121 protein-coding genes, 4 pseudogenes and 2 riboswitches (2 of these 127 running past the window's edge) are annotated in these 115,343 nt (G+C 33.7%); of the genes and pseudogenes, 108 read left to right on the top strand and 17 right to left on the bottom strand.

Annotation, left to right across the window (positions count from 1 at the left end; genetic code table 11):
- Positions 1–179, bottom strand: partial view of a nitroreductase family protein gene (locus J2Z80_RS00400; protein ID WP_015311164.1) — the start only. It extends 697 nt beyond the left edge of the window; 179 of the gene's 876 nt are visible here — the first part of the coding sequence; its start codon is at positions 177–179; the stop codon falls past the left edge of the window.
- Positions 180–512: 333 nt separating this feature from the next.
- On the opposite strand from J2Z80_RS00400, the gene J2Z80_RS00405 reads away from it, so the two are divergent.
- The gene (locus tag J2Z80_RS00405; RefSeq protein WP_209452594.1) at positions 513–1,412 is read left to right on the top strand and encodes a DUF1848 domain-containing protein; all 900 of its coding nucleotides are present in this window, start codon (positions 513–515) and stop codon (positions 1,410–1,412) included.
- Here J2Z80_RS00405 and J2Z80_RS00410 read toward each other — a convergent pair whose 3' ends face one another.
- A complete protein-coding gene (locus J2Z80_RS00410; protein ID WP_209452595.1) occupies positions 1,413–2,420 on the bottom strand; it encodes a small ribosomal subunit Rsm22 family protein in 1,008 nt (335 codons plus the stop codon).
- A gap of 92 nt (positions 2,421–2,512) precedes the next feature.
- Here J2Z80_RS00410 and J2Z80_RS00415 point away from each other — a divergent pair, with 92 nt between their 5' ends.
- The 3 genes from J2Z80_RS00415 to J2Z80_RS00425 are packed head-to-tail and all read left to right on the top strand — an operon-like array spanning position 2,513 to position 6,375.
- Entirely contained in the window at positions 2,513–4,882 is a 2,370-nt protein-coding gene (locus J2Z80_RS00415) for a helicase C-terminal domain-containing protein (RefSeq protein WP_245301053.1), read from the top strand.
- Positions 4,882–5,562 carry a 4'-phosphopantetheinyl transferase family protein gene (locus tag J2Z80_RS00420; RefSeq protein ID WP_015311173.1) on the top strand — a complete coding sequence of 227 codons (681 nt, stop codon included), beginning with the start codon at positions 4,882–4,884 and terminating at the stop codon, positions 5,560–5,562. The genes J2Z80_RS00415 and J2Z80_RS00420 overlap by 1 nt, the downstream gene beginning before the upstream one ends.
- A gap of 39 nt (positions 5,563–5,601) precedes the next feature.
- Positions 5,602–6,375, top strand: a complete 774-nt coding sequence (locus tag J2Z80_RS00425; RefSeq protein WP_015311174.1) for an alpha/beta hydrolase — start codon at positions 5,602–5,604, stop codon at positions 6,373–6,375.
- A gap of 33 nt (positions 6,376–6,408) precedes the next feature.
- Here the strand turns inward: J2Z80_RS00425 and pepT are convergent, their stop codons facing one another.
- From pepT to J2Z80_RS00440, 3 genes are all read right to left on the bottom strand, one after another.
- Entirely contained in the window at positions 6,409–7,635 is a 1,227-nt protein-coding gene (gene pepT / locus J2Z80_RS00430; RefSeq protein ID WP_015311175.1) for a peptidase T, read from the bottom strand.
- Positions 7,636–7,728: 93 nt separating this feature from the next.
- Complete coding sequence (gene rpsD, locus J2Z80_RS00435; protein ID WP_209452596.1) at positions 7,729–8,325, bottom strand: 30S ribosomal protein S4; 597 nt, start codon at positions 8,323–8,325, stop codon at positions 7,729–7,731.
- Positions 8,326–8,475: 150 nt separating this feature from the next.
- Positions 8,476–8,973 carry a nitroreductase family protein gene (locus J2Z80_RS00440; protein WP_209452597.1) on the bottom strand — a complete coding sequence of 166 codons (498 nt, stop codon included), beginning with the start codon at positions 8,971–8,973 and terminating at the stop codon, positions 8,476–8,478.
- A 238-nt stretch (positions 8,974–9,211) separates the two neighbouring features.
- Here J2Z80_RS00440 and J2Z80_RS00445 point away from each other — a divergent pair, with 238 nt between their 5' ends.
- From J2Z80_RS00445 to J2Z80_RS00490, 10 genes are all read left to right on the top strand, one after another.
- Positions 9,212–9,709: an HD domain-containing protein gene (locus tag J2Z80_RS00445; RefSeq protein WP_041587535.1), complete on the top strand. Its 498-nt coding sequence runs from the start codon at positions 9,212–9,214 to the stop codon at positions 9,707–9,709.
- 64 nt (positions 9,710–9,773) lie between these two features.
- A complete protein-coding gene (locus J2Z80_RS00450; protein WP_209452598.1) occupies positions 9,774–11,129 on the top strand; it encodes a glucose-6-phosphate isomerase in 1,356 nt (451 codons plus the stop codon).
- A 110-nt stretch (positions 11,130–11,239) separates the two neighbouring features.
- On the top strand, positions 11,240–12,043 hold the full coding sequence (locus tag J2Z80_RS00455; protein ID WP_209452599.1) for a sugar phosphate isomerase/epimerase family protein: 804 nt from the start codon (positions 11,240–11,242) through the stop codon (positions 12,041–12,043).
- Between the two features lie 58 nt (positions 12,044–12,101).
- Complete coding sequence (gene rsxC, locus J2Z80_RS00460; protein ID WP_209452600.1) at positions 12,102–13,427, top strand: electron transport complex subunit RsxC; 1,326 nt, start codon at positions 12,102–12,104, stop codon at positions 13,425–13,427.
- 61 nt (positions 13,428–13,488) lie between these two features.
- A complete protein-coding gene (locus J2Z80_RS00465; protein ID WP_209452601.1) occupies positions 13,489–14,436 on the top strand; it encodes an RnfABCDGE type electron transport complex subunit D in 948 nt (315 codons plus the stop codon).
- Positions 14,426–15,043, top strand: a complete 618-nt coding sequence (locus J2Z80_RS00470) for an RnfABCDGE type electron transport complex subunit G (protein WP_209452602.1) — start codon at positions 14,426–14,428, stop codon at positions 15,041–15,043. The genes J2Z80_RS00465 and J2Z80_RS00470 overlap by 11 nt, the downstream gene beginning before the upstream one ends.
- Positions 15,044–15,053: 10 nt before the next feature.
- Positions 15,054–15,728, top strand: coding sequence for an electron transport complex subunit RsxE (gene rsxE, locus J2Z80_RS00475; RefSeq protein ID WP_209452603.1), 675 nt, complete (start codon positions 15,054–15,056; stop codon positions 15,726–15,728).
- A complete protein-coding gene (gene rsxA, locus J2Z80_RS00480; RefSeq protein WP_209452604.1) occupies positions 15,697–16,275 on the top strand; it encodes an electron transport complex subunit RsxA in 579 nt (192 codons plus the stop codon). Before rsxE ends, rsxA begins: the two co-directional genes overlap by 32 nt.
- A gap of 13 nt (positions 16,276–16,288) precedes the next feature.
- Positions 16,289–17,128 carry an RnfABCDGE type electron transport complex subunit B gene (locus J2Z80_RS00485; protein ID WP_209452605.1) on the top strand — a complete coding sequence of 280 codons (840 nt, stop codon included), beginning with the start codon at positions 16,289–16,291 and terminating at the stop codon, positions 17,126–17,128.
- A gap of 35 nt (positions 17,129–17,163) precedes the next feature.
- Positions 17,164–17,577 carry a SoxR reducing system RseC family protein gene (locus J2Z80_RS00490; protein WP_209452606.1) on the top strand — a complete coding sequence of 138 codons (414 nt, stop codon included), beginning with the start codon at positions 17,164–17,166 and terminating at the stop codon, positions 17,575–17,577.
- 168 nt (positions 17,578–17,745) lie between these two features.
- Here the strand turns inward: J2Z80_RS00490 and J2Z80_RS00495 are convergent, their stop codons facing one another.
- Entirely contained in the window at positions 17,746–18,675 is a 930-nt protein-coding gene (locus J2Z80_RS00495) for a DUF362 domain-containing protein (protein ID WP_209452607.1), read from the bottom strand.
- A gap of 153 nt (positions 18,676–18,828) precedes the next feature.
- Positions 18,829–18,923, top strand: a riboswitch (SAM riboswitch).
- Positions 18,924–18,981: 58 nt separating this feature from the next.
- On the opposite strand from J2Z80_RS00495, the gene J2Z80_RS00500 reads away from it, so the two are divergent.
- Both J2Z80_RS00500 and J2Z80_RS00505 read left to right on the top strand, forming a co-directional pair.
- Entirely contained in the window at positions 18,982–19,881 is a 900-nt protein-coding gene (locus J2Z80_RS00500; protein WP_209452608.1) for a methylenetetrahydrofolate reductase, read from the top strand.
- A gap of 13 nt (positions 19,882–19,894) precedes the next feature.
- The gene (locus J2Z80_RS00505) at positions 19,895–22,309 is read left to right on the top strand and encodes a homocysteine S-methyltransferase family protein (protein ID WP_209452609.1); all 2,415 of its coding nucleotides are present in this window, start codon (positions 19,895–19,897) and stop codon (positions 22,307–22,309) included.
- 21 nt (positions 22,310–22,330) lie between these two features.
- On the opposite strand, the gene J2Z80_RS00510 is transcribed toward J2Z80_RS00505, so the two are convergent.
- The 3 genes from J2Z80_RS00510 to J2Z80_RS00520 are packed head-to-tail and all read right to left on the bottom strand — an operon-like array spanning position 22,331 to position 23,360.
- Positions 22,331–22,903: a manganese catalase family protein gene (locus J2Z80_RS00510; RefSeq protein WP_209452610.1), complete on the bottom strand. Its 573-nt coding sequence runs from the start codon at positions 22,901–22,903 to the stop codon at positions 22,331–22,333.
- Positions 22,904–22,914: 11 nt separating this feature from the next.
- Positions 22,915–23,175 (bottom strand): spore coat protein CotJB, encoded by a 261-nt coding sequence (locus J2Z80_RS00515; protein ID WP_209452611.1) that lies wholly within the window; start codon positions 23,173–23,175, stop codon positions 22,915–22,917.
- Between the two features lie 2 nt (positions 23,176–23,177).
- The gene (locus J2Z80_RS00520) at positions 23,178–23,360 is read right to left on the bottom strand and encodes a spore coat associated protein CotJA (protein ID WP_209452612.1); all 183 of its coding nucleotides are present in this window, start codon (positions 23,358–23,360) and stop codon (positions 23,178–23,180) included.
- A gap of 90 nt (positions 23,361–23,450) precedes the next feature.
- Here J2Z80_RS00520 and J2Z80_RS00525 point away from each other — a divergent pair.
- The 3 genes and pseudogenes from J2Z80_RS00525 to J2Z80_RS00535 form a co-directional block, all read left to right on the top strand.
- Positions 23,451–23,695: pseudogene (locus J2Z80_RS00525) on the top strand (methyltransferase domain-containing protein); the annotation flags it as partial.
- Positions 23,696–24,212: 517 nt separating this feature from the next.
- Complete coding sequence (locus J2Z80_RS00530) at positions 24,213–24,371, top strand: hypothetical protein (protein ID WP_209452613.1); 159 nt, start codon at positions 24,213–24,215, stop codon at positions 24,369–24,371.
- A 201-nt stretch (positions 24,372–24,572) separates the two neighbouring features.
- Positions 24,573–24,800, top strand: coding sequence for a hypothetical protein (locus tag J2Z80_RS00535; protein WP_209452614.1), 228 nt, complete (start codon positions 24,573–24,575; stop codon positions 24,798–24,800).
- A gap of 452 nt (positions 24,801–25,252) precedes the next feature.
- On the opposite strand, the gene J2Z80_RS00540 is transcribed toward J2Z80_RS00535, so the two are convergent.
- Complete coding sequence (locus J2Z80_RS00540; RefSeq protein ID WP_209452615.1) at positions 25,253–26,107, bottom strand: hypothetical protein; 855 nt, start codon at positions 26,105–26,107, stop codon at positions 25,253–25,255.
- Positions 26,108–27,006: 899 nt separating this feature from the next.
- On the opposite strand from J2Z80_RS00540, the gene J2Z80_RS00545 reads away from it, so the two are divergent.
- From J2Z80_RS00545 to J2Z80_RS00595, 11 genes are all read left to right on the top strand, one after another.
- A complete protein-coding gene (locus J2Z80_RS00545; protein ID WP_209452616.1) occupies positions 27,007–27,189 on the top strand; it encodes a type II toxin-antitoxin system HicA family toxin in 183 nt (60 codons plus the stop codon).
- 58 nt (positions 27,190–27,247) lie between these two features.
- Entirely contained in the window at positions 27,248–27,664 is a 417-nt protein-coding gene (locus tag J2Z80_RS00550) for a type II toxin-antitoxin system HicB family antitoxin (protein ID WP_209452617.1), read from the top strand.
- Between the two features lie 160 nt (positions 27,665–27,824).
- Positions 27,825–29,186: a 23S rRNA (uracil(1939)-C(5))-methyltransferase RlmD gene (gene rlmD / locus J2Z80_RS00555; RefSeq protein WP_209452618.1), complete on the top strand. Its 1,362-nt coding sequence runs from the start codon at positions 27,825–27,827 to the stop codon at positions 29,184–29,186.
- Positions 29,187–29,422: 236 nt separating this feature from the next.
- Positions 29,423–30,094, top strand: coding sequence for a response regulator transcription factor (locus J2Z80_RS00560; protein ID WP_209452619.1), 672 nt, complete (start codon positions 29,423–29,425; stop codon positions 30,092–30,094).
- Between the two features lie 248 nt (positions 30,095–30,342).
- Positions 30,343–31,164 (top strand): HAMP domain-containing sensor histidine kinase, encoded by an 822-nt coding sequence (locus tag J2Z80_RS00565; RefSeq protein WP_209452620.1) that lies wholly within the window; start codon positions 30,343–30,345, stop codon positions 31,162–31,164.
- Between the two features lie 239 nt (positions 31,165–31,403).
- Complete coding sequence (locus J2Z80_RS00570) at positions 31,404–31,934, top strand: hypothetical protein (protein ID WP_209452621.1); 531 nt, start codon at positions 31,404–31,406, stop codon at positions 31,932–31,934.
- A gap of 26 nt (positions 31,935–31,960) precedes the next feature.
- Positions 31,961–32,968, top strand: coding sequence for an NAD-dependent epimerase/dehydratase family protein (locus J2Z80_RS00575; RefSeq protein ID WP_209452622.1), 1,008 nt, complete (start codon positions 31,961–31,963; stop codon positions 32,966–32,968).
- 32 nt (positions 32,969–33,000) lie between these two features.
- On the top strand, positions 33,001–33,534 hold the full coding sequence (locus tag J2Z80_RS00580) for a hypothetical protein (RefSeq protein ID WP_209452623.1): 534 nt from the start codon (positions 33,001–33,003) through the stop codon (positions 33,532–33,534).
- 22 nt (positions 33,535–33,556) lie between these two features.
- On the top strand, positions 33,557–34,927 hold the full coding sequence (locus J2Z80_RS00585) for a radical SAM protein (RefSeq protein WP_209452624.1): 1,371 nt from the start codon (positions 33,557–33,559) through the stop codon (positions 34,925–34,927).
- A gap of 571 nt (positions 34,928–35,498) precedes the next feature.
- Positions 35,499–35,696 carry a type II toxin-antitoxin system HicA family toxin gene (locus J2Z80_RS00590; RefSeq protein ID WP_013297373.1) on the top strand — a complete coding sequence of 66 codons (198 nt, stop codon included), beginning with the start codon at positions 35,499–35,501 and terminating at the stop codon, positions 35,694–35,696.
- Positions 35,697–35,739: 43 nt separating this feature from the next.
- Complete coding sequence (locus tag J2Z80_RS00595; protein ID WP_209452625.1) at positions 35,740–36,150, top strand: type II toxin-antitoxin system HicB family antitoxin; 411 nt, start codon at positions 35,740–35,742, stop codon at positions 36,148–36,150.
- Between the two features lie 57 nt (positions 36,151–36,207).
- On the opposite strand, the pseudogene J2Z80_RS00600 reads toward J2Z80_RS00595, so the two are convergent.
- Positions 36,208–36,666, bottom strand: a pseudogene (locus tag J2Z80_RS00600) (sodium ion-translocating decarboxylase subunit beta).
- Between J2Z80_RS00600 and J2Z80_RS15350 the strand changes: the two are divergent.
- The 16 genes from J2Z80_RS15350 (at position 36,623) to J2Z80_RS15355 (ending at position 45,946) form a co-directional block, all read left to right on the top strand.
- On the top strand, positions 36,623–36,778 hold the full coding sequence (locus tag J2Z80_RS15350; protein ID WP_245301054.1) for a hypothetical protein: 156 nt from the start codon (positions 36,623–36,625) through the stop codon (positions 36,776–36,778). The pseudogene J2Z80_RS00600 and the gene J2Z80_RS15350 overlap by 44 nt on opposite strands.
- A gap of 591 nt (positions 36,779–37,369) precedes the next feature.
- The gene (locus tag J2Z80_RS00605; protein ID WP_209452626.1) at positions 37,370–37,552 is read left to right on the top strand and encodes a hypothetical protein; all 183 of its coding nucleotides are present in this window, start codon (positions 37,370–37,372) and stop codon (positions 37,550–37,552) included.
- A 3-nt stretch (positions 37,553–37,555) separates the two neighbouring features.
- The gene (locus J2Z80_RS00610; RefSeq protein ID WP_209452627.1) at positions 37,556–38,092 is read left to right on the top strand and encodes a flavodoxin family protein; all 537 of its coding nucleotides are present in this window, start codon (positions 37,556–37,558) and stop codon (positions 38,090–38,092) included.
- A gap of 183 nt (positions 38,093–38,275) precedes the next feature.
- Positions 38,276–39,448, top strand: a complete 1,173-nt coding sequence (locus J2Z80_RS00615; RefSeq protein ID WP_209452628.1) for an iron-containing alcohol dehydrogenase — start codon at positions 38,276–38,278, stop codon at positions 39,446–39,448.
- Between the two features lie 189 nt (positions 39,449–39,637).
- Entirely contained in the window at positions 39,638–40,315 is a 678-nt protein-coding gene (locus J2Z80_RS00620) for an aldo/keto reductase (protein ID WP_432422699.1), read from the top strand.
- 62 nt (positions 40,316–40,377) lie between these two features.
- Positions 40,378–40,698 carry a carboxymuconolactone decarboxylase family protein gene (locus tag J2Z80_RS00625; protein ID WP_245301055.1) on the top strand — a complete coding sequence of 107 codons (321 nt, stop codon included), beginning with the start codon at positions 40,378–40,380 and terminating at the stop codon, positions 40,696–40,698.
- A gap of 30 nt (positions 40,699–40,728) precedes the next feature.
- Positions 40,729–41,139 (top strand): cupin domain-containing protein, encoded by a 411-nt coding sequence (locus tag J2Z80_RS00630; protein ID WP_041587539.1) that lies wholly within the window; start codon positions 40,729–40,731, stop codon positions 41,137–41,139.
- Positions 41,140–41,249: 110 nt separating this feature from the next.
- Positions 41,250–41,801, top strand: coding sequence for a flavodoxin (locus J2Z80_RS00635; protein ID WP_094043168.1), 552 nt, complete (start codon positions 41,250–41,252; stop codon positions 41,799–41,801).
- A 1-nt stretch (position 41,802) separates the two neighbouring features.
- On the top strand, positions 41,803–42,300 hold the full coding sequence (locus J2Z80_RS00640; protein WP_245301056.1) for an aldo/keto reductase: 498 nt from the start codon (positions 41,803–41,805) through the stop codon (positions 42,298–42,300).
- A gap of 43 nt (positions 42,301–42,343) precedes the next feature.
- Positions 42,344–43,462: an aldo/keto reductase gene (locus J2Z80_RS00645; protein WP_209452630.1), complete on the top strand. Its 1,119-nt coding sequence runs from the start codon at positions 42,344–42,346 to the stop codon at positions 43,460–43,462.
- 18 nt (positions 43,463–43,480) lie between these two features.
- Positions 43,481–43,762, top strand: coding sequence for a dihydrofolate reductase family protein (locus tag J2Z80_RS00650; RefSeq protein ID WP_209452700.1), 282 nt, complete (start codon positions 43,481–43,483; stop codon positions 43,760–43,762).
- 13 nt (positions 43,763–43,775) lie between these two features.
- Positions 43,776–43,916 (top strand): hypothetical protein, encoded by a 141-nt coding sequence (locus tag J2Z80_RS00655; protein WP_209452631.1) that lies wholly within the window; start codon positions 43,776–43,778, stop codon positions 43,914–43,916.
- Positions 43,907–44,431, top strand: coding sequence for a flavodoxin (locus J2Z80_RS00660; RefSeq protein ID WP_432422695.1), 525 nt, complete (start codon positions 43,907–43,909; stop codon positions 44,429–44,431). Before J2Z80_RS00655 ends, J2Z80_RS00660 begins: the two co-directional genes overlap by 10 nt.
- Positions 44,432–44,749: 318 nt before the next feature.
- A complete protein-coding gene (locus J2Z80_RS00665; protein ID WP_209452632.1) occupies positions 44,750–45,136 on the top strand; it encodes a MerR family transcriptional regulator in 387 nt (128 codons plus the stop codon).
- A gap of 21 nt (positions 45,137–45,157) precedes the next feature.
- On the top strand, positions 45,158–45,409 hold the full coding sequence (locus J2Z80_RS00670; RefSeq protein ID WP_209452633.1) for a DUF6429 family protein: 252 nt from the start codon (positions 45,158–45,160) through the stop codon (positions 45,407–45,409).
- A 141-nt stretch (positions 45,410–45,550) separates the two neighbouring features.
- Positions 45,551–45,946, top strand: coding sequence for a DUF6930 domain-containing protein (locus J2Z80_RS15355; RefSeq protein WP_399388046.1), 396 nt, complete (start codon positions 45,551–45,553; stop codon positions 45,944–45,946).
- Here J2Z80_RS15355 and J2Z80_RS00675 read toward each other — a convergent pair.
- Positions 45,837–46,232, bottom strand: a complete 396-nt coding sequence (locus J2Z80_RS00675; RefSeq protein WP_209452634.1) for a pyridoxamine 5'-phosphate oxidase family protein — start codon at positions 46,230–46,232, stop codon at positions 45,837–45,839. The genes J2Z80_RS15355 and J2Z80_RS00675 overlap by 110 nt on opposite strands.
- 183 nt (positions 46,233–46,415) lie before the next feature.
- Between J2Z80_RS00675 and J2Z80_RS00680 the strand changes: the two genes are divergently transcribed.
- The 19 genes from J2Z80_RS00680 to J2Z80_RS00770 all read left to right on the top strand — a co-directional run bounded on the left by J2Z80_RS00680 (position 46,416) and on the right by J2Z80_RS00770 (position 65,811).
- Positions 46,416–47,249 (top strand): deoxyribonuclease IV, encoded by an 834-nt coding sequence (locus J2Z80_RS00680; protein ID WP_209452635.1) that lies wholly within the window; start codon positions 46,416–46,418, stop codon positions 47,247–47,249.
- A 29-nt stretch (positions 47,250–47,278) separates the two neighbouring features.
- Positions 47,279–48,190 carry a ribonuclease Z gene (locus J2Z80_RS00685; protein WP_209452636.1) on the top strand — a complete coding sequence of 304 codons (912 nt, stop codon included), beginning with the start codon at positions 47,279–47,281 and terminating at the stop codon, positions 48,188–48,190.
- 144 nt (positions 48,191–48,334) lie between these two features.
- Positions 48,335–49,633, top strand: a complete 1,299-nt coding sequence (gene tig, locus J2Z80_RS00690; protein WP_209452637.1) for a trigger factor — start codon at positions 48,335–48,337, stop codon at positions 49,631–49,633.
- Between the two features lie 4 nt (positions 49,634–49,637).
- Entirely contained in the window at positions 49,638–50,222 is a 585-nt protein-coding gene (gene clpP / locus J2Z80_RS00695) for an ATP-dependent Clp endopeptidase proteolytic subunit ClpP (protein WP_013297389.1), read from the top strand.
- Between the two features lie 20 nt (positions 50,223–50,242).
- Positions 50,243–51,517 carry an ATP-dependent Clp protease ATP-binding subunit ClpX gene (gene clpX / locus J2Z80_RS00700; RefSeq protein ID WP_209452638.1) on the top strand — a complete coding sequence of 425 codons (1,275 nt, stop codon included), beginning with the start codon at positions 50,243–50,245 and terminating at the stop codon, positions 51,515–51,517.
- Positions 51,518–51,584: 67 nt separating this feature from the next.
- Positions 51,585–52,439: a sigma 54-interacting transcriptional regulator gene (locus J2Z80_RS00705; protein ID WP_209452639.1), complete on the top strand. Its 855-nt coding sequence runs from the start codon at positions 51,585–51,587 to the stop codon at positions 52,437–52,439.
- A 75-nt stretch (positions 52,440–52,514) separates the two neighbouring features.
- The gene (gene lon / locus J2Z80_RS00710) at positions 52,515–54,851 is read left to right on the top strand and encodes an endopeptidase La (protein ID WP_209452702.1); all 2,337 of its coding nucleotides are present in this window, start codon (positions 52,515–52,517) and stop codon (positions 54,849–54,851) included.
- Complete coding sequence (gene yihA, locus J2Z80_RS00715) at positions 54,841–55,443, top strand: ribosome biogenesis GTP-binding protein YihA/YsxC (RefSeq protein WP_209452640.1); 603 nt, start codon at positions 54,841–54,843, stop codon at positions 55,441–55,443. Before lon ends, yihA begins: the two co-directional genes overlap by 11 nt.
- Before the next feature lie 130 nt (positions 55,444–55,573).
- A riboswitch (cyclic di-AMP (ydaO/yuaA leader) is annotated at positions 55,574–55,702 on the top strand.
- A gap of 123 nt (positions 55,703–55,825) precedes the next feature.
- Positions 55,826–57,205, top strand: a complete 1,380-nt coding sequence (locus J2Z80_RS00720; RefSeq protein ID WP_349292563.1) for a TrkH family potassium uptake protein — start codon at positions 55,826–55,828, stop codon at positions 57,203–57,205.
- A gap of 15 nt (positions 57,206–57,220) precedes the next feature.
- Complete coding sequence (locus tag J2Z80_RS00725; RefSeq protein WP_209452642.1) at positions 57,221–57,874, top strand: potassium channel family protein; 654 nt, start codon at positions 57,221–57,223, stop codon at positions 57,872–57,874.
- 119 nt (positions 57,875–57,993) lie between these two features.
- On the top strand, positions 57,994–58,650 hold the full coding sequence (locus J2Z80_RS00730) for a F0F1 ATP synthase subunit A (RefSeq protein ID WP_209452643.1): 657 nt from the start codon (positions 57,994–57,996) through the stop codon (positions 58,648–58,650).
- An 84-nt stretch (positions 58,651–58,734) separates the two neighbouring features.
- Positions 58,735–58,959, top strand: a complete 225-nt coding sequence (atpE, locus tag J2Z80_RS00735) for an ATP synthase F0 subunit C (RefSeq protein WP_209452644.1) — start codon at positions 58,735–58,737, stop codon at positions 58,957–58,959.
- A gap of 22 nt (positions 58,960–58,981) precedes the next feature.
- Entirely contained in the window at positions 58,982–59,470 is a 489-nt protein-coding gene (atpF, locus tag J2Z80_RS00740; protein WP_209452645.1) for a F0F1 ATP synthase subunit B, read from the top strand.
- Positions 59,458–59,991 carry an ATP synthase F1 subunit delta gene (gene atpH / locus J2Z80_RS00745; RefSeq protein ID WP_209452646.1) on the top strand — a complete coding sequence of 178 codons (534 nt, stop codon included), beginning with the start codon at positions 59,458–59,460 and terminating at the stop codon, positions 59,989–59,991. Before atpF ends, atpH begins: the two co-directional genes overlap by 13 nt.
- A gap of 33 nt (positions 59,992–60,024) precedes the next feature.
- Entirely contained in the window at positions 60,025–61,545 is a 1,521-nt protein-coding gene (gene atpA, locus J2Z80_RS00750) for a F0F1 ATP synthase subunit alpha (RefSeq protein ID WP_209452647.1), read from the top strand.
- Positions 61,545–62,402, top strand: a complete 858-nt coding sequence (gene atpG / locus J2Z80_RS00755; RefSeq protein WP_209452648.1) for an ATP synthase F1 subunit gamma — start codon at positions 61,545–61,547, stop codon at positions 62,400–62,402. The genes atpA and atpG overlap by 1 nt, the downstream gene beginning before the upstream one ends.
- 60 nt (positions 62,403–62,462) lie before the next feature.
- The gene (gene atpD / locus J2Z80_RS00760; RefSeq protein ID WP_209452649.1) at positions 62,463–63,848 is read left to right on the top strand and encodes a F0F1 ATP synthase subunit beta; all 1,386 of its coding nucleotides are present in this window, start codon (positions 62,463–62,465) and stop codon (positions 63,846–63,848) included.
- A gap of 10 nt (positions 63,849–63,858) precedes the next feature.
- A complete protein-coding gene (locus tag J2Z80_RS00765) occupies positions 63,859–64,269 on the top strand; it encodes a F0F1 ATP synthase subunit epsilon (protein WP_209452650.1) in 411 nt (136 codons plus the stop codon).
- Between the two features lie 81 nt (positions 64,270–64,350).
- Positions 64,351–65,811 (top strand): YcdB/YcdC domain-containing protein, encoded by a 1,461-nt coding sequence (locus tag J2Z80_RS00770; RefSeq protein ID WP_209452651.1) that lies wholly within the window; start codon positions 64,351–64,353, stop codon positions 65,809–65,811.
- Positions 65,812–65,821: 10 nt separating this feature from the next.
- Here J2Z80_RS00770 and J2Z80_RS00775 read toward each other — a convergent pair whose 3' ends face one another.
- From J2Z80_RS00775 to J2Z80_RS00795, 5 genes are all read right to left on the bottom strand, one after another.
- Positions 65,822–66,688 (bottom strand): DMT family transporter, encoded by an 867-nt coding sequence (locus tag J2Z80_RS00775; protein WP_209452652.1) that lies wholly within the window; start codon positions 66,686–66,688, stop codon positions 65,822–65,824.
- 23 nt (positions 66,689–66,711) lie between these two features.
- Entirely contained in the window at positions 66,712–68,349 is a 1,638-nt protein-coding gene (locus J2Z80_RS00780; RefSeq protein ID WP_209452653.1) for an NAD+ synthase, read from the bottom strand.
- 90 nt (positions 68,350–68,439) lie between these two features.
- Positions 68,440–69,249: an ABC transporter permease gene (locus tag J2Z80_RS00785; protein WP_209452703.1), complete on the bottom strand. Its 810-nt coding sequence runs from the start codon at positions 69,247–69,249 to the stop codon at positions 68,440–68,442.
- Positions 69,242–69,988: an ABC transporter ATP-binding protein gene (locus J2Z80_RS00790; RefSeq protein WP_209452654.1), complete on the bottom strand. Its 747-nt coding sequence runs from the start codon at positions 69,986–69,988 to the stop codon at positions 69,242–69,244. The genes J2Z80_RS00785 and J2Z80_RS00790 overlap by 8 nt, the downstream gene beginning before the upstream one ends.
- Positions 69,989–70,057: 69 nt before the next feature.
- Positions 70,058–71,077 carry an ABC transporter substrate-binding protein gene (locus tag J2Z80_RS00795; RefSeq protein ID WP_209452655.1) on the bottom strand — a complete coding sequence of 340 codons (1,020 nt, stop codon included), beginning with the start codon at positions 71,075–71,077 and terminating at the stop codon, positions 70,058–70,060.
- 187 nt (positions 71,078–71,264) lie between these two features.
- On the opposite strand from J2Z80_RS00795, the gene J2Z80_RS00800 reads away from it, so the two are divergent.
- From J2Z80_RS00800 to J2Z80_RS01005, 43 genes and pseudogenes are all read left to right on the top strand, one after another.
- A complete protein-coding gene (locus J2Z80_RS00800; protein WP_209452656.1) occupies positions 71,265–73,769 on the top strand; it encodes an O-antigen ligase family protein in 2,505 nt (834 codons plus the stop codon).
- 156 nt (positions 73,770–73,925) lie between these two features.
- Positions 73,926–75,092 carry an RNA-binding domain-containing protein gene (locus J2Z80_RS00805; protein WP_094043209.1) on the top strand — a complete coding sequence of 389 codons (1,167 nt, stop codon included), beginning with the start codon at positions 73,926–73,928 and terminating at the stop codon, positions 75,090–75,092.
- Positions 75,093–75,255: 163 nt separating this feature from the next.
- Complete coding sequence (pdxS, locus tag J2Z80_RS00810) at positions 75,256–76,134, top strand: pyridoxal 5'-phosphate synthase lyase subunit PdxS (RefSeq protein WP_209452657.1); 879 nt, start codon at positions 75,256–75,258, stop codon at positions 76,132–76,134.
- A gap of 1 nt (position 76,135) precedes the next feature.
- Entirely contained in the window at positions 76,136–76,702 is a 567-nt protein-coding gene (gene pdxT / locus J2Z80_RS00815) for a pyridoxal 5'-phosphate synthase glutaminase subunit PdxT (protein WP_209452658.1), read from the top strand.
- A gap of 116 nt (positions 76,703–76,818) precedes the next feature.
- The gene (locus tag J2Z80_RS00820; RefSeq protein WP_245301059.1) at positions 76,819–77,067 is read left to right on the top strand and encodes a hypothetical protein; all 249 of its coding nucleotides are present in this window, start codon (positions 76,819–76,821) and stop codon (positions 77,065–77,067) included.
- A complete protein-coding gene (locus J2Z80_RS00825; protein ID WP_209452659.1) occupies positions 77,055–77,501 on the top strand; it encodes a type II toxin-antitoxin system VapC family toxin in 447 nt (148 codons plus the stop codon). The genes J2Z80_RS00820 and J2Z80_RS00825 overlap by 13 nt, the downstream gene beginning before the upstream one ends.
- Before the next feature lie 185 nt (positions 77,502–77,686).
- Entirely contained in the window at positions 77,687–78,046 is a 360-nt protein-coding gene (locus J2Z80_RS00830; protein ID WP_245301060.1) for a DUF4351 domain-containing protein, read from the top strand.
- A 58-nt stretch (positions 78,047–78,104) separates the two neighbouring features.
- The gene (locus J2Z80_RS00835) at positions 78,105–78,482 is read left to right on the top strand and encodes a DUF4351 domain-containing protein (RefSeq protein WP_245301061.1); all 378 of its coding nucleotides are present in this window, start codon (positions 78,105–78,107) and stop codon (positions 78,480–78,482) included.
- 39 nt (positions 78,483–78,521) lie between these two features.
- Positions 78,522–78,662 (top strand): hypothetical protein, encoded by a 141-nt coding sequence (locus J2Z80_RS00840; protein ID WP_209452660.1) that lies wholly within the window; start codon positions 78,522–78,524, stop codon positions 78,660–78,662.
- 165 nt (positions 78,663–78,827) lie between these two features.
- Positions 78,828–79,766, top strand: coding sequence for a DUF4351 domain-containing protein (locus J2Z80_RS00845; protein ID WP_209452661.1), 939 nt, complete (start codon positions 78,828–78,830; stop codon positions 79,764–79,766).
- Between the two features lie 25 nt (positions 79,767–79,791).
- A complete protein-coding gene (locus tag J2Z80_RS00850) occupies positions 79,792–80,682 on the top strand; it encodes a DUF4351 domain-containing protein (RefSeq protein ID WP_209452662.1) in 891 nt (296 codons plus the stop codon).
- Positions 80,683–80,787: 105 nt separating this feature from the next.
- Positions 80,788–81,900 carry a DegT/DnrJ/EryC1/StrS family aminotransferase gene (locus J2Z80_RS00855; protein WP_209452663.1) on the top strand — a complete coding sequence of 371 codons (1,113 nt, stop codon included), beginning with the start codon at positions 80,788–80,790 and terminating at the stop codon, positions 81,898–81,900.
- Position 81,901: 1 nt separating this feature from the next.
- Positions 81,902–82,576 (top strand): sugar transferase, encoded by a 675-nt coding sequence (locus J2Z80_RS00860; protein WP_209452664.1) that lies wholly within the window; start codon positions 81,902–81,904, stop codon positions 82,574–82,576.
- Complete coding sequence (locus tag J2Z80_RS00865; protein WP_209452665.1) at positions 82,573–83,190, top strand: acetyltransferase; 618 nt, start codon at positions 82,573–82,575, stop codon at positions 83,188–83,190. Before J2Z80_RS00860 ends, J2Z80_RS00865 begins: the two co-directional genes overlap by 4 nt.
- Before the next feature lie 3 nt (positions 83,191–83,193).
- Positions 83,194–84,315 (top strand): glycosyltransferase family 4 protein, encoded by a 1,122-nt coding sequence (locus J2Z80_RS00870; RefSeq protein ID WP_209452666.1) that lies wholly within the window; start codon positions 83,194–83,196, stop codon positions 84,313–84,315.
- The gene (locus J2Z80_RS00875; RefSeq protein WP_209452667.1) at positions 84,302–85,684 is read left to right on the top strand and encodes a nucleotide sugar dehydrogenase; all 1,383 of its coding nucleotides are present in this window, start codon (positions 84,302–84,304) and stop codon (positions 85,682–85,684) included. Before J2Z80_RS00870 ends, J2Z80_RS00875 begins: the two co-directional genes overlap by 14 nt.
- Positions 85,672–86,661 carry an SDR family oxidoreductase gene (locus J2Z80_RS00880; protein WP_245301062.1) on the top strand — a complete coding sequence of 330 codons (990 nt, stop codon included), beginning with the start codon at positions 85,672–85,674 and terminating at the stop codon, positions 86,659–86,661. The genes J2Z80_RS00875 and J2Z80_RS00880 overlap by 13 nt, the downstream gene beginning before the upstream one ends.
- Positions 86,661–87,836, top strand: coding sequence for a glycosyltransferase (locus tag J2Z80_RS00885; protein ID WP_209452668.1), 1,176 nt, complete (start codon positions 86,661–86,663; stop codon positions 87,834–87,836). Before J2Z80_RS00880 ends, J2Z80_RS00885 begins: the two co-directional genes overlap by 1 nt.
- A gap of 20 nt (positions 87,837–87,856) precedes the next feature.
- A complete protein-coding gene (locus J2Z80_RS00890; RefSeq protein ID WP_209452669.1) occupies positions 87,857–89,164 on the top strand; it encodes a hypothetical protein in 1,308 nt (435 codons plus the stop codon).
- Between the two features lie 68 nt (positions 89,165–89,232).
- Complete coding sequence (locus J2Z80_RS00895) at positions 89,233–90,282, top strand: nucleoside-diphosphate sugar epimerase/dehydratase (RefSeq protein WP_209452670.1); 1,050 nt, start codon at positions 89,233–89,235, stop codon at positions 90,280–90,282.
- A 19-nt stretch (positions 90,283–90,301) separates the two neighbouring features.
- Positions 90,302–91,411, top strand: coding sequence for a capsular polysaccharide biosynthesis protein CapF (locus J2Z80_RS00900; protein WP_209452671.1), 1,110 nt, complete (start codon positions 90,302–90,304; stop codon positions 91,409–91,411).
- A 3-nt stretch (positions 91,412–91,414) separates the two neighbouring features.
- The gene (locus tag J2Z80_RS15065) at positions 91,415–91,957 is read left to right on the top strand and encodes an acyltransferase (protein ID WP_209452672.1); all 543 of its coding nucleotides are present in this window, start codon (positions 91,415–91,417) and stop codon (positions 91,955–91,957) included.
- Between the two features lie 86 nt (positions 91,958–92,043).
- Entirely contained in the window at positions 92,044–93,195 is a 1,152-nt protein-coding gene (gene wecB, locus J2Z80_RS00910; protein WP_209452673.1) for a non-hydrolyzing UDP-N-acetylglucosamine 2-epimerase, read from the top strand.
- Positions 93,196–93,554: 359 nt separating this feature from the next.
- A complete protein-coding gene (locus J2Z80_RS00915; protein ID WP_209452674.1) occupies positions 93,555–93,707 on the top strand; it encodes a hypothetical protein in 153 nt (50 codons plus the stop codon).
- Between the two features lie 441 nt (positions 93,708–94,148).
- Positions 94,149–94,568 carry a DDE-type integrase/transposase/recombinase gene (locus J2Z80_RS00920; protein WP_209452675.1) on the top strand — a complete coding sequence of 140 codons (420 nt, stop codon included), beginning with the start codon at positions 94,149–94,151 and terminating at the stop codon, positions 94,566–94,568.
- 574 nt (positions 94,569–95,142) lie between these two features.
- Entirely contained in the window at positions 95,143–97,896 is a 2,754-nt protein-coding gene (locus tag J2Z80_RS00925) for a hypothetical protein (protein WP_209452676.1), read from the top strand.
- 439 nt (positions 97,897–98,335) lie between these two features.
- On the top strand, positions 98,336–99,235 hold the full coding sequence (locus J2Z80_RS00930) for a hypothetical protein (RefSeq protein ID WP_209452677.1): 900 nt from the start codon (positions 98,336–98,338) through the stop codon (positions 99,233–99,235).
- A gap of 93 nt (positions 99,236–99,328) precedes the next feature.
- Positions 99,329–101,200, top strand: coding sequence for a polysaccharide biosynthesis protein (locus J2Z80_RS00935; protein WP_209452678.1), 1,872 nt, complete (start codon positions 99,329–99,331; stop codon positions 101,198–101,200).
- Positions 101,201–101,309: 109 nt separating this feature from the next.
- Positions 101,310–101,480, top strand: a complete 171-nt coding sequence (locus tag J2Z80_RS15360; protein WP_432422697.1) for a cupin domain-containing protein — start codon at positions 101,310–101,312, stop codon at positions 101,478–101,480.
- Between the two features lie 357 nt (positions 101,481–101,837).
- Positions 101,838–102,476 (top strand): hypothetical protein, encoded by a 639-nt coding sequence (locus J2Z80_RS00940; protein WP_094397784.1) that lies wholly within the window; start codon positions 101,838–101,840, stop codon positions 102,474–102,476.
- Between the two features lie 10 nt (positions 102,477–102,486).
- Positions 102,487–102,699 carry a hypothetical protein gene (locus J2Z80_RS00945; RefSeq protein WP_013788547.1) on the top strand — a complete coding sequence of 71 codons (213 nt, stop codon included), beginning with the start codon at positions 102,487–102,489 and terminating at the stop codon, positions 102,697–102,699.
- Entirely contained in the window at positions 102,674–103,384 is a 711-nt protein-coding gene (locus J2Z80_RS00950) for a hypothetical protein (RefSeq protein WP_209452679.1), read from the top strand. Before J2Z80_RS00945 ends, J2Z80_RS00950 begins: the two co-directional genes overlap by 26 nt.
- A gap of 56 nt (positions 103,385–103,440) precedes the next feature.
- Positions 103,441–104,274: pseudogene (locus J2Z80_RS00955) on the top strand (mannose-1-phosphate guanylyltransferase); the annotation flags it as partial.
- Positions 104,275–104,509: 235 nt separating this feature from the next.
- Positions 104,510–106,003: a DUF4339 domain-containing protein gene (locus J2Z80_RS00960; RefSeq protein ID WP_209452680.1), complete on the top strand. Its 1,494-nt coding sequence runs from the start codon at positions 104,510–104,512 to the stop codon at positions 106,001–106,003.
- Positions 106,004–106,113: 110 nt separating this feature from the next.
- On the top strand, positions 106,114–107,865 hold the full coding sequence (locus J2Z80_RS00965) for a hypothetical protein (RefSeq protein ID WP_209452681.1): 1,752 nt from the start codon (positions 106,114–106,116) through the stop codon (positions 107,863–107,865).
- Positions 107,866–107,986: 121 nt separating this feature from the next.
- Positions 107,987–109,657, top strand: a complete 1,671-nt coding sequence (locus tag J2Z80_RS00970; protein WP_209452682.1) for an IS1634 family transposase — start codon at positions 107,987–107,989, stop codon at positions 109,655–109,657.
- 345 nt (positions 109,658–110,002) lie between these two features.
- Positions 110,003–110,731 (top strand): annotated as a pseudogene (locus tag J2Z80_RS00975) (mannose-1-phosphate guanylyltransferase); the annotation flags it as partial.
- Between the two features lie 164 nt (positions 110,732–110,895).
- Positions 110,896–111,456: an RAMP superfamily CRISPR-associated protein gene (locus J2Z80_RS00980; RefSeq protein ID WP_245301064.1), complete on the top strand. Its 561-nt coding sequence runs from the start codon at positions 110,896–110,898 to the stop codon at positions 111,454–111,456.
- A gap of 11 nt (positions 111,457–111,467) precedes the next feature.
- Positions 111,468–111,878 carry a protein-export chaperone SecB gene (locus tag J2Z80_RS00985; protein ID WP_209452684.1) on the top strand — a complete coding sequence of 137 codons (411 nt, stop codon included), beginning with the start codon at positions 111,468–111,470 and terminating at the stop codon, positions 111,876–111,878.
- 8 nt (positions 111,879–111,886) lie between these two features.
- Positions 111,887–112,585 (top strand): hypothetical protein, encoded by a 699-nt coding sequence (locus J2Z80_RS00990; RefSeq protein WP_209452685.1) that lies wholly within the window; start codon positions 111,887–111,889, stop codon positions 112,583–112,585.
- Between the two features lie 86 nt (positions 112,586–112,671).
- Positions 112,672–114,303 carry a MotA/TolQ/ExbB proton channel family protein gene (locus J2Z80_RS00995; RefSeq protein WP_349292561.1) on the top strand — a complete coding sequence of 544 codons (1,632 nt, stop codon included), beginning with the start codon at positions 112,672–112,674 and terminating at the stop codon, positions 114,301–114,303.
- Positions 114,287–114,985, top strand: a complete 699-nt coding sequence (locus J2Z80_RS01000) for an OmpA family protein (protein WP_245301065.1) — start codon at positions 114,287–114,289, stop codon at positions 114,983–114,985. Before J2Z80_RS00995 ends, J2Z80_RS01000 begins: the two co-directional genes overlap by 17 nt.
- Positions 114,982–115,343: the beginning of a hypothetical protein gene (locus J2Z80_RS01005; RefSeq protein WP_209452688.1), read on the top strand. It continues 817 nt past the right edge of the window; 362 of the gene's 1,179 nt are visible here — the first part of the coding sequence; the start codon lies at positions 114,982–114,984; its stop codon lies off the right edge, out of view. The genes J2Z80_RS01000 and J2Z80_RS01005 overlap by 4 nt, the downstream gene beginning before the upstream one ends.

Raw genomic sequence — 115,343 nt, forward strand, 5'->3', positions numbered from 1 at the left:
TTAAGCTTTGATTTTCTATCTTTGTCCCTTATTTTAATTATAGTGCATGGCTGAGTATTGCCTCCACTGGCGGCATTTAAACCAACTTCTAATATGTCATTTAAAACATCATCGTCGATGGGGATATCAGAAAAATTTCTGCAGCTTCTCCTATTCTTCAATAAGTCAATTGCATCCATCTGCCAATCCTCCTATTATCCTTTAAAACAAATTGTTGCGTAGCACTATACTATTTATAGTACTATATTAACGCTAAAGTCAAGTATTTTCTTTAATAAGTTTTTATAAACTAATGATTGATGAGAAAGATAACTATTTAAAGACTGACTTATTACATGAATTTCATGATTTGAGAAGATATTATAAATTGACAAAGGCTATAATGAAAAGTATAATTCTTTTACAAGGTAAAAACACAGATTTGAGTAGCAGTTTGTATGCAATATGTTGGAAATTATAAGAAGTATGTAATTTGTTATCACAGCGGTCTTTATAAAAAGGAAGGTTAATGTATGATAATAAGTGCAAGCAGAAGGACGGATATACCTGCGTTTTACAGTGATTGGTTCTACAATAGAGTTAAAGAAGGATATGTTTTAGTTAGAAACCCATTTAATTTCCATCAAGTAAGCAAGGTGCCTTTGACACTTGACGTGGTAGATTGCTTTGTGTTTTGGAGTAAAAATCCGGCGAATATGATTGATAATCTTCAAATTATTGATAGATATCCATATTATTTTCAGTTTACGTTGAATCCTTATGATGATAAAGTTGAGAAAAATGTCCCGAAGAAATCGGAAATAATAGATACATTTAGGAGATTATCAGATAAAATAGGACCCAATAGGGTTATCTGGAGATACGATCCTATCATTATAACTGAAGCTATTAGCGAGGAATATCACTATAAATATTTTGAAGTATTGGCATCGAAGCTTCAAGATTATACATCAAAGTGTATCATAAGCTTTGTGGATTTTTACCCTAAAGCAAAGAAAGGCCTTGGGACGATAGGCGCTTTTGACATTAGCGATGAAGATAAAATAAGGATAGCCAAAAGGATTGGAGAAATTGCAGAAGCGTATTCTCTCAAAATTGAAACATGCGCAGAAGAAATAGATTTGTCTCAATTTGGAATAGAGCATGGAAAATGCATCGATCCTAATCTGATTAAGGAAATTTCTGGACGTAATATTAAGGATGAAAAAGACAAAAATCAAAGAAAAGCATGTGGTTGTGCCTCTAGTGTGGATATAGGAGCTTATAATACGTGTATGCATAGGTGTATCTATTGCTATGCAAATTACAGTAGTAGTGTTGTCAATGGCAATATGACTTTATATGATGTCAATTCTCCATTATTGTTCAGCAGTATAACAGATGAGGATGTAATAGCGGAAAAAAACAGTTAGTTATTTTACATCAAGCTTGTTTACATGAAATGAGTTATCTTGAAAGTTAAAAGTAGAACCCCATTTTAGATTGCGGACTTTTTTGTATATATCTCGATTACTTTTTGTAACTGTGACTTGCTTAATACCCTCCTTAGTACATAATTCAATTATAACATGTCCTTTTCTTATCTGTGGATGTCTTATGATTCTGCTTTTTATTGCTTTACAAGGCTTTTTTGACACACAAATGTACGAAAATTTTTCATCCTCGTATGGAAGTTGGCCGTTTTTGACTTTTCTGTGTAAGCTTGTCCGCTGTACACGGGATGAAAAGTGACACCAGTCATCAAAATCTATTGGACATTCATCGGCATGTGGACACGGTGCTATTACATTGGCACCAAGCGATATCAGAGCTTCCCGGGCTCTTTTTATCCTAGAAAAGCCGATTTTAGTTCCTGGCTCTATAATGATCAGTATATTATTAGCAATTTCCCACAGCTTTTTTATTATTTTACTCTGTACATCTTCATTTAGCTCACCAATGGAATACGATGCAATGACGATATCGTGTCTGTGAGCGTCAAATGATCTATTTAAATCTATTTTTAGCCACTTTGCGTTTTTGATAGAATCATAATTTGAATTAGATGATAACTTTTTGCCGATATTTATCATGTTTTCGTCTTTTTCCAGAAGCGTTATTTGATCAATATCCTGCCATATAGCAGTTGCCGCCCACATGGCTGTCCCAGGGCCTGCCCCTACATCTAAAAGAGATTTTGGGCGAAAATCATTATATACTTCTTTTATATGATTTAAAACAGTGTATATTGCACCATACGTGGCAGGCATCCTGTATACGACATAAGCGATTGTTTCATCATATCCGCTTAAAAATTTATCAGAATAGTTTTTATCACGGTATCGCTTAGAAATATCCGAAACTAAAGCTGTTAATTTATTTATAGGTATAGCTTCTGTTTCGTTTTCTATGGCAGTGATAAGTTCTAATGGTAGTTCCATTTACATAAACAATCCTTTCTATTAGTGTTCAATTTATATTATACCATCAAACATAATTTTATGTTATAATTCAACTCAAGAACCGTTCTTGGTTGGATGGACTTTATGAAAGGCTGGATGTAATGATTAAAGAGAAGATAAAAGTTTCAGTTAGAGACTTGGTAGAGTTTATATTGCGCAGTGGTGATTTAAACAGTGAGTTTGTCGGAAACGGCAATAGAAGAGCGTTAGAAGGGGCAAGGATTCATAGAAAGATACAGAAATCGAAAAATGAAAATTATACGAAAGAAGTCTCATTAAAGTACGAAGCAGAGTACGATGATTTTATCCTTGCTGTTGAAGGCCGTGCGGATGGCATCATTATTGAAAACGGCAATGTTACGATAGATGAGATAAAGACTACAAATGCTCAACTAAATGACATTGATGATAATTACAATCCGCTACATTTGGCACAGGCAAAATGCTATGCTTATATATACTCTATTCAGAACGATTTGGTTGCGATAAATATTCAACTAACGTATTATCAGATTGATAATGATGAGATTAAATATTTGAGATACACGTATTCTATAGATGAGCTAAAAGCATTTTTTGAAGATCTTTTAAAAAAGTTTTACAACTGGGCAATGATATCATACAGTTGGATAAATGAAAGAAACAGCTCCATAGAGAAGATAGATTTTCCTTATAAAAATTACAGGAAAGGTCAGAGAAAGCTAGCCGTAACTGTCTACAGGACGATTGAAAGAGAGAAAAAACTCTTTGTACAAGCGCCTACCGGAATAGGTAAAACAATATCTACAATTTTTCCATCGATAAAGGCTATGAGGGAAGGGATGACGTCAAAGATATTTTACCTGACGGCTAAAACAATTGCTGGTACTGTTGCAGATGAGACGTTTAAGATGCTAAGGGATAAGGGGCTAAGAATTAAGACGCTTGTTATTACTGCAAAAGAGAAGATATGTTTAAATGAAAGGACTGAATGCACCCCTGAGTCATGCCCATACGCAAAAGGCCATTATGATAGGATAAACGATGCTATAATGGATATGATTTTAAATGAAGATGATTTTAGCAGGGCAAAAATTGAGGAGTATGCAAAAAAACATACGGTATGTCCATTTGAGTTTTCACTAGACTTATCTTTATGGTCTGATGTTGTAATCTGCGATTACAATTATGTTTTTGACCCAAATGTCGGGCTAAAAAGATTTTTTCAAGACAAGAGCGATTTTACTCTACTTGTGGATGAAGCCCACAACCTTGTAGACAGGTCAAGGGAGATGTTTTCTGCAGAGCTTTTTAAAAAAGAGTTTTTATCATTAAAAAAGTCGATGCAAGGGAAAAGCAGTAAAATAGAGAAGGTATTATCGAAGATTAATTCTATTTTTCTTCAAATGAAAAAACAGTGCGGTGAAAATAATTTTTTTGTGGCGAAAGAAAAACAAGTTGCTTTGGATGGCTATTTAAGGCAGTTTATAGGTGAAGCTGAATTGTACCTTGTAAATAATAAAAAATCATCCAAATGCGATGAGCTTATAGATTTGTATTTTAAATCATTATCTTATTTGAAAATTTCTGATATGTATGATTCGTCATATATGACGTACGTAGAAAAAGATGGTGATGATGTAAAAATTAAGCTATTCTGCTTGGATCCATCTAAATTATTAAGTCAAACGCTTCAGAAAGTCAGAGGGACAATATTTTTTTCTGCCACACTTCTTCCGATTACATACTATAAGTCGCTTTTAGGAGGGAGCGATGAAGATTACGCAATTTGCTTAGATTCACCTTTTGATACTAAAAACAGAATGATTCTTATAGCAGATGATGTATCTACAAAGTACAAAGATAGAGAAAATACGCGAGAAAAAGTAGCGGAGTATATTGATGCAGTTGTGTGGAAAAAGCCAGGGAATTATATTGTGTATTTTCCATCATATGAGTATATGAACATGATATATGAGATTTATAAAGATCGAGGAACGAACATGATAATCAAGCAGGAGAGCAGTATGAGTGAGGATGACAAAGAGAGTTTTTTAAAGATGTTTGAAGATGAGAAAAAGGGAATCATAGCCTTTTGCGTGCTAGGAGGTATCTTTTCGGAAGGCATTGATTTGAAGAATGATAGATTAATCGGCGTTATAATTGTAGGTGTCGGTCTTCCTCAAATATGTCTTGAAAGAGATATAATAAAAGACTACTTCGAAGAAAAGTATGGGCTTGGATATGAGTTTGCTTACCTTTATCCTGGCTTTAATAAAGTGATGCAATCAGCAGGTCGTGTTATTAGAACTGAGACTGATAGAGGTGTTATTTTGCTTGTAGATGAAAGATTTTTGCATAAGAACTACATAAAATTATTTCCTAAGGAATGGTTTCCGTATATTAAAGTCAATAAAAATAATATAGAAGCATATCTTGACGGCTTTTGGAGGAATTTATAATGGTGGAAGTGTACGCTACAAAAATCACGAGAAATATAGGCGAAGATGAATATAGTAAATTATTAGAGGTAGTGTCAGAAGAAAAGAGATGGAGAGTTAAAAAGATTAAGAAATTTGATGATGCACTGAGGACTCTTTTGGCAGAGGCAATGCTTCGAGTGACATTAGTAAAAGAATTTGGACTAAAAAACAGCGATATCGTATTTTATAAGAATGAGTTTGGGAAACCTTTTTTAAAAGGCAAAAATATATTTTTTAGTATATCCCATTCAGGAGAGTGGGCATCTATAGCTGTAGATTGTGATAATTTAGGCGTTGACATAGAGAAGGTAAGAGATATCAATTTAAATGTGGCAAAGCGTTTCTTTTCGATGGAAGAGTGTAATGATATGATGAAAAAGGATGATAAAATAGACTACTTTTTTACTCTTTGGACACTAAAAGAAAGCTATGTCAAGGCACTAGGCAAGGGACTTTATGTTCCATTAAAATCATTTACTGTAAAATTAGAAAAAGAAATTAAGCTTTATGGAGAAAATAAAAATAAGTTTTATTTTAAGCAGTTTAATATAGATGCTGGATATAAATTGGCAGTCTGTGCTCAGAATAATATGTTTCAAAATAATGTTAATGTCATAAAACAAGATGATTTATTAAATAATATTTTTAATTTTTTATGAAATATGGTATAATTTAGAAAAATGGGTGGAGGTGATATTATGCAAAAGTCTGTTGAACTGACATATGGATCTAGGACATTGAGGGGTATGATGCATGTGCCAGACGGTACACATGGCAAAGCTCCTATGGTGGTTATGTTTCATGGGTTTACAGGCAATAAAGTTGAGTCACACTTTATTTTTGTAAAGTTGTCAAGAGAGTTGGAGAAGGTAGGCATAGGCAGTTTCCGCTTTGACTTCTACGGCTCAGGTGAAAGCGATGGAGACTTTATTGACATGACATTTAGCGGTGAAGTAGAAGATGCAAGACATATAGTAGAATTTGTAAAGAACGATCCTCTGACAGATGTCAATAATATCGGAATACTGGGTTTCAGCATGGGTGGTGCCATTGCTGCCATTATAGCAAAGGAATACAAAGACATCGTAAAATCATTGGTACTCTGGGCTCCTGCTTTTAATATGAGAGATGCAATAATGCTTCAATCTCAGAGTGAAGCAGGAAATTTGCTTAATGAACATGGCTTTGTTGATATTGGTGGGTTCGCACTTGGGAAAGGATTTGTGCTTGACATAGCTGATATTGATATATTTGAGTCAGCGAAAGGGTATGACAAAGACGTGCTAATAGTTCACGGCACAAAAGATGAAGCTGTTCCGTATACTGTGTCTGAGGAGATTTTAAAGACAGTTTACAAAGAAAATGGACGTAGAATATCGATAGATGGATCAGATCATACATTTAGCAGGCTTGACTGGCAAAGGAAGGCTATCGATGAATCTGCTGCTTTTTTGAAAGAAAAGCTTAAATGAAATAGAGGGCCCAATAGTGAGCCCTTTTTAGATTTACTTTTCTGTCACAAGCTTTACTATATTCAATATAACTTCAACAGCTTTTTCCATCGCAAAAATAGGTATGTATTCATATTTGCCGTGAAAATTATGGCCTCCTGTAAATATATTAGGCGTTGGAAGCCCCATGTACGATAACCTTGCTCCATCAGTGCCGCCGCGGATAGGAGACACATCTGGTTTTACGCCTGCTTTCTCTATAGCTTTTAGTGCAATTTCAACTATACTCATGTCTTTTTCAATGATTTCTCTCATATTGTAATATTGGTCTTTTAAATCTATTTCTACTGTGCCTTCGCCGTATTTTTCATTTAATTTGTTTATCAAATTTAACAAGTAATTTTTGCGATTTTCAAAGTTTTCTTTGTCAAAATCCCTTATTATGTAGTACAAGTGTGTTTCTTCTACATTACCATTAAAATTATTTATGTGATAAAATCCCTCATATCCCTCTGTATTTTCCGGTGTTTCTTCCAGCGGCAGCATTGAAGCAAGCTCTACTCCTATTAAAACAGAGTTTTTCATTTTGCCTTTTGCTGTTCCCGGATGTACATTTCGGCCGTGTATTATTATTTTTGCAGATGCTGCATTGAAGTTTTCATATTCCAATTCACCCAATTTTCCACCATCGATTGTATAAGCAAAATCAGCCCCGAATTTTTTTACGTCAAATTTGTCTGCACCGCGTCCGATTTCTTCGTCTGGCGTTATACATACTTTTATAGTCCCGTGTTTTATTTCAGGATGCGATATGAGGTATTCACAGGCGGTTACTATTTCAGCAATTCCAGCCTTATCATCGGCACCAAGCAGTGTTGTACCATCTGTCGTGATCAGTGTTTTTCCTATGTAGTCTTTTAATTCTGGAAAATCACTTGGTGACAAAACGATATTCTTATCCTTGTTTAATATTATGTCTTTGCCATCGTAGTTTTCGATTATCTGCGGATTTACATTTTTTCCAGACATATCAGGGCTTGTGTCCATGTGTGATATAAAGCCTACTACTGGTATTTTCCTATCAATATTAGATGGTACAGTTCCCATTACATATCCATTTTCATCGACGGATACGTCTGTAAGCCCGATAGCTTTTAATTCAGCAGCCAAGTCTTTGGCAAAAACCATTTGCCCATCTGTACTAGGGCATTTTGAAGAGTTTTCATCTGATGTTGTTTCATACTTTACGTATTTTAAAAATCGATGAGCGACGTTTTGCAATATACCCCTTCTTTCTTAAAATTTTCTAAAATTATTTTATCACTTATAAGAAAAATTTAAAAGAAATAAAGCCTGGGTTACCGTTACCAGGCTTTAGTAAAATTCTACTAATAAATGGTCGTCAATTTCTACAGGAATTTCACTTCTTCTTGGCATTTTAATTAATTTGCCTTCCATTTTATCCACATTGACATTGATATATGGTGGAATATCATTTGTGCCGATGCTTTGTTTTATAAGGGGCATATTTTTACTTTTTTCTTTAACGGAGACGACATCTCCGACATTTACCTCATAAGATGGGATATTTACTTTTTTGCCATTTACTAAAATATGGCCATGCGAAACGAGCTGACGTGCAGAGTATATTGTAGGAGCAAAGCCCATCCTGTATACAATATTGTCAAGGCGCCTTTCAAGAAGTGAAAGAAGTTTTTCGCTTGTCGGTTCCTTGCTTTTTAGTGCTTTTTCAAAATACCTTCTATACTGTCTTTCCTTAACGTTGTAGATTGATTTGAGCTTTTGTTTTTCAAGAAGTCTTCTACCGTATTCAGAAAGCTTTTTGCCTCTAGCTAGCCCATGCTGTCCAGGAGCGTACGGCCGCTTTAACGAAGGACACTTTGGACTACCGCATAGGGGATGTCCTACAATTCTGCACATTCTATGCTTTGGTACTATTGTTCTTGCCAACTGCTCACCTCCATTTTATAATGATAATCATTATCAATTAATCACATTCAATTATATAGTCTGAAATAAAATTTATCAAGTATTTTTCTTAAGTATATTTTTATCAAAGAACAAAAAAATATACAAAAACCCGGCATTAAGCCGAGTTTTTTAAAATTTTTCCCAGTGCAGTACGTCGTTTAAAGATTTTTTATTTCTTGGAGACGGATTTTGCGTACTGTAGCCTAAAGCAATAATTGAGATCATTCTAAGGTTTGATGGAACATTTAAATATTCATTTATGTCTTTTTCATATGTCCGATCATACCCTGCTACCCAGCATGAAGAGATGCCATATGCTTTTGCTGCAAGTATGATATTTTCAGTTGCTGCTGCACCATCTTCTAGATGGTGGATGTTTTCTTTTTCACAGTATACAACTACACATGCTGCAGCATCTTTAATAAATTTGCCGTATGTAGCCTTTTCAGAAATATACTTAAGAGCTTCCTTGTCAGTTACAACGACGAAATGCCAAGGTTGAACATTGTTTGCAGATGGAGCAAGTCTTCCGCAGTCAATAATATCTTCCAGTATGTTTTTTGGAATTGGTTTATCTTCAAAAGATCTTACAGCTCTTCTTTGCTTTAATACTTCTAATGCATCCATATAAAACACCTCCATTTAATATTATAACCACTAAAAAAACAATTTCAAAATTTGGTTAAATATTTATTGACGGTAAAATATGAATATGTAAAAATATTGTTATAATGAGAGGGGGAGTGTGTTATGGAATGTATTGACGGCATCAGCATATTATCTCTACAAGAAAAAGCAGAATCACAGTTCTTCAGGTGGAGGCACTAATTAATTGAATTTAACTAAACTTATAGGAGATGATATTATGTCGAGATTAAAATATATTATGGAACTTAAAGATTATTACGGCATTGACTTAAAAAGAATAAACCATGCATTAAAAGTGCTTAGCTTTGCTGACAGAATAGTGGATGGCGAAAATATTACTGATGAAAAAATCAAGAAGATCGTGTATATTACCGCAATTTTGCATGATATCGGCATCAAAAAAGCTGAAGAAAAATATGGTAGCTCATCCGGAAGATATCAGGAAATAGAGGGACCGGCCATTGCAAGAGAGATTATGCGGAAAAACAATGAGGACGAGGGTATAATAGAAAGAGTATGTTATATTATAGGTGGTCATCATACGGCATCTAAAAATGATGGACTTGATTTTCAGATAATATGGGAATCTGATCTTCTGGTAAATATAGAAGAGGATGAATTGTATAAAGATAGAGAAAAGGTCAGCAATATTGTAGAAAAGAATTTTAAGACAAAGACAGGCAAAAACATTGCAGGTGACTTGTTTCTAAGTTAAAGCTTGATAATATAATTTATATAGTATAAAATATGAGATGTAAAATAAGATTGGAGGTTTACATATGACAAATGTATTAAACTTTGACTATTCCAATGCGTTGAATTTTGTAAATGAGCATGAAATATCATATCTAGAGAAACAGGCGCAATTATCACTTGATATGGTGCTAAATAAGACTGCGCAGGGAAGCGATTTCCTTGGTTGGGTTGATTTGCCGAGGGATTACGACAAGGAAGAATTTGCTCGAATCAAAAAAGCTGCAGAGAAAATAAGATCTGATTCAGATGCACTTGTCGTAATCGGAATTGGTGGTTCGTACTTAGGCGCAAGGGCAGCTATTGAGATGCTTACACATTCATTTTACAATATTTTGCCACAATCAGTTAGAAAGGCGCCAGAAATATATTTTGCAGGAAACAGCATAAGCTCTACATACCTTCAAGATTTATTAGAAGTTCTAGATGGCAAAGATGTATCTATAAACGTCATATCAAAATCTGGCACTACTACAGAACCTGCTATAGCATTTCGAGTCTTCAGGGATTTTTTAGAAAACAAATATGGAAAAGAAGAAGCTAAATCTAGGATATATGTCACAACAGATAGAAAAAAAGGTGCCCTTAAAAAACTGGCGGATGAAGAAGGCTATGAGACATTTGTGATTCCTGATGATGTAGGTGGCAGATATTCAGTTCTGACGGCAGTAGGACTCCTTCCTATAGCAGCTTCAGGCATTGACATTGATGAAATGATGAAAGGTGCATATGACGCATCATTAGTTTTCAAAAAACCTGATATAAAAGACAATTTAAGCATGCAGTATGCTGTACTTAGAAATGCGCTTTACAGAAAAGGTAAATCTATAGAGATTTTAGTAAACTATGAGCCGAGGCTTCACTATTTTTCCGAATGGTGGAAACAGCTTTTTGGAGAAAGTGAAGGCAAAGACCACAAAGGAATATATCCTGCATCAGTAGATTTTTCGACGGATCTTCATTCCATGGGACAATTTATACAAGACGGAAGCAGGATAATGTTTGAGACGGTTATAAATGTAGAAAAACCGCTAAAGGAAATAACGATAAACGAAGACAAGGACAATGTAGATGGACTTAATTTCCTGGCTGGAAAAACGATAGATTTTGTCAATAAGAAAGCTTTTCAAGGCACGGTACTTGCTCACAATGATGGCGGCGTGCCAAATCTAATAGTGAATGTTCCAGAGATATCTGCATACAACTTTGGATATCTGGTTTACTTCTTTGAGATGGCTTGCGGCATAAGCGGATACTTAAATGGAGTAAATCCGTTTGACCAACCTGGAGTAGAAGCATATAAGAAAAATATGTTTGCGCTTTTAGGCAAACCTGGTTATGAGAAAGAAAAAGAAGAATTGGAAAAAAGGCTTAAAATGTGACAAAAAGGATATGTCTATAAGGCATATCCTTTAAATTTTATGTTTTTCTGATGAAAAATTTTTTGTATAATATTAAATAGTTATTGTTAAGATTTTAGGATGGTGATCAAATGGAAGTTGGCATATCGACTGCTTGCTTTCACCCGGATTATCTTACAGAAGAAACTATTCCGATCATTGGAAATATGGGTATTAAAAAAGTTGAAGTTTTTTTAGAATCTTACAGTGAGTATGATGAAGATTTTTGCAAAGAGATGAAAGATAACCTTGATAAATATGAAATCGAGGTTAATTCTATACATGCCATAGGGACACAGTTTGAACCGCAGCTTTTCTCAGCAACATCGAGGCAAAGGAAGGATGCATCAAAGATGCTTCTAAAAGTGTTAAAGGCTGCCAAGATACTCGGTTCAAAGATCTATGTTTTTCATGGACCAGCACTTAAAAAAGATACACTTCCTAATATAGATTTTGAGAAAATCGCAAAATATACAGATTATATTGCTGACACTTCCGGAGAATATGGAGTTAAATTTTCTTGGGAAAATGTTTATTGGTGCTGGTTTTCGTATCCTGAATTTGCAACATCCATAAAGCAAGTCACAAACAGCAAAAATATATATTTTACATTAGACATAAAACAGGCAATGAAAAGCAAAAAGGATCCCTTTGATTTTCTTAAAACTATGGGAAAGCAGCTTACAAATGTCCATTTGTGTGATTACGATTTAAGTGGCGAACTGCATCTGCCTGGTAAAGGAAATTTTGATTTTAGGAGACTGTATAAAGAGTTAAAGAATATCGATTACAGAGGATCGCTTATAATGGAGGTGTACAGAAACAATTATAAAGATCGGAAAGAGGTGGTTGAAAGCATTGAGTATCTCAAAAGTATCTTTGAAAAATATAAATAATACCAGAGGCAAAAATCTTAATGAAGCAATTTAATTATTTTAAAAAGAGGTGTAAACATTGAAAACAAGGGAATATACATTTTTCGGTGGAATACATCCGAGATCTTATAAAGAATTATCTAATAAATATCCCATCGAAGAATATTTGCCTAAGTCACAAGTTATCATACCTTTGCAACAGCATATAGGTGCTCCATGCACACCATTGGTTAAAGTAAATGACTACGTTAAAGTCGGGCAAAAAATCGGTGAAGCGAATGGATTTGTTTCTGCTCCAGTACATTCTAGTGTATCGGGAAAGGTAGTTGCCATAGAAGATAGACCATCATCAAGCGGTAAGCTGGTAAAATCTATTGTTATTGAGTCAGATGGCGAATTTAATTATGATGACAATATTAAGCCAAATGAAGATATAAATAATTTAAAACCAGAAGAAATAAGATATATTGTAAGGGAAGCAGGTATAGTTGGTATGGGTGGTGCCACATTTCCAACTATGGTAAAACTAAATCCACCTTCAGATAAAAAAATAGACATTGTAATTTTAAATGGTGCTGAGTGTGAACCTTATTTGACAGCCGATCACCGTCTTATGCTGGAGAAACCTGTTGATATTGTACATGGGCTTTTAGCAATAATGAAAGCATTAGGGGCATCAAAAGGATATGTTGGGATAGAAGATAACAAACAAGATGCCATAAAGGAAATAAGAAAGGCCTGCAAAGAATATGAAGGTGTGGAGGTCGCCGTATTAAAGACAAAATACCCGCAAGGTTCAGAAAAACACATTATAAAAGCAATAACGGGAAGAGAAGTTCCTTCAGGTAAAATACCAGCAGAAATAGGTGTTGTTGTTGACAATGTAGGAACAGCTTTTGCTATTGCAGAGGCTATAAAATATGGCAAACCACTTATAGAACGTGTTGTCACTGTGACTGGCGAAGGAATCATGACACCAAAAAATCTTCGTGTCAAGATTGGCACACCATTTAGGGAGCTAATAGAATATTGTGGTGGATTCAAAGGAACACCAGGGAAAGTTATATCTGGCGGACCAATGATGGGGATTGCACAGTATTCTATTGATGTACCAGTCATTAAAGGCACGTCAGGAATCCTAGTATTACCGGAAGATATGATAGCTTTAAAAAATCCCAAACCGTGTATTAAATGTGCAAGGTGTGTAGATGCATGTCCAATGAACTTATTACCACTTTTTATAAGTGCATACTCGTTGAAAAATGATTTTGACAAATGTAAAGAATATCATGCAGTTGACTGTATAGAATGTGGAAGTTGCTCTTATGTATGTCCATCTAAAAGGCCGCTGGTTGAATCCATCAGATTGGCAAAGGGTGAGATTCTAAGAAAGGGAAGGAAGTGATTGTGGTTGGAAAGATATAAGAATAAGCTAAACTTTATAGAATTTTGCAGGGGGTTATAGAATGGAAAACAAATTATATGTCACATCATCACCTCATTTTAGGTCAGAAGATAGTGTTGAAAGAATAATGCTTGATGTTGTAATAGCTCTAATGCCAGCACTTATAGCAGGCATCATAATTTTTGGCATTCGTGCGTTATTTATAACGGTATTATGTGTTGCTTTTTCGGTTGCGACAGAAGCGGTAATACAAATTTTGACACATAAAGATGTAACAATAAATGATTTTAGTGCTGTTGTTACAGGGATACTATTGGCATTTAATCTTCCTGTATCAGTACCTTGGTGGATTGCAGCAATAGGATCTATATTTGCTATAGCAATAGTTAAGCAAGTGTTTGGCGGATTGGGGCATAATTTCATGAATCCAGCGCTAGCTGCAAGAGCGTTTTTACTTGCATCATGGCCAGTACCTATGAGCCACTTTACTGTGGATGGAATAGCCAGTGCTACACCACTTGCCATAATCAAAGGCACTGAAGCATCAGGTAATCTGCCGTCTCTTTTCAATATGTTTATAGGTTTAAAAGGTGGTGTAATTGGAGAGGTATCAATTTTTGCTTTATTGATTGGTGCAGTATATCTGCTTATAAGGAGGGTAATAACACTTAGAATACCTTTAAGCTATATTCTGACAGTTGCAGTTTTAACATGGGTGCTTGGTAAGAATGGCTTATTTACTGGCGATCCGTTATACCATATAATGGCAGGTGGACTTATTCTTGGTGCATTTTTTATGGCGACAGATTATACTACATCACCGGTTACGCCTAAAGGTCAGATAATTTTTGGAATTGGATGCGGCATTTTTACTTCAATCATAAGGCTTTATGGTGGATATCCTGAAGGTGTATCTTATTCAATTCTTCTAATGAATATAGCTACACCTATCATAGACAAATATACAGCGCCGAAAGTATTCGGGGAGGTAAAAACTAGTGAACAGTAAAAATGATATTTTAAAGACAGGTATTATTCTTTTGGTTGTTACAGGCATAGCTGCGATAGTGTTAGGCTTTTTTAATTTCATTACTGAAAGACCTATTGCAAAGCAGCTTGAAAACACATATATGGAAGCAATGAAAGCTGTACTTCCTGCAGAACAATATACAAAACTTGATTTAAGTAAGTACAAATTTAATTTTGATACATCAGGCGACTCAAAATTAACACCAGATCCGAAACTTATTGAAGAAATAAACGAGGGGAAATCCAGTGGCAATGTTGTTGGATATGTAATAAAAGTTGCACCACAAGGATTTGGCGGGCCTATTGAAGAAATGATAGGAATAGATAAAGATGGCAAAATAACAGGAATAAAGATAGTAAATCAATCGGAGACACCTGGACTTGGTGCAAAATCGGAAGATGCAAATTGGAACAAACAGTATAAAGACAAAAAGGCAGATAAAGATTTGACAGTTGTAAAGACAACTCCAACTCAGGACAATCAGATTCAAGCGATAACTGGTGCTACAATAACATCAAGAGCTGTTACAAAAGGTGTAAATACAGCCATAGAAGCATACAAAGTTATTGTTGGGTCAAATAAGTGAGGTGTTTTATATGAGTATATTTAAAACATTTAAAAACGGTATATGGAAAGAAAATCCTATATTCATCCAAGTTATTGGCATGTGTCCTACGCTTGCAGTGACAACTGCAGCCATAAATGGCATAGCTATGGGAATAGCAGCTACATTTGTCCTTTTCTTTTCAAATATATTAATATCTTTATTGAGGAAAGTTACACCAGATAAGATTAGGATCCCAATTTTTATCGTAGTAATAGCCACTTTTACAACTATAATAGGAATGCTAATTAAAGCATTTTCTCCAGATCTTGACAAAGCCCTTGGAATATATATACCACTTATCGTTGTGAACTGCATGATAATGGCAAGAGCTGAAGCATTTGCATATAAGAATACTGTTTTGCAGTCTGCGGCAGATGGACTTGGTATGGGTTTGGGATTTACATTGGCACTGTTTATACTGGGGTCCATAAGAGAAATAATAGGTAATGGCTCGGTATTTGGAATATCGCTGTTTGGACCAAATTATCAACCTGCATTGATATTTATAATGCCACCAGGAGCATTTATAACATTAGGCCTTCTTCTTGGATTCTTTAGATTACTGGAAAGTGTTCAAAAAAATAGGAAGGAGAAATCAATAAAAAAGAAGGTATTGTTGGGAGGTGCATCACATGCTGACAAAGCTTATACTTATACTGATTAGTTCTATACTTGTAAATAATTTTGTATTAGTGAGATTCTTAGGTGAATGTCCTTTTCTGGGTGTTTCAAAGAAAATCGAGACAGCACTAGGGATGGGCATAGCCGTTACATTTGTAATGACAATAGCATCTGCTTTTGCATATATAGTGTATAATATGATACTTGTGCCATTAGGTTTGTCTTACCTTGAGACAATAGCATTTATACTTGTAATAGCTTCACTAGTACAATTTGTAGAAATGGTAATAAAAAAATCAAGTCCAGCTTTGCATCAGGCGTTAGGCATATATTTACCGCTTATAACGACAAACTGTGCAGTTTTAGGTGTTGCACTCTTAAATGTTCAAGAAAATTATAACTTCATTGAGGCAGTTGTGAACGGATTTGGTTCTGCTGTAGGATTTACGCTTGCGATTGTTTTATATGCTGGGATAAGGGAAAGGTTAGAACTTGCACCAATTTCAAAAGTGCTGGAAGGATTTCCGATAGCCCTTATTGGTGCAGGCCTAATGTCAATAGCTTTTCTCGGTTTTCAAGGTTTAATATAAAGGAGTGCTTTGGATGAGTGGAATATTGCCATATTTGATATTTCCATTAGCAAGTCTTGGAGGAATGGGCTTAGTATTTGGAATAGTTTTAGCATATGCATCTAAAAAATTTGAAGTTCAGGTTGATCAAAAGGAAGTAGAAGTTAGAAATGCTCTTCCCGGAGCTAATTGTGGTGCATGTGGATATCCAGGCTGTGATGGATTCGCACATGCAGCATTAATGGGTGATGCACCAATAGACGGATGTAAAGTAGGAGGACCATCTGTTGCCAAAAAAGTTGGGGCTATCATTGGTGTCAGAACAGATGTCAGCAGCAAAAAGATGGTGGCATTTGTTAAATGCAATGGTACGAGGAAAAATGCATCAGAAAAATATAAATATTTTGGCATCGATGATTGTAGGTCAGCAGTGCAGTACCAAGAGGGATCAAAAGATTGCCGTTTTGGATGTCTTGGCCTTGGAACTTGTGAAAAATTATGTCCATTTGACGCTATACATGTAAACGGTGATGGAATTGCTATTGTAGATGAGGGTAAATGTACTGGCTGCGGAATTTGCGTAGATGCATGTCCAAAAAATATAATAGAGCTAGTTGATGCGGAAAGTAAGACTAGAGTCATATGTTCTAACATTCATAGAGGCAAAGATGTAAGGCCAGTGTGTACAGTTGGATGTATAGGATGCAAAGCGTGCGAAAGAGCATGTAATTATGATGCTATACATGTTATAAACGATCTGGCGAAAATAGATTATGAAAAATGTACATCATGCATGGCTTGTGTTGAAAAATGTCCTACCGACTCTATATATCCATTTAAGTCTAGTTTAATTGCAAATAAGACAAATGTATAATATTGAATAAGAATTTCTTTAAATGAGGTGTTATGATGGTTGAAAAAGGATGCGTTGCCAATATAAAAGATGGAAAAGCAAAAGTTGAGCTATTAAGAAATGATATGTGCGGGAAATGCCATGCATGTGATATGGGAAGCAATAACAGAATGATGGTTGAAGTTGATGCAATTGATGAATTAAAAGTTGGTGATAATGTTTTATTAGAAATTAAAGAAACTTCAATGTTAAAGGCTACTATGATAATGTATGGCATACCGCTTTTATTTTTCTTTGTAGGTGTGTTTGTTGGTTATGCCATAGCAAATATGTTTGGAATAGATAATTTTTCACAAATGATAGAGGCTATATCGGGACTGTTATTTACAGCTATATCATTTATAGGCATTAAATACTATAGTAAAAAGGTAATAAATAAAGAATACAAACCTGTCATTAAAAAAATATAAAATGCATATGATTCCACTGCAAAACTGATTATTATCTAGTTTTATGCAATTCCAAAATTTACCTAAATTTAAAAATGTTTTATCTAATAATAGATAAAGAAGACTTTTGCAGTGGGATTTCATAATATTTTAATAATTAAAACCCTTTATTTGTGCAACTTAACATTTTCATGATTTGCCAGGCACCATTTGTTTGATTCCGTTAGAATCCAATGCAATGCCGTAACCGTATGCTAAAGTTGAAAAATTTAATTCAGCCTGTTGCAATGGTATTCCTTTAATTGTGACATTTTTTAATTCGCCTATCCCCACACCTCTTTTGGCACATTGAAATAGATAATTTACCCCTTGAGGCATAAATCCAAACATTCTGGCACCTACCGTATCAGTTGCTACAGGATCAGTTCCTGCTATTATCATGTTTGCATTGATAGGCTTTCCTTCAGATGGGCCTGTGCCTATCGTCGCTTCTTGCCCACTTAAAATCGTAAGATCTATAGAGATTTTTTCTGCCATAGCTCTTATGAAGTTGTGTAGATCATCATGTATCCCTAGATTTTTTTTCGGGAATCCATGTATTTCTGCAGGAGGCCAGCTTAAAGCTATGTTTTTTATTCCAAGGGATACAGTTGCTTCCTCGTGTATCTTCATCTGGGTGAATGAAATCAAAACGTCCATCTTTTCATAAAGCTCATTTACTTTTGTAGACTTAACGAGGCAATCGTCCAGCAAAAGCTCTACATAAGGTCCATAATTTAAATCCACGAATTCTACGCCCTCTTCTGATATGACTTTATCAATGCCATTATCTGACATGACTTTTGGCGTAGGATCACCGCCAGAACCAGCAGCGATCACTATTCTTCCGGGATTTTTCGATTTTATATACCTGATTAATGCCCTTAATGTATTTGGACCGACTATTGTACCGCTTTGTGGCGGTTTGCTTTTGACAAAATTAGGTGTGATCACAACTGTGTTGCCTGCATCTATTAAATTTTGAAGTGGAAGTAAATTTAATGCATTGTTTAGATTTTCTACTTCATCAGGCCCCGTTGTGATGGAAACTACAGGTTCGACTATTTTTCTGTATCTCATAAAATCACCTCACATATATCTTTTCACATTTTAAAAAAAATAAAAGTTAATTGCAGCATAAAACACCAAGGAATTTTAATGATTCAACAAATATTTCATTGACATTTAAGCATCTGGATTGTATTATATAATTTAACAAATTAATATAATAAACTCTTATCAAGAGTAGCGGAGGGACTGGCCCTATGAAGCTCGGCAACCGGATATCACGGTGCCAATTCCAGCAGCATATCGCTGAAAGATGGGAGCATATTTATCTCTTCTTTTGGCGAAGAGATTTTTTTATTTTTATCAGGAGGGGTTATATTGTTAAATTCAAAAAATTTATGTCAAAAGCTCACTAACCGTGAATTTGTTGTTACTGTTGAGATGTCAACGCCAAAAGGAGCTGATATTTCAAATTCTATTGAAGAAGCAAGAAAATTATATGGAATAGCAGATGCTTTAAATATAACTGATTGTCCTATGGCAAACATGAGGATGAGTCCGATTGCGCTTGCACATCTTTTGCAAAATCATCTGAATATAGAAACTATATTCCATCTAACTTGCAGGGATAGAAATCTTATAGGTCTTCAGGCAGAGCTTTTAGGGGCATATGCCCTTGGAGTAAGAAATATTCTTGCATTGACAGGAGATGACCCTAAACGTGGAGACGTACCTCAAGCAACTGGTGTATACGATGTGGATTCTATAGGGTTAATTAAGATTGCAAAATCGTTAAACAATGGATTTGACTACAGTGGAAACAGACTGGAGTCATCCACAAGCTTTTGTATAGGTACTACAGCAAATCCAAATGATTTAAGCAAGGAAGCAATAGAAAAATTAAAGATAAAAATAGAAAATGGGGCATCTTTCATACAGACACAACCTGTTTATGATGAGAAAATTTTATATAGGTTCCTTGATGCAATAAACGAGTTTGATATACCGGTTTTAGTAGGTGTTTTGCCACTTAAAAGCTACAAGATGGCCGTAAACTTAAATGAAAAAGTGCCTGGTATTGAAGTGCCTGACTACATCATTGAAAGATTAAAAAACAGCGGAAAAGGCGAAGGAACAAAAATTGCAGTAGAATTTATAAATAAGATAAAAAATGTGATAAATGGTGTTCATATTATGCCACTTGGAAGGACGGATATAGTCGTCGATATTGTCAACGGTGTGAAAAATATGAAGACAGATGTTAAAGAAGTTTTGTAATCACTGTAAGGAGATGTATCAATTGGATATTTTTAAGAATTTAAAGAATAGTGTGATTGTGTTTGATGGAGCGATGGGCACTATGCTTCAAATGAAAGGGCTTAAAACAGGAGAGTGCCCAGAGTACTATAACATTACACACCCAGATATCGTATATGAAATTCATAAATCGTACATTGATGCTGGTGCTGATGTCATCGAAACAAATACATTTGGCGCTAATAGAATAAAATTAAAATCATACAATCTATCAGATAAATTACCTGAAATAGTCAAAAGTGCGGTACATATAGCCAGAAAAGCAGCTGGCGATAAAGCTGTGGCTCTTTCTATAGGGCCTATTGGCGAATTGATGGAGCCTTTTGGCAAGCTTACATTTGACGAGGCTTATAGTGCCTTTGCAGAGGTTGCTGTAGAAGGGGAAAAAGCCGGTGCTGATTTGGTACTTATTGAGACTATGTCAGATATATTAGAAGCGAAGGCGGCTATTCTCGCAGTTAAAGAGAATACAAATTTAAAAGTAATATGCACTATGACGTTTCAAGAAGATGGTAGGACACTGATGGGGACAGACCCTGTAACAGCCATAATAAGTCTTCAAGGATTGGGACTTGATGCTATTGGAGTCAATTGTTCTACAGGGCCTGATATGATGGCAGATATAGTGAAGAAGATGTCGGAAGTTGCGCGAATACCTATTTTGGCGCAGCCCAATGCCGGGATGCCGCATTTAAAGGATGGTAAGACGTTCTACAATGTATCGCCGGAGCAGTTTGCAAGTCAGTCAAAAGAACTTTTAGAGTGTGGCGCATCTATTGTAGGTGGTTGCTGTGGGACTACTCCGGAATTTATTAAGCTTTTGAAAGCTGAGATACACGGTACAGAGAAAGAATCTATCGTAAAAAAATACACAGCAGTTTCATCAAATACAAAAACTGTTTTTATAGGTGGTAACAATCCTATATGTGTAATTGGAGAAAGGATAAATCCCACAGGTAAAAGGAAATTAAGCGATGCTATTAAAGATGGGAATTTTAATATTCTTTTTGATGAAGCAAGCTCACAGGAAAATTTAGGTGCAAATGTACTTGATATAAATATTGGTGTACCAGGGATAGATGAAGAGAAGCTGATGCCTTATGTGGTCTCACAGATTCAAAATATTGTCAATCTGCCACTGCAGATAGACAGTAGCAATGTTAAAGCAATAGAAAAAGCAGTAAGGATAGTAAGAGGAAAGCCAATTATAAATTCTGTAAGCGCAAAAGAAAAAAGCTTAAAAGAAGTATTGCCAATCGTTAAAAAGTATGGTACTAGCGTCATAGGGCTTACAATAAGCGACGAGGGGCTTCCTAAAAATGAGGAGGAAAGGCTTAAAAATGCTGAAAAGATTGTAAAAACAGCCTTTGACTATGGAATACCAAAAGAAGATATCATAATTGATTGTATAGCTCTTACTGTGTCATCGGAGCAGACGGCGGCGATTGAAACCTTAAAAGCAATAAAACTTGTAAAAAGTGAGCTTGGTGTAAACACGATTATAGGACTTAGCAACATATCCTATGGTTTGCCTGAACGTTATCTTATAAATACTGCATTTCTTGCTATGGCAGCATCATACGGCCTTGATGCAGTAATAGTAAATCCAAACGATAAAATTACGATGGATATATTAAATGCATCAATGGTTTTGACATCTAGAGATTTAAGATGTGAAAGATATATACAAACATATAAAAAAGATGACAAAATCGGCAATATACCAAATGTAACAATTGAGGATAAATTAAAAAAAGATGCAAGCCAAATTCTTTATAAAAACATACTGGAAGGCAAAAAGGCAGACATAGATAGATTAGTGCTGGAGATACTTAGTGAAGGAGTAGAGCCATTAAGTATAGTAGATAATACGATAATACCTGCATTGAATGATGTAGGGGATAGGTATGACAAAGGAATATATTTTCTGCCACAGCTTTTAAATTCTGCTGAAGTTGTGGAAAGCGCTTTTAAAGTATTAAAAGAAAAGATGCCTAAAGGGATGGGTTCAAAAGGGAAAATAATACTTGCAACAGTAGAAGGCGACATACACGACATAGGAAAAAATATAGTCAAAGTTCTTCTCGAAAATTATGGGTACGAGGTAATAGATCTTGGGAAAGACGTGAAACCATCTACTATAGTTGACGAGCTGAAACGGACAAAAGCACCGCTTGTAGGGCTTAGCGCATTAATGACAACTACCCTTAATAACATGGAAAAGACGATTAAAATATTAAGGAAGGAACATGATGTAAAAATCATGGTTGGTGGTGCTGTGCTTACTGAAGACTATGCGATGAAAATTGGCGCAGATTACTATGGCGCAAATGCGCAAGAAGCTGTAAGGATAGCTGATAAAGTGTTTAATGAATTAAACAAAGAGTAAAAGCCGGTTTTTCCGGCTTTTTTAAAATATTTTTTTGCAATTTAGATGTTCTCTTACCTTATCTAAAGTTTCACCAAATCTTTGGAAGTGCACAATTTCCCTTTCTCTTAAAAATCTCAACGTATCTTTTACACAAGGGTCATCTGTAAGATTTATAAGGTGCTCATACGTTGCTCTTGCTTTTTCCTCGGCTGCCATGTCTTCATGTAGATCTGCGATTACATCACCCTTTGCTTGAATGTATGCCGCTGTCCAAAGCATACCTGTTGTATCGCTGTAGAAAAGAGCCCTGTCGTGTTCTGTATACTGTTCTCCAAGACCTTCTCTTTTAAGTTCTTCAACTGGAACGCCTTTTAAAAGTTTGAACACCATTGTAGCAATTATTTCCAGATGTGCAAATTCTTCTGTAGATATGTCTGTCAATGTTCCCTTTGCTTGACCAGTCGGCATTGTATATCTTTGCGTTTGATACCTAAGTGCTGCGGCAAGCTCTCCATCAGGTCCTCCATACTGTGCAATTAAAAATTTAGCCATCTTGATATCTGGTTTACATACATTTACAGGATATTCTAATTTTTTTTCATACACCCACATAGTATCACTCCTTAATACTGAATTTCCCAAGGCCATGGGTCGTCTACCCATCTAAATCTATTGCACTGTACAGGTGTTTCGCCGAAAGACATCAGTGGACCGTAAAGCTGCTCATATTGTGCTTTTAATGATTTTGACTGTTGGCTATAATAGTTGTAATCTTTTAATGCTTTTTGATCATCAGGATGTGTATCAAGGTATAGATTTAAGTCTATACATGCAAAGTCTATTTCCATTATTTTTTTTATCAATGCCACTTGATTTGCATCCATTATTAATACCCCCTCATCCTCTCTTCGATATACGGTTTATCCAACTCTGGAAATATTGTACCCCTCATAAGACCTTGTTCAGGCGGATATGCTGATATATATTTCTGCATTGGTATATATGCTTCGGCTAAGCCTTTTTGTCCTGCGTCAAAGTTTTGTATATAAAATCCGTTATACTCATACATATCTATGACCTCCATTTAAAGTTTTCAATATATAATATTCATAAATATATATTTGTGTGATAACATGCGTATGTAGATTGTTTTGACTCCCAAACTAATTCAAAAGGTGCAGAGAAGCTCTACAGCATAGCAAGGGAATTTGCAGGTGAAATATCTAATAAAGTTTTATTCGACTTGTATTGCAGTACTGGGACTATAGGAATAATAATGGCACCGTTGGCTAAAAAAGTCATAGACATAGAACTTGTTGAAGAAGCCGTCGATGCTGCACGAGAAAATGCACAATAAATGGACTTAAGAATATACAGTTTATAGCGGGTGATGCCGTACAAAAATAGTAGAAAAAGTAAAGTGCGTTAATTTCGATAAAATGGGAGAAGTTTCCTGTCACAAAACCAAAAGCTATGTTGTTATTATAGTTAGAAACACCATCATCAATATGCATAACCAGCGAAAAAGATATGATGCGGTTACGATTGAAGAAGTTGCATTTTGCATTGCTAAAGAGCAATTAGAACGAACTGATGATTTGGATTATTTTGCGGAAGCCATATGAAGTTGCCTGCCATATATAAAGATGTACAGAGGCTTAAATACGTCCAGGAATTTTCAAATTAGGAAATAGCAAAGATCTTGGATATATCTGAGGCGACGGTCAGAAAACGGCTTGAAAGCGCAGGCACATGCTTGAAGAAATTTTGGAAAGGGAGGAGAGTACCGATGTTCATCAGTTTTACGGATGATATGCTTAAAAAAGGCCACTTTATATAGGTATGTGCAAAAACAGCTGTTGGAAAAAACATTTATCTCACATCTACTCTGCAGCGTTATTCTAACGGATCATGGTCAAACGTGAAAAGCTGGTCTAAATCTTCAACATCTTTGTCAGCATCTATACTCGAAACATATCAGATGTCCGGTGGGACTTACAGAGTTGAGACATATTACTATATATCAGAGGATGGTGACAGGGAGATGGGTATAATTTACAGCAAGACAATAACGTATTGATTGGAAAAATTTCATTAACATCCATATATTGATAATCGATATATAATGCTATAATTGAAAATATAAATAGTCTGCTTGTGAAGCTATGAGCACGTATATTCTTGTTAGGTGTTAATTAAGACAAAAGAAGGACTATGTTGAAAAAATTAAGATAGGATGTTTGCCATTTAATATGTCAACTTTAAAATAGGAGGTATTGTGTTGAGTAAACTTGAAATTACACTTTATACAATTTTTGCATACATTCCATTGACTGTATTGATAGCAATTCCTTTTTTCATCACTGGTATTATAAAAAAGAAAAGAGGTCAAAAATCTAAAAATTTTTTTGTTGTAGGTGGAATTTTTCTGGGAATTTTTATCCTTTGGATTATAGTTCTTTTTGTTGCAGGAATGTACGGATTCGGTCCAGGAAGGTTTGATTCTTAGTTATGCTTTAAATAATTTCTGCATCTGATAAATTTAACGAATGAGAAAAGTTCATCCTTTATGCACAGTTTTCCTCGACCATCTGGGTTCTTTCCGTGATTCATCCATTTACCATGTAGCAACAAGGTTTCTGTAGCACATGAGTCGGATTTTCCGTGATGAACAGGAGAAGGTTCCCGTAGGTCTGCATATGCATGTGGAAAGCAAGCTATGTCGAAAGATTCGGCAGAAAAAGATTGCCCAAGACCATGTCCCGGACGATAACTTACAGGAAATTATTACATTTTAAAGGGAACAGGAGATCCTTACAAAATGGCAAAACAATCAACTATTAACAGTAGCCCATTTTAATACAAATAGTTAATTCAGAAATAAATTAAAGGGGCATTGCCTTTAAATGATATAAAAGCAACGCCCCTTTAATGGACTAAATTACCCTATAATCAACCAGCTTAATATGTTGCACTTGTATATATTGCAATATCATAGCTAACAATGGCACCAATGCTATTTGCATAAGCGCCATAGTTGTTTAGTGCTGTTGCCATAGCCCCGGATACACCAGGGGCGCCCATCCAATCTTTATATTCAAAATCATAGGTGTCATGGAATCTTATGTAAATAGTCCATTTGCCATTTACTTTTTCTGCGCCGGCAATGTAAGAAACCTTATTTAATGCCAAAAACAAATCTGTAGTGCTATTTAGAGTTGTACTGCCAGTATCACTCCAAACAGTTTTTGATGTCTTGGCTAACTGAGACTTTATGTTCTTAACAATAGATTTAAATTCTGAACTATTTTGAACCTGATTGGACCGTGTACTTCCGCGATTATATGACTTATCGCTTGGAGAATCTTGTAAAGAATGATCCAATAGTTCAGCAGCAAATTTGTAGCCCAAAGCATTTCCTCCTGTGACTACAGCCTTAAAGGAAAGTCTTACAAGAGCCTTAGTTACAGCATTTTTTGATTCTGCTGTATCCTCTATCATGCCTTGTTCGGCTGCATAATCAACAAATGCAGTAATCGTATTGTTATCAGATGCAAAAAAATGAGAAGCAATTCTGTTTTGCGAAAACTCGTTATATGCTTCGACAAGTTTCGGTGTGAGAACATCTAACTGTTTGTCCATCTCATCAATAGCAGCGGAATTCTGTTCAGCAGCATGCATTTCCTGCTTCAATTGTTCGACTACCATTTTGTCATGGTAACTTGTATCTGTTTCAGCAGCAAATGCCATGACATTTGCAGATCCTATAATGACTACAGAAATAAACAACGCAAATACTTTTTTCAGCTTTGACATATAAAATCCTCCTCACATCCTTTGAATTTTAACAGTTGATTTAAGCTCTTATCGAAAGTGTATTAATTGAACAATGAAATCATCTCCTTTAAAAATCTACTAAAATGAGTTTCTATATATTAAAACAATTGGAAAGTGTTGTTTGTGACAGTATTAGAGAAAAAATACAAAAAATAATAACAATTCTAATATAGCGACTATTACAAATTATTTATCAAAAATCATATTTTTGCATTTTGGTATCCAGTTATTACTTGAGTATTGCGGCAGTAAGCTTGAATCGCAACGTTTTTATACGGAGATATTGGTTTTACGATTCCATTTCCGAAATAGTTGTTCGATTTTTTATATCTGAGAGCAAAGTGAAATCTATGATTTTTAGAGTTCGGCTCAAACTGAAAAATTATTTAATAAAGGAAGGCTTTGAAATATGACCCGCATCTTTTTTAATCTGACAATTGAACTTATAGATGACGATTTGATTGCAGAATTAGCTAATATAATAGTTTTTGTGCTCAGTTTACTGAAATTCGTAAACTCATCCGCTTTTAGTGTGCACAACATGGGCGATATCTAGGCGGTTAAAGTCCGCTGTGGGCGAAGTCATGGGAACCATTAGCCAAGAGGGAGCCATGGAGTCAATAGTATTGAAGTAGATGAACTTCTACCATATCTTAAAGAAAACTTTAAACCATAAAGCAACAATCACTGAAAGGAAAGTATGAGCTACAACCAGTGTGAAGAGTAGAAATTCATGAACCGATGTATACCGAACGGTACGTACGGTGGTGTGAGAGGACGTTAAATAAAATAATTATTCAGCTCCTATTCGAATGATTTTTATCTATTGACACGTGTAATATACACGTGTTATGATATAATTATCAGGAGGAAGGGAAATGAAACCCAAGGAATTAATAAAAATGCTTCAGAAGGAAGGATGGATAGTAAAAAATCAGAGAGGTTCTCATGTACATATGATACATCCTTCAAAGCCAGGCAAAATTCAAATTCCATATCACAACAAAGACTTAAAGCCTAAAACATTGAATTCAATCCTAAAGCAAGCAGGGTTAAAATAAAAGATCCTGCTTGCATAAAAGGTTAATATAAAATAAAAATATAAGAGGAGGTTTTGTTATGGATAGATATATTTTTCCGGCTGTATTTGAGTCTGACGGAAACGGTGGTTATACTGTAACTTTTCCCGATTTGCCAGGATGCATAACCGAAGGTGATACACTTGATGAAGCATTGTATATGGCTAAGGATGCTTTAGAGCTTTATATATATAATTTGGAAGAAGATAATGAAATAATTCCAGATCCAACAGCACCAGAAAAAATAAAAGTTCCTGAAGGTGCTTTTGTAAATCTTATTGAGGTTTACATGCCTCCTGTTCGTGATGAAATGGCCAATAAAAGTGTCAATAAAACAGTAACAATTCCGCGATGGTTAAATGAGGCAGCGGAAAAGGCAAATATAAACTTTTCGCAAGTACTTCAATATGCACTAAAAGAACAATTAAAAATAACAGATAGATATAAAGCACTCTAAAATAGGTGCTTTATTTTTTAGTATTACTTCATTTAATGTTTTCAATATATAATGTTCATGTTATATATTTATGTGATAATATGCCTCATCGAAAATATTTTGACGTATTTACACATGTATGATATATATAATGTATATTAAAGTTTAGGGGAAATGTGACATGAAGAAAAACGAAGAAATAATAGTTAATATAGATGATATGGACTTAAATGGACATGGATTAACACATTTAAGTGGCAATATTATTAAAGTAAGAGGAGCTATTAAAGGGCAAAAGGCAAAGGTGAAGATAAAAAAAATAAAAGGTGAAGAAATTGAGGCAGATGTTGTAGAGGTACTAGAGAGATCGCCTATGGAGTCCGATGATGTATGTAGTCATTTTGGTAAATGTGGCGGTTGTGCATATTTAAATATAAATTATGAAGATCAATTAAAATTGAAAGAAGATTATGTAAAAAAACTTCTTGGTGAAGCAGGAATAAAAGATTTTGAATTTCTCGGCATTGTCAGAAGTCCAGATGCCTTTTTATACAGAAACAAGATGGAGTACACGTTTGGAAAAGATGACAATGGGATAAGTCAGTTGGGACTTCACGTGAAAGGCAGGTATTACAATATTGTAACGACGGAAGACTGCAGGATTGTTGATAGTGATTTTATCACCTGCTTAAAAATTGTTTTGGATTATGCAAAACAGCACAGCTTACCACACTATAATATAAAGACACATGAAGGCTATATGAGATACTTAGTTATTAGAAAAGCTGCAAATACAGGTGAGGTTATCATTAATGTTGTTACAACATCTCAGATAAAACACGATTTTAGTAAACTGGTAGATGAGCTTAGAAGCATAAAATTAAATGGTAAACTTATAGGTATATTACACACTGTAAATGACAGCTATTCTGATGCAGTTAAGTGCGAAAAACTTACAGTTTTGTACGGCAGAGACTATATAATGGAAGAAATACTCGGTCTTAAATTTAAGATAAGCGCATTTTCATTTTTCCAAACTAATTCAAAAGGTGCAGAGAAGCTCTACAGTGTAGCAAGGGAATTTGCGGGAGAAATATCTAACAAAATTTTATTTGACTTGTATTGCGGTACTGGGACTATAGGAATGATAATGGCACCACTTGCGGAAAAAGTCATAGGCATAGAACTTGTCGAAGAAGCCGTTGATGCTGCACGAGAAAATGCGCGATTAAATGGGCTTGGCAATATACATTTTATAGCTGGTGATGTTGCACAAAGAATAAGGGAGATAGACGAAAAGCCAGATGTGGTTGTATTAGATCCTCCGAGACCGGGAGTAAATCCAAAAGCTGTAATGGACATCATAAAGTTAAACCCAGAAAAGATAATCTACGTATCATGCAATCCTGTATCACTTGCTAGGGATTTAAAAATGTTGACACAGAGACAATACAAAGTGGAAAAGGTAAAATGTGTTGACATGTTTCCTCACACATATCACGTTGAGACGGTGGTTCTGTTGACAAATGTAAAAAACAAATAAGTGCCTAAAAAATGGTTTGAACCCTAGGTTTTCAAGTGATTTGCCATCTGCCTAAAATGTGCTTTTTGACGGTGGATATACATGTAAGATATGTGTGTTTTATTGCGCCACTGTTCATGAAAACACATTTACAATCTTTCGTGGCGGTTTTCGGTGGGTATGGGGGTATAAACATTTCTTTAACATCTGTTTGTTACAATTATAAAAGCTTAAAATAAAACGGAGGTGTTTGCCGCATGGTTAATATACTCGTTGTTGAAGATGATGAAAAGCTAAATCAGCTGATATGTACCTATCTTAATGATAACGGATATTCTGCAAAAGGATGTTTGAATCCGAAGGAAGCATATGATTTAATGTATAATAGTACATACGATTTAATAATTTCGGATATTATGATGCCGGAAATCGACGGTTATGAGTTTGCAAAAACGGTGCGTGAATTAAATAAGGTTATTCCTATACTTTTTATCAGTGCTCTTGACGATATCTCATCAAAACAAAAAGGATTCAGGGCAGGCATTGACGATTATATGGTAAAGCCGATTAATATGGATGAGCTGGTACTGCGCGTAGGAGCGTTGCTTAGGCGGGCGAATATTGCCAATGAAAAGCGGCTTATAGTAGGAAGCCTTGTAATGGACGCGGATGCAATGACTGCGACGGTCAACGGGGAGGAAATCCCGGTGACAGTGCGTGAATTCAACATACTCTACAAAATGCTTTCGTATCCCAACCACACCTTTTCCCGTGCACAGCTCATGGATGAATTTTGGGGGATTGACAGCGAAACCAGCCTTCGTGCCGTAGATATATATATAACTAAACTTCGGGATAAGTTTTCCTGCTGTGAGGATTTCAAAATTGTTACGGTACATGGGCTTGGGTACAAGGCGGTGCTGAAATGAAAATAAAGAAACAAATAGAAAAGGATAGCCGTGTCAAAACCAGGCATTTTGCTTGGATAGAGTATGCCTTGACCTACTTTGTATTGCTGACATTGTCTGCAGGTCAGTGGATGATTTTTAACAAATATGTTAATTTTGGCAGTGTGCCACCGGAATTTATTTGGAGTATGCTTGGGTATTGGGCAATTGTTACTGCAATTTTTAGCCTGGTTACTCACCATCAGATACGCAAGAAGTTTGATGAACCGATGCGTCGGCTGAGCGAGGCTGCAAGAGACGTGGCAAATGGAGATTTTTCAGTATATCTTGAGCCTATCCATGCATCGGACAAGTTTGATTATATGGATGTAATGTTTGAGGATTTCAATAAGATGGTGGAAGAACTGGGCAGTATCGAAACATTGAAAAGTGATTTTATAGCAAACGTATCACACGAGATTAAGACACCGCTATCCGTTATTCAAAGCTATGCCATGGCGCTGCAGAAAGAAAATTTGTCTTTTGAACAGCGTAAAGAATATACAGATACAATAATTACGGCATCTCGACGGCTGACAGCACTTGTTACTAATATGCTCAAGCTGAATAAACTTGAAAATCAGGAGATAAGACCAGTTGCGGAGCCATATGATTTGTGCAGGCAGTTATGCAACTGTGCGCTTTCTTTTGAAAACTTGTGGGAAGAAAAAGGAATCGAATTTGAAGCAGATATTGAGGATCAAGCCGTTATACGCGCGGATGAAAGCATGCTGGAACTAGTATGGAACAACCTGTTTTCCAACGCTATAAAATTTACCGAACCAGGTGGAAAGATTACATTAAAGCAGACTTCTGATGAAGACACAGTCACCGTATCAGTGTCCGACACAGGTTGCGGAATCAGTGATGAAGCGATGAAGCACATTTTCGACAAATTTTATCAGGGAGATACATCTCATTCCAGCGAAGGAAACGGCCTTGGCCTTGCCCTTGTGCTTAGAGTTATTGAACTGTTAGACGGCTCTATATCGGTAAAGAGTGAGCCGGGCAAAGGCTCAACATTTACAGTCAGATTAAGAAAAAATATATAAAAGCGAATTTTTACACTATTAAGTACAAATATTAAAACCAAGCAGCGTGAATTTGACTTTTTAATTCATGCTGCTTTTTTGTTAAAAAATTCTCATTTGATTTATTTCAAATTAATATTTCTTAAACATTTCTCCAACAATTTAAAAACATTGCTATAGCATAATAGAAACATCAGATAAAGAACGGGTAATTAAACTCGTGATTCTGATAAGAAATTTTATAAAAAGGAGCGATTGATATGAGTGAGACTGAAAAAAATAATTTTATCGGCTATGAGTACAAGGATATTACTGTAAAACGCGACATGGAAGCATTATATGTAGACAGCTATCCCTACTTTGGCTGGGTACTGGATGGCACTAGCCCTGCCGTTAAGGGGCTGACGCATGTTACCTTGAAATTCAAGCGTGACCGAAAAATTAAGAACAAAGCTGAGTTGACAAGACTTCAGCATCAATTCGAGAGTCATGCAAAGGAAATCGAGAGGTTGGAAATGTCTAAAGTAGTTGGGGCAAGCGCCGTAGCATATGTTATTGGCGTCATTGGAACGGCCTTCATGGCAGGCTCAGTATTCAGCTATTTAGCTAATATGCTGCTGCTCAGTATAATTCTTGCTGTCCCTGCGTTTATCGGCTGGATAATACCGTATTTCTGTTATGTGCGAATCCGAAACAAAAAAACTGACAAAGTAGCCCCTATGATCGATCAGCAGTATGATGCCATTTATGAGGTGTGCCAAAAAGGAAATGCACTGCTGAACAAGTTTTAATTAACACTATGAAAAGGGGAAAAAACATGAATCGAATCTATCTTTTAACAGGGGCTACTGGCCTGCTTGGAAGCAATATTTCTCGCCGGCTTATTGAACGGGGAGAAACAGTACGTGCACTTGTTCTCAAGGACGACCCGGCTATTAAATATGTTCCCAGTGGTACTCAAGTTGTTATGGGCGACGTACTGGATATCCCGTCTTTGGAGGAATTTTTCAATGTGCCGGATGAACTGGAAATCGTAGTAATCCACAGCGCCAGTATCGTGACTCTAGATCCGAATCCCAACAAGAAGGTGTGGGCTGTTAATGTACATGGTACACAGAATATCATTAACATGTGCCTGAAATACCACGTGAAAAAGCTGGTTTATATAAGCTCTACAGGGGCTATCCCGGAACTGCCTGGCAATCAGCCAATTCGAGAGGTTGATCATTTCACAACAAAAGGATTGGTAGGATATTATTCGGTGACCAAGGCGGAAGCAAGTCAACTGGTGCTGGACGCGGTTAAAAAATATCCGCAACTGGATGCATCTATTGTGCATCCCAGCGGTATCTGCGGTCCCAATGATTATGCATTCGGTCCAGTTAGCTCTGTAATCATACAGTATGCCAAAGGTGAACTGACTGCTGCCATTGAGGGATACTTCAACAGTGTTGATGTACGAGATTTGGCCGATGGTGTCATTGCATGCTGCGACAAAGGTCGCCGAGGTGAATGCTATATTATGGCAAATTGTCTTGTTTCGATGAAAGAGATGTTTGAGATTTTAAATCGAGCCTTGGGGATAAACCGTAAAATCACTATTTTGTCTGTGCCTGTTGCCAGGCTTATTGCCAAAATTATGGCCATTGGCAGCAAGATTACCGGCAAACCTCCTAAACTTACCGATTTTGCAATCTATAACTTGACTCGCAATAACAACTTTGATTACAGCAAAGCAGAAAAGGAACTCGGTTATAAGTGTCGTCCGTTTGAAGATACAATATTTGATGAAGTGCAGTGGCTCAAGGCAGAGGGGAAGATTTAGTGGAAGGCAATTTTGTAAAAGGAGTGTTATAGATGAGTGAAGTTATAAAGAACGAGAATAATTTTGTTGTCTTTGAGTACAGGGACATTACTGTTAAACGTGACATGGAAGCCTTGTATGCAGACAGTTATCCTAACTTTGGCTGGATATTGGAAGGCATTACAAATAGCATTAAGGGACCAATTTATGTAACATTGAAATTTAAGCGCGACCGCAAGATTAGGAACAAAGCCGAACTGACCCGGCTTCAGCGTCAGTTTGAGAGCTATGCAAAGGAAATCGAGAGATTGGAAATGTCTAAAGTAGTCGGGGCAAGCACTGTGGCATATGTTATTGGCGTCTTCGGAACAACGTTTATGGCAGGCTCGGTGTTCAGCTATTTGGCTGGTATGCTGCCGCTCAGTATAATTCTTGCAGTTCCAGGGGTTATAGGCTGGATAATTCCGTATTTTTGCTATGAAAAAATCAAAAGCAAAAAGACGGATGAAGTATCCCCCATTATTGAACAGAAATATGACGCAATTTATGAGACATGCGAGAAAGCCAATCGTTTATTAAATAATTGACACAGAAAGGAAGTGCTTATCAATGGGTATTAAGTCCGATTTGCAGGCTGTAGCCCTGCGCAAGGCGTATGAATTCGTGGACCGCGATCCGGAAACCAACATCCCTAAACTCGTTTATTTTCTTGACAAATTTATACCGTCAGGAATTCTTGACGAGCAAATAGACGCGGTTAAAAAGGTTATATCGGAGACCGAAAGCAACTGGTACAAATATATAATCAGCCTTTGGACGGATATTGATGATGATGTGAGAAAAAAGATTTTTGAAAATTTTGTAATAAATGCATCCTTGAAATGGGGAGATATAAATGAAGAGCTTCAGGAAAAGTATAACTGCAATATCCCATGGGCGCTTTTAATTGACCCTACGTCGGCCTGTAATCTCCAATGCACTGGGTGCTGGGCGGCTGAATACGGAAACAAGTTGAACTTGACATACGATGAGCTTAATAACATTATTTGCCAGGCGAAAGAGCTTGGTGTCCGCTTTTTCCTTTATTCTGGGGGAGAGCCTCTTGTAAGAAAGGCGGACATCATCCGTTTGTGTGAAACACATCCAGACTGCCAGTTCAGTGCGTTTACAAACGGCACCCTCATTGATGAAGCTTTTGCTGATGAAATGCTGATGGTCAAGAATTTCATCCCTGCCATCAGCGTTGAAGGCTTTGAAGAAGATACTGACTTTCGGCGTGGAATCGGCACATTCAAAAAAGTTGAAAAAGCTATGTCGATACTCAAGGCCAAGCGTCTGCCGTTCGGGATCTCCTGCTGCTACACGAGCAAAAACGTTCACATAATTGGTTCGGAGGAGTATTTTGATCAAATGATTGAATGGGGTGCGAAATTTTGCTGGTTTTTTACATATATGCCTATTGGGAACTCAGCAGTACCAGAGCTGATGGTCAGCGCCGAACAAAGAAAATTTATGTATGAGCAGGTGCGCAAATTCCGCGGAACAAAGCCTTTATTCACTTTGGATTTTTGGAACGACGGAGAATATGTGGACGGATGTATAGCAGGGGGAAGACGCTATTTGCACGTCAACGCAAATGGCGATATAGAACCTTGTGCGTTCATTCACTATTCGGATTCTAACATTCGTGAAAAGACTCTGTTGGAAGCTTTGCAATCTCCGTTATTCATGGCTTACCACGATCGTCAGCCGTTCAACGAAAACCACCTGCGCCCTTGTCCGCTGCTGGATAACCCAGATGCATTAGTGGAAATGGTGGAAACCTCAGGTGCGCACTCCACCGATTTGGAAAATCCTGAAGATGTGCACCGCCTTTCTGCCAAATGCAAAATCCCCGCAGAAAATTGGGCACCGGTTGCAGAGGAGCTTTGGAAATGCGCAGGACATTGTTCGGCGTGCAATAAGTCGAAATTGGCGTAAAGAAAAAAATCGTACGAATGTGAAAGCTGTTATCGGTGACGTCATTGTTGTTGTTGCGGCTGTTGCTGTAATCAGTAACTGTAAATAATGAAGAAATATCACAATAAGGCATGATTTTGTTAAGCAGCCTATCGTATATTTGCTTAATTGTGGTATAGTAAGTATCTAAAAATGAAAAGAGGTGAATTAAATGAAAACTATCATTGTCATTTTAATAATTGCTGTTGTAGGTGTCATCGGCATAACTGCAGCCAAGAAAAAGCGCAAGTAATATATCATGCAAAGAAAGGAAAAACCATGTTTTATAGTCACAAATAAAACTAAAATATAAATCTAAACGCAAAAAGCCTTGAATCAATAAAAACTGATTTAAGGCTTTTTTATACATGTGCGCCAGGCATGGGCGATAGCTAGATTGAGGATTAATGTTCAATCTCCAGGTCCTGTTGAGATAAATTGAAAAATTTACATTGATTCATCTGTTTTTTATCCTGTATGACAATTTCATCTTATAAAATCTATTGACACGTATTGAATACGTGTTATAATATTAGTTAAGGGAGGGTAATATATGAAATGTTATTCGTCCCGGGAGATACTCAAAATACTTCAGCAAGATGGTTGGTACATAGTAAAAATTAATGGAAGTCATCATCAACTTAAACATCCAGTAAAACAAGGAAAAGTAACTGTACCACATCCTAAAAAGGACATTCCTTTTAAAACTGCAAAAAGTATTTTGGATCAGGCAGGACTTAAACTCGAGTGAGTTCTGCCTCCCTCCCTGAAACAAGCCAAAAGGAGGCTTTTAGATGAAAGAAACATATATTTATCCTGCTATATTTGATTATGCATCTGACGGTATTTCTGTCAGTTTTCCCGATTTACCTGGCTGTTTTACATGTGGAGATAATGAAGAAGAAGCTGTAAGAAATGCAAAAGAGGCTATGGCACTTCATATTTCAGGTATGGAAGACGATGGAGATGTTATACCAGAACCAACTCCTATTTCTAAGATAAAAGTAGAAGATAATCAAATTGTTGTACCAATAGAAGTATGGATGCCATACTATAGAAGTAGTATTAAAACTGTTTATGTAAAGAAAACACTGACAATACCATCATGGCTCAATAGTGTCGCCGAAAGAAGCAAAATAAATTTTTCACAGGTACTTCAAGAGGCTCTTAAAGAAAAATTGGGAATTAGAGAATATAAACAATAAGCACTCTAAAATGGGTGCTTTATTTTTTAAGATTATTCACTGATAACATATTAGTACCTATTCTTTTGTTTTTATATCTGTTAATGTTGCTTTTGCTGCCCTGTTGGCATTGTGTATCTTTGTGTGTAGTATCTCAATGCTACTTAATTCTTTTAGGGGATTGCCTAGCATTAACATCGTAATAAGCGGTGCTATCGGAGGTAGCAGTAAATCAATCATTACTGTTATACCAATGGGGAATATGATCTTTTCTGTTTTTGTTACAGGTCTTGCTTGTTTCATCATGATCTACCTTTCTTCTTTAGTCGTAAGCAATTTCATTATTTGCGGTTGAATCAAAGGCATAAGAGCCATGTACGAATATGCTGCCACAGATATCTGTGCCATTAAATATGGAGCCAGTTTTTGTATTACATATATTGCCATTGGGCCGCCTGCACCCCCGATAATACCAATTACACCTGCTTCATTTATGTTAAAGCCGAAAAGCTTTGCACCGATAAAGGCTATAAAAATTCATATGTGTGCAGCAGTACCAAGTATTATAAATGAAGAGTTGACTTTCCAAACATCGAAACTACATTCCACTTATCATCAGCAACAATGGCGATTTTCATCATCAAGCTGATATCCAGCGGAACAGTAATTGACAGAGATTTTACTGCTTCGATTCATGCATTGAAGAAGGAACTTATTCAATCACATTGTTGTTTAACGCAGCCCCTACGACAGCATTGATAACATTTTCATCAAATGCTTAGTATATTCGCGGAAATATGTCTATGAAAACTTTTAAATGCTTATCTGTACAATTTTACTTAGCAGGTTGAGTCTGGTCGTTTTGCAATCAAATACGTCCAAGAACGGGATGTGAAGATAGAAACAATCTATCTTCTGAGATTTACCCACTTCTGCATTCGGAATAGAATAGGGAACTTTATGATTGGACGAAAGACAGAGAAAACAAGGCTTAGACGAAGCATCATAAAAATGCAAGCAACCCCTACGGGAAAACCGACACTTTTGCCTATTTAAAGATCAATTGACAGTTATAAACGCTGTTTTAAGAGGTTATTACAACAAAATAACTTCATAATTTTCATAGAAGATGACTACAAGATTTTTAATAAGTTCTTGGGGTGTTTTTTTATAAAAAATGAAAAACATCTTGACTTGGAGTTAACTCAAAGGTTTATTATTATATTAACACTTAGCGGTCATGGGATTTTCAGCAGGTGCATGTGTCGCAGCAATGTCAGCAATACAATGGAATACTCCAGGACTTGCTGAGAAGCTTAGGGTACCAAAAGATGGCATTAAGCCAAACGCAACTGTTATTTGCTATAGTGCAAGCTTACTGTCGACCATATTTGACAACATTACATTAAAAAAGGAGAGATAAAACATGAAAATTTTAGTTATTGAAGGAAGTCCACATAAACATGGTTCTTCAAATCTGCTTGCAGAACGTTTTATTGATGGGGCAAGAGACGCAGGACATGTGGTGACGGTATTTGATGCGGCACATGCGAATTTGCATCCATGTCTGGGATGTGACGCCTGCGGCATGGCTGGAGTATGTATTCAGAAAGACGATATGGAATCGTTAAAAGATGTCATCAGACATTCGGATATGATCGTATTTGTTACGCCATTGTATTACTTTGGATTTTCGGCACAGATAAAAATGGTAATAGATCGTTTCTACAGCTTCAACGGAGAATTAACATCTAAAGGACTGAAAACAGCGCTGATTGCAGCAGCATGGGATAGCAATAATGAAACAATGGAATTTTTAAAAAACCATTATTTGAAATTGTGTAATTATCTAAACTTCAAAAATCAGGGTATGATTTTAGGAGTGGGTTGTGGTTCCCCTTCCATGACAGAGAGGACAAAATATCCGCAAAAGGCCTACGATTTTGGAAAATCACTAAAATGACATTGCACTTTTTGGTTTAAAGGATAAAACAAAAAATAATTAAAATAAATATGGAGATAAATAATTACAGAATAATTTTTAAAAACATCTTGACTTAGAGTTAACTCAAAGGATTATCATAATATTAACACTTAAAGGTGTATGTGTAAATTTATTAGATCAAAAAATACTGGAGGAATGAAAATGAGTTTTAATATGTATGTGCCGACAAGATTTATTTTTGGTTGCGGAAGACTTAGCGAACTGCACGAGCAAAAACTTCCCGGCAAAAAAGCAATGGTAGTAATCTCAAATGGAAAATCTTCTAGAGAAAATGGTTCCCTTGACCGCACATTAAATGAACTTTCCAAAGCTGGTATAGAAAGTGTTGTGTTTGATAAGGTTCAGGCAAATCCGCTTAAGTCTACTGTTATGGCGGGGGCTAAGACAGCAAGGGATAACGGATGTGACTTTATAGTTGCCCTTGGTGGCGGCAGCGTAATGGACGCTTCCAAAGCAATGGCGGCAATGGCAACAAACGACGGCGACATTTGGGACTATATCAACGGCGGTACTGGCAAAGGCAAAGCGCTGACAAATGATCCGCTTCCTGTAGTTTGCATTACAACAACCGCAGGAACTGGTTCAGAAGCGGACCAATGGGGTGTCATCACAAATGACGAAACCAATGAAAAAATCGGTTTCGGCGGTGATGACCGTTTGTTCCCGGTGATTTCTATTATTGATCCCGAATTAATGAAGACAGTTCCACCTAAATTTACTGCTTATCAAGGTTTTGATACACTTTTTCATGCTACAGAAAGCTATATTTCCAAATTTGCAAACCTGATGAGTGATATGTATGCCTTGACATCAATCGAAAACACAGCAAAATATCTTCCACGAGCAGTAAAAGATGGCGGAGATATGGAAGCGAGAGAACGCATGGCTTTTGCCAATACCCTTTCCGGCATAGTTATGACTATCAGTGTAACTACCGCAGAGCATTCCATTGAGCATGCTATGAGTGCATATCATCAGGATTTGCCTCATGGTGCAGGGCTTATCATGATTTCAAAGGCATTCTATGAATTCTTTATTGAAAAGCATGCTTGTGACGAGAGATTTATTACTATGGCAAAGGCAATGGGAATCAAAGATGCTAATAGGGCAGAGGATTTCATTACCGCGTTGGTGGATTTGCAAAAGGCATGTGGAGTGGCAGATCTCAAAATGAGCGACTATGGCATTACTCCTGATGAATTTGATAAAATCGCTACAAATGCCCGTGAAACCATGGGCGGTCTTTTTGCAGCCAATCCTTGTGAAATGACACATGAAGATGTCGTTGAGGTTCTTAAGAAATCATATAGATAGGAGGATTTTTATCATGGATTATGTGACTTTAAATAATGGAATAAGAATGCCAATGGAAGGTTTCGGCGTGTTTCAGATAGAAGACGCCAAGGTCTGTGAACAGGCTGTTTTAGATGCGTTGGACGCGGGCTATCGTTTGAGATTGATACTGCATCTGCTTACTTTAATGAGGAGGCCGTTGGAGCAGCAATCAGAAAGAGTGGTATTCCACGAGAAGAATTGTTTATTACTACCAAATTGTGGATTCAGGATGCCGGCTATGAAAAAACAAAAAAAGCATTTCAGACTTCTTTGGATAAGCTGGGGCTTGAATATCTGGATTTATATCTGATTCATCAGCCATTTAATGATTATTATGGTTCTTGGAGAGCGATGGAAGAACTTTATGAAGAGGGGAAAATTCGGGCTATTGGTGTGAGCAACTTTTATCCTGATCGTCTAGTTGATTTATGCGTTAATGCAAGGATTATCCCTGCAGTCAATCAAGTGGAAATCCACCCATTTTTCCAGCAGGATGAGGCGCTTAAAATCATGAAAGAATTTGGCGTGCAGCCGCAGGCATGGGGCCCTTTGGCTGAGGGTAAGCATGGTATTTTTAAAAACGAAATACTGACCAGTATCGCAAGCAAATATGGTAAAACTGTTGCCCAGGTTGTTCTTCGTTGGAATGTTCAGCGCGGAGTAGTTGTTATTCCTAAGTCAACACGGAAGGAACGTATTGAAGAAAATCTTAACATCTGGGATTTCGCACTCAGTGATGAAGATATGGCTAATATTGCAAAGCTGGATCTTGGTCACAGCGAAATTATCGATCATTTTTCACCTGAGACGGTAAAGTGGCTGAATGGATGGAAAATTCACGAATAATGCTCGGTAGCATCCTCAATATATTCTAGATTGGAGGATGTCACCATGAAAGGAGTAAGATGATGAAAAAACAGACAGCAGGCAGAGATGCCCTTGGCTCATTTGCGCCAAAATTTGCTGAATTAAACGATGACATTCTTTTTGGAGAGGTTTGGTCTAGAGAAGACAAATTGTCATTAAGAGATCGCAGTATTATCACTGTGACTGCCCTCATAGCAAAAGGTATATTTGACAATTCCTTAAAACATCACATTACTAATGCAAAAAACAATGGTGTTAGTGCTGAAGAAATGGCAGAAATAATCACGCATCTAGCGTTCTATGTAGGATGGCCTAATGCATGGGCAGCATTTTCATTGGCAAAAGAGATATATGCTGAATAATCAAAAAAATTGAATGGAGTGAATTTTATTATGGATAGAAATGAATTAGAAAAGATATCTGATTTTCCATTAGGTGAGGAAAATGTAGCATTTGCCCAATATTTTACTGGAAAGAGCTATTTAAGCCTCTTAAATGATAAAGAAGTAAATATTCATAATGTTACGTTCGAACCTGGATGCAGAAACAATTGGCATATACATCATGGCTGTGGTCAGATACTGATCTGTGTTGGTGGGCATGGCTTATATCAAGAAGCTGGGAAAGATGCACGACTATTAAAAAGCGGCGATGTAGTATATATACCACCTGAGATTAAGCATTGGCACGGCGCCGTCAAGGATGAAGGGTTTGCACATCTATCATTAACAGTTCCGACGGAAGGAGCAAACACTGAATGGTGTGAACCGGTTACCGATGAAGAATATAACAAACTTCTTTGAAATTTTTAGATAAAGTGAAAACCTCTTGACTTAGAGTTAACTCAAAGGCTTATCATGGTATTAATACATAATTATACCCTTAAAGTATTGATTTAAAGAGGTGAGTAGAAATGAATAAATTTAATGACAAAAAAATTTTAATAGCCTATTTTTCAAGAGAAGGAGGCAATTATGTCAGTGGTCGCATTGTGAATTTGTCGGTTGGAAATACGGAAGTTGTAGCTAAAATGATTCAGAAAATAACCGGCGGTGAACTGTTCCGCATTAACACGGTAAAAAAATATCCTGATGATTATACAGAAGCTACAAAAGTTGCTCAGCAAGAATTACGTGATAATGCAAGACCTGAGCTTTCAGAATATCTTGATAATATTGACGACTATGAAATTATCATATTATGCTATCCCAATTGGTGGGGAACTATGCCTATGCCTGTATTTACTTTTCTTGAGAAATATGACTTTACCGAAAAAACCATTCTTCCGGTCTGTACACATGAAGGAAGTGGTTTGGGACACAGCGAAAGCGATATAAGAAAGACTTGTCCAAATGCAAGGCTTGAAAAAGGGCTTGCTATAAAAGGTAGCAATGTACATTCAGCTCAGCCTGAGATTGAGAAATGGCTGCAAAAATTCATAAATAATTTTGAGGAGGAAAAGTAAAATGGAATATTCAAAACTAGGAAATTCTGATATTCTTGTTTCTCGTATTTGCGTAGGTTGCATGAGCTTTGGTGACACGTCAAGTAATTTTCATGCATGGACACTAAACGCTGAAGATAGTGAAGCAATAATCAAACATGCTCTTGATCTTGGCATAAATTTTTTTGACACTGCAAATGTATATTCTGGCGGTACCAGTGAAGAATATCTTGGCCGTGCGATAAAGAACAATATAGCTCGTGATAAGGTAGTTATAGCTACTAAAGTTTATTTTAACGAAGGCAAACTTTCAAAAAAAGCGATACTTCGTGAGATTGATGGCTCACTAAAACGGCTTGGTACAGATTACGTTGATCTTTACATTATCCATCGGTTTGATTACGACACACCGATAGAGGAAACGATGGAGGCACTTGACAGTCTTGTAAAGGCAGGAAAGGTGAGAGCTCTTGGCACTTCAGCAATGTACGGCTACCAGTCAAGCTTTAAAAATAATTGAAGATATATTTGAAGCCTTAAAAAAGAGGAGGGAATAACATATTATGAAAAAATTAGGCTTTGGATTGATGCGTCTGCCACTATTAGACAATAACGATCAGGCAAGCATCAATATGGAAGAAATGAAACATATGGTAGATACTTTTATTGAGAATGGATTTACTTATTTTGATACAGCATATATGTACCATAATTTCAAAAGTGAAATAGCAGCCAGAGAGGCGCTTGTAAAAAGGCACTCTCGTGACAGTTTTACTTTGACAACAAAAATGCCGACAATGTTTCTAAAAACAAAACAAGATATGGAGCGTATTTTTAATGAACAGCTTGAAAAATGCGGCGTTGAGTATTTTGATTATTATTTGCTTCATAATCTTGGAGTATCTCATTATGAGGTAGCACAGAAGCTTGACAGTTTTGAATTTATTCAAAATAAGAAAAAAGAAGGAAGAATCCGAAAAATCGGCTTTTCATATCATGACAATGCTGATTTGCTTGATAAAATATTAACTGAACATCCCGAGGTTGATGTGGTACAGCTTCAAATTAATTATTTGGATTGGGATAACGAAAGCATCCAATCTCGAAAATGTTATGAGGTAGCAAGAAAACATAATAAAGACATCATTGTAATGGAACCTGTAAAAGGAGGTACACTTGCGAATATACCAGAAAAAGCTGAAAAGCTGTTTAAAGATTACGCTCCAAATATGTCAGTTGCTTCTTGGGCAATACGCTTTGCTGCAAGTCATGACGGCATCATGGTTGTGCTGAGTGGTATGAGCAATATAAAGCAGCTTCTTGACAATATCAGCTATATGTATGATTTTAGACCTATGACAGAAGAAGAATTTGGAATTGTTAAAAAGGCTGTTGATATAATCAATGACTCCATTGCCATACCATGTACTGCCTGTGGTTATTGCGTTGATGGATGCCCTAAGAATATTCCTATTCCAAAGTATTTTGCTTTGTATAATGCAGAAAAACAAGCTATGAATACAGCCTTTTCAATACAAGGTGTATATTACAACAATTATGCGAAAACCTACGGGAAGGCTTCTGAATGCATTAAATGTAGACAATGCGAAAGACAGTGTCCGCAGCATCTGCCTATTTCAGATTTGCTCAAAGATGTTGCAAAAACATTTGAAAGTGTCTAATTTGCCGGCAAAACCGAGCTGAACCTTCCCCTTGCCGTCCAAAAGCTCAAAAAACTATTCGGCATTCAAACACTGCTGCTGGAGGGAGGAGGCATTGCTAACGGGTCATTTTTGCAGGAGGATCTGATCGATGAAATTAGCCTTGTGGTAGTGCCTGCAGCCGAATGCAATGAAAGTGAAATCCCTCTTTTTAAAACAGGGAAATATGATGCCAAAACCACTTCGGCAAAATCTTTTAAGTTAAAAGAAGCAAAAAGACTAAGCGATAATGGCCTTTGGCTGGTCTATTCAAAAAATTAAAAAGAAAATTAATATGTACAATTTTGTAGAAATCGGCATTGATGACACAAACTTTAAAGTAATGGCGGAAAAAGCCTGCAGAGGCGATGTGTTACAAGGATTTAAGCATTTGACACCAAAAGATGTAGAGAACATCTTCAGGATGTGCCTGTAAAAACAGAACAAGATAGGAGGAAAACAACAATGGACAAAAAAGCTTTGGTAGCTTATTTTTCCTGTACTGGTACAACAAAAAGAGTGGCGGAAATTCTCGCTGATGTGGTTGGAGCTGACCTATATGAAATCAAGCCGGAGGTGCCATATACCGACGCAGACCTTAATTGGATGGACAAGAAAAGCCGTAGTTCGGTGGAAATGAAGGATCCGTCGTCACGGCCTGCCATTGCGGGCAAAGTTTCTAACATGATGGCATATGAAGTTATTTTTGTTGGATTTCCCATATGGTGGTATACGGCACCAAACATTATAAATACCTTTTTGGAAAGCTATGATTTTTCAGGAAAGACCATCATACTATTTGCCACTTCTGGAGGAAGCGGTTTTGGGAAAACGGTGGAAAAACTTAAAGGCAGTGTTTCACCAGATGCAAAAATTAAGGAAGGTAGGATTTTAAATGGCAAGCCGTCCAGAGTAGAGCTTGCTTCATGGATTAAAGATCTTGGCTTGTAAATAAAATAAAAAAATGACTTTGCTACTTGATAACATTTATAAATAGTTAGATTGTTATCAAAAACTTTTGTATGCAGGGTTTTTCTGTGATTCACCATTTAACGAAGATGTTTAGATGTCTTTGTTGATATAAAGAATAACCCTGTTTTTTTATATATTGACGAATAAAAATTATTTAATTATTTCATGAATGATGTATATTGTATGATGTCCAATATTATAAAAATATGAAATAGATAAAAGATTTTTTATGTTTTTATAGACTGACTTTAAACATTATAATATGCTATAATATTGAATATCAGGAGGTGAAAGTCCATGACGATTACAGAAGTAAGTGAAAAATTTAATATATCACAAGATACGCTCCGTTATTATGAACGAATCGGATTAATTCCTCGTGTGAACCGCAATAAAAGCGGAAACAGGGATTATACAGAAGAAGACTGTAAGTGGGTTGAATTTATTAAATGTATGCGAAATGCAGGTCTTTCAATTGAGGTATTAATTGAATATATTGCGCTGGTTGAGCAAGGTGACGAAACTATTGAGACTAGAAAAGAACTCTTAATTGAGCAACGTAATCATCTAATAAAAAAAATAGAAGATATGAATAAAACCTTAGAGCGTCTGAATTATAAAATTGAAGTGTATGAGAGATTGTTGGTTGAGAAAGAAAAAGAGTTAAAAAAGTCAGAAAATTAATAAAAGGAGATGTTCACTTTTATGAACAATGACTTACGTGAGAAAATAAAAGAGTTAACATTGATTTTACTGTACTTAACATCGTGGGAAGAGGAATTATTAGATATAAAATACCGCAGAAGCTGGAAAGGATATGACTTTGGCATATTAGATGAGCTTGCTGATGATGACTTAATTAGTAGTGGACATAGATCAAAATCTGTTGCTATTACTGATGCAGGAATAAATAAAGCTAAAGTGCTGCTTAAAAAGTACGAAATAGAAGTTAATTAAAAATAAAATTATGAAGGAGCATGAGTTATAAAAGAAATGAAGCTACTTTAGATGAATGGAAAGAATTATATGATATTGCTCTTAAAATAAAAGAGCTAAAGCCATGAGCCTGACTATCCACAGCTTGTTTTACAGGATGAATTGCTCATAGAAAGGATTAATCGGCAGGAAGCCAATAAAAGTAAAATAGAAGTCGATATAGCTTATTTGACTGGTGCTATAAGAGATAAAAAATATGATGTTCCTGTTATGGAGAGATTATATGTTTTAGCAGAAAACACATCAGGACTTATAATAGATCAAGATTTTGTTTTTCCAGACGATAACGAGATGGAAGTCATATTTGGTATGACGGTTAATTATATTTTGGTACACCAATATGCCAGAACCCTGTTTTTTTGTATTGAGATAAAATGTACTTATGATTTTATATTTTTACAGTTTTTACAGGACCATTCATACAATAAAATGTTGCTTCTGCTTCGTCTGCGTAGAAGATTTCAAATATTGAGTCCTCCTCGTTGTACAAATTTCTAAGGGATGGCATGGTATCTAGTGCTGCTCTTTTCGATTCACGGCTTGTTATGAATACAGCTTTACCTTTTAAACGTAACCATTCACCAGTTTTCGATGCAACACTTATTTCGAATTTTGGGTTTGCTTTTAACTGTTTGTAGACGTCCTTTTGGTTATTGGTGCAGAAGCATAGCTTGCCTTCATATTCCATTGCAAAGCCAAATGGTCGTACCTTAGGTGTGTCACCATCAACGGTTGCAATATAGAATGTTGGATTATCTTTCAGAAATTGTAAAACCTCTTCCATTTCATTTACCCCTTTCAATTTATTTTATAATTACGATATTATTATAACTCTAATGACACGTTAAAACAATAAAGTAGAGAAAGCAGCTCTTTTTGATAGTCTTTTTGTTTGGAGAAATTATAGTCATATATTATAATGTAGAAAAGGATTCAATTTTATGAATGATTTTTAGGAGGACAATTTATGTTATATATAGGATGTCACTTATCAGTTTCAAATGGATATAAAGCCATGGCAGAAGAGGCTTTAAAACTTGATGCCAATACGCTGCAGTTTTTTACAAGAAATCCAAGGGGAAGCAAAGCGAAAGATATAGATAAAAAAGATTGTGAATCTTTTATAGAAATTGCAAATAAAAATAACTTTTCAAAGGTAGTAGCACATGCACCATACACTTTAAATCCATGTTCGCCGGATGAAAGGACGAGGGAATTTGCTATAGAAGTTATGGCAGACGATTTGATGAGGATGGAGTATCTTCCTAATAATCTTTACGACTTTCATCCGGGAAGCCATGTGAGGCAAGGCGTTGATGCTGGGATAGAGTATACGGCAAATATGTTAAATCAAATACTACAACCGGAGCAGTCAACAATCGTGCTTTTAGAGACTATGGCAGGAAAAGGCTCAGAAATAGGAAAGACATTTCAAGAATTGAGGAAGATTTTAGATAGGGTAGAGCTGAAAGAAAAAATTGGGGTATGTTTTGACACGTGTCATGTATATGATGCTGGATATGATATTGTAAATGACTTAGACGGCGTATTAGAAGAATTTGATAGAATCATTGGGCTTGATAAGCTATACGCTGTCCATCTAAATGACAGTAAAAATCCATTTGGAAGCCATAAAGATAGGCATGAAAAAATTGGTGAAGGATATATAGGAATAGATGCGATGGCAAAGATTATAAATCATCCAATGTTAAAACATCTTCCTTTTATCTTAGAGACCCCCAATGACCTTCAAGGGTATGCAGAAGAGATAAAGCTCATTAGAAGTCTTTACAGCGAGTAAAATTTCCTAAACAATTGGAGGATATTTAAATGTTTGACATATGCTTATTAGGCACAGGTGGTATGATGCCTATACCAGGTAGAAATTTATCTTCTTTGATATTGAGGTATGGTGGAGTATCAGTATTGATAGATTGTGGTGAAGGTACACAAGTTCCACTGCAAAAATTGGGATGGGGGTTTTTAAATATTGATGCAATATTTTTTACGCACTATCACGGTGACCATATCATGGGGCTTCCTGGCATAATATATCAGATGATAAATCAAGACAGGGAAAAAGAACTTAAGTTAATTGGACCTAAAGGAATGAGCATTGTAAAAAATCTTTTAAATGTTTTGTTTGGGGATATGCCGTTTCCTATAGAGTACATTGAGATAGAAGATGAAGACAGCATAAAAATAGGGAATATTACAGTAAAAAATATCCTAGTAGATCATACGGTGTTATGCTTTGCATACAGCTTTGAAGTTAAGAGGCTGCCGGTTTTTGATGTAAAAAAGGCAAGGGCCCTCAATATTCCTGTAGAGTATTGGCACATACTTCAACATGGAGAAAACATAGTTAAAGACGGCAATGTGATTTATACGCCTGAAATGGTGTTAGGTAAAAGCAGAAAGGGATTAAAAGTAAGTTATAGTACAGACACTCGCCCTACAAAAGACCTCATAAAACTTGCTGAGAATAGCGATCTTTTCGTTGGGGAAGGAATGTACGGCGATCCGTCAGATGCAGAAAAAGCAGTAAAAAAATACCATTCCACGTTTTTAGAGACGGCTTTGGTGGCGAAAGAAGCCAATGTGAAAGAGCTTTGGCTGACGCATTTTAGTCCTTCATTGAAAAATCCAGACAAATATCTAAAGTACGCTAAGGATGTATTTGAAAATAGCGTAGTTGGGCAAGATCTGATGACAAAAGAATTACACTTTGAAAATTCATAAAAGTTTTATAGTAAATCATATAAAAATAGTTTCCTTTTTGTTAAAAAATGATAAAATAAAGTATAGACATTTGCTTAAAATAATTTTTATGATATAATAAATAGAAGTTATTAACGCAAACAAATGAATAGGAGGATTTACTTAATGAGCAGTAATCTTAAAAAAATAGAGAACAGTGTTGCAACAATCGAGTTAAATATTCCAAAGGAAAAATTTGAAGAAGGATTAAACTTTTCATACAAAAAAAATGTAGGTAGATTTAATATACCGGGCTTTAGGCGTGGAAAGGCTCCGAGGATTATTGTAGAGAAGTATTACGGCGAGGGTGTGCTTTATGAAGACGCTATAGAGCACGTATTTCCAGATGCATATCAAGAAGCTATTGACTCTTTTAAATTGGAACCGATAGACAATCCAACAATTGACATTTTGCAGATTGGGAAGGGTCAAGATCTTATCATAGAGGCAGTAGTGCCGGTATTGCCTGATGTAGAGCTTGGACAGTACAAGGGTATAGAAGTCAAAAAAGTAGAGTATAATGTTAAAGACGAAGACATTAATAATAGACTTGAGCAGATGAGACAGAGGAATGCGAGAGTAGTACCAGTAGAAGACAGAGCAGCTCAGATGGGCGATATAGTTGACATAAGTTTTGAAGGCTTCTTGGATGGCGTGCCATTTGAAGGAGGTAAAAGTGACAATTACTCATTGGAGCTAGGCTCTAAGACATTTATTCCTGGCTTTGAAGAGCAAATTGTAGGACACAACATAAACGATGAATTTGATGTCAATGTTAAGTTCCCTGAAGATTACAGAGTTGAAGAATTAAAAGGAAAAGATGCGGTATTTAAAGTTAAGTTACTTTCAATAAAGTACAAAGAGCTACCAGAGCTAAACGACGACTTTGCAAAAGATGTAAGTGAGTTTGATACATTAGATGAATTAAAAGAAGACATAAAGAGGGAATTAAAAGAGCAGTATGACAGAAGCGCAGAAGAAGAAATGAAAGAAAATGCAGTAAAAGCTGTAGTTGCAAATTCAAAAGTTGAAATACCTGAAGTTCTGATAGACAGGCAAATAGACATATCTTTAAGAGATCTTGACTACAATCTCAGGTATCAAGGATTAGATCTTGATAAATACTTAGAGATAACAGGAAAGACAAAAGAGGATTTAAGGAAAGAGATGCATGATGATGCTGCATTAAGGGTAAAGACACAGCTTGTGGTAGATAAGATTGGCAAAGTTGAGAATATTACTGCTACAGACGAAGAAGTAGAAAATAGGTTAAATGAAATGGCAAGAAATTACAATATAAATGTAGAAGATTTGAAGAAAGAATTGAATGAGTCACAGATAAACAATATAAAAGACGATATAGTCTACTTTAAGACGATTGACTTTATATTTGAGAATAGTAAAATAGTAGATAAAGAGGAGTGATATTATGAGTTTAGTGCCTATCGTAGTTGAGCAAACAAATAGAGGTGAGCGCTCTTACGACATATTTTCAAGACTTTTAAAAGATAGAATTGTATTCTTAGGTGAAGAGATAAATGACGTTTCAGCCAGCCTTGTAGTAGCACAGCTTTTGTTCCTAGAAGGAGAAGATCCAGATAAGGATATTTGGCTTTATATAAATAGTCCAGGTGGGTCAATAACGTCTGCATTTGCAATATATGATACAATGCAGTATATAAAGCCTGATGTTGTCACTATGTGTGTTGGAATGGCTGCGTCAGCAGGTGCGTTTTTACTTGCTGCAGGCGCAAAGGGCAAGAGATTTTCGCTTCCAAACAGTGAGATAATGATACATCAGCCACTAGGCGGGACACAGGGTCAGGCAACAGACATAAAGATACATGCTGAAAGAATCATAAAGATGAAGCAAAAATTAAACAAAATATTGTCTGAAAGGACTGGACAACCACTAGAAAAAATAGAAAGAGATACAGAAAGGGACTTTTTCATGGACCCAGAAGAAGCAAAAGCTTATGGGCTAATTGATGATATATTAGTTAGAAGAAAATAGGCCCCGGAAGAGGTGAAAAAATGGCTAAGTATGACAATCAAAAACAATTAAAATGCTCTTTTTGCGGGAAGTCACAGGATCAGGTAAAAAGATTAGTTGCTGGTCCCGGCGTGTATATCTGTGACGAGTGTATAGAGCTATGCCAGGAAATCATCGATGAAGAATTTGAAGAAAACATCGATGTGGAAATAGGTGAACTTCCGAAGCCAAAGGAGATAAAAGAATTTTTAGATCAATACGTAATAGGTCAGGATAAAGCGAAAAAAGCTTTAGCAGTGGCTGTTTACAACCATTATAAAAGAATAAACAGTAGAGTTAAGACTGACGATGTGGAGCTACAAAAAAGCAATATCCTCATGTTAGGACCTACTGGTTCCGGTAAGACGCTTCTTGCACAAACATTAGCTAGGATGCTTAATGTTCCATTTGCTATAGCAGATGCGACATCTCTTACAGAGGCAGGATACGTCGGCGAAGATGTAGAAAATATTCTTCTTAAGCTTATACAAGCAGCAGATTACGATATAGAAAAAGCTGAAAGAGGGATTGTCTATATCGATGAGGTGGATAAGATAGCTAGAAAATCAGAAAATCCATCCATTACAAGGGATGTTTCTGGTGAGGGTGTACAGCAAGCGCTGCTAAAAATTTTGGAAGGAACAGTTGCGAATGTTCCACCACAGGGAGGACGAAAGCATCCTCATCAAGAATTTATACAGATTGACACGACAAATATACTTTTCATTGTAGGCGGTGCCTTTGACGGAATAGAAAAAATAATAGAGTCTAGGATAGGCAAGAAATCATTAGGATTTGGTTCAGAAGTCCAAAGTAAACAGGAAAAGAAGATAGGTGAAATCCTGAAGAATATAATGCCTGAGGACTTGTTAAAATTCGGCCTTATTCCTGAGTTTATAGGAAGGCTGCCAATTGTCGTTACACTTGATTCACTTGATAAAGATGCATTAGTGCGTATATTGACGGAGCCAAAGAATGCTTTGACGAAGCAATATGAAAAGCTGTTTGATTTAGACGGTGTAAAGCTTGAATTCGATAAGAAGGCGTTAAATGCAATTGCGCAAAAGGCTATAGACAGGAAGACTGGTGCTAGAGGTTTGAGATCTATACTTGAAGAACTTATGCTGGATGTAATGTATGAGATTCCTTCAAGTGACAATATAGAAAAATGCATAATAACAGAAGATACAGTTTTAAACAATGCACCACCTACGATTGTTTATTCTGAGTCTCAAAAGACTAAAAAAAGAGCTAAAAAGTCTGAGTCAGTTTCATAGCTTGTAATAAGAAGTATATAAAAACCTCCTTCTATCACATAATATCAAATGTAGAAGGAGGTTTTTTATGACACAAAATATCATGATGCCGTATGAAGTAAGACAAAGGCTTATTCAAGAACGTTTGGCAGAACCTCTAAAAGAAAAATGCCGCATACGGCAAATAGAAGATATCTTAGGGCAAGATGAAGCTGTCTTTAGAATATTAAATGACTTAAGAAAAGATAGGCCGAAAAATATTGTATTACTAGGTCCTGAAGGGACGTGGAAGAAAGACATCTTAAGAGCATGTTTTAAAAAAGTTCAATATGAAGGCAGCAGTTTTTTTAAAAATGGGGAATTTATAGAATATTATCCTGAGAAAAACTACAGTGATGATTTAATATATACTACATTATTTGGACGTTTAGAAGAAATTGATTGTGCTTCAATGAAATTACAGAGGCTAAAAATTGGTCTTGTTACACGAGCAAATAAAGGAATACTTTATATAAATAATATAGAAAATGTAAAGGAATATGTTATTTTTAAGCTAGTAGATGTTTTAAATGAAAAGAAGGTAAAGTTTGGCAAAATACGCATTTCAGAGGCAACTCCAGGATATTTAAAACGTTTTTTAACAGAAGGATTGCCAGCAGATTTTTGCTTAGCAGTAAATGTAATTGATATTAAGTCGATACCTGAAGATATGTTAACCATCTGTGATATTGTATCTTTTAAAAAACAAGATAAACGTGTGTTGAAAGAGTTAATTAAAAAAACGGCTGATAAAGGTTTATTCTATATAGAAGATGATGTGTGCGATGAAATTGCAAGTGTAGCAAAAAGCGGTGAAGATGCGGTTAGAATACTGCAGCACGTTGCACTTAATGCTCTTAAAAATGGGAGAAGCAAAATAATCAAAGAGGACTTAAAAGCTTGATTTTCTAGTTTTTGAGATTGAAATATTTTAATGTATAATATACTTATTAATAGGCAAATAGACAAAAGAGGTGACATTATGGACAAAAAATATATACTGCCGATGGTTCCATTGAGAGGTTTAACTGTATTCCCGTATATGGTTTTGCATTTTGATGTTGGAAGAGGAAAATCGGTTAAGGCTATTGAAGAAGCAATGCTTAGAAATCAGCTTGTCTTTTTGGTTACTCAAAAACATGCTGATATTGACGAACCTACAATAGATGATATATATAGTGTTGGTACGATTACGAAAGTAAAACAGATGTTGAGGCTTCCTGGCGAAGCTGTGAGAGTACTTGTAGAAGGTATATCAAGGGCTGAATTAAAGAATCTGATAAGTTATGAAAGTTTTTTTGAAGTCGAAGTTATAGAGAAAGTAGATAAAACAGAGATAGAAAAGGACAGCGAATTAGAAGCCTTAATGAGAAGCGTAGCGTCAGCTTTTGAGGAGTATATTAGTATTTCATCAAAAATACCATTAGACAGTATTTACAGTGTTGTATCTATAGAAGAGCCGGGAAGGCTTGCTGACGTTATAACAGAACATTTAAGCTTAAATCAAAGCCAAAATCAAGAGCTTTTAGAGTGCTTTGACACGAAGGAAAGACTGGAGAAGCTATTAGGGTTTATATTGAAAGAGCTTGATATACTTGAAATAGAGAAAAAAATAAATATGCGGGTCCACAAACAGATAGACAAAAGTCAGAGGGAGTATTATTTGAGAGAGCAATTGAAAGCTATAAAAGCCGAACTTGGAGAATCTGATGAAATAGATCAGGAAATAGATGAATATGAAGAAAAAATCGAGTCGAAAGATTTGCCTGATTATGTTAAAGAAAAAGCTAGAGAAGAGTTGAGAAGATTAAGCAGGATGGGACCAGGTTCTGCAGAAGGATCCGTTGTTAGGACGTACATAGATTGGCTTTTGGACCTTCCGTGGAATGAAGAGACTAAAGATGTGCTGGATATAAAAAGAGCAGAAAAAATATTGAATGAAGATCATTACGGATTAAAGAAAGTAAAAGAGAGGATTTTGGAGTTTTTGGCTGTAAGAAGCTATCATGAAAAGATGAAAAGTCCGATTCTATGCCTTGTAGGTCCTCCTGGCGTCGGAAAGACATCCCTTGGAAAATCTATCGCAAGGGCAATGAATAGAAAATTTGTAAGGTTGTCACTAGGTGGAGTTAGAGATGAAGCTGAGATAAGAGGACATAGAAGGACATATGTAGGGGCAATACCAGGTGGCATAATTAATTCATTGAAGATTGCAGGTTCCAAAAATCCAGTTTTTCTTTTGGATGAGATAGACAAGATGAGCTCTGACTTCAGAGGCGATCCAGCATCAGCAATGCTGGAAGTTTTGGATCCAGAGCAAAACTCTACATACAGAGACCATTACATTGATTTGCCATTTGATTTATCAAAGGTGCTTTTTATAACAACTGCTAATACATTAGACACGATACCAGCTCCCCTTCTTGACAGAATGGAAGTCATATATATATCTGGGTATACAGAGGAAGAAAAATTGCAAATAGCAAAAGAACATTTGGTTCCCAAAATATTAAAAGAACATGGTGTAACAAATGATGTTATAAAAATACAAGATTCAGCTATAATCGGCATAATATCAGAGTACACAAGGGAAGCTGGCGTAAGGGCGTTAGAGCAGAATATAGCAAAAGTAGTAAGAAAGTCTATCAAAACTATAGTGGAAGATAAATCTAATTCAATAAAAGTCAGAAAGCAAAATCTACAAAAATACCTTGGGAAGCCATTATTTAGAGTCGATAAAGCAAATCTGCAAGACAAAGTAGGTATGGTTACTGGCCTTGCGTGGACTAGAGTTGGAGGCGATACACTTACGGTTGAAGCAACTACCATGCCTGGAAGTGGAAAACTTACGCTTACAGGGCAGTTAGGAGACGTCATGAAAGAATCGGCACAGGCAGGTTTCAGCTATATAAGGTCAAATGCTGATTCACTTGGAATAGATGAGGATTTTTACAAAAATATGGACATACACATACATGTGCCAGAAGGTGCAATACCAAAAGACGGACCGTCTGCCGGCATTACAATGGTCACAGCAATGGTTTCAGCTATCAAAAGGGTACCGGTAAGAGGTGATATAGCCATGACAGGTGAAATTACACTGACCGGAAAAGTATTGCCTATTGGCGGTTTAAAGGAAAAAGTTTTAGCTGCCCATAGGGCTGGTATACTAAAGATAATTGCACCAGCAGATAATAAAAGAGATTTAGACGAGATACCGCAAAGTGTTAAAAGAAAGATGGAATTTAAGTTTGTTTCAAATATCGATGAAGTCTTAAAAATCTCGTTAGTAGGTGAGAACTCAGATGAAGATTAAATCAATAGAGCTTAAGGTTTCTGCGTATAATAAAAGTCAATATCCAGATGATGGAATATTACAAATTGCAGTAATAGGCAGGTCGAATGTAGGCAAATCATCTTTTATAAATACCATAGTTAATAGAAAAAATTTTGCACGAGTTAGCCAAAAACCTGGGAAGACACAAGGTATTAATTTTTACCTTGTAAATAATTCATTTTACTTAGTTGATCTTCCTGGCTATGGCTATGCTGAGGTTTCAAAAGAGATGAAAAAACAGTGGTCAATAAATATTGAGACTTACTTAAATGTTTCAGAATATCTCCAAGGTGCAATAATACTTGTAGACATCAGGCATAGGCCTACAGATGATGATGTCCTAATGGTGAATTATTTAAAACAAAGGAATCTAAATTATGTTGTTGTTGCTACAAAATCGGATAAGCTGAATAGGCAGGAAATTCAAAGGTCCCTGAATGTCATATCCGAGACACTTGAAGTCGACAGAGATAAAATTGTACCTTTTTCATCTTTGAAGAAAACTGGTGTAGATGATGTCTACACCTGTTTGGATTTTATTCTTAGGGACAACAAAAAATTCGAAGATTAATGACGATAATGGAGAATTATTAAATGTATTCGTTAAATATCACTTAATTTGATTAAAAATGAAAATATATGGTGTTTGATTGACATTTGCTATTGAAAAGTATCAGTTGTATAATTGTTTTATAGTTACGTAATAAAATAAGCCTAATTCCAATGGAAACGGGGGACCCAATAACTGGGGCGAAATTCGAAAGAATAGGGTTAAGCTCTCCTAGATCCTAGCCCGTCAGCTAACCCCGTAGGCTTTTTAGGGAAGTTAAAAAAACTTGAAAACTTCAGGTTTTTTTATATTTTTTGGGGAAAACGCTGTAAAAAAGATGAGACATGATTAATATACGTTGTTTCTACTATTTATGATAAAATCATAGGTATTTATATTTGATATTATTTTTGGAGATGAAGAAATGACTGTAAGGCAAAAAGTGCAGCATATTTTAAACAGTATAACGCCTATACAGGTGCTTGCTTTAGGTTTTGCTACAGTGATATTGATAGGGACATTCATTCTTATGCTTCCAATATCATCGAGTACAAACACTGAGACAGATTTTACGACAGCTTTATTTACTGCAACATCTGCTACATGTGTTACGGGTTTAGTAGTAGTTGACACAGGGACATATTGGTCTAGATTTGGCCAGACAGTTATTATGATTCTAATACAAATTGGCGGACTGGGGTTTATGTCATTTGCAACTCTTTTATTTATGGTAATGGGCAAAAAAATAACTTTTAAAGAAAGACTTGTTATGCAGGAAGCTATGAATGCTCTTACACTGCAGGGGATAGTTAGGCTTATTAGGTATGCACTTATAAGCACATTTGTAATTGAAGGTATTGGCGCAGCATTATTATCATTTAAGTTTATTCCAAAGTTTGGATTTTGGGAGGGCCTTTTTCGTGGAATATTTCATGCAGTATCTGCTTATAATAACGCTGGATTTGATGTCTTTGGCAATTTTAAGAGCTTAGTACAGTACACAGAAAGTTTTTCTGTAAATTTTGTGATAATGACATTAATCGTTTTTGGTGGCTTAGGATTTACAGTTCAATATGATATAATCAACAAAAGGCATTTTAAAAAATTTTCTCTTCACTCAAAAGTTGTAATCATAACAACATCAATTTTAATCGTGGTTGGTGCTTTAATATTTTATTTATTAGAACATGACAATCCTGAAACGATGAAATACCTTTCTTTTAAAGGCAAGGTGTTGTCATCATTGTTTGCAGCTATAACGCCCAGAACTGCTGGGTTTAGTACGCTTGATACTGCAAATATGACAAATGCTTCAAAGTTTTTTACAATCATATTGATGTTTATAGGTGCATCACCGGGGTCGACAGGAGGCGGTATTAAAACATCGACATTTGCAGTTATCGTAATGACTTTGTTTTCAGTAGTAAAAGGTAGAGAAGATACTGAAGTATTATCTAAAAGGATTCCAAAAGATGAAGTGTACAGAGCATTTTCAGTAATTTGCATAGGTATATTTATAGTTATTTTTGATGTTTTACTTTTGTCAGTATTTGAAAAAGCAGACTTTTTATCAATTTTTTACGAAGTTGTATCAGCATTTAGCACTGTAGGCCTTACGATGGGGTTGACACCTCATTTAGACATAGTTGGAAGGATAGTAATAATATTGACAATGTATGCAGGAAGAGTTGGACCATTGACAGTAATATACGCACTGATGCGAAGGCATGCAAATTCAAATGCAGCAATAAAATACCCGGAAGACAATGTATTAATTGGTTAGGAGGATATATATATCATGAGTGGGAAACAATTTGTAGTAATAGGTTTAGGAAGATTTGGATCAAGTGTTGCAATGACATTATATTCACTAGGTTGTGATGTGTTGGCGATAGACAGTTCAGAAGAAAGAGTACAGAGGATATCAGATAGCGTGACTAGAGCAGTGCAGGCTGATGCAACAGATGAAAAAGTACTAAGATCTTTAGGTGTAAGGAATTTTGATGTTGCAATAATAGGTACTGGAACAGACATACAAACAAGCCTTATGGTTACGCTTATGGTAAAAGAACTTGGTGTAAAAACAGTTGTAGCGAAGGCTTTAAATGAACTTCATGCAAAAGTATTGCTGAAAATCGGAGCAGATAGGGTCATATTTCCAGAAAAAGAAGCAGGAATAAAATTGGCTCATAGTCTTACATCATCAAATATACTTGATTTTATAGAGCTTTCACCTGAGTACAATATTGTTGAAATAATGGCTCTTAGAGATTGGATAGGCAAATCTTTAAATGAATTGAAATTAAGACAAAGGTTTGGATTAAATATTATTGCAATAAAAAGAGAAAATAATATTAAAATAACTCCTTCTGCTGACGATATAATAATGGAGGGCGATAATTTATTTATTATTGCGTCGATTGATAGTATAAATAAATTGAATAACAGTTAAGACTTAATATATAAGAGTCTGACGACTGTTGAATTTTAAGGCTTGTGTGAAAATAGTGTTTGAAATTTACATTGTAAAGTATTATAATTGTATTCAAAGGCGAGAAAGGGGTGATACAAGTGGAGATAGGACAGTCGGTAGTATTTACAATTCCACTGTTTGGTGGCATTCCAGTAACTTCTACAGTTGTTGTAACATGGTTAATAATGGCTGTGCTTACTATAGCGTCTATTATCGTTACAAGAGGCTGGAAACTTGTTCCTACTGGCGTACAGAATTTCGTTGAAACCATTGTAGATGGCTTAAATTCATTTACAAAAGATGCTCTTGGAGAGTATTGGTCATCATTTGCACCTTATCTTGGAACAATTGCGTTATATTTAATATTAGCAAATACCATCGATCTATTTGGAATAGCACCTCCTACAAAAGATTTAAGTGCCACATCTGCAATGGCTATAATGTCTATCGTCGTTGTTATAATAGCATCAATTAAAGCAAAAGGCATAAAAGGATATGCAAAATCATTTTTTGAACCGATGCCCTTCTTTTTTCCAATGAAAATACTTGATATGTTTACGAGACCATTATCACTTGCAGCCAGGTTGTTTGGCAATATCATAGCTGCATTTATAATAATGGGTTTAATAAGTAAAGTGGCACCGATAATAGTGCCAGCAATATTTAGCATCTACTTTGACTTGTTTGATGGTGCACTTCAGATGGTAGTGTTTGTATTTTTGACGATGCTTTATATTGAAGAAGCTGTTGAATAGTAATATAATTTAAAGTGATTTGATTTATAATTGAAATATTTTAGTAAAAAATATAATCGAAATTATTTAAAAGGAGAGATGAAGATGAATTTATTGGCAATAGGAGCAGGAATTGCTGCGATTTCAGGTATTGGTGCAGGAATTGGTATAGGTATAGCTACAGGAAAGGCTGTTGAAGCTGTATCAAGGCAGCCAGAGGCAAGAGGCAGCATAATGCAGTTCTTACTTTTAGGTGGTGCTTTGTCTGAAGCAACTGCTATATATGGATTGCTAGTTGCATTTTTGATAATATTCTTCATGAAACCATAATGATACGAAAGAAGGTAATAATTTGAGCCTTATAAATCCGTATACGTTCGTTTTTACGATTATAAATCTGGTTGTTTTGTATCTGATATTGAGAAAGTTTCTCTTTAAACCCGTGACAAAATTTATGGAAGAAAGATCACAAAAAATTAAAAATTCACTTGAAGAGGCTGATAGGAAAGTTCATGAAGCTAACGAATTAAAAGCACAATACGAAGAGATATTAAAAAAGGCTGACGATGAAGGAAAGGCTATCATTGATAGAGCAGAAAAATATGCAAAAGAAAAAGCAGATAAGATAATAGAACAGGCAAATATTGAGGCGAAAGAGATAATAGAAAGGGCAAAAGAAGAAGCAGAGACAGAGAAAATTAAAGCTATGCATGATTTAAGGGTTAGCTTGTCGCACCTTATAATAGAAGCTGCATCAAAGGCTATTGGCAATATCAACCTCGATGATGATAAGATCATCAACGAGGTGGTTAAGGAGGCAGGTGCATCTTGGAACAAGTAATAGCAAAAAAATATGCACGTGCTCTTTTTAACGCAGCTAGAGAAAATAACAATATCGAAAAGTATTATGACGAACTTAAGGACATTTTAAATGTGTTAAAAAATAAGCAAATATATAAAATTATTACAAATAGAGGAATATATATCAAGCAAAAAATGAGCTTTGTTGATGCGATTTTAGATGGATATGATAAAGAAATAATTAACTTTTTAAAATTGATAATATCGAAACATAGAGAGACTATTTTTGATGAAATATTCATTGAGTATGAGAAATTGTACATGGATTACAAGGGAATCATAAATGCAACATTAATTTCAGCCCATCCGCTGGACTTAAAGACTATAGAAGAAATCAGGAATAAATTAGAATCGAATTTTAATAAAAAAGTGAGCATAAATCAAACAGTGGATGAGTCTATACTTGGTGGGCTTAAGATATTAATAGGAAATAAAGTTATCGATGGTTCTATAAAAGGAAAACTTGATCTACTTCTTAAAAATCTTGTAACTGCAAGTTAATAAAAAGTACTTTATAAAATAGAAGGTGAATATATGGATATAAAACCTGAAGAAATAACATCAATTCTGGAAGATAAAATAAAAAATTTTGATTTTACCCTTAAGACAGAAGATATAGGTTATGTAATTACTGCTGGTGATGGCATTGTCAAGATATATGGACTTGATGAAGCAATGTATGGAGAAATGGTTGAATTTGAAAATGGCGTCTATGGTATGGTAATGAATCTTGAAGAAGACAATGTTGGCGCCATAATTCTTGGCGATCCTGAAGCAATTAAAGAAGGTACTACTGTAAAGCGTACTGGAAAAGTAGTTGAAGTACCTGTAGGTCCTGGTCTTTTAGGTAGAGTCGTAAATCCTTTAGGTCAACCTCTAGACGGTAAAGGACCTATAAAAAACGATGGAACAAGGCCTGTGGAATATCCAGCTCCACCTATCATAAAGAGGAAACCTGTTGATACTCCGCTACAGACTGGAATCTTGGCAATAGATGCTATGATTCCTATCGGTAGAGGGCAGAGAGAGCTTATAATAGGAGATAGGCAGACTGGAAAAACGGCTATCGCAGTTGATACTATAATAAACCAGAAAGACAAAGATGTTTACTGCATATATGTTGCAATAGGCCAGAAGGCTTCGACGATAGCGGGACTTGTGAATACATTGGAAAAATTCGGTGCAATGTCATATACAACGGTTGTAGCATCCACAGCAAGTGATTCTGCAGCACTGCAGTATTTGGCACCATATGCTGGATGTGCTATGGCAGAGTATTTCATGTACAACAAAAAAGATGTCCTTATAGTATATGATGATCTTTCAAAACACGCTGTTGCCTACAGAACGATTTCGCTCCTTTTGAGAAGACCGCCAGGAAGAGAAGCATATCCTGGAGATGTATTCTATCTCCATTCAAGGCTTTTGGAGCGTTCTGCTAAGCTTTCTGACGATATGGGCGGCGGTTCAATTACTGCGCTGCCGATAATAGAAACACTTGCAGGTGATATATCAGCATACATTCCTACAAATGTTATATCTATAACAGATGGACAGATATATCTGGAATCTGAGCTTTTCTATTCAGGTATAAGACCTGCTATAAACGTAGGTCTATCAGTATCACGTGTCGGTGGTGCTGCGCAGAAGAAAGCCATGAAGAAAGTGTCTGGCAGAATGAGATTAGAGCTTTCCCAATACAGAGAGTTGGAGGTATTTGCACAGTTTGGCTCAGATCTTGATAAATCGACACTGGATTTGCTAAAGCAAGGCGAGAGGATAGTAGAAATAACGAAGCAACCAAGATATCAGCCGATTTCGATGGAAGATCAAGTCATAATGATATACACGGTTATGAACAAATACTTGGTGGATGTTGAACTTCAAGATGTAAAGAAATTTGTGAAAGATCTTATTGAATTTATTGATATAAATTACCCAGATATTAAGAAAACCATAAGAGAGACAGGTAAGTTAGAGGATGATACAGTTGAAAAATTAAAGGCGGCTATCGAGGAGTATAAGAGCAAATACGCATCGAAAGGTGATGCATAATGGGGAAAAGGGATATTCAATTAAGGATAAAAAGCATCAAAGAGACGCGAAAAATAACGAAAGCTATGAATCTCATATCAGCAGCTAAATTCAGAAAAGCAAAGGTTATGCTGGATAATGTGAGACCGTATTATGAAAAAATACAGTCTACAATGGAAGATATACTGATTCATAGCGGCGAGGCTACATCCCATTATTTTGAAAGACAGCATGAAGCAAAAGGAGCAAGAAAAAAAGCCGTCATAGTTGTAACAGGCGATAAAGGTCTGTGTGGTGGATACAATCATAACGTCATAAAACAAGCGGAAGAAGTTATTGATGGCGATACACAAAACCTGATGGTGATAGGTGAAGTAGGACGCAGCTATTTCATGAATAAGGGCTACAACGTAGATGTAGAATTTCTATATACTGCTCAAAATCCTACCACATCTGCAGCAGGTGAGATATCTGATTTATTAGTAGATATATATGACAGAGGCATTATAGATGATATTTATGCAGTATATACAGAAATGGCTGGTTTAAAGCAGATAGTAAGGACAATTAAAATATTGCCGCTGGACATAAAAAATTTTGACAGCAATAAGGATGTAAAAATTTTAAGCGATATGATATACGATCCATCCCCCACTAAAGTATTTAATTTACTTGTGCCTGAGTATATTAAAGGCATAGTGTACAGCTTCTTGGTAAATGCTTTTGCATCAGAGCATTTTTCACGTATGGTTGCAATGGATGGTGCAACCTCAAATGCAGATAAGATGATAGCTAAATACACTTTGGAATATAACAGGCTGAGGCAAGCTTCTATAACGCAAGAGCTTTCTGAAATAATCGGAGGTTCATCTGTTTAGCTGGAACTGAAAGTATTTAAATTATAAAAATAAAATTTTAGATAGTGAATGGAGGCTAATATGAAAAAAGGTTATATAACACAGGTAATAGGTCCGGTTGTTGATATACGTTTTGACGAAGATTTGCCACCCATCAACAATGCGATTAAGATACCATTTAAGGATGATGAAATAGTCGTCGAAGTATCTCAGCATACAGGTGACAATACAGTAAGGTGTGTTGCTATGTCGTCTACCGATGGATTAAAGAGAGGGATGGAATGTTTTGATACAGGCGGGCCAATTTCGGTACCGGTCGGCGAAGGTACACTTGGCAGAATGTTTAACGTGTTGGGCAAACCAATGGATGACCTTGGTGAAGTGAAAGCAGATAAGTATATGTCTATACACAGAGATGCACCAAGCTTTGAAGAACAAAGCCCTGTCACTGAGGTATTGGAGACAGGTATAAAAGTCATAGATCTTCTAACACCATATGCAAAAGGTGGCAAGATTGGACTATTTGGTGGTGCAGGTGTTGGTAAGACAGTCTTAATAGAAGAGCTAATCAGGAATATAGCGACAGAGCATGGCGGATACTCAATCTTTACTGGTGTTGGAGAGAGAACCCGTGAAGGTAATGATTTGTGGCATGAGATGAAAGAGTCTGGTGTTTTAGATAAGACAGCATTTGTCTTTGGTCAGATGAATGAGCCACCAGGGGCTAGAATGAGAGTTGGACTTACCGGTCTTACAATGGCAGAGTATTTTAGGGATGAAAAGCATCAGGACGTTTTGCTATTTATTGATAATATATTCAGGTTTATACAAGCAGGCTCAGAAGTATCTGCTCTCTTAGGCAGGATGCCATCTGCCGTAGGTTATCAGCCGACACTTGCTACAGAGCTTGGTGCATTGCAGGAGAGAATAACTTCTACAAAGAGCGGGTCAATTACATCTGTTCAAGCGGTATATGTGCCTGCAGATGACTTGACAGATCCGGCGCCTGCAACGACATTTACACACCTTGATGCCACGACAGTTTTATCTAGAAGCATTGTTGAAATGGGTATTTATCCTGCGGTTGATCCACTTGATTCTACATCAAGAATATTAGAGCCTAACATTGTAGGTGAGGAGCACTACAATGTAGCAAGGCGTGTACAGGAGATACTGCAAAAGTATAAAGAACTACAAGACATAATAGCTATTCTAGGCATGGATGAATTATCAGATGAAGATAAGCTTACGGTCTACAGAGCAAGGAAGATACAGAGATTTTTATCGCAGCCTTTCTTCGTTGCTGAGACATTTACTGGAATACCAGGCAAATATGTCCCGCTAAAAGAGACGATAGAAGGATTTAAAAAGATAGTAGATGGTGAGATGGACGATATACCAGAAGCAGCATTCTTCATGGTAGGAAATATTGATGAAGTGTATAAAAAAGCTGAAGAAATGAAGTGAGGTGCATAAAATGAGTAAGTACCACCTCGAAGTTTTGACACCATATCGCAAATTTTACGATGGAGATGTTGAGGAAATCATTGTTACAACAAGTGCTGGAGAAGTCGGTGTACAAAAAGGGCATATTCCTATGACTGTCGCATTGGGAATTGGCACTTTAAAGATAAAAAATAACAATGAGTGGAAAGAAGCCAGCATATCAAACGGATTTATGGAAGTCAAGCAGGATAATGTAGTTATACTGGCAGATGCTGCCGAATGGCCTGAGGAGATAGATATTATGAGAGCAGAAGCAGCAAAGCAGAGGGCAGAAGAAAGGTTGAGGCAGAAGAAAAGCCAGCATGAGTATCTGCTTGCAAAAGCCGCTTTGCGGCGAGCTCTCGTTAGAATGACCATTGCAAAAAAATACAAAAAGATGTAAGAAATACCTCCACGATTGTGTATAAAAACATCCTATTTAGACTAAAATCTAAATAGGAGAAAATAGTGGAGGTGTTTTTATATGAAAAAGGTAACAGTTATAATATTGATGTTCATAATATTGGCAGGGACATTTAATGTTTATGCTGCCCCAAGTGACAATATTATTACAAAAGAAAAAGCTATCTCAATTGTAAAAGACAAACTGGGAGATATAAAATACGATAATTTAAGCGCACAATACAGAGAGTTTACAAATAAAGATTCAGTGTGGATATTAAGTTATACTAAAGATGATATTTTTGAAAATACTTCAATAACTCTAAATGCGAAAACTGGAGATATTATAAGGTATAATTATATATCTGATTACAATGGAGGCAAAAATCTAAGCAGAGATGATGCAAAAAAAATAGCAGATGAATTTTTAAACAAGGTAAGGCCAACAAATCTTAGCAAATATAAATTTGACAACATGTATAAAAATGACACTTATAGGGAATACAATTTTAAATGGAGAAGAGAAGAGAATGGTGTGAAAGTTTTATACGACACAATAAACGTATCAGTTGATAAAAAAACGGGATATGTTACACATTATACGTACGATTGGACAGAAGGAGATTTACCTACGCTTAAAAATGTGATAGATATAAATGAGGCCACGAAACTTTTTAAAGAATATTTAAGACCAAGATTAGTGTACACGGTAATATATAACAAAAATAAAGGTGATGTGAAACTGGTATATTTTTCACCATCACCTCAATACATGATAAATGCATATACAGGTGATATAATTGATGTAAATGGTAATAAAGTTGAATTAAAAAAGACAGGTGAAGAAAAAATCACATTGGACAAATTTTACAATAAATCTAGTAAGCCTGTTACAAAAGATGAAGCGTATAAAATAGCATCCAAGTATGTATCTAAAGACTATGAATTAAAAAACACAGCATACATCGAAAAATACGCAGGCCTTGATTTAAATGTTTGGACGTTTGCATGGAATAAAGTTAATGGAATAGGATATCTACATGTGGCAGTTAATGCAAATACAGGTAATGTCGTAGATGTGCTGGAAAGCACCAAAAGTGATTTAAGTATATCAATTTCCCGGGTAAATGCATTAAAAAAAGCGGAATCATTTATAAAGGATAATTTCAAAGACGTAGTACCTTATCTCGATTTTAACAGCAATTTAGATACCAATACACGTGAAGCAATCTACGGATACCACTTTGTATTTCCTCTCAAACAGTACAACATTCCATTTATAAATAATGGTATAACTATTGATGTAGATGGAGGAGGAAATATATCAGCGTATACTTATAAAAATTACGACGTACCGATTCCGATGCCGTCAAACATCATGACGCAGGATAAAGTAACAGATAAATACTTAAAAAATGGAAACTTTTCTTTAAAATATTACAAACCAGAAGACAAAAATATAATACCAGTTTACACTGTAGATGATCCTATTTATTCAAACTTGATAGATGCCATTTCAGGTGAAATAATAAAACCATATTAAAAAGGGCTTTTTAAGCCCTTAATTTATCTTCAGAAGGCATTTCAGATAAAATCATGCTTAAAAACGTCAAAAAACCGCCGATTATAGATTTCAATGTCATAACCTCACCAGCTACCACAAATGCTGTGATGGCAGAAAAGACAGGCTCCAGGGAAAAAATAATAGCTGTATGTGTAGCAGATGTATTTGCCTGCATCGTATTTTGAACGGTTAATGCAAAAGCTGTTGCAAAAATGCCAGTCAATATAAGTGCAAACCATACGGTTTTGTTTGTCGGTATAGTTGGTTTTTCATATATAAATGATAAAATCCCACTTAGAATCGCAACAACCAGAATTTGTATCATTGCAAACGAAATAGTATCCACAGATGGTGCATATTTTGCAATTAAGACGATCTGAAATGCAAATGATACTGCACACAAAAAAGTAAGGAAATCCCCAAAGTTTATCTTTAAATCAACATTTGTTGTTATAAGCAATAACCCTACCATTGCCAATATGACGCTTATCCACGATGTCTTTGACAGTTTTGCTTTTAAGAAAAATGCTTCTAATATAGGTACAAGCACTACATTGAACCCACTTATAAAACCAGACTTTGATGCTGTAGTGTATTTTAGACCCAGTGTTTGAAATGCATAGCCTAAAAATAACATTGTACCAACAAGGACTGAAACAATAAATGTTCTTCTATCTATATTTACAAGTCTTTTGCCGTACAGGATTGCCAGTACTATGAAGGCAAGCATAAATCTCAAAAACAGAAAATTGTACACAGGTATTACGCTTGTTGCATTTTTTACTATTATAAAAGTGGATCCCCAGATGACTGTGACTAAGATTAACATGATGTCGCTTTTTAATTTTTTTGTCAATCCTTAAGCCTCCCTATTTGAAATTATGGCCTAAATTTCTGTGCAATTGGCATGCGCCTTCCGACGCCGAATGCTTTTGTTGTAACTTTAAGACCCGGTGCTGCCTGTTTTCTCTTGTATTCTGCATTGTTGACCTTTCTGATTACATCTCTTACAATGTCTTCATCATAGCCTCTTGATACGATCTCACTTATTGATTTATCATCTTCTATGTATAACTTAAGTATATCATCTAGTATTTCATAAGGTGGCAGTGAATCAGTATCCTTCTGATTTGGCCTTAGCTCTGCAGATGGAGCCTTTTTAATGGTTGACAGCGGTATTATGATTTTGTCTCTATTTATATACTTTGCAAGTTCGTACACCATCGTCTTTGGCACATCGGATATTACAGCAAGTCCACCACTCATATCTCCATACAGTGTGCAGTATCCAACAGCGATTTCTGACTTATTTCCGGTTGTCAACACCATGTAGCCTTCTCTGTTTGATATGAACATTAGATAGTTGCCTCTTATCCTGGCCTGCAGATTTTCTTCTGCTAGATCTCCCAAAACGTCACCATCTTTGTTAAAAATAGAGATATAACTTTTAAAAACATCTTCAATAGGTATTACTCTGTACTGTATGCCTAGATTTTGTGCTAAATCCCTTGCATCATCTTTGCTGCCTTCTGAAGAATAGCGAGATGGCATAGACACTCCCACTACATTTTCACGCCCTAAAGCTTTTACTGCAAGTGCGCATGTGACAGCAGAATCAATGCCGCCGCTTAAGCCTACCACTGCTTTTTTAAAACCTGTCTTTCTAAAATAATCTTTGAGTCCTAAAATTAATGCATCGTGAACCCATGAAATATCTTCTTTGATTTCTTGAAGTGGTTTTAATTCATCTAGATTTTCAGTATCTACAAAAGCCATATCTTCAGAAAATGACCTTAAGTTTACGACTCTGTCACCATTGGAATTTATTGCGAAACTGTTACCATCAAAAATCAGCTCGTCATTTCCACCGACTTGATTTACGTATATCAGCGGCAATTTATATTTCTTCGATATCTGCTTTACCATTCTTGTCCTTAATTCTTGTTTTCCAAGGTTATACGGCGATGCGGAAATATTTATAAAAATGTCTGGATTTAGCTTGTACTGCTCTTCCAAAACATCTATATCGTACCTTGGCCTTTCCCAGAAGTCCTTGTCGTTCCATATGTCTTCGCAAATATTTACTGCAAGGCGCATTCCTTTAAAGTCAAAACATTGTCTTTCTTTTGCTGGCTCAAAATACCTTTGCTCATCAAATACATCGTAATTTGGCAAAAGGGTTTTGTCAGCTTGTCCGATTATTTTACCGTTGTATAGAAGCAGTGCTGAGTTATGAAGCAAGTAGTCTTTTTCCTTATCCTTTGTAGCTGTGCCTACAATGACGCCAATATCATTTGTCTCAGGCAATATAATCTCATTTAAAGCACTATATGATGTTTCCAAAAAATCAGGGTTATAAAGTAAATCCTTAGGAGGATATCCAATGATAGATAATTCCGGAAATACTATAAGCTCCATATTAGCTTTTTTTGCTTCTTTTATATACTTAATTATTTTTTCACAGTTATTTTTAATGTCACCCACAGTTGGATTCAACTGTGCTAATGCTATCTTCATAAATCTCACCTCGAAATATTTTCATAAAGATATTTTAGCACATAATGAAAAAAAATACACCAGCATATTGTGGTGCAGTCAATTCTACAATTACTGCCATTTGATTATTTTCTTTTCAATGTATACTAAAAGCACGTACATCAACGCAGCCAGCACAGATAGTATTAGGACACTGGACATGACTATGTCAAGCTTGAATATCTGTCCGCCGTACACGATGAGATATCCTAGACCAGCCTTTGATACTAAGAATTCGCCTGTTATTACGCCAACCCAAGATAGCCCCATGTTGATTTTTATGGCAGACATGATAGTTGGGATACTGGCTGGCAAAATGCACTTTGTAAGTATTTGATATTTTGTAGCGCCAAATGTCTTTAAAAGTTTTATCTTATCCTCATCTACTTGCATAAAGCCTGTCTCTAAACTTATTATTGTGACGATTAAAGATATTGCAAGTCCCATCGTTATTATAGGTGCTTCACCATTTCCCATCCATACGATGAATATAGGACCTAACGCAATCTTTGGAAGACTGTTTAAAACTATTAGGTATGGCTCCGCTACCTTTGATGCAAATGAAGACCACCAAAGCATGATAGCAATTGCTATTCCTATAATTGTTCCAAGTGCAAATCCAATCAGCGTCTCACTAAGTGTAACCCATATGTGTGTAAAAAGTGAACCGTCTTTGCTTAAGTTTATGATCGTTTTAAGCATGCGGGATGGCTGACTAAATAAAAATGGATCTATCAATTTAAGCCTTCCGGCTATTTCCCATAATGCAAAAAATGCAATCAATATTATAACCTGAGTAGTTCTTATAGCTATCTCTTTTCTTTTGACTTTTTTTAAAAACTCCATGTGCTCCTTTGACATGTTTGACGTTGTATCATACATGGACATCAAGCTCCTTCCATATCTCATTGAAATATTCTCTAAATTCCGGGGCTTTTCGGCATCCAATGGGTGAGGGTGTATCGCATGTGAGATGTATCTCATGTATGCTTTTTACAACTGCCGGCCTATTAGACAAAACCACGATTCTATCGCACATCGCTATTGCCTCTGATATATCGTGAGTCACTATAATAGCTGTCTTTTTTACATTTTTCAATATGCTCCATACCTCATCAGATATTGCAAGCCTTGTCTGGTAATCAAGGGCTGAAAAAGCCTCATCCAATAGCATGATGTCAGGATTTAACGCTAGAGTCCTGATTAATGCTGCTCTTTGCCTCATTCCTCCTGATATCTGATTTGGATAATGGTATTTAAACTCTGCAAGACCGTATCTATCTAATAGTCCCTCTACATGCCTTATAGAATCATCATTGACAGCATTTTGTATCTCAAGCCCAAGAAGAACATTCTGCATGATGTTTCGCCACTCAAAAAGGTGGTCTCTTTGAAGCATGTATCCAACCTCGCCGTTTACTTTTACGCTTCCGCCTGATGGCTTCAAAAGGCCTGCAATAATAGATAAAAGTGTGGATTTACCACATCCTGATGGTCCTATAACTCCTACAAATTCGCCTTCATGTACATTGAAAGAGACATTTTTTATCGCTTCTGTTTCGCCATTTACCGTATGATAGTTTAAAGAGACATTTTTAAGTTCTACCATGACTTTATCCACAAGGCGCACCTCCTGCACAATATTTTAGGCATACTTACAGGGGACAATCTTTCTATTGTCCCCGCAACACTATTTCTTTATTGATTCGACTGCTTTATCTGCGAAAGTATTGTCTATAAGAGCATTGGGGTCTACTTTGCTGTCTATTTCACCGGCGTTTAACAATACATTCTGAAGTGCGTCAAAATCAGCCGACTTCATTTGCGGTGTTGTACCCCATGCATCTATGCTTTTATACCTGTCGATAACTTTTGCTATGATATCAATATCTGTATCTGGGAAGAATGACTTGATGTCTTCTGCCACTTGTTTTGATGAATGGGATTGAACGTAAAGCATCCCTTTGTAAACTGCATTCGTGAAATGCTGTATTATATCAGGATGTTCTTTTATATAGTTTTTTCTAGCGTTAAATGTCGTATACGGCACATCATGTCCGGCAGCACCGACAGATGCTACGATATATCCACCTTTTTCACTCTCTACTTGTGATGCCGTCGGTTCAAATAATGCGACGTAGTCTGCATCGGATCTCATGAAGGCACCGGCAGTTGCTGTAAATTGAAGATTTGTCACAAGATTTACATCTTTTTTAGGATCTAGTCCGTGTTCTTTCAGTATATATTCAAGAGTCATTTCAGGCATTCCGCCCGGCCTTCCACCTATTATTTTTTTCCCTTTTAAGTTTTCCCACTTGAAATTTGGCTCTGGTTTTTTGCCTACTAAGAATGAGCCGTCTTTTTTTGTAAGCTGTGCAAAATTTACAAGGTAATCTTCTTTTCCTTCTTTATACACGTAGACAGTAGTCTCTGGGCCTTGCAGTCCTATGTCGGCTTGACCTGATACGACTGCCGTCGCTGCTTTGTCAGAACCTTGTGCAGTTGTTATCTCCAATTGAAGTCCTTCTTCTTTAAAAAATCCCTTATTTACTGCTGCGTAGTAGGGTGCATAAAAAATCGAATGAACTGTCTCAATAAAATTTATCTTTGTAAGCTGTTTATCTTTTGCTTTACATCCTGTAAACAAAACAGATGTAAGTATAAATGTAAGTATAAGCGTAAAAATAAGTAATTTCCTAGGCTTTCTCATGAATATACCTCCCATTTATTTAGATTTCAGTTTATTATATTCTATCAATTGCAAATGGTGATTGAATGGAAAATAAGATTTTTTCAACTACCGATTCGTTAAATGATTACAGAAGAAGGAAATTAAATATTTTTGTCGAATTAAATTATTTGTGTATTTTTTATAACATGTACAAAGGAGAATAATTATGGCACAAAAAGCAGCAAAAAAAGGAAAAGTCAATGTGAAGGAAAAAAGAAGTATAAACACTATTTTTACAATCGATATCGTATTTTACATATCATTGCTTTTATTAGTGGCATTACCACCGTATTTTAGAGGCATGTACTTTGATAATGAACTTCTACCTACTATGGTGATTACATCTATTGTGGTGGTGATTTGGTCACTTATTAAGATATTTAAAAAGGAACCCATAATTACAGAAAGACTTGACTATGCTGTATTATCCCTTGTTGGAGCATATCTCATATCGACATTTTTTGCTGTAAATATAAGATCTGCGATAGGGGAGACATTGAAGTATGTTGATTATGTTTTTATATACTTAATGGCAAGTAGGCTTTTAAGCGACAAGAAAAAGATATGGATCCTTTTAAATGTACTTGTTTTAAGTTCATTTGGAGTAGCAGTAGTAGGGCTTTTATCTGCTGCAGGATACATAAACTACAATGGGTCATGGGTGGGAGGCAGAATCAATTCTACATTTCAATATGCCAATACTGCAGCATCATTTATGATGGCATTTTTGTTTGTGAACTTTGCCCTTATATCATATACAGAAAATAAATATCTAAAAGCGCTGTATGGGATAGAAGCATTTGTACAGCTTTATGCATATGTATTTACATTGTCCCGCGGTGCATGGGTAATGTTTCCGTTTTTGTTTATATTCCTTATCATAATGATGCCAAAAGGCAAGAGAGTAGAGCCTTTCATCTACTTAATAGGTATAGTCGTAGCATCGTCACTGCCTATAGCGAAATTTAATTCTATCGTGAATGGCCCTAAACCACACAATCTGCTTATGTGGATATTTGTAGGAGCTTTGCTATCAGCTATTTTCACATATCTGATAAGTTTTATAGTTGATGCTGTAAATAAGATAAGCTTAAAAGTAGGTATATCGATAATTGTTATTATCGGTATTCTTTCATCAATAGGTGGATACATAGTATTGACATCTCAAATGCCGCTTACATTAAGTCATGGTCAAGATGAGGCCGACAGCTTAAAAAGCGTGACGAGATTTGTGGATGTGGATTCTGGCAGGATTTATGTTCTTAAATATGTGGTTAAATCGCAAAATAGTGAAAACAAAGATTGGGCATATAAAATTGCAATAGACAGCAGAAATGATTTAGATCAGCCTACAAAAATAAAAGATGTTTACGACAAAGAAAGTTTCAGCGGAGAAAAAACTATTGAATTTTCTACGTTAAAGGACACCAAGAGGTTGGCTATAACTTTTATAAACAATTTTAAAGGTACGTCTGTAACATTTGAAAAAGCGTATATATATCCAAAAAACAACCCAAAAGACGTACAAAACATTATGCTGAAATACAAGTATCTGCCTGAAAATGTGGCGTCTAGAATACAGGATATTAGCCTAAGTAGCCACAGCAGTTCGGAGCGCATGCAGTTTTACAAAGATGGGTTTAAGATATTTAAAGACTATCCGCTGTTTGGTGCAGGTGGAGGTGCATGGGCATCCCTTTACTTTAAGTACCAGTCATACCTCTATTGGACAACCCAGACACATAATTACTTCATGCAGGTTTTGCTTGATGCAGGTTTAATTGGTGCAGCAGCAATGATTTTCTTCTTAATTGCTCTCATATTATCAATATTTAGGCTTTATAAAGCTGAAATGGATAGATATGAGCGCATACTGCTGGCAGCAGCCACAACAGGTATATTAAGCCTTTATGCCCATGCAGCTATGGATTTTGACCTTTCTTTATCTGCTGTAACGATAGCTCTGTACTCCCTTATAGGAATAGTAAACAGCATGAATATAAGCCATAAAGAGCCAACAAAACCAATTAAAAATGGTAAAAAATTGTACAATGGATATTACAGCTACGGAGTTTTAATAGTAGGAATAGTCGTCATGTTTATGTCCTTCTCTTTATCATATGCCCTTAAGTCTGCTGAAAAAGGTGATATCTTGATGAAGACAAACAATATTCCTCAGGCTATTCAATACTACAAAAGTGCAGTATCATATGATCCGTGGAATGCAAAGTACAGGATGTCTTACGGGCAGACATTGGCTAGCATAGCAGATCAGACAAAGGACGCAGCGACGCTTCAGGAGGCAATGAATGAAGAGCAGAAAGCAGTAGATTTAGAACCCTTTAATTCTCAATTATCGGCGCAGCTTGGAGCTTTTTACCTTGCTCATGGACAGATAGATAAAGGAATACAGTATGTCAAAAAAGCTGTTGAAGTCCAGCCTTTAAGGCCAGAGAACTATCAACAGCTGGCAGATGCGTATAACAAAGTCGGCATGTTTTACCTGCAAAACAACGATAAAGGGAAAGCGAAAGAATACCTTCAAAAAGCTGTCGATGTTGAGAAGTTGTTTAATGCGGCTAATTCTAAATCAGAAGAGCCAAAACCTATGACAGATACAATGAAGAAAATAGTAGAAAATTCTAAAGAAGCGTTAAAAGGGATACAGTGATGTATCCTTTTTTGTACCCATATTGTATTTTTCATTTTTTAATATATAAATACCTTTTTTTGTAATGTGAAAATGTTATAATTAATGTAAGAAGATAAAAATATGAATAGATAAGCTAATAAGATTTAATTTCTGTTAATATCGGGAGGCTTTTATATGACTGTAGAGGAAGTAAAAAACATAATACAAAATGGTGAAAATTCTTATATAGAGTTTAAAGAAGAGGAAATTAAAGCCAAAGAACTTGCCGAAGAAATTGTTGCTTTTTCAAATTCAGAAGGTGGTATAATTCTTATTGGAGTTGATGACGAAGGAAATATAAAAGGGATAAAAAACAGTAAGTTAGAAGAAACGGTAATGAATGTATGCAGAAATAACTGTATTCCAAATGTTATTCCTTCATATGAAAGTATAGAAGTAGATGGCAAGACAATAGCAATTATTACTATCCCCAAGGGACTTAATAAGCCATATTATACATCTGACCATAAATACTATATACGAGTAGGTACTACAAAGAGAATTGCATCAAAAGAAGAATTGCTACGGCTCTTTGAAACAAGTGGAAGTCTTCATTATGACATATCACCGGTGGAAGGAACATCGATTAATGATTTAAACATTGATATAATTAGAGACTATTTTATGAAATATAATACATTTGATTTATTTGAAGAGTCCAAGGAATCGATAGAAAGGATACTTCTTAATGCAGATATACTAAAAGAATATGATGGGAAAAAGGTTTGTACTGTTGGAGGGCTGTTGGTATTTGGCAAAAATCCAGAGAAGTATCTTCCACAGAATGGAGTAAGTTTTGCTCATTTTAATGGTAATGAAATCACAGATGAATTAATCGATAAGAAAATAATAACAGGAAGAATACAAGATGTAGCAGAGCAGTTAATGGTTGTGATTAAGAATAATATGCTTACCCCGTCAGTGATTAATGGATTAAAAAGAGAAGAAAGAGAAGAATACCCTATGATTGTCATGAGAGAAGCTATTGTAAATTCTCTGGTTCATAGAAATTATAGTATCAGCGGTTCTAAAATAAGAGTTCTTATGTATAATGATCGTATAGAGTTCAGAAGTCCAGGAAGACTGCCAAATACAGTGACAATAGAGAAAATGAAAATAGGAGTATCGTATGCGCGGAATCCTTTCCTTGTTAAATACATGGAAAACATGAGGTACATTGATCAACTTGGAAGAGGTATTCCAATGATACTTAAAAAAATGAAGGAATTAGGGGCAAGAGAGCCATTGCTTATGGAACAAGGAGAGGAATTTATATTGACAATATACAGGCCAGATTTTTGATTAGTGAAAGTGAGTAGTTTAAAAAAGTTAGGAGTGTTTAGGTACACGTATGTGTATCTTTTTTTTGTACCCATATTGTACTGATTGACATGTTCGCATTAAATAGATACAATTGATTTAAACTAATAAAATTGTTATACAATAAATAGGGGGAATAAGTACAATGAATGAAAGATATGAGTTAAATAAAAACCTGGCTCAGATGCTAAAAGGTGGAGTCATAATGGATGTTACAACACCTGAACAGGCTGTTATTGCAGAAAAAGCAGGTGCTGTAGCTGTTATGGCACTTGAAAGGGTACCTGCTGATATAAGAGCCCATGGCGGCGTTGCAAGGATGTCAGATCCAAAGATAATAAAAGCGATAAAAGAAGCTGTGTCAATACCTGTCATGGCAAAAGTCAGAATAGGTCATTTTGTGGAAGCACAGGTTTTGGAAGCTTTGAAGATAGATTATATTGATGAGAGTGAAGTGCTGACACCTGCAGATGAATCATACCACATAAACAAGTGGCAGTTTAAAGTTCCATTTGTTTGCGGTGCGCGAAACTTAGGGGAAGCATTAAGGAGAATTGGCGAAGGTGCCTCAATGATAAGGACTAAAGGTGAAGCAGGCACGGGAAATGTAGTTGAAGCAGTAAGGCATATGAGAACCATAACAGCAGAGATAAAAAGACTTACAACTTTAAGCGATGAAGAACTTATGACAGCAGCAAAGGAATTGCAGGCTCCTTATGAATTAGTAAAATATGTTGCAGAAAACGGGAGACTGCCAGTTGTAAATTTTGCAGCGGGAGGTATTGCAACACCGGCAGATGCTGCACTGATGATGCAGCTTGGAGCAGATGGAGTCTTTGTAGGTTCAGGCATATTTAAATCAGAAAACCCCGAAAAGCGTGCTGAAGCAATTGTAAAAGCTACGACATATTATGACAAACCAGAGATAATAGCAGAAGTATCAGAAGGATTAGGCGAAGCAATGAATAGCATCGATATAAGGGATCTTTCAGAAAAAGATCTATATGCCAATAGGGGCTGGTAAAATGCGTGTTGGTGTTCTTGCGATACAAGGTTCTGTAGAAGAACATATAGATAAACTAAAAAGATTAGATGGTATAACACCTGTAGAAGCAAAAGATAAAGAGACTTTAAAAAGAGTAGATGCACTTATACTGCCTGGCGGTGAAAGCACTGCCATAGGAAAAATGCTTAATGATTTTGACTTAAAAGATGTCATTATAGAGCTTTACAGATCTGGTGCGCCTATATGGGGAACATGTGCAGGTATGATATTGATGGCTAAACATATTGTAAATGATGATAAAGTTCATCTAGGTATAATGGACATAAAGGTGCGGAGAAATGCGTACGGAAGTCAGCTTGATAGCTTTACAACAAAGCTTAGTATGCCTGACGTATCAAAAGACGAAATAGATGCAGTGTTTATAAGAGCGCCTTATATTGAGGATGTAGGAGAAAATGTAAAGGTGCTATCTAGATACAATGGGAAAATAGTGGCAGCGAGGGAAGGCAACCTTTTTGCGACTTCGTTTCATCCAGAACTGACCAACGACTTAAGCTTTTACAAGTATTTTTTAGGGCTGCAGTAGATGCAGCCTTTTTCAACGATATAGCATAATTGTTTTTAAGATCAAATTTAAATGTTTTTGTGCTTTAAACATGTTATAATATTAAATAAGGAATAATAAAGTTGGTGGTGTTGTGTATGAGGAAGCCAATATCAGAAATAAAAAAAATCAATAAAATTACAATTCCGATGGATGCAGTCAAGTTAATAATAGAAAAATTAAGTGACGATTTAATTTGGGATTATGATGAAATAAATGGTGAATTAATAATTTTAAAACGTCCTGAATCATATGTGGACGCTTTTATGGGATTAGGAGAAGAAATGTGGAAAAAAGCAGGGGGAACAAAATACATTGATGAAATTAGAAAAGAATGGGACAGCTAATAGAACAATTAAATAATAAGTATATCGCACTTGATGCTAATATTTTTATTTACTTGATGGAAAAAAATAAAAATTATGTTATCCCTGCGAGAAAAATTTTTGAAAAAATCCAAAAAGGTCAATCTTTTGGTATTACATCTTCAATTATATATGCAGAGATATTATCGAAGCCAATGCAAGAGAAAAATCAGATATTAGTTGATATGTATAGAGTCTTTCTTTCTACGTTTCCAAATTTAGTTATAAAAGATGTAGATAAAAATGTTTCGATATTAGCGGCCAAATTGAGATCTGATTATAAATTAAAAACACCTGATGCGATATATGCAGCGACAGGAATTGTAGAAAGAGCAGATTATTTTATTACTAATGATTTGAGACTTAAAAATATAAGAGAAATATGTGTAATTACTTTAGATGAACTTATTAATTGAAGAAATAGTATTATTTTTTAGGGCTGCCTTAAATGCAGCCTTAGTTTATATTTTGCATACTTTAAGATTTTATTGAAAATTTTGATAGTAAAAGAAGGATTTTTAAATTTTATGTCGAATAATAACATGTATTTCAAAAATACACAAAAAATGTATTAGAAAGGTTATTTGCTAATATGGATGAAATGAAAGAGTATGATAATAAAACTATATTAATCGGGGCAGCTTTTAGAGTAGATCCAACTAAAGCCTCGGAGGTGACTAAGATGTATGCAGACAAATTAAATGAAGAACAGAAGAAATATGTAATAAACAATTTAAAAGAAGCGAACTTTAAGATATATACTGAGGAAGAATTAAAAAAGAGTATGGAAAAAGGTATGGAAAATCTCGTTATAAGATTGTTGAAGAAGAAATTCAGTGATATACCTGAAAAATATATCAAGTTAATCGAAGATGCAGATGAGAAAACTTTGCTTAGGATAGCAGACAACATATTTGAAATTAACGAGATTGAAGATATAGAGAAATACATTGTTAGTTAAATTGTTCTTTACCCCTTTTATTTTTACCACTTATGGGAAATAAAAAAGCAGTGATGAGATGGCAATAGATGCAGTAGAACTGGCGAAAAAGATAGAAGATGAAGATGAAAAGACATATATAATCGGTTCATTGATAGGAATAAGTGATAAATTTCTGACCGAAGAATATAAAAATAAATTAAAAGGAGCGATAAGAATGACTAAGATAGCCGAAATGTTGATACAAGAAGGAAAAGCCGAAGGAAAGGCTGAAGGAAAGGCTGAAGGTAAAGCTGAATTAATAATAAAACAATTGAAAAAAAGATTTAACAAAATACCAGAATTGTATGTAAAAAGAATGTACGAATTAAATGTAGATAAATTAGAAAAGATAGGTGAGAATATATTTGATATAAAAAAGATAGAGGATCTAGATAAATACTTTAATGATAATTAGATCGATAAAAAGGTAATTAAACCCTTTATTTTTTTATGCATGAATACTCATGGCAAGATGATGGGTTTAGAAAAAACTTTGACGATACTAAGTGGAACGGATCATGTCTTGTCGCAAATGTTAAAAAATTTGATAGTAAAAGAAGGATTTTTAAATTTTATGTCGAATACATTAAAGTAGTAATATTATCCAGAAATATTCATGAGGCTGTTTCGGCGCCCGTGAATGTTAATGGTGGTAATATTTCCTTGTATAAACGGAGGCGGTGAATTTATTCACTGGTGTTCGTATGGCGGAGCTATACCTATTTTGAGGGAAATGTGATATAATTTAAGGAGAAATAAAATGAATGATTGGCACAGTGATTTTGTAACAGCCATAAAAGAAGAGCTAAAAGATGAAAAAGTTGAAATAAAACAAGAAGAATATCTATCGAAAGAGGCTTTAAGAATAGATGTCATAATAATAAAAAAAGAAAAAGATGTAAAAATAAATAAGAGAGTAGGACAAATATTTAAAAGATACAATATAATAGAGTACAAATCTCCAGATGATTATATATCAATAGATGATTATTTCAAAGGTTTAGGTTATGTATATCTATATAAATCAATAATGAATGCTTACGATAAATCACGAAAAGAAGTTGATGACATAAAGATAGATGAATTAACATTGACATTTGTATGTAGCAATCTTCCGAAAAAACTCATATCATTTTTAGTAGAACATAAGATTAAGTTAGACAATTCCGATAATGGTCTTTATTATATAGATAATGAATGGATACCGGTGCAGATAATAGTATTGTCTGAGTTGGAAAATGTAGAGGAAAATTATCCATTGATGGTTTTATCAAATAACATGTACTTTAGAAATGCAATAGAAAAAGTATTCACCAGTATAAATGAAGCAAAAGAATACGACAATAAAATAAGGTTAATTGAAGCGGCATTTAGAATAGATCCAGGTATAGTTTCGGAGGTGATTAAGATGTATGCAGACAGATTAAATGAAGAACAGATGAAATATGTGATAAACAATTTAAAAGAAGCAAACTTTAAAATTTATACTGAGGAAGAATTAAAAAAGAGTATGGAAAAAGGTATGGAAAAAGGTATGGAAAATCTCGTTATAAGATTGTTGAAGAAGAAATTTAATGATATACCTGAAAAGTATTTAAGGTTAATCGAAAATGCGGATGAAAAAACATTACTTCAAATAGCAGATAGTATATTTGAAATTAATAAGATAGAAGATTTGGAGAAATATATTGTAAATTAACATTATTGATAAGAGGAGAAAAAGAGTGAAGGATAATAATTTAGACATATCTTATCAGAATAACGATATAATATTAAAATCAATGGCACAAGAGTTTAAAGATAAATCACTTAAGTTTTATGGGATAAATGTACCTAAAATAGTAACAGTTATACCAGCGAACTTGCCGTCAATTGAAGTTAAGGAAGATAGGCTGGATTTTATATTTCTTTTGGAAGATGACTCATTGTTGCATATGGAATTTCAAACGACAAATAAAAAAGCCGATATAAAAAGATTTTTGCAGTATGACACGAGACTTTATAGTAAATATGAGAGAACAATAAGAACTGTTGTAATATATTCTGGCAAAATAGAAGAAGCGATTAGTAGATTAGACATTGGATCAATAATATATAATGTAGAACAAGTATTTTTAGTGAAATATGATGGTGACAAAATATATGAAGAATTGAACGAAAAAATTGATAGGAAATTACAACTAACAGATATAGATAAATTGAACTTGATATTTTTGCCGCTGATGGGAAGTAAAAAAAGTAGTGATGAGATGGCAATAGATGCAGTAGAACTTGCGAAAAAGATAGAAGATGAAGATGAAAAGACATATATAATCGGTGCATTGATAGGAATAAGTGATAAATTTCTGACCGAGGAATATAAAAATAAATTAAAAGGAGCGATAAGAATGACTAAGATAGCCGAAATGTTGATACAAGAAGGAAAAGCCGAAGGAAAGGCTGAAGGTAAAGCTGAATTAATAATAAAACAATTAAAAAAAAGATTTAACAAAATACCGGAGTTGTATGTAAAAAGAATGTACGAGTTAAATATAGATAAATTAGAAAAGATAGGTGAGAATATATTTGATATAAAAAAGATAGAAGACCTAGATAAATACTTTAATGATAATTAGTTTGATAAAAAAAGGTAATTAAGCCTTTTATTTTTTTATAAAAATTTTAAAAGAGAATTATACGAAATCATAATTTCGGATAATGGGGAGGAGGAAATCTTCAAAATGTCAGATAAGATTTGGCTTTCATCACCCCATATGAGCGATGAAGGATATGAAAAAGAATATATAAAGGAAGCATTTGAAACAAACTGGATTGCGCCACTTGGGCCTAATGTAAATGAATTTGAAAAAGAATTAGCTGCTAAAGTAGGTATTGGATATGCAGCGGCACTAAGTTCAGGTACAGCTGCTATTCATATGGCTCTTAAAGCTGCTGGAGTGGATAAAGGCGACATTGTATTTTGCCAAGATCTTACTTTCTCAGCTACAGCAAATCCGATTATTTATCAAAATGCGATACCAGTTTTTATTGACAGTAATTTTGAAACTTGGAATATGGATCCCAAAGCATTAGAATTGGCTTTTGAAAAATATCCTAATGTTAAAGCAGTCATAGTTGTTCATTTATATGGACTGTCTGCAGATTTAGATCCTATTTTAGAATTATGCAAAAAGCACAATGTTACGTTAATTGAAGATGCAGCGGAGAGTTTAGGTACTACATATAAAGGAAAATATACAGGTACTTTTGGAGATTATGGTATCTATTCATTTAATGGAAATAAGATTATAACTACATCTGGTGGTGGAATGCTTGTTTCTGATAATGAAGAAAGAATTACTAAAGTTCGTTTCTGGTCAACACAATCAAGAGATAAGGCAAGGCATTATCAGCATAGTGAATTAGGTTATAATTATAGAATGAGTAATATAGTTGCTGGAATCGGTAGAGGACAGTTAAAAGTATTAGATCAAAGAGTCCAAAAGAAAAGATATATTTATGAGTATTATAAGAGAGAACTTGGTGGACTTGAAGGGTTGAATATGATGCCTATCAATGATTGGAATGAGCCTAATTGTTGGCTTACTTGCATAACAGTTAAATACAAGGTAAAGCCACTTGATATAATAGAAGCACTTGAAGAAGATAATATTGAGTCAAGACCTATTTGGAAACCGATGCATATGCAGCCTTTCTATGAAGGTTATGATTTCATTGGCGAAGGTGTTTCAGAGAAGATATTTGAGACTGGTGTATGCTTACCCTCTGATACTAAGATGACAGATGAAGATTTGAATAGAGTATGTGAAGTAATTAAGAGGTTGTGGTATTAGTATGGAAGCTGATGTTAAACGAGACATAAAACCATCTATACATAAAAGTAGTCTTTATAGGAGATATTTTAAAAGACCAATGGATTTTATTTTATCATTAATTGCAATTATTGTTTTAAGTCCTGCTTTATTGGTTGTGACCATATTGGTTAGAATTAAACTAGGTAGTCCGGTAATATTTAAGCAGAAAAGACCAGGACTACATGAGAAGATATTTACTTTGTATAAATTCAGGACTATGACAGATGAGAGAGATGAAAATGGAGAGTTATTGCCAGATGAAGTTAGACTTACTAAGTTTGGCAAGCTCCTACGATCTACATCTTTAGATGAATTACCGGAGCTTTTTAATATATTAAAAGGCGATATGAGTATTGTAGGACCGAGGCCACTATTGATACAGTACCTTCCTTTGTATGATGAACATCAGAAACGTCGTCATGAGGTGAGACCTGGATTGACTGGTTGGGCACAAGTCAATGGCCGAAATGCTATAAGTTGGGAAGATAAGTTTAATCTAGATGTGTATTATGTGGATAATATTAGTTTTATTTTAGATTTAAAAATTATATTTACAACTATTAAGAAAGTTTTTGCAAGAGAAGGTATAAATCACGAAGGAGAAGCTACAATGGGATATTTTGAAGGGACAACAAAAGGAAGTGCTCATTTATGAAAGATAAGCTTCTTATTATTGGTGCTGGTGGTCATGGAAAGGTTGTTGCAGATATTGCACTAAAAATGGGAAAATGGAAAGAGATTGCTTTCTTAGATGATAACTGCAGCATAAAATATTCAATGGGAATAGAGGTTATTGGTAAATTAAGTGATGTGTTTAAATATATCTCTGAATACGATATGTCTGTTGGAATTGGTGACAATGTTACAAGAGAAAAGTTAATAGATAGACTTAATTATGAAGGAGCTAGTATTCCAACACTAATACATCCAAATGCAACAATCGGGAAAGAAGTTAATTTAGGAATTGGAACAGTAATAATGGCTGGAGTTGTGATTAATTGTTGTGCGAAAATAGGAAATGGATGCATTATCAATACGGGAGCTACAATAGATCATGACAACATAATAGAAGATTTTGTACATATTTCACCAGGAGTTCATACAGCCGGTGGCGTAAAAGTTGGGAAGCGGTCATGGCTAGGTATTGGAAGCGTTGTAATAAATAATATTTACATTACTGATGATTGTAAAATAGGGGCTGGCGCTGTTGTCATTAAAAATATAACCAAATCTGGTACATATGTTGGAGTACCGGCGAGGAGAGTCTAGAAAATGAAAATCATTGTATTGACAAACTCTGGTATGGGTTTATACAAATTTAGAAAAGAACTTTTAGAAGAACTAATCAGTAGAGGAAATGAAGTTTATATTTCTCTTCCTTATGATGAATATATCACAAAGTTAGAGAAAATAAGCTGTAAATTTATTGAGACTTATATAGATAGACGAGGGATTAATCCAATCAAGGATTTTAAGCTTTTATTTTTTTATCTTAAAACATTAAAACATATTAGACCAGATATCGTGCTTACATATACTATTAAACCAAATATTTATGGAGGAATTGCTTGTAGAATTAGTAATGTATCTTACATAGCAAATATTACAGGTCTTGGCTCTTCAATAGAAAGTCGAGGTTTTTTAAAAAATATCACGTTATTTTTATATAAAATAGCATTAAAACAGGCAGCTTGTGTTTTTTTTCAAAACGAATCTAATAGACTATTATTTAGCACAAAAAAAATTATAAAGTCTAAATATATTTTAATCCCTGGTTCTGGAGTAAATCTTGAATATCATAAATTCGAACCATATCCTGAGCATGATGGCATGATAAATTTTCTTTTTATTGGGCGCATAATGAAAGAAAAGGGAATAGATGAATTATTGGAGGCTGCTAAGAGAATTAAAGAACATTATTTTAATGTACAATTTGATATAGTTGGTGGTATAGAGGAAGATTATACTGAAAAATTACTTAAATATGAAAAATTAGGAATTATAAAATATCATGGTCAACAGGATGATGTCCATTCCTTTATTAAGAAAGCTCATGCTGTGATACTTCCATCATATCATGAAGGGATTTCGAATGTTTTGTTAGAAGCTGCATCAACTGGTCGCCCTGTTTTAGCGTCTCGAGTACCTGGATGCATAGAGACTTTTGATGAGGGGATCAGTGGTTATAGTTTTGAAGTGAAAAACATTGATAGCTTAGTTGAAGCCATTGTTAAATTTATTGAATTACCGTACGAGAAAAAGAAAAATATGGGGATAGCTGGCCGAAAAAAAATAGAAAAAGAATTTGATCGAAATATTGTTATTAATGCTTATTTGAAGGAAATAAATAGGATTACAAAATACAATGGTGGTGAATATAATGAATCTATTTGACAAGATTGTAAATAAGCAAGAAAAAATGTCAGTAATTGGACTTGGCTATGTTGGTATGCCAATAGCTGTTTCATTTGCAAGAAAAGTTAATGTTATTGGATTTGATATTAACAAAGACAAAATTAATATATATAAATCAGGCATTGATCCAACGAAAGAAGTTGGAGACGAAGCAATTAAGAATACAACTGTGGAATTTACTTCAGATGAAGCAAAATTAAGAGAGGCTAAATTTCATATAGTAGCTGTACCAACACCTGTAAATAAAGATCATACTCCAGATCTTAGCTCAGTTGAATCAGCAAGTCGAATATTAGGTAGAAATTTAACAAAAGGCTCTATAGTGGTGTATGAATCTACAGTTTATCCAGGCGTTACTGAAGACATGTGTGTGCCTATTTTAGAAAGAGAATCAGGATTAAAATGTGGAGTTGATTTTAAAATAGGATATTCACCTGAACGTATAAATCCGGGAGACAAAGTACATAGACTCGAGACTATTGTGAAAATTGTTTCAGGAATGGATGAAGAAGCTCTTGATACAATTGCTAAAGTTTATGAATTAGTAGTAGAAGCTGGAGTATACAAAGCAGAAAGTATTAAAGTTGCTGAAGCTGCAAAAGTTATTGAAAATTCGCAAAGAGACATAAACATAGCATTTATGAACGAACTGTCAATTATTTTTAATAAAATGGGAATTGATACAAAAGCGGTTCTTGAAGCAGCAGGGACTAAATGGAACTTCCTTAAATTTTATCCAGGATTAGTAGGAGGGCATTGTATAGGTGTTGATCCATATTATCTTACATATAAAGCAGAAGAAATGGGATACCACTCTCAAATTATTCTTTCAGGAAGAAAGATAAATGATGATATGGGTAAATATGTAGCTGAAAATGCAGTAAAACAAATGATAAAGGCACATAAACAAATAAATGGTTCTAAAGTCGTTATTTTTGGCGTTACTTTCAAAGAAAATTGTCCAGATGTAAGAAATACTAAAGTAGTTGATATAATTAGAGAACTAGAGGAATATGGTGTTGAAGTAATGGTAGTTGATCCAGTAGCTGATAGAGAAGATCTATGGCGAGCATATAGAATAAATCTATGCAAAGCTGAAGAAATAACTGATATAGATGCTATCATATTTGCAGTTCCACACGAAGAATTTAAAACGATAAAATTACAAGATTTAAAGAAGATGTTTAGAACAACAAATAGTAAAAGTTCAGACGAAATAGATGAAGTTGCAGCAACGACTGAATCTGATGCAGATGTAGAAAAAAATGAATATGTATTAATTGATGTAAAGGGAATGTTCAATCGACAAGAAGCAGAAAAAATGGGCTATATATATTGGAGGTTATAAAAATGGGGTACCAAAATATAAAATTCCCAGCAGGCTCCAAATTTTTAGTTACTGGAGCGGCAGGTTTTATTGGTTCAAATTTAGTTGAGGCATTACTAAAATTAGGATATCAAGTAAGGGGGTTAGATAATTTTTCAACGGGTAAAAGAGAAAATATAGAGTTATTTTTAGATAATCCAAACTTTGAATTTATTGAAGGAGATATACGAAATTTAGACATATGTATGAAAGCATGTAAAGATGTAGATTATGTTTTGCATCAAGCTGCTTGGGGAAGTGTTCCTAGAAGTATTGAAATGCCTCTGCTATATGAAGAAATTAACATTAGAGGTACTCTTAATATGATGGAAGCAGCTCGCCAAAATAATGTAAAGAAATTTGTATATGCTTCAAGCTCTTCAGTATATGGCGATGAACCAAATTTACCCAAAAAGGAAGGAATAGAAGGAAATTTACTTTCGCCATATGCTCTTACTAAAAGAACAAATGAAGAATATGGAAGGCTCTATACTAAGTTATATGGACTTGATACTTATGGACTTCGCTATTTTAATGTTTTTGGAAGACGTCAAGATCCAAATGGAGTTTATGCTGCAGTTATTCCTAAATTTATAAAGCAATTGCTAAACGATGAAAGGCCTACTATTAATGGAGATGGAAAACAGAGCAGAGACTTTACATATATAGAAAATGTGATTGAAGCAAATTTAAAAGCTTGTAAGGCTTCACATGAAGTTGCAGGGCAAGCTTTTAATATTGCTTATGGTGGAAGAGAATACATAATTGATATTTACTATGAATTATGTAAGGCGTTGGGAAAAAACATTGAACCAATATTTGGACCAGAAAGAGCTGGAGATATTAAACATAGCAATGCGGATATAAGTAAGGCAAAAAAGATGTTGGGATATGATCCTGATTATAGTTTTGAAGATGGTATTAAATTAGCAATAGATTGGTATAAGGAGAATTTGTGATGTCTAAAGGGACAATTCTTTATGTAGGAGGCTTTGAATTACCAGATAAAAATGCTGCTGCACATAGAGTACTTAGCAATGGAAAGATATTTAGAGAGCTTGGGTATGATGTCGTTTTTATAGATATTGATAAATCATTAAAGTTTAATTCAAATATATTAGAAACAAAGAAAAGCATTCAAGGATTCGAATGTTGGTCACGTCCTTATCCAAAATCAAATAATGAGTGGATTAATTATTTAACAAATATAGATTCTATAAAATTGATTAGTGATCGGTATGAACAGGTCAAAGCAATTATAGCATATAATTATCAGGCAATAGCACTGTATAAATTAAGGAACTTTTGTCATAAACATAATATTAAGATTATTGCGGATTGTACAGAATGGTATAGTACAAAAGGCTCAAATATTGTTTTTAAAATAATTAAGGGTTTAGATTCATTTCTTCGAATGAGAATCATTCAGAAGAGATTAGACGGACTAATTGTCATAAGTAAGTATCTAGAAAACTATTATAGGAATTGTAATAATGTAATTAGAATACCACCATTAGTTGATCTTAACGAAGAAAAATGGAATGCAGTTACTACAGAATACTCTGATAACAAATTGAGATTTATATACTCAGGGAGTCCAGGTAAGAATAAAGATAAATTAAACCTCTTGTTAGAAACACTATATGAATTAAAAGAACATGATAATTACGTACTTAATATAGTCGGAATAACTGAAGAACAATATATCTATGATTATCCTGACCATAAAGAATTGCTTAATGCGTTAGGAGAACGCGTAAAATTCTTAGGTAGGCTCTCTCACATAGATAGCATTAAAGCATTAAAAAATAGTGATTTTAGTGTATTTATTCGTGAAGATACGAGATTAACAAAGGCCGGATTTCCAACTAAGTTTGTTGAAAGTATAAGTTGTGGAGTACCTGTTATAACAACGAATACAAGCGATTTAAAGGATTATTTATATGAAGGAGAAAATGGATTTTTTATTAATCAGGACGCAAACATATCAATTGAGAAATTAAAGAATATATTATATATAGACAAAAATGATGTTTTAAAAATGAAACGTAATTGTTATAAATACAATGTGTTTTTTTATAGAAATTATTTAAGTGAATGTAAGGAATTTTTAGAATCTATTATAAATTTTTAATAAAGGACAGAGATGAATAGATGAAGTCATTACCAATTAAATTATTTATCGCTTATATATTATTTACATTAGCAGTTAGTTTTATTGGTCCAATGAAGTATAACAATTATGACAAAGTATCTGTTTTTATATATATTATATCTTTTCTAATTTGCTTAATTTTTGGTTATACTATTGCAAATAGATATAAAATTGTGCTAAGAAAAAGGCAGGACATATCTAATGAAAAAATAAGTGTTATTACATCAAAAAATCATTATAAAATAATTCGATTTGTTTCTATTTCAATAATGATAGCTTTTCTTTCTATATTTATGGAATTTATTGAAATAGTTATTAAGAATCCTTCTGCATTTATGATAACGAATATGGCTAGAAATTATATTGAAGTTAACGGGGAACACTTAAATTATTCTTTACCTATACTTTTTAGATTCTTGACAGGCTTCTTTAGAAACGTCTCTATAATTTTAGGCATTTATTACTGGAGGAATATTAAAAAAAGGTACAAAGTAATATTAGTGTTTTTTTTATTATTTCTTATATTAGTGAATATGATTGCATATGGAACCCAAAAATTTATAGGCGATTTAATTATATATTTAGTAATTGTACTTAGTATAAAAATGTTGGATTCAAATAATAAAATAAAATTAAGAAAAATTATTTTTATTAGTTTGTTTTTTATAATATTAGCCATAGCATTATTTTCATTTGTGCAGGCACAAAGATATGAAATGATTGGTATAACAGTTGAAAACTATGGCATAAAATCGGGAGGACTGCAGTATTTTGATAGTAATAATTTCATATTTAAAATTTTTGGAGATAAATTGGGATTAGGTTTAGCGATACTGTTAACCGGCTATCTTTCATCTGGGTATTATGGTTTATCGTTATGTCTTAAATTACCTTTTGAATGGACGTATGGAATTGGAAGCTCATATTTCATGTCTAAACTAATATCAGTTATTTTTAATACTAGAAACATGTATGAAAAAACTTATTTGAATAGAATGACTGAAGTATTCGGCAGAGATGGATTAAGAACATGGAATACAATTTTTCCTTGGCTTGCTTCTGATTTTACTTTTTTTGGTGCATTACTTATATTTGTATTAGTAGGATATATATGGCAGATTTCTTGGCTTGAAATTTTGAATTATAGAAATCCAGTTTCCATTGTATTATTTGCCACAATATCATTAGGATTGATATATGTTCCAGCGAATAATCAACTTTTTCAAGGAATAGATACTTATGTAGCAACTACATTCACAATACTGTATTGGTTATTAAAACACAAAAAATACAACTTTCGTATTTAAAATTATACATCTAATGCTATTAGTAAGAATACGTGAAAAAAAGACAACATCTATTGGAGGTTTTAAGTATGTTTAAAAATAAAACTTTATTGATAACAGGAGGTACCGGTTCGTTTGGGAACGCAGTACTCAAGAGATTTTTAAATACTGATATAAAAGAAATTCGTATTTTCTCACGTGACGAGAAGAAACAAGACGATATGCGAAAGTTTTATAAAAATGATAAGGTTAAATTTTATATAGGTGATGTTAGAGATATAGATTCTGTAAAAAATGCAATGTATGGAGTAGATTATATATTTCATGCAGCAGCATTGAAGCAAGTACCATCATGTGAATTTTTTCCACTTGAAGCCGTAAAGACTAATGTTATAGGAACAGATAATGTTTTAACAGCAGCTATAGAATATGGTGTTAAAAAGGTTATATGTTTATCTACAGACAAGGCAGCCTATCCTATTAATGCGATGGGCATTTCAAAAGCTATGATGGAAAAAGTGCTTATTGCAAAATCTAGAACTGTATCACCAGAGAGGACTGTTATTTGTGGTACAAGATATGGTAATGTAATGGCATCTCGTGGTTCCGTCATTCCTTTGTTTGTTGAGCAAATTAAAAGTGGACAGCCTCTTACAGTAACTAATCCTAAAATGACGAGATTTTTAATGAGTCTTGATGAAGCTGTGGAGCTGGTTATATTTGCTTTTCAACATGCTCAAAGTGGAGACATAATGGTGCAAAAATCTCCGGCATCAACTATAGGTGATTTAGCACAAGCAATTAAAGAATTATTTGATGCTGATAATGAAATAAAAATAATTGGGACACGACATGGTGAAAAACTATATGAAACACTATTAACAAAGGAAGAATACTTACATGCTGAGGATTTAGGCAATTACTTCAGGGTTCCTGCGGACAATAGAGATTTAAATTATGATAAATATTTTGTCGAGGGAGACATAAAGCTCTCAACCGAAATAGAATATAATTCAAATAATACAGAGATTTTAAATGTAGAGCAGATAAAGGAAAAACTATTAAAACTTGATTATATTAAAGAAGAGTTAGAAAAGTGGCATGCTGCAAGAGAAGCAGCAGTTACTAAATTATCATAATTGGAAGGCAGGAATAACCATGAAAATTCTTGTTACAGGTGCAAGAGGTTTTGTTGGCAAAAATCTTGTAGCAGAGCTTAATAATAGAGGATATAAAGATATATATAAATTTGATAAAGATACAGATAAATCACTTCTTGATGAATATACAAAAGACTGTGAATTTGTATTTCATTTAGCAGGGGTAAATAGACCTAAAGATGAAAAAGAATTTATGGAGGGTAATTTTGGATTTACATCAGAACTTTTAGACTTATTAAAAAAGCATAATAATGGAGCACCCATTTTAATAACTTCTTCTATTCAAGCAGAAAGAGATAATCCCTATGGAAAAAGCAAAAGAGCAGGAGAAGAATTATTATTTAACTATAGCAAAGAGACAGGAGCAAAAGTTTTAGTATATAGATTACCAAATCTTTTTGGGAAATGGAGCAGACCTAATTATAATTCAGTTGTAGCAACATATTGCTATAACATAGCAAGAGGTTTAGATATACAAATCAACGATCCTGAGACAGAACTTACTTTATGCTATATAGATGATGTTTTAGATGAATTTATAAGAGCATTAGAAGGCAAAGAAACTAGAGATGGAAAATACTGTTTAGTTCCTGTAACACATAAAATAAAATTAGGAGATTTGGCAGAGAGAATAAAGAGCTTTAAAGAGAGTAGGAAAGACTTAAGTATTCCTAATATGAATGATGAATTAACTAAAAAGTTATATAGTACTTATTTAAGTTTTCTACCAGAAAATGAGTTTTCTTATGATTTAAATATGCATTGTGACGATAGAGGCTCATTTACTGAGTTTATAAGAACTCCTGATAGAGGACAAGTTTCAATTAATATATCAAAACCAGGAATCACAAAGGGGAACCACTGGCATCACACAAAAAATGAGAAATTCTTGGTAGTAAGTGGCAAAGGAATTATTCGTTTTAGAAAAATAGATTCGGATGAAATTATAGAATACAAAGTTAGTGGAGAAAAGCTACAAGTTGTAGATATACCTACGGGCTATACTCACTCAATTGAAAATGTGGGTGATACTGATTTAGTAACTATTATGTGGGCTAATGAAGCATTTAATCCTGAAAAGCCAGATTCATATTATTTGGAGGTTTAGAAGATGAATAAGGATAGGATTGCTAGAATTATTATTTATCCTTTTCGTATTTTATACGAAAGAATATGGCCAGTAAAGTATGCAAAAAAAATTGGTGTTAATCTCAAGATTCAAGAAACTTTTATTTATGGAAAAGTTAACTGGGGAACAGAACCTTGGATTATTAAACTGGGGGACAATGTACACATAACCAATAATGTAACTTTTGTAACACATGATGGAGGAACATTATTATTTAGAAAATTGCAGCCTGATTTGGAAATTACAAAACCAATCATTGTAGGTAATGATGTCTATATTGGAACAAATGCAATAATTTTACCGGGGGTAACGATTGGGAATAAAGTAATTATAGGTGCTGGTGCAGTAGTGGCAAAAAATATTCCGGATAATTCAGTTGTTGTAGGAAATCCAGCACGAATAATAAAAACTGCTGATGAATACTTTGAAAAGATAAAAAAAGAATCGCTAAAACTAGGTCATTTAAAAGGAAAAGAGAAAGATTTAGCTTTAAAAAAGTATTTTGGGTATAAAAATAATTTATGAAACCAATGATATTTTGTGAATTGTTGAGAATGAATTAAAATAAGTTCACTGATAATACTTTTCCATTAATGGAGGTGAATGTGCGGATGAAGAAGCTAAAAGTCATGACAGTAGTTGGAACAAGACCTGAGATTATAAGATTATCTGCTGTTATAAATAAATTAGAGGAGTCTGAAGCGATTGAACATATATTAGTACATACTGGACAGAACTATGACTATGAATTAAATGAAGTATTTTTTAAAGATTTCAAATTAAAAAAGCCAGATTATTTTCTAAATGCTGCTACTGGAACAGCAATAGAAACTATAGGAAACATTCTAATAAAAATAGATCCCATTTTAGAAGAAGTTAAACCAGATGCTTTTTTGGTGTTAGGAGATACAAACAGTTGTCTTACTGCTATAGCGGCTAAAAGAAGACACATACCAATATTCCATATGGAAGCAGGAAATAGATGTTTTGACCAAAGAGTACCTGAAGAAACTAACAGAAAGATAGTAGATCATATATCAGATATAAATCTAACTTATAGTGATATTGCAAGAGAATATTTAATAAGAGAAGGCTTTCCATCTGATAGGATTATAAAAACTGGAAGTCCAATGTTTGAAGTCTTAAATTCAAGAAAAGAAGATATAGAAAAATCAGATGTACTAGAAAGATTAAATTTAAAAGAAGGGCAATATTTTGTAGTATCAGCACATAGGGAAGAAAATATAAATTTAGAGAAGAACTTTTTAAATTTAGTAGATAGTTTAAATACAATTGCGGATATTTATAAATTGCCAATTATATTTAGTGCGCATCCAAGAACAAGAAAAATGATTGAATCAAAAGAAATAGAATTTAATCCGATGATATCACTTATGAAGCCTCTTGGATTCAATGATTATGTTAAACTTCAAATTAATTCAAAGGCAGTTCTAAGTGATAGTGGAACAATAAGTGAAGAATCTTCAATACTTGGTTTTAAGGCACTTAATATTAGAGAAGCTCACGAAAGACCAGAAGCAATGGAAGAAGCATCAGTTATGATGGTAGGGCTTGAAAAAGAAAGAATATTGCAAGGATTAGAAATATTGGAGACACAGCAAAAAGACACTTTAAGAAGAGTAGCTGATTATAGTATGCCTAATGTATCTGAAAAAGTGCTTAGAATAATATTGTCTTACACGGATTATGTAAATAGAGTGGTGTGGGGAAATTTTCAAACTTGTGATATTTCTACTTTCTAAACTAATAGCAATTCCAACTGTGCTGTATGTTTACAAAAAAAGCCTTAGTATGTTAGACTAAACGATAAATTGTCAGATAGGAATTTATGTGTGAAAAGTGTGATCACGTAATTTCAAATTAACAAAATTAAATATTAAAAATTTATAATGTTTATGTAATAACTGATGTTAGTAAATAAGGATGGACACAAAAAGCTGAACACGGTAAAATATCTTTATGAATAGTTGCGTTAAACAATGTTCAAAAATGGTATTTGATATTCAGATGAATTTAAACAGATTATTGATCTATATAAGTCAGGTCAGTTAGTGTTAGATCTAAGTTGTGAATATGGCGTAGTAACAGTAAATATTTATAAATGGATAAAAAACTTTCTTCAGTAAAAGTTTCTGAAAGCGAGGAAATCACAGCAAAAGAATACAAGGCATCGAAAAAACGCATTGCTGAACTTGAGATTAAGTTTGAAATCTTAAAAAAGCTACCGCAGAATTCGCAAGAAAACGATAGATGAAATTGTTGCGTTTATTAATAAAAATAAAGCTCAATATACCGTTAAGCTTATATGCAAAGCTTTAAAATTTACAAAATGTGCTTATTACAAGGCTCTTCATGGTATACCATTAAACCACAAAATAGAAGCTGATAAACTAAAAGCAGAAATCCGTATGTTTCATACCGAAAAGAAATTATGGTATAATGACCACAATATAGGAAATTTTAAAATCCGAGAAAAACTCATTAGCCTAAAGAGAGTGTAACTCTACATGTCTTCTATGGGACTTCGCTCTATAATAGTTAAAAGATATCGCCCATAATCATTCAAAACAAATGTAGAAAGAAAAGAAAACCTTCTTAATAAAGGCTTCCAGGACTCTTGTATTAACAAGACGCGCTTTACAGATATAACCTATATTTACACAATCAATGATGGGTGGACATACCTTGCTTCTTTTTGGACTTATATAGTAAAAAGATTATTGGTTATGCATATGGTACTTATATGACGACGGAATTAGCAATCAAGGCGATAAAAAATACCTGCCTTAATGTTAAAGACACAAAAGGAATTATTCTACATAGTGATCTTGAGACGCAGTATACAAGCTTAAAATTTGAGGACTATCTATCCTCTAAAGGTATAGTTCATTCCTTTAGCAGGAAAGGCAATCCCTATGACAATGCTCGTATGGAATCATTCCATTCGGTATTAAAAAAGGAAGAGGTTAATCATCACAAATACTATGATTTTAATGATGTGCGATTAGCAGTCTTTGAATATATCGAATCTTGGCACAACCGAATAAGGATTCATAGTGCAATTAATTACAAGACCCCACAAGAGGTTTATGAAACTGCTCTTCTAATGGCATAAAAAATTAAACTTTTTGTGTCTACTCTATTGACACAAGTCCAAACAAGTAAGCATTATATTAATTAAGTATAATAAATATTAATAAGTACGAAAACAAGAAATGTAAGAAGAGCTTAATATCAAAATAAAAATTCTTATAAAATGAAAGATAAACAATAAATAATTCATTTTGTTAAAAATAAATTCTCTGGTACTAGAGCTAGAAACTATATTTACATGATAGATCTAATGAAGGACATGACGCAGCACTTAATAAATTTTATAATTTAGGGACAGGAGAGGCACTTCAATGCTGCAATTGGCACATGCTTTTGAAGAAGCAAATGGTATTGAAATTCCTTATTAAGTTGTAGGCCGAAGACCTGGAGATATTGCTGAATGCTATGCTGATGCAACTAAAGATGAAAGAGAACTTGGGTGGAAAGCTAAACGTGATATCGCAGTTATGTGCAGGGATGCTTGGCGGTTTGAGAAAGGGCTGAGTGGGTAGTTAGCTTTGAAAAAGTGGAGGTGAAATAAATTATAATCATTGAAATAGAGTTATTTTGAAATACAGTGTGAGTGAGGTGATACCATGGTTAAAGGGATGGAAGTAGACGAAAAAATAAAAGTTTTTATAAGCTCTCAATGTGGTATTGAAAAATATGATCATATTCGCAAAGAACTAAAAAGACTTATAGAAGAAACTGGGTTTGCAAAGGTATATTTATTTGAAGAGAGATTAGCTTCGACTCAAACTGCCGAACAAGATTATCTTTATGCTTTAGATGATAGTGACGTATGTATCTTTTTAATTGATAATGCTGATGGAGTTACACCTGCGGTATTACGTGAGATAAAAAGGGCAAAATCTCACCCCAAAAAATCACTTTATTTATTTTGCAAAGAAAAGCAGGAAGAGCCAACACAAATTCAAAAAGAATTAATTGGTGCACATGGTGCAAAATACTATATAGTTAATAATTTTGAAGAATTTATAAACAAAGGATATGAAAGTCTGATTAATGACATAAGCAATGTATATAGAAATTATTGCAAAAATAGATATATAGACCCTGAATTTACACTAAATCAAGGAACAAATATGGAAATTGACGCTATTGCGTCTGAAGCGTTGGAAAAGAGGTTATTTGAAGGTATAGAGAAAACAAAGCTCTATCTAAGTAGACAGATATTAAACGAAGTACAAAAAGAGGTCAGTGAAACAAGTAAATTAGATTTATATTGTGAGGATTTTTTACATGTTCTTTTTGGAGAAAAAAACATAAGAGAGTGCAATATTTCTCTTCTATTATCAACGCTTGAAAATTTACAGAGTAAGAAACTACATGAGGTGGTTGTCAATCGGTGGAATGCAATCCAGTATTTTTGGAATGATGATATCGATAGGTGTATAACATATGAAGAGGCAGCATTAGAGATTGCTAAAAAAAATTCTTTATCAAATTGGATTGTTCAAGACATCTTGATAGATTTGAGGAACTTATATATGTTGCAAGGGCAACAAAACAATCAAATCGTCTTTAATAGTAGGGCTCAAAAAGAATTAGATAACGAATCTACTGTACTCTTTTATCCTCTTATTGATAGATATGATAAATCTCTTTACGAAGAGATAACGAAACAGAATATAAAATCCATAACAAGATCCCCGTATACCGTTTCATGGGGTAATAACATAGATAAATACATTGATTACTTATCCAATGTTTATGTTACATCCGTGTTTAATGGTTCATTAACTCACATTTTGATAATTATTGATCGACTAAAGGATATTGCTTTTAATTTATGTAAAGAATATAGTGATTGGCAATTCAGGGTTTTGCTATTAAAATTGTCTATAAGACAGGGGAATAAAAAAGAAACAAAGGAATTTATTGAATTTTTTAATGATGTAATTGGTAAGATGAATTCATCTGATTCCATAGAGATATATAATTTTTGTAATTCTGTTCCTATTAAATATCAGCGAGATATTGCTAAATTGGAGGCTTTTAAATATTTAGGTTATTATTTCTCTGATAAAGATTATGAAAATATAATTAAAGAAATTATCAGTTTAATTGAAGATTGGATTACATCAGAAAAACGCATTATTGCTGTAGGGGATTATATATTTGAAGCTTTGAAGGAGAATTGCTACAGAATTGATAGAAATATCATTATAAGAATTTGCCTTGATATATTTGATAAAAAATTGTATCGGTTCTATGATAAGGCACTGGATTTGATTGCAAATGTGGGACTAGAAAATATAGATAATGATCTCACAAAAAAAACTATAAATGAGATTAATAAAATCGTAACTGATGAAACCATTAGAAGCAAATGTAATAATTTGGAAAGTGCTATTATTTCTATTCGACGATCAAAAAGAGATTATACAGATAAATTACATGAAAGTGTTTTAAAATTTATGCCAAACTTTTATGAAGAAAAGTATAAGTTAGAGACGATGATAGATTCGCAGAAAAACAGTGAAGAATATATTTTCAAATATGTTTATAAAATTAAAGAACGAAATCAAACTCAAGGAAAAGATGGTAAATATTCTTTATATGCCTATAGTCTTTTTACGATTATAAAAAATATTATAGACATGAACAAAATAGATATTAATGATAAATTATTAAGTACAATTTTTGAAGTATCATTGGAGACTTTACTTTGTCCTAAGCAATTATTATTGGAGAAAGTCGAAGCTATCAAGCTAATAATATATATGAAGCTGAACTCAACATCTGAAATGTATGATTTTGAAAAATTCTTTTGCCAGATAGAAAGTAAAAAAGACGTTGTAGTTGATGGTTTTTGTGATCACTTTTACAAACATACTAATATAACTATACAATTTTGTTATATGCTGATGAAAATGGTATTTGATAATCTTGATAATGGGGAATTACTTGAATATTTAGGAATGTATAATGAGCTTGAAGAATCTGAGAAAATTGAAGCTTTAAAAGCTTTGATATCAGTATTTGAAAATAATTATTGTAGTAAGATTAATGATAATATCTTATTCATGTTTCTACAATTTGTTTTAGGATTATCTCATGATTCAAATCATGATGTAAGATATTATGCAGTAAAAACACTTTTACTTATGATATCGCCAGCGACTAAGGATCCAATTTTTACTCGATTATCAAAAATGATGGATTATGATAGTGCATACATTAAAAATTTGATTATTAATCGAGCAGAAAATTTGATAAATATTTACCCCGATATTTTATACTTTATTATACAAAAAGCAAGTGTTGATAATCACTATGTAATTAGAAAGCGTGGATGTGAATTAATTGCAAAAAATAGATTATAATATCAATGATCATATATTTTATTACTGGGATCATCAACTATCTATGTTTTTAGTAACAACTGCATAGATAAAGAAAATATTGGTCAGATTCAAGGTATATTTAGAGTTATGGAGAAGCAAAAGCTAATAATAGTCTTTTCACAATTGATATGTAAATTTATTGCTCTAAATATAAAGTGTCATATATTTTAGAAAGAACTTTCCCAAGGTTTATTGAATGAATAAAATAATTCAGCAAAGCATATATGAGTGGTGAATGATTTATAGCAATTAAAGGTATTAAAATTTAGTAAAACAAGTATACATAACAGGTTTGACTTCGAAATAATAATTTGGATTGAATTTTGATGGAAGTTAATTTGCAAAAATGACAATAGCTGACATCAAAGAAATGAGTTATATAAGTAAATTATTAACAAATTAAAAAAGGTGATCTATAGTGAAATCACAAAAAGTAGCAATCATAAAAAACGGCATAGACATTGGAAGAATTATTCCCTTTAATAAGGATGAAGGTGAGTATGATTTTAAAATAAGTTTTGTAAAAAATGATTATGAAGTAAATATGTATCCGTTTCTTTCATCAGCACCTGAAAAGGTTGAGTTAGAAGATATGGCAAGTTGGGAAATTTCATATCATAGAAAAACTATAATGAAGCCAACAGTCATTCTTCTAAAAGAGGAAAAAAGCCAAGAACATAAACCACTTCCTCTGCATCGTTTAGTAGATCCGACATCACATAATGAGTTCCCTATTCCATTTATGAGAGTAGAAATTCCATCAGATTTTTCTGGGAAGATTTATGATTCAAAGTCTAAGGAGAATATTTTGTTCGATATAAAAGATGCTAATGTAGCAGAATTCTATCTAACTCATATAGATTTTGATTACGAAAGATTTGCAAGAAAATGGCCTACGATTAGTTTAAGACTTATGGTGGCTTCATTTGAGTTTTTTGCGACCAATAACCTGCTTACAGATAATGGCAAGTTTAAGTATTTTATGCCTTCAGATGGTGGCGTGCGTGCTGGAGCTGAAGAATTTATAGTCAATAATGATATGAAATTTTATATTAATCTATACAATAATCCTGAATTGATTGGGGAAAAAATTAAGGTTACTTTTATTGAAAATGAGTTTGCTGATGCTCTCCTTGGGCTATCGTCGATTGGCTATAAGAATGAAGAGGACAAGGTTGAAATGATTCCAGCATACCAAGAGGACTTAAGCCGAGATACCATGTCGAAAGAAGAAAAAAGAAAATGGGAATATAGATTTAATAAGATGCGAGACAAGTTGGAAAGGGAGATTAGGAAAGTAAAAAGATCTAACTTATAAAAAGGAATTTAATATTTTATGTAGAATATATGCTATAGAAATATAGTTATCAAAATTAGCTTTTAAAATATTTGAAAAAGAAAGGACATTATTATGGAAAAGAATATAAGAAAGTATCTACTTATCCTTATAGATGTATTGTTGATCAATATTGCTTTTTTTATGGCCTTTTTCTTAAGATTTGATTATCGTATAGTAGAGCCTTACTTTACATTATATAAGCAATCATTTATAATTTTTACATTAGCAAACATAGTTACATTTATATTTTTTAAGCAGTACCATAAGATATGGCGGTATGTTAATTTAAAAGATTTGATAGACTTGATGGTTGTTATAACAATAGGAAGTGCTGGATCATCGCTTATATTATTTTTATTGCAGATACATTTGCCAAGGTCTATTTACCCATTAAGCTGGCTTTTAAATATTATATTGATTATTTCCAGCAGGTTGTTTTATAGATATATAATGAGCAATTCTAAAGTAAAAATAAAAAATATAGTATTTAGAAATACGCTTATTATAGGTGCTGGAAGTGCTGGGCAAATGTTAATAAGAGAATTAAGAGCACACCCTGAAATAGGATTAAAGCCCGTAGCTATTCTTGACGATGATAGATCAAAGATATATAGGAGTATGGAAGGTGTCCCTATTGTAGGTACACTCGATGATATAGTTAAAGCAGTCAAGGAAAATGAAATTGATGAAGTGATATATGCGATTCCTTCTGCGTCAAGGACGGTATTGAGAAAAGTAATTGATAGTCTAAGTGAATTACATATGAAAGTAAAAACTCTTCCAGGAATATATGAACTAGTAAATGGCAAAGTATCTGTTAATCAGTTACGGGATGTGGATATAAATGACTTATTAGGAAGAGATCCAATAAAGATAGATTTAGACGAAATAAGCAGTTATATAAAAGATAAGAAGGTAATGGTAACGGGTGGAGGTGGATCGATAGGTTCAGAATTATGCAGGCAAATAGCGAAGTTCAATCCATCCCATCTTATAATTCTTGATATATATGAAAACAATATGTATGAAATACAACAGGAATTATTAAGAAAATATCCAGATCTAAGAATGACATGTCTTGTAGCTAGCATAAGAGATGAGAAAAAGTTAAATATCATATTTAAAGAATATAAACCTGAAATTGTTTTTCACGCTGCTGCACATAAACACGTTCCATTGATGGAAGATAGTCCACATGAAGCTGTTAAAAACAATGTTTATGGAACATTAAATCTTGTAAGATGTGCAAATGCATATGGTGTTAAGCGCTTTGTCATGATTTCGACAGATAAAGCTGTTAATCCTACAAGCGTAATGGGTGCAACTAAGAGGATTTGTGAGATGATAATTCAATCATTTGATAAGGTGAGTGAAACAGAATTTGTTGCGGTTAGGTTCGGTAATGTTTTAGGCAGTAATGGCAGCGTAATACCATTGTTTAAAAAACAAATAGCAGAAGGTGGACCTGTAACAGTTACACATGAAGATGTAAAAAGATATTTTATGACAATACCAGAAGCAGTACAGCTTGTTATACAAGCTGGTGCTATGGCAAATGGTGGAGAGATATTTGTACTTGATATGGGAGAGCCTGTAAAGATTATAGATCTTGCAAGAGATTTGATACGCTTATCCGGTTTTGAGCCAGATGTAGATATTCCTATTAAGATTACTGGACTAAGACCTGGTGAAAAATTATTTGAAGAACTGCTTATGACAGATGACAAATATACGTCAACAAAACATGACAAAATTTTTATAGAAAAGCCAGGATTTAATGACTATGATGGCTTAGTTTTAACATTAGAAAAATACAAGTCAAAAATAGATGATATGGATACATATGAGCTAAAAGAATTTATAAAATCAATTGTACCAGAATATAACTCACCTGAATTTGATGCAATTGATGAAGTTAGTGCTACAACAATAAATAGCAAGTAAAAAATTTTTTTTCGAATGTAGAATATGCTTATCGGGAAGCTGAGGTTTAGTTTAGATGAAGACTTAACAGAGATGATTAAGTATTATAAAGTAAAATATATGTAAGATGATGTTTTGCATTGATAGGCGAGGAGTGAAAGACTCATTGCAACCATTTTGCATAGAAAATGTTATAATTCTATACATAGAAAATGCATTTTTAATTTGCTCTAAAGACAAGGTGCAGAATGTGAAAGATATATTGAAGGAATTAGAAAGGGGAAAAGTGGAGTATTTATAAACATAAATTCTGGATGAATTTCTGGTTTATATTTTTAACAAACATATCGAAATATTTTGTAATGTAAGATATATCAAATAACAATTTTTATAATAATGAGCTGCTGATAACTTATTTTTTCAATATAGATATTAGTGGTGTCGTAGGGATATTGCATGCTTTATAGAATGATTTAAATCTAACTTCCGAAGATACTTTATATATATATGTTTCATTGTATAAAATTTACGTGGATTTGCTGGTTGCTATAACAAATGGGAATATAGTATTATTGAAAAATTTCTTATGTATAATAAAAGGATTTTTAAATCTACTATCGAATATATTAAGTATAAATTAATGAGAGAGGTAATGAAAATGGATAAATTAAATTTATTTCAGGAAACCATAGGTTTTTCAATAGTTAAGGATAATAAAATATTAAAAACTGACGAAGTTAATTATATAAGAGATTATTTCTCAAATGATGGATATACAGGATATTCATTAGTGCCAGATGGTACAGGTATTCTTCTTTATAATTCAGAAAATTTAAATGATACATTTGTTTATAATAGTGAGTTAATACAATTAAATAAGCCAAATATAGTTTTAGATAAGAATACTATTAAAATTCAGTTATCACGTTTATTTGAGATAATGAATAGAATAAATGTGATGATAAAGAATTATGGTATAAAATTAATAGGAGTTAGTAAAGTTAATGAATCAGATAATAAAATATATAGTTATTGTATAAAAGACGAATTTTTAAGCAATATTAGAAATAATGATATTAATTTAAATGGCATTGGGTTAAGATTATCTTATCAATTAGGTAATTTTGTAATAAATCATTATATAGAACCGTATTTTAACGACAAAGATTTTATATATTCTATTATTGATGCAAATACTAATTATCAGAATCCTATTGATATAACTTTTGATTTTGTATATAACGATTTTATAAAAATTATTGATCAATATAAAAAAGGATTCAAATTTTTTAAATGAGGTGAGTCATATGGCTCAAAAGCAGCTTCCTAATACAATTTATTGTTTATTGAAGAAAAAGGGATTTTATGATATGACGTATAAAGAAAGACAACAAAAACATAAAATTTTTATGGATAAAATGAAGAATGCATTGTCTACAGATGAGAAAGTATTGTTGAACAATATTTTAAAAGAAGAAGAGGGGGAGTATACTAATGGTAGGTATAAGCCCTTTAAATAAAGCTAATGTTTTAAATATTAATAATGATATAATATTAGATAATGTAATAGCAACAGATACAAATGCTATAATGTATGCATTTGGTTATCCCACATGTATAAAAGATGGTATAATAGAAAATAGTAATATTAACAATTTATTACAAAATCAATATTATAGTTTTTTTGATAAGGCAGCCAGTAATGATACTATTATTACATATACACATACAAATATTTGTGAGATCCGTACATTAAGTCAAAAACTGGTTTCAAAGAGAAAGGCTAAAGAAGAGAATTTATCGAATTTTAAATGGAAAGATATATATTCTAAATATGACTATTTAAAGGAAGAAAGCAATAATTTAAGTAATATAATAATATCTACTATAGAACAATCACCATATTTTTTATATTTGGAACAATTAACATCTTTAGAAATCATAAATTTAGAGAATCAATTATTATTGAACGCTTCTATTGATTCAAATGATGCTACGATTATTGCAAATGCTTTGGCATATAAAATCAATTCAATTCTAACTAATGATATGCAATATGCTAATGTCAGAGGTATTAATATTTATACATCTAATCCCAAAATGTTAATTGGAACAAATAATAATTTAATAGATTTTAATACAACATGTAAATTTTACAAAGAATATTTAAATGAGAATTTAATTGGTAAAGTGAAAGATGAGTAAAAAATATTACATGATTGAATTTATATTATATTAATTGAGGTTTAGTTTTATAACCAGAAAATATGTTGATAAAGCCTGTGGGCAAAATATTACAGCATGTATCGGGCTAAATGCAAAGAGACTCGATGAAAATTCTCCCATGGTTGTTGTTCTATCTGATGATACGATAACAGATAAAGACCCAAATATTAAAAAACGTGATAGAAAAAGCAATTATAAATGATAGTCTAGTCACAATAGGAGTAAGATTTTCTCAATCAGAAACTGGATATGAATACATAAATTTCAAAAAGATAACACATAAGATATTAAACAACAGTCCTGTACATAAAGTTGAGAAATTTGTAGAAAAGCCGAATTATGAAACGGCGATAAAATATGTTGAAAGCGGAGACTATCTATGGAACAGCGGCATGTTCATATGGAAGACATCAACAATACTAAATGCGATAAAAGAATATATGCCACAATTATACAGTGCATTAAATGTTATAAAGGAAAACTTTGATTCAGATGAGATAGAAAAAATCTTATACGAGGAATATTCAAAACTTGAAAGCATATCGATAGATTACGGCATAATGGAAAAAGCCAAGAATGTGTATGTAGTGCCGGGAGACTTCGGCTGGGATGATGTAGGAAGCTGGACATCAATAGAGAGATTATACGAAAAAGACGAGAACGGCAATGTCATAAAAGGCAATGTCGTAAGCGTAGACACAAAGAAATGCATCATAACAGGAAGCGATAAACTCATTGCTACACTAGGCATAGAAGATGTAATAATCGTAGACACAGAAGACGCACTTTTAATATGCTCGAAGGATAAAGCACTAAATGTGAAAGCAGTATTGAAGGAGCTAAAAGAGAAAAAAAGCGAGTATTTGTAAAAAAAGTTCAGTAGGAGACAAAAATAGAGAAGTTGAAAAAGAAATACTTAATCAAATAATAGGATTAAGTAAAAGTGAGGCAGTTTAGTAGTTCAAAATATTAAGTAATCTACAACATTTATAAAATTATCAAAAGTCCCTTTCGTGGTAAAGGTAGGTAAAACATTAACCCTGAAAGGGGCTTTAATAATAATTTATTATTGTGTGATTTGGCTTGCATTGGAGGTATGACTAAATGAACTCACAAAATAGTATGTATTATCGTAATGAATTTCAAAAATCAGAATTAGAAAATTTACCGATTGAAGACAGAAATGCAAATTGGTATTATGTTCATAATAGTAAAAGAATTGGCCCTGTTTCTGCAAAAGAAATTTATCAGCATGTTAAAAATGGCAGATTGGATTCAAACTCGTTAGTATGGCGCAAAGGTTTTAAAAATTGGACAAAATTATCTCTTACGGCATTTGCAACAATCACTAATAATGTACCACCGGTCTTAGGAAGTGAAGTCAATAATTCCTACGTTTGGTGGCTAGCTTTTATACCTATAGTTGGAATTGTAATTGAAAATGCATTATCTTTTATTTTAAATAAAAGTATAGATAGATTATGGCATATTACGTATATATTAAATTGTATTTTTGTTTCGGCTGATAAAAAAAGATTACAAGAAGCAGGGTATAACACTAATAAATTAGGTTCCTTTTGGTTTGTACCGATTTATTTATTTAAAAGAGCAAAGCTTTTGAATCAATCAAAATCTTATGCTATAATATGGTGCATTACATTTGCATTAATAACTTTTTCTCCATCTACGATATTAAGTAATAGCATACTAAATTTAGGATATGGTGATTCGATTCTGATTAATTCTGTTAAAAATAGTCATATAGATGGATATCCATTGAAAACTTTAGGTGAAGCAATTGACGGATATATAAAAGATGCAAAGTGGACATCTTTTGTAGACAGTGATAATAGTAAATACGTAAATGTAGAAGGAATAATTAACTATAATGGAAAGCCTGCAAAAATTTTGTTGCAATATAAAGTAAATACCCATAATAATACTTATAGTTTTAATGCTATGGAAATCGATGGTGAACCGCAAAGTGCATTATTATATTTGAATCTTATAAAAGAAATGTTTAATACAAATAGTGATATTACGGCTGCTCAAAACAACACAAATGATAATGCAGCGAATACTAATGTTGCAAATAACAATATTGATAATACGACTACTAATAAAGAAAATAGTGGAGATAATGTGGCAAATGGAGAACAGCAACCTTATGGTACTGATGAAATCTATTTTAAACCATATACTAATTCCAAATATGGATTTTATATAGAGTATCCAGATTATTTTAGCCAAAAAAATTTATCGGTTGATGGTAGTGGACTACAGTTTGTAACAGGTGATAATACAACTTTAAAAGTATATGGAGAAAATAATATATACCAAAAAGATTTAGAAACATATTACATCAATGATTTAAAGAATATAGGTGGAGAAATAAAATATAAAGCATTAGGTGATGACTGGTATGTAATATCTTGGGAAGATAGTAGTTTCATCCACTACAAAAAAAGCTTTATTGGCAATGGAAGTATTAACACTTTTATTTTTATATATCCGAAAGAACAAGCTGATTACTATAATAATTTTGTTGAATATATAGAAGATTCTTTTAAACCCGGCGATTTGAGCATGCCACATTAATGAGATTCAATAAAACAAGAAATTTTAGGCTTAATACACTGATATCTGTTGAGATAGGTTGATTGGTATTACTTGTTGATTTATTTTAGTGGATTTAAAGGGGCAATATGATGAGTGATTACTTAAATATAATCAGCTTAATTATCGAATTGTTTTCAAAAGAGAGATTTAGACATCCAAGAATATTTAATAGATTGATAGTTGGCATTATATTTATTTTTTTGCTCATTTATTTTTATGTATTTGGATGGATAACAAGTCAAAACAGAACTGTAATGATAATACTTTTTAGCCTTATATTTTTGTATGCTTTTATTGCTTATAAAGCGGTCAATGGTCCAATAGGGCTATCAAGAATGAAATTAAATGAAATAGAAAGTGTTATTGAACAAGGTTTGAGTTGGAATAGAGATGATTTATTTTCCAAGATGCCTATTTATTTTATTGATTTCACTGAAATATATAAATATAAAACACTACAAGCTAGATATTTTATTGAACGTAATGATTTTAAGAAAGCCTATGAAATATATAATAGTATAGATGAAAGAAAACTATTTAAAAATGAAATGAAAAAATTGTATCAAAATAAAGCATTCACTCTAATCTATTTAGGGAATATAAGCAAAGCAGATGAGCTATTAGAAACAGTAAAAGAAGAAAAAGACCCCATATACCTAATGTTAAAATCTATAATATTTGAAAATGCAGGTAATATTGATACTGCATCTAAATATTTGCAAAAAGCACTAAACAATATTCCAGGTGATGATAGTGAAATTAACATTAAATTTTTAGTTTATAATAACTTTGGACGTATAAGGCGTATAGAAGGAAATGATATAGATACAATTTATTATTATGGAAAAAGTGTAGAGTTAGCAAAGAAACAAAAGAATAAGCAACTTTTACATGTATCTTATCAAAATCTAATTCATTCATATTTATTACAAGGTGAATATGATAAGGTAAATGAGTATTTTGAAGAATATCAAGAATTTATTGATATTAATATATTAAATGACTTAATTGAGTTATATAATTTTATTATAGAATTGGATAGTCAGAAATTAGATTTTAATAGTTTAAGAAAAAATGTAGTAGATGGTTATTTTAAATTAAGGGATAAAATAGATGGTATAAAAAGACTTTGTTTTGATGTAAATGCCCTGAGGTTTATGTTTAATGCTAACATAGATCTTGATAATGTATTGGAAGAAATAAATAAGAATATTGAATGTTATTTTTCAATAAAAATGCCGGATAAATATTTTTGTTTTAAAGAAATTATACAAGTCTTAAAAGGAGTAATAAATTACAGTTATTATCAAAAATTTTATCCATTATACCAAAAGATTTTTATTTATATGAGGGATTTGGCTTTGTCAGATATAGAGAACTATATTGATAGTTTAAAAGATTATGAAGTTAATGAAAGATGTAAACTCGAAACAGAAAAAACGTTCTTGATAAAATATTATAATAAAACATATGATTTTAATAAGATATACAAAAATATGATAGATATAAAGGATATATATGGGAACAATGGGATGTTCATAGATATGATAGAAATGGATCTGAATATTGTGGATGAATGTTTTTATGCCTGTAGATATGTCGAAGAACATAATGAACCGCTTAATAAGATAATAGAACATTTAAAATTAGCTGAGGATAATGTGCCTAAAATAAAAAATCATCCTAAAGCAAATGAATTTAATCTTAGATTAGCTTACTACTTTTTAGGATTGGGGGACAAAATTAAAGCGAAATATTATTTTGATAAATTTGAAGTATCTGGTGTTGCCATTGCAAATTATGCATTCCCTAGTTTTGCAGCAAAATTTTATGTAGCGTAACCCGGAACCATTAATTTTACTGATGATTCCGGGTAAATTTATTTTAAAATTTTGTCATTTTTATATGGATTTTTTTGGATTATTGTGTTATAATTAGTATTGAAGGGGGAGCAATACTACTATGTATCTTAGAAAAGCTACAAATAAAAAAACTGGCCGTACATATTTATCTATTGTTCATAATTATTGGGATAAAAATACCAAAACTACAAGATCTGTAACTATTAAATCTCTTGGTTACCTTGATGAATTGGAAAAAAAGTATGAGAATCCTATTGAATTTTTTACTCGCGAAGCGAAAAAGTTAGAAGAAGAGAGATTATCTGAAAATGCTAATCTTACGTTTACCATTGCTAAAAATGAGTTGATACCTTCCAACTCTGTTAATCGTAAAAACTTTGGCTATGCTGCTTTTAGTAAAATTTATCACGAGCTTGAAATAGATAAATTTCTAAAAAACAGACAACGTCACTCAAAAGAAGAATTTGATGCTAATGCTATCATGAAACTTCTTGTATTCTCACGCTTATTGTATCCTGCTTCAAAGAAAAAGACTTATGAGAATAAAGATATATTCTTTGAGAAATTTGATTTTTCTTTGGATGATGTTTATAGATGTCTTACTTTTTTCAATAAGCATAGTGATGCTTTACAACTTTGGATTCATGAGCGCATTAAGTCTTTGTATGATCGTAATACAGATTTGGTTTACTATGATGTTACTAACTATTACTTTGAGATTGATGAGCAGGATGAATTGCGTAAAAAGGGAGTTTCTAAAGAGCACAGGCCGGATCCGATTGTACAGATGGGATTATTTATGGATACCAATGGCATCCCCATTACATATAAGCTTTTTCCTGGTAATGTACCTGATAAAACTACTTTGATTCCAGCTTTAAGTAGGATCCAACGAGAATATTCTTTAGGTAGAATAATTATTGTAGCAGATAGAGGATTAACTACTGGTGATAATATCTGGTATATTCTATCAGCTAAGAACGGCTATGTGTTAAGTTATTCTATTCGTAGTGCTGACAAAGATTTTCAGGATTATGTTCTTGATGAAAGCGGATATATTAATAAGGGCAATGGTTTCAAAATCAAATCAAGACTTTACCCTAGGGAAATTCAAGTAACTGCAACGAATGGCAAAAAAATAAAAAAGGTGGTAGATGAGAAACAAGTTATTTTTTATAGTCCTGAATATGCGGCAAAAGCCAGGATGGATCGTGCTGCTTCAATAGCTAAAGCAATGGACTTGATTAAAAATCCTGGGAAGTATAATAGATCTATATCATATGGTGCAGCTAAATATGTAAAGAATCTTGTTTTTGATGCCAATACAGGAGAAATATCCGAAAGTGTGCGTCAGCATTTGGATTTTAACGAAGAAAAATTACGTGAAGAAGAAAAATTTGATGGTTATTATGCTATAGTAACCAGTGAATACAAAGAGACACCTGAAAAAATAATTGACATGTATCGTGGACTTTGGAAGATAGAAGAATCTTTCAAAGTAACGAAAAGTGATTTTGAAAGTAGGCCTGTTTATTTGTCGCTAAAAGAGCATATTGATGCTCACTTTTTGATATGCTTTATAGCACTTGTAATTGTAAGGGTATTAGAATATAGACTGAAAGGCAAATATTCGGTAACAGAAATACTTGAAAGTCTTGGTAAGGCATGCTGCAGTTATATCAAAGAGAATTATTATTTATTTGATTTTTGTAACAATGTTCTTGAAGATACTGGTAAAGAGTTAAACATTGATTTTAGAAAAAAAACATGAGTCTTGGGGAAATAAAAAAATCTTTAGCACAGACAAAAAAGTTCTGATATCACCATGAATCTTTGACAAAAACAAAAAGCCCAGAAGCCTTTATTTTAAAGGACTTATGGGCATTTTTTATCCTTTTTTACTGCAAAAGTCAGGATAAAAAATCATCCTAAAGCAAATGAATTTAATCTTAGATTAGCTTACTACTTTTTAGGATTGGGGGACAAAATTAAAGCGAAATATTATTTTGATAAATTTGAAGTATCTGGTGTTGCCATTGCAAATTATGCATTTTGGTTACAAGGATATTACAATATTCTAAAATTAAATTTATAATGGTAATGTATATTGCATTGGGAAGATGAAGAAACCTATTTAGGAGTATTGAAAACAGCAATAGAAAAAGCAAAAGCAGGCAACAATCTTGTCACAATAGGTATAAAGCGGCAGCATCCAGAGACAGGATACGGATATATAAACTTTAAAAAGATAACACATGAAATAATAAACAACAATCCTGTACATAAAGTAGAAAGATTCGTAGAAAAGCCGGATTATGATACAGCAGTGAAATATGTCGAGAGTGGAGACTATCTATGGAATAGCGGCATGTTCATATGGAAGACATCAACAATACTAAATGCGATAAAAGAATATATGCCACAATTATACAGTGCATTAAATGTCATAAGAGAACACTTTGATTCAGATGAGATAGAAAAAATCTTATATGAGGAATATTCAAAACTTGAAAGCATATCGATAGATTACGGCATAATGGAAAAAGCCAAGAATGTGTATGTAGTACCAGGAGACTTCGGTTGGGATGATGTAGGAAGCTGGACATCAATAGAGAGATTGTACGAAAAAGACGACAACGGCAACGTCATAAAAGGCAATGTAGTAAGCGTAGACACAAAGAAATGCATCATAACAGGAAGCGATAAACTCATCGCTACACTAGGCATAGAAGATGTAATAATCGTAGACACAGAAGATGCACTTTTAATATGCTCAAAAGATAAGGCGCAGAATGTGAAAGAAGTATTGAAGGAGCTTAGAGAGAAAAAGAGTGAGTATTTATAAAGGCCAAAATTATTCGATTAATCTTTCCCTTTCATAAGTTCATAGGTATATGAATACATTATATGGGAAATAATTATTATAAGGCACTATAGACTTAGAAAGGGAAGTATGATAACATGGTGGTTAAGGAACAATTATGTTTTGTTATAGAAGAAGGTGAAAATATGTTCAATTTAGAATTTTATATTACAGATTATGGATATACTGATTATAATGGAAATAAGTTTATTCCTGGATCAACTTTGAAAGGAATGTTGCGTAGTTATTTACTTAATTATGAACAACGCAGTATTAATGATGATATTAAAGACTTTTTTAATTGGCTATTGGATAATTTAAATAACGATATAAAAGCGATAAAAGAAAATAATTATGTATGGTTGTATGAAGAATATTGCAAAACCAAGAAGTCGCTGAAAGATAAGAAAGATAAAGTTAGTAACTATTTCTATCTAAATTTTTTAGATTATGATTCAATACAAAGATTGAAAAAGATATTTTTGAATTATAAAGAGGAATATGAAATATTTAAAAATTATAAAAAAGATATTGTATTCTATAATGATTTATTGGGATGGTACAAAGACATACCTGATGATGTAATTATGTTTATTGAGAATTTGTATAAAAAACAATTTGAAAATTATATTGATACATATATAACTGAGAGCAAACAAATGAAGATGTTAAATTGTGATGATAGTGAAGGCAGCTATGCTGCATAAGGGTGAACAAAATGGAAGATAATTATAAAGAAATGATAAAAAATATAGAATTGGTTAATATTTACTTATCTAAATTAAATTGTATAAGAACGAGTGATCATAAGAAATTACTACAGGGAATAAATGTTAATTTTAATCATAATTTTGAATTAGATGAATTACGAGGAGATAATTTCGATTGTAAAGCAAGTTTTAATGTAAAGGGAGTTAAAGAGGATATAGAAATATTAGAGATAAATGCCGAGTTCATAGCTACTTATCATTTAGAGAATGCTTCAAATATTGATAAAGAATTGATAGATAAATTTGTGAAAATAAATTTACCTTTAAATGTTTGGCCATATGGTCGTGAACTGATTTCTTCTATGACTGTTAGAATGGGGTTACCACCATTAATTTTAAGTACATATAAAATAGTTTAGGTGAAATTATGGGGTATAAAATTATAAATAGAAAGATAGATTACCAGGCAGATCATATAATTAAAAAGCTTGGTGATTTTTTATTATCAGATAAAAAATTCCTAAATATATTTACAAAAATTATAATTGATGAAAAACGTAATTTAACCGAAAAACACATAAAAAAATTAATTCAAAGATATGTAGATGCAATGGTTATTAGTGAATATGATAGTGAAATTTTTTTGAAATTGTGTAATGACTTTCTATGCTATGATATAAGAGGTAATTTATTAGAATATATAGTTCAAAAATTAGGGCCTTTTAAATTAGAAGGGGGAAATTATGATTATACGTGTAGAACTGTAATTTTCTATAATGAGAAAAAAATAAGTAACTTTGATTTTGATATAGTATTTTTTAATAAAGATTTTGTTGAACATATAACCAAAGAATATATCTGTATTGATAAAAGTGATGGAGAGTTTATTGAATGTAAGACAGATATTAAAACATTTATAAGTGAAGAAATTTCAGAAAGAAGTCGGAAAAAGTTAGATTTTATAAAAGAAGTATATAATTGTTTTAAACAAAATTCTTGCAGCTTTTTTTATATTATCACATTTAGAAGAGAGATTGCTATTTTTAAAAATATTTTGGGAAGAAATAATTATGGATTTATAAATATAATTGGCGGTAGGGAATTATATGATAAAATTTCGATTTAACAAATGTCTGAATCAAAAATTTCTACAGAAATCAATTTGAAAAAATATAACTGATAAGAAAAGATAAAGAGAATAATAGTAGTGGGGTGAGATTTTTGATTTTTAAAACAATTGTACTTTTTCTAATAAAATCAATCCCGGATTTTAATGATGTTTTTTGCATTGGTATTGTAGTTATTGCTTTTATTACTTACCTTTGGACTCATAGGAAACCTAAACGATATGTTAAACTTATTGATTCATATATAGAAAAAATTCAAAATACATCAGATAAAAATATGTTGCTAGAAGAACTTATTGAATTGACAGATGAAACGATAGAAAAAGAAAAAAATGACAAAGATATAACTGAGTTGCTTAAAAAGTTTAAAAGTATGTGCTATAGTGGCAATATAAAAAATGCTATAGACGTTTTTGATTATGCTGCATTGGTTGAGATCCCAGGGATGAGAAAAGTATTTGACATGATGCCGGGTGTATTTACAGGCCTTGGTATTTTAGGTACTTTTGTTGGACTTGTTTTAGGTTTAAGTGGTTTAAATTTTTCAGGCACTACTCAGGCAATGGAGCAAGGAATAAATCATTTAATATCAGGAATGTATCTTGCTTTTCTTACATCAATTGCTGGTCTTATTTCTTCATTGCTTTGGTCTTTTATTGATAGGTGGCGACTCAATAACTATAGAAAAAAAATAGACATACTTCATTCTTTGTATAAAAATATTTTTGATGAGAAGGGGATAGATTATTATCTTAAGGAAATAAGGGACATTCAAGAGGAACAAAAGACATACATGCAAAAATTTGTATCAGACTTATCTCTTGAGATCAGCAATGTATTTTCAAATATACTGGAGCAAAGAATATTTCCTGAGTTTGCTAATATCGTAAATCAATATGTCACATCTAAAATTGTGGAATCTTTTGATAACTCAATTGGTGAGATTAAACAATCCAACGAAATATCTAAACAAATGATTGAAAAATTTGCTAATCTAGCGTATGAAAACCAGTTGGAAGGGGTTAATAAGATTATCGATAAGTTTATTGAAGGTATGGATACGTCACTAAAAGGAAAATTTACGGATCTTGCTGAGTCAATTGACGAGATGATAAAGTGGCAGCAAATGGTTAAAGAAGGCATGAATGAACTCATGGAAAAATTGTCAAATAATATACTGAATTTACAAGATGTTAATAAGGCTATTGAAAACGCAATTACAAATTTCTCTGATTATTTCGATAAAGTAAATGCAGCTAATGAACATCTTGTTGAAAACATATCGAAGTTAGAATCGGTCTCTTTGAATGTAAATATGCTTGTTGAAGATATGTTAAAAATGATGAATGAAATTAACCAGCAAAAGGATTTATTATTAAAAGACAAAACAGAACATGTTCAAATTGTATCTAATTATATATCGGAGATTAATGAAAAGTTTGAGTTACTGCAGACGAGTTATGCCAATATAAGTAAGAATATCGATATTTTAAACAACAGCCTTAAACAATCAATGGACGAGTTTGCTAATAAGACGCATGAAGGGCTTAAACGAAGTCTATCTCTATTCGATGAAGAGCTTGCCAATATAATAAGTTATCTAAATTCAACATTGAGTGAAATTAAAGAATCTGTGGATGAATTGCCGAAGGTTATTATGGAATTTAAGAGGACTTTGAGAAATGAAGACAAGGAGATGAATGCAATTGAAGGATGAAGATAATGTACATGATTATTGGCAGTCTTATTCGGACTTGATGGCAGCGCTACTTTTAATGTTTGCACTTTTAATTGTTATTATGATTTATAAATATGCTAGTATTGCTGTCGAGCTAAATGCACAAAAGGCAAAAGTTGATGAAATAATTGGTGTTAGGGCTCGTATCATAAATCAGCTTTTAAATGAATTTAAAAATTCAGATCTTTCTCTTAGCATAGATCCTCAAACTGGTGCCATAAGTTTTAGCGAGGGAATATTTTTTGATAATGATAAATATGATTTGAAAGACGAAGGCAAAAGATATCTAAATGAATTTTTTCCTAAGTACATATCAATACTTATGGATCCGAAATTTAAAAAATACATTTCACAGATAATTGTAGAAGGACATACTGATGATACAGGTGACTATGTGTACAATCTAGAGCTTTCTCAGAAAAGGGCTTTTGAAGTTGTTAGATATATATTGCAATCTGATATAAAAGGTATCGATCCCAATATGAAATTGGATTTGATGCCGTATATAACAGCCAATGGTCGTTCATACAGCCAATTGATTATTGAAAATGGAAAAGTAAATAGAGAAAAATCCAGAAGGGTAGAATTTAAATTTCGCTTAAAAGAAGAAGAAATGATAATGGAGATGCAAAAAGTCCTAGGGAAGGGTTCTACAAAGTGAGTAAATATGATTTTTTTTATACACCTTATAAATTGATAGAAATCAAAAATTCTATAGTATCCAGCAATGTTAACAAAGTGGTATCTTTTAAGAAATATAATGATGCAGAAGAAAGGCTTTTATTGTTACAAAAAATAGATAAGACGCCGTATAATGATATACGAGATATGGCTTTTTCTCTTAATAATCGTGAATTGTATATTTTGATTAATTATTTTGCTGGCGATGATTTTAATATTGATCCTGATAAAGTTTATGAAATTATAAGGTTGAGGTTTAAAAAGAAATTTGCAAATATCCTCTGGGAACTGTATCAGAATAATTATTTTAAAAAAACATATGTACATTATTTTACAAA

This window comes from Thermoanaerobacterium butyriciformans, from assembly GCF_017874545.1.
GTDB classification, from domain to species: Bacteria; Bacillota; Thermoanaerobacteria; order Thermoanaerobacterales; family Thermoanaerobacteraceae; genus Thermoanaerobacterium; species Thermoanaerobacterium butyriciformans.

Coding starts and splice junctions, on each gene's coding strand:
- J2Z80_RS00405 (WP_209452594.1), top strand. CDS start 513: ATGATAATAAGTGCAAGCAGAAGGACGGATATACCTGCGTTTTACAGT.
- J2Z80_RS00410 (WP_209452595.1), bottom strand. CDS start 2,420: ATGGAACTACCATTAGAACTTATCACTGCCATAGAAAACGAAACAGAA.
- J2Z80_RS00420 (WP_015311173.1), top strand. CDS start 4,882: ATGGTGGAAGTGTACGCTACAAAAATCACGAGAAATATAGGCGAAGAT.
- J2Z80_RS00425 (WP_015311174.1), top strand. CDS start 5,602: ATGCAAAAGTCTGTTGAACTGACATATGGATCTAGGACATTGAGGGGT.
- J2Z80_RS00440 (WP_209452597.1), bottom strand. CDS start 8,973: ATGGATGCATTAGAAGTATTAAAGCAAAGAAGAGCTGTAAGATCTTTT.
- J2Z80_RS00445 (WP_041587535.1), top strand. CDS start 9,212: ATGTCGAGATTAAAATATATTATGGAACTTAAAGATTATTACGGCATT.
- J2Z80_RS00450 (WP_209452598.1), top strand. CDS start 9,774: ATGACAAATGTATTAAACTTTGACTATTCCAATGCGTTGAATTTTGTA.
- J2Z80_RS00455 (WP_209452599.1), top strand. CDS start 11,240: ATGGAAGTTGGCATATCGACTGCTTGCTTTCACCCGGATTATCTTACA.
- J2Z80_RS00465 (WP_209452601.1), top strand. CDS start 13,489: ATGGAAAACAAATTATATGTCACATCATCACCTCATTTTAGGTCAGAA.
- rsxE (WP_209452603.1), top strand. CDS start 15,054: ATGAGTATATTTAAAACATTTAAAAACGGTATATGGAAAGAAAATCCT.
- rsxA (WP_209452604.1), top strand. CDS start 15,697: ATGCTGACAAAGCTTATACTTATACTGATTAGTTCTATACTTGTAAAT.
- J2Z80_RS00485 (WP_209452605.1), top strand. CDS start 16,289: ATGAGTGGAATATTGCCATATTTGATATTTCCATTAGCAAGTCTTGGA.
- J2Z80_RS00490 (WP_209452606.1), top strand. CDS start 17,164: ATGGTTGAAAAAGGATGCGTTGCCAATATAAAAGATGGAAAAGCAAAA.
- J2Z80_RS00495 (WP_209452607.1), bottom strand. CDS start 18,675: ATGAGATACAGAAAAATAGTCGAACCTGTAGTTTCCATCACAACGGGG.
- J2Z80_RS00505 (WP_209452609.1), top strand. CDS start 19,895: ATGTATCAATTGGATATTTTTAAGAATTTAAAGAATAGTGTGATTGTG.
- J2Z80_RS00510 (WP_209452610.1), bottom strand. CDS start 22,903: ATGTGGGTGTATGAAAAAAAATTAGAATATCCTGTAAATGTATGTAAA.
- J2Z80_RS00515 (WP_209452611.1), bottom strand. CDS start 23,175: ATGGATGCAAATCAAGTGGCATTGATAAAAAAAATAATGGAAATAGAC.
- J2Z80_RS00520 (WP_209452612.1), bottom strand. CDS start 23,360: ATGTATGAGTATAACGGATTTTATATACAAAACTTTGACGCAGGACAA.
- J2Z80_RS00540 (WP_209452615.1), bottom strand. CDS start 26,107: ATGTCAAAGCTGAAAAAAGTATTTGCGTTGTTTATTTCTGTAGTCATT.
- J2Z80_RS00545 (WP_209452616.1), top strand. CDS start 27,007: ATGAAACCCAAGGAATTAATAAAAATGCTTCAGAAGGAAGGATGGATA.
- J2Z80_RS00550 (WP_209452617.1), top strand. CDS start 27,248: ATGGATAGATATATTTTTCCGGCTGTATTTGAGTCTGACGGAAACGGT.
- rlmD (WP_209452618.1), top strand. CDS start 27,825: ATGAAGAAAAACGAAGAAATAATAGTTAATATAGATGATATGGACTTA.
- J2Z80_RS00560 (WP_209452619.1), top strand. CDS start 29,423: ATGGTTAATATACTCGTTGTTGAAGATGATGAAAAGCTAAATCAGCTG.
- J2Z80_RS00565 (WP_209452620.1), top strand. CDS start 30,343: ATGCGTCGGCTGAGCGAGGCTGCAAGAGACGTGGCAAATGGAGATTTT.
- J2Z80_RS00570 (WP_209452621.1), top strand. CDS start 31,404: ATGAGTGAGACTGAAAAAAATAATTTTATCGGCTATGAGTACAAGGAT.
- J2Z80_RS00575 (WP_209452622.1), top strand. CDS start 31,961: ATGAATCGAATCTATCTTTTAACAGGGGCTACTGGCCTGCTTGGAAGC.
- J2Z80_RS00580 (WP_209452623.1), top strand. CDS start 33,001: ATGAGTGAAGTTATAAAGAACGAGAATAATTTTGTTGTCTTTGAGTAC.
- J2Z80_RS00585 (WP_209452624.1), top strand. CDS start 33,557: ATGGGTATTAAGTCCGATTTGCAGGCTGTAGCCCTGCGCAAGGCGTAT.
- J2Z80_RS00590 (WP_013297373.1), top strand. CDS start 35,499: ATGAAATGTTATTCGTCCCGGGAGATACTCAAAATACTTCAGCAAGAT.
- J2Z80_RS00595 (WP_209452625.1), top strand. CDS start 35,740: ATGAAAGAAACATATATTTATCCTGCTATATTTGATTATGCATCTGAC.
- J2Z80_RS15350 (WP_245301054.1), top strand. CDS start 36,623: ATGTTAAAGCCGAAAAGCTTTGCACCGATAAAGGCTATAAAAATTCAT.
- J2Z80_RS00605 (WP_209452626.1), top strand. CDS start 37,370: ATGGGATTTTCAGCAGGTGCATGTGTCGCAGCAATGTCAGCAATACAA.
- J2Z80_RS00610 (WP_209452627.1), top strand. CDS start 37,556: ATGAAAATTTTAGTTATTGAAGGAAGTCCACATAAACATGGTTCTTCA.
- J2Z80_RS00615 (WP_209452628.1), top strand. CDS start 38,276: ATGAGTTTTAATATGTATGTGCCGACAAGATTTATTTTTGGTTGCGGA.
- J2Z80_RS00625 (WP_245301055.1), top strand. CDS start 40,378: ATGAAAAAACAGACAGCAGGCAGAGATGCCCTTGGCTCATTTGCGCCA.
- J2Z80_RS00630 (WP_041587539.1), top strand. CDS start 40,729: ATGGATAGAAATGAATTAGAAAAGATATCTGATTTTCCATTAGGTGAG.
- J2Z80_RS00635 (WP_094043168.1), top strand. CDS start 41,250: ATGAATAAATTTAATGACAAAAAAATTTTAATAGCCTATTTTTCAAGA.
- J2Z80_RS00640 (WP_245301056.1), top strand. CDS start 41,803: ATGGAATATTCAAAACTAGGAAATTCTGATATTCTTGTTTCTCGTATT.
- J2Z80_RS00645 (WP_209452630.1), top strand. CDS start 42,344: ATGAAAAAATTAGGCTTTGGATTGATGCGTCTGCCACTATTAGACAAT.
- J2Z80_RS00655 (WP_209452631.1), top strand. CDS start 43,776: ATGTACAATTTTGTAGAAATCGGCATTGATGACACAAACTTTAAAGTA.
- J2Z80_RS00665 (WP_209452632.1), top strand. CDS start 44,750: ATGACGATTACAGAAGTAAGTGAAAAATTTAATATATCACAAGATACG.
- J2Z80_RS00670 (WP_209452633.1), top strand. CDS start 45,158: ATGAACAATGACTTACGTGAGAAAATAAAAGAGTTAACATTGATTTTA.
- J2Z80_RS00675 (WP_209452634.1), bottom strand. CDS start 46,232: ATGGAAGAGGTTTTACAATTTCTGAAAGATAATCCAACATTCTATATT.
- J2Z80_RS00680 (WP_209452635.1), top strand. CDS start 46,416: ATGTTATATATAGGATGTCACTTATCAGTTTCAAATGGATATAAAGCC.
- J2Z80_RS00685 (WP_209452636.1), top strand. CDS start 47,279: ATGTTTGACATATGCTTATTAGGCACAGGTGGTATGATGCCTATACCA.
- tig (WP_209452637.1), top strand. CDS start 48,335: ATGAGCAGTAATCTTAAAAAAATAGAGAACAGTGTTGCAACAATCGAG.
- clpP (WP_013297389.1), top strand. CDS start 49,638: ATGAGTTTAGTGCCTATCGTAGTTGAGCAAACAAATAGAGGTGAGCGC.
- clpX (WP_209452638.1), top strand. CDS start 50,243: ATGGCTAAGTATGACAATCAAAAACAATTAAAATGCTCTTTTTGCGGG.
- J2Z80_RS00705 (WP_209452639.1), top strand. CDS start 51,585: ATGACACAAAATATCATGATGCCGTATGAAGTAAGACAAAGGCTTATT.
- yihA (WP_209452640.1), top strand. CDS start 54,841: ATGAAGATTAAATCAATAGAGCTTAAGGTTTCTGCGTATAATAAAAGT.
- J2Z80_RS00725 (WP_209452642.1), top strand. CDS start 57,221: ATGAGTGGGAAACAATTTGTAGTAATAGGTTTAGGAAGATTTGGATCA.
- atpE (WP_209452644.1), top strand. CDS start 58,735: ATGAATTTATTGGCAATAGGAGCAGGAATTGCTGCGATTTCAGGTATT.
- atpA (WP_209452647.1), top strand. CDS start 60,025: ATGGATATAAAACCTGAAGAAATAACATCAATTCTGGAAGATAAAATA.
- atpG (WP_209452648.1), top strand. CDS start 61,545: ATGGGGAAAAGGGATATTCAATTAAGGATAAAAAGCATCAAAGAGACG.
- atpD (WP_209452649.1), top strand. CDS start 62,463: ATGAAAAAAGGTTATATAACACAGGTAATAGGTCCGGTTGTTGATATA.
- J2Z80_RS00765 (WP_209452650.1), top strand. CDS start 63,859: ATGAGTAAGTACCACCTCGAAGTTTTGACACCATATCGCAAATTTTAC.
- J2Z80_RS00770 (WP_209452651.1), top strand. CDS start 64,351: ATGAAAAAGGTAACAGTTATAATATTGATGTTCATAATATTGGCAGGG.
- J2Z80_RS00780 (WP_209452653.1), bottom strand. CDS start 68,349: ATGAAGATAGCATTAGCACAGTTGAATCCAACTGTGGGTGACATTAAA.
- J2Z80_RS00785 (WP_209452703.1), bottom strand. CDS start 69,249: ATGTATGATACAACGTCAAACATGTCAAAGGAGCACATGGAGTTTTTA.
- J2Z80_RS00795 (WP_209452655.1), bottom strand. CDS start 71,077: ATGAGAAAGCCTAGGAAATTACTTATTTTTACGCTTATACTTACATTT.
- J2Z80_RS00800 (WP_209452656.1), top strand. CDS start 71,265: ATGGCACAAAAAGCAGCAAAAAAAGGAAAAGTCAATGTGAAGGAAAAA.
- J2Z80_RS00805 (WP_094043209.1), top strand. CDS start 73,926: ATGACTGTAGAGGAAGTAAAAAACATAATACAAAATGGTGAAAATTCT.
- pdxS (WP_209452657.1), top strand. CDS start 75,256: ATGAATGAAAGATATGAGTTAAATAAAAACCTGGCTCAGATGCTAAAA.
- pdxT (WP_209452658.1), top strand. CDS start 76,136: ATGCGTGTTGGTGTTCTTGCGATACAAGGTTCTGTAGAAGAACATATA.
- J2Z80_RS00820 (WP_245301059.1), top strand. CDS start 76,819: ATGAGGAAGCCAATATCAGAAATAAAAAAAATCAATAAAATTACAATT.
- J2Z80_RS00825 (WP_209452659.1), top strand. CDS start 77,055: ATGGGACAGCTAATAGAACAATTAAATAATAAGTATATCGCACTTGAT.
- J2Z80_RS00830 (WP_245301060.1), top strand. CDS start 77,687: ATGAAAGAGTATGATAATAAAACTATATTAATCGGGGCAGCTTTTAGA.
- J2Z80_RS00835 (WP_245301061.1), top strand. CDS start 78,105: ATGGCAATAGATGCAGTAGAACTGGCGAAAAAGATAGAAGATGAAGAT.
- J2Z80_RS00840 (WP_209452660.1), top strand. CDS start 78,522: ATGAATACTCATGGCAAGATGATGGGTTTAGAAAAAACTTTGACGATA.
- J2Z80_RS00845 (WP_209452661.1), top strand. CDS start 78,828: ATGAATGATTGGCACAGTGATTTTGTAACAGCCATAAAAGAAGAGCTA.
- J2Z80_RS00855 (WP_209452663.1), top strand. CDS start 80,788: ATGTCAGATAAGATTTGGCTTTCATCACCCCATATGAGCGATGAAGGA.
- J2Z80_RS00860 (WP_209452664.1), top strand. CDS start 81,902: ATGGAAGCTGATGTTAAACGAGACATAAAACCATCTATACATAAAAGT.
- J2Z80_RS00865 (WP_209452665.1), top strand. CDS start 82,573: ATGAAAGATAAGCTTCTTATTATTGGTGCTGGTGGTCATGGAAAGGTT.
- J2Z80_RS00870 (WP_209452666.1), top strand. CDS start 83,194: ATGAAAATCATTGTATTGACAAACTCTGGTATGGGTTTATACAAATTT.
- J2Z80_RS00875 (WP_209452667.1), top strand. CDS start 84,302: ATGAATCTATTTGACAAGATTGTAAATAAGCAAGAAAAAATGTCAGTA.
- J2Z80_RS00885 (WP_209452668.1), top strand. CDS start 86,661: ATGTCTAAAGGGACAATTCTTTATGTAGGAGGCTTTGAATTACCAGAT.
- J2Z80_RS00890 (WP_209452669.1), top strand. CDS start 87,857: ATGAAGTCATTACCAATTAAATTATTTATCGCTTATATATTATTTACA.
- J2Z80_RS00895 (WP_209452670.1), top strand. CDS start 89,233: ATGTTTAAAAATAAAACTTTATTGATAACAGGAGGTACCGGTTCGTTT.
- J2Z80_RS00900 (WP_209452671.1), top strand. CDS start 90,302: ATGAAAATTCTTGTTACAGGTGCAAGAGGTTTTGTTGGCAAAAATCTT.
- J2Z80_RS15065 (WP_209452672.1), top strand. CDS start 91,415: ATGAATAAGGATAGGATTGCTAGAATTATTATTTATCCTTTTCGTATT.
- wecB (WP_209452673.1), top strand. CDS start 92,044: ATGAAGAAGCTAAAAGTCATGACAGTAGTTGGAACAAGACCTGAGATT.
- J2Z80_RS00915 (WP_209452674.1), top strand. CDS start 93,555: ATGGATAAAAAACTTTCTTCAGTAAAAGTTTCTGAAAGCGAGGAAATC.
- J2Z80_RS00925 (WP_209452676.1), top strand. CDS start 95,143: ATGGTTAAAGGGATGGAAGTAGACGAAAAAATAAAAGTTTTTATAAGC.
- J2Z80_RS00935 (WP_209452678.1), top strand. CDS start 99,329: ATGGAAAAGAATATAAGAAAGTATCTACTTATCCTTATAGATGTATTG.
- J2Z80_RS15360 (WP_432422697.1), top strand. CDS start 101,310: ATGTTTTGCATTGATAGGCGAGGAGTGAAAGACTCATTGCAACCATTT.
- J2Z80_RS00940 (WP_094397784.1), top strand. CDS start 101,838: ATGGATAAATTAAATTTATTTCAGGAAACCATAGGTTTTTCAATAGTT.
- J2Z80_RS00945 (WP_013788547.1), top strand. CDS start 102,487: ATGGCTCAAAAGCAGCTTCCTAATACAATTTATTGTTTATTGAAGAAA.
- J2Z80_RS00950 (WP_209452679.1), top strand. CDS start 102,674: ATGGTAGGTATAAGCCCTTTAAATAAAGCTAATGTTTTAAATATTAAT.
- J2Z80_RS00960 (WP_209452680.1), top strand. CDS start 104,510: ATGAACTCACAAAATAGTATGTATTATCGTAATGAATTTCAAAAATCA.
- J2Z80_RS00965 (WP_209452681.1), top strand. CDS start 106,114: ATGAGTGATTACTTAAATATAATCAGCTTAATTATCGAATTGTTTTCA.
- J2Z80_RS00970 (WP_209452682.1), top strand. CDS start 107,987: ATGTATCTTAGAAAAGCTACAAATAAAAAAACTGGCCGTACATATTTA.
- J2Z80_RS00980 (WP_245301064.1), top strand. CDS start 110,896: ATGTTCAATTTAGAATTTTATATTACAGATTATGGATATACTGATTAT.
- J2Z80_RS00985 (WP_209452684.1), top strand. CDS start 111,468: ATGGAAGATAATTATAAAGAAATGATAAAAAATATAGAATTGGTTAAT.
- J2Z80_RS00990 (WP_209452685.1), top strand. CDS start 111,887: ATGGGGTATAAAATTATAAATAGAAAGATAGATTACCAGGCAGATCAT.
- J2Z80_RS01000 (WP_245301065.1), top strand. CDS start 114,287: ATGCAATTGAAGGATGAAGATAATGTACATGATTATTGGCAGTCTTAT.